This window comes from Bacteroides cellulosilyticus (assembly GCF_020091405.1).
In the GTDB taxonomy this organism is placed as follows: domain Bacteria; phylum Bacteroidota; class Bacteroidia; order Bacteroidales; family Bacteroidaceae; genus Bacteroides.
In genome coordinates, this window is the sequence record NZ_CP081903.1 from 5538437 (window position 1) to 5653779 (window position 115343).

The 115343-nt window shown below is 43.2% G+C and carries 106 protein-coding genes and 1 pseudogene (1 of these 107 cut by a window edge); 39 read left to right on the forward strand and 68 right to left on the reverse strand.

All coding sequences use genetic code 11. The annotated features are described in order from the left end of the window. Positions 1-23: 23 nt before the first annotated feature. The 28 genes from K6V21_RS21165 to K6V21_RS21300 all read right to left on the reverse strand — a co-directional run bounded on the left by K6V21_RS21165 (position 24) and on the right by K6V21_RS21300 (position 27081). Positions 24-842 carry a glycosyltransferase family 2 protein gene (locus K6V21_RS21165; RefSeq protein WP_224319784.1) on the reverse strand — a complete coding sequence of 273 codons (819 nt, stop codon included), beginning with the start codon at positions 840-842 and terminating at the stop codon, positions 24-26. Then, positions 763-1383: an MBL fold metallo-hydrolase gene (locus K6V21_RS21170; protein ID WP_224319785.1), complete on the reverse strand. Its 621-nt coding sequence runs from the start codon at positions 1381-1383 to the stop codon at positions 763-765. The genes K6V21_RS21165 and K6V21_RS21170 overlap by 80 nt, the downstream gene beginning before the upstream one ends. Then, a complete protein-coding gene (locus K6V21_RS21175) occupies positions 1384-1992 on the reverse strand; it encodes a sugar transferase (RefSeq protein ID WP_224319786.1) in 609 nt (202 codons plus the stop codon). A gap of 3 nt (positions 1993-1995) precedes the next feature. Further along, entirely contained in the window at positions 1996-2874 is an 879-nt protein-coding gene (locus K6V21_RS21180; RefSeq protein WP_224319787.1) for a polysaccharide deacetylase family protein, read from the reverse strand. Between the two features lie 13 nt (positions 2875-2887). Further along, on the reverse strand, positions 2888-3862 hold the full coding sequence (locus tag K6V21_RS21185; protein WP_224319788.1) for a GNAT family N-acetyltransferase: 975 nt from the start codon (positions 3860-3862) through the stop codon (positions 2888-2890). Between the two features lie 8 nt (positions 3863-3870). Then, positions 3871-4635 (reverse strand): SDR family NAD(P)-dependent oxidoreductase, encoded by a 765-nt coding sequence (locus K6V21_RS21190; RefSeq protein ID WP_224319789.1) that lies wholly within the window; start codon positions 4633-4635, stop codon positions 3871-3873. Positions 4636-4641: 6 nt separating this feature from the next. After that, complete coding sequence (locus K6V21_RS21195; RefSeq protein ID WP_224319790.1) at positions 4642-5700, reverse strand: 3-oxoacyl-ACP synthase III family protein; 1059 nt, start codon at positions 5698-5700, stop codon at positions 4642-4644. A gap of 2 nt (positions 5701-5702) precedes the next feature. Then, positions 5703-5927, reverse strand: coding sequence for an acyl carrier protein (locus K6V21_RS21200; protein WP_029328360.1), 225 nt, complete (start codon positions 5925-5927; stop codon positions 5703-5705). A gap of 98 nt (positions 5928-6025) precedes the next feature. After that, entirely contained in the window at positions 6026-7105 is a 1080-nt protein-coding gene (locus tag K6V21_RS21205) for a 3-oxoacyl-ACP synthase III family protein (RefSeq protein WP_224319791.1), read from the reverse strand. A gap of 11 nt (positions 7106-7116) precedes the next feature. After that, positions 7117-7356 (reverse strand): acyl carrier protein, encoded by a 240-nt coding sequence (locus K6V21_RS21210; RefSeq protein ID WP_044267168.1) that lies wholly within the window; start codon positions 7354-7356, stop codon positions 7117-7119. A 14-nt stretch (positions 7357-7370) separates the two neighbouring features. After that, positions 7371-8768, reverse strand: coding sequence for an AMP-binding protein (locus K6V21_RS21215; protein ID WP_224319792.1), 1398 nt, complete (start codon positions 8766-8768; stop codon positions 7371-7373). Between the two features lie 15 nt (positions 8769-8783). Then, positions 8784-9542 (reverse strand): SDR family NAD(P)-dependent oxidoreductase, encoded by a 759-nt coding sequence (locus K6V21_RS21220; protein ID WP_224319793.1) that lies wholly within the window; start codon positions 9540-9542, stop codon positions 8784-8786. 5 nt (positions 9543-9547) lie between these two features. Then, on the reverse strand, positions 9548-10300 hold the full coding sequence (locus K6V21_RS21225) for an SDR family NAD(P)-dependent oxidoreductase (protein ID WP_035457922.1): 753 nt from the start codon (positions 10298-10300) through the stop codon (positions 9548-9550). Further along, entirely contained in the window at positions 10300-10530 is a 231-nt protein-coding gene (locus K6V21_RS21230) for an acyl carrier protein (RefSeq protein ID WP_224319794.1), read from the reverse strand. Before K6V21_RS21230 ends, K6V21_RS21225 begins: the two co-directional genes overlap by 1 nt. Before the next feature lie 12 nt (positions 10531-10542). Beyond that, positions 10543-11172 (reverse strand): acetyltransferase, encoded by a 630-nt coding sequence (locus K6V21_RS21235; protein ID WP_224319795.1) that lies wholly within the window; start codon positions 11170-11172, stop codon positions 10543-10545. A 7-nt stretch (positions 11173-11179) separates the two neighbouring features. Further along, on the reverse strand, positions 11180-12331 hold the full coding sequence (locus K6V21_RS21240; RefSeq protein ID WP_224319796.1) for a glycosyltransferase family 4 protein: 1152 nt from the start codon (positions 12329-12331) through the stop codon (positions 11180-11182). A gap of 5 nt (positions 12332-12336) precedes the next feature. Then, a complete protein-coding gene (locus K6V21_RS21245; protein ID WP_224319797.1) occupies positions 12337-13494 on the reverse strand; it encodes a glycoside hydrolase family 99-like domain-containing protein in 1158 nt (385 codons plus the stop codon). Positions 13495-13502: 8 nt separating this feature from the next. Next, on the reverse strand, positions 13503-14645 hold the full coding sequence (locus tag K6V21_RS21250) for a glycosyltransferase (RefSeq protein ID WP_224319798.1): 1143 nt from the start codon (positions 14643-14645) through the stop codon (positions 13503-13505). Next, positions 14646-15836: a hypothetical protein gene (locus K6V21_RS21255; protein WP_224319799.1), complete on the reverse strand. Its 1191-nt coding sequence runs from the start codon at positions 15834-15836 to the stop codon at positions 14646-14648. It abuts the gene before it with no gap. Beyond that, complete coding sequence (locus K6V21_RS21260) at positions 15823-16986, reverse strand: polysaccharide pyruvyl transferase family protein (protein ID WP_224319800.1); 1164 nt, start codon at positions 16984-16986, stop codon at positions 15823-15825. The genes K6V21_RS21255 and K6V21_RS21260 overlap by 14 nt, the downstream gene beginning before the upstream one ends. Then, positions 16976-18136 (reverse strand): Coenzyme F420 hydrogenase/dehydrogenase, beta subunit C-terminal domain, encoded by a 1161-nt coding sequence (locus K6V21_RS21265; RefSeq protein WP_224319801.1) that lies wholly within the window; start codon positions 18134-18136, stop codon positions 16976-16978. Before K6V21_RS21265 ends, K6V21_RS21260 begins: the two co-directional genes overlap by 11 nt. Continuing rightward, positions 18120-19682: a lipopolysaccharide biosynthesis protein gene (locus tag K6V21_RS21270; RefSeq protein ID WP_224319802.1), complete on the reverse strand. Its 1563-nt coding sequence runs from the start codon at positions 19680-19682 to the stop codon at positions 18120-18122. Before K6V21_RS21270 ends, K6V21_RS21265 begins: the two co-directional genes overlap by 17 nt. Before the next feature lie 7 nt (positions 19683-19689). Further along, complete coding sequence (locus K6V21_RS21275; RefSeq protein WP_224319803.1) at positions 19690-21285, reverse strand: hypothetical protein; 1596 nt, start codon at positions 21283-21285, stop codon at positions 19690-19692. Positions 21286-21589: 304 nt separating this feature from the next. Beyond that, a complete protein-coding gene (rfbC, locus tag K6V21_RS21280; RefSeq protein ID WP_224319804.1) occupies positions 21590-22168 on the reverse strand; it encodes a dTDP-4-dehydrorhamnose 3,5-epimerase in 579 nt (192 codons plus the stop codon). A 283-nt stretch (positions 22169-22451) separates the two neighbouring features. Then, entirely contained in the window at positions 22452-23555 is a 1104-nt protein-coding gene (locus tag K6V21_RS21285) for a Wzz/FepE/Etk N-terminal domain-containing protein (protein WP_224319805.1), read from the reverse strand. A gap of 10 nt (positions 23556-23565) precedes the next feature. Then, on the reverse strand, positions 23566-25989 hold the full coding sequence (locus K6V21_RS21290; RefSeq protein ID WP_224319806.1) for an SLBB domain-containing protein: 2424 nt from the start codon (positions 25987-25989) through the stop codon (positions 23566-23568). Positions 25990-26029: 40 nt separating this feature from the next. Then, entirely contained in the window at positions 26030-26518 is a 489-nt protein-coding gene (locus tag K6V21_RS21295; RefSeq protein ID WP_224319807.1) for a UpxZ family transcription anti-terminator antagonist, read from the reverse strand. A 23-nt stretch (positions 26519-26541) separates the two neighbouring features. Beyond that, positions 26542-27081 carry a UpxY family transcription antiterminator gene (locus K6V21_RS21300; protein WP_224319808.1) on the reverse strand — a complete coding sequence of 180 codons (540 nt, stop codon included), beginning with the start codon at positions 27079-27081 and terminating at the stop codon, positions 26542-26544. A 716-nt stretch (positions 27082-27797) separates the two neighbouring features. Between K6V21_RS21300 and K6V21_RS21305 the strand changes: the two genes are divergently transcribed. The 4 genes and pseudogenes from K6V21_RS21305 to ispE all read left to right on the forward strand — a co-directional run bounded on the left by K6V21_RS21305 (position 27798) and on the right by ispE (position 29885). Beyond that, positions 27798-28079: a hypothetical protein gene (locus K6V21_RS21305; protein WP_224319809.1), complete on the forward strand. Its 282-nt coding sequence runs from the start codon at positions 27798-27800 to the stop codon at positions 28077-28079. A gap of 180 nt (positions 28080-28259) precedes the next feature. Then, positions 28260-28622 (forward strand): SH3 beta-barrel fold-containing protein, encoded by a 363-nt coding sequence (locus tag K6V21_RS21310; RefSeq protein WP_217716776.1) that lies wholly within the window; start codon positions 28260-28262, stop codon positions 28620-28622. A 92-nt stretch (positions 28623-28714) separates the two neighbouring features. Further along, positions 28715-28891: pseudogene (locus K6V21_RS21315) on the forward strand (hypothetical protein); the annotation flags it as partial. Positions 28892-29054: 163 nt separating this feature from the next. After that, a complete protein-coding gene (ispE, locus tag K6V21_RS21320; RefSeq protein WP_195425378.1) occupies positions 29055-29885 on the forward strand; it encodes a 4-(cytidine 5'-diphospho)-2-C-methyl-D-erythritol kinase in 831 nt (276 codons plus the stop codon). A gap of 309 nt (positions 29886-30194) precedes the next feature. On the opposite strand, the gene galE is transcribed toward ispE, so the two are convergent. From galE to K6V21_RS21365, 9 genes are all read right to left on the reverse strand, one after another. Beyond that, positions 30195-31229, reverse strand: coding sequence for a UDP-glucose 4-epimerase GalE (gene galE, locus K6V21_RS21325; protein WP_007213703.1), 1035 nt, complete (start codon positions 31227-31229; stop codon positions 30195-30197). A gap of 150 nt (positions 31230-31379) precedes the next feature. After that, complete coding sequence (gene rsxA, locus K6V21_RS21330) at positions 31380-31958, reverse strand: electron transport complex subunit RsxA (RefSeq protein WP_007217954.1); 579 nt, start codon at positions 31956-31958, stop codon at positions 31380-31382. Positions 31959-31971: 13 nt separating this feature from the next. Beyond that, complete coding sequence (rsxE, locus tag K6V21_RS21335; protein ID WP_034753715.1) at positions 31972-32556, reverse strand: electron transport complex subunit RsxE; 585 nt, start codon at positions 32554-32556, stop codon at positions 31972-31974. Positions 32557-32573: 17 nt separating this feature from the next. Further along, positions 32574-33236, reverse strand: coding sequence for an RnfABCDGE type electron transport complex subunit G (locus tag K6V21_RS21340; protein ID WP_034753714.1), 663 nt, complete (start codon positions 33234-33236; stop codon positions 32574-32576). Continuing rightward, positions 33233-34225 (reverse strand): RnfABCDGE type electron transport complex subunit D, encoded by a 993-nt coding sequence (locus K6V21_RS21345; RefSeq protein ID WP_195425379.1) that lies wholly within the window; start codon positions 34223-34225, stop codon positions 33233-33235. Before K6V21_RS21345 ends, K6V21_RS21340 begins: the two co-directional genes overlap by 4 nt. A 9-nt stretch (positions 34226-34234) precedes the next feature. Further along, on the reverse strand, positions 34235-35569 hold the full coding sequence (gene rsxC / locus K6V21_RS21350) for an electron transport complex subunit RsxC (protein WP_007217950.1): 1335 nt from the start codon (positions 35567-35569) through the stop codon (positions 34235-34237). Between the two features lie 38 nt (positions 35570-35607). Beyond that, on the reverse strand, positions 35608-36585 hold the full coding sequence (locus K6V21_RS21355; protein WP_007217949.1) for a Fe-S cluster domain-containing protein: 978 nt from the start codon (positions 36583-36585) through the stop codon (positions 35608-35610). A 43-nt stretch (positions 36586-36628) separates the two neighbouring features. After that, complete coding sequence (locus tag K6V21_RS21360) at positions 36629-37048, reverse strand: SoxR reducing system RseC family protein (RefSeq protein WP_007217948.1); 420 nt, start codon at positions 37046-37048, stop codon at positions 36629-36631. Between the two features lie 374 nt (positions 37049-37422). Next, entirely contained in the window at positions 37423-38868 is a 1446-nt protein-coding gene (locus K6V21_RS21365) for a DUF3078 domain-containing protein (protein ID WP_007217947.1), read from the reverse strand. Between the two features lie 414 nt (positions 38869-39282). Here K6V21_RS21365 and K6V21_RS21370 point away from each other — a divergent pair, with 414 nt between their 5' ends. The 5 genes from K6V21_RS21370 to ltrA all read left to right on the forward strand — a co-directional run bounded on the left by K6V21_RS21370 (position 39283) and on the right by ltrA (position 48324). Beyond that, positions 39283-40914 (forward strand): CTP synthase, encoded by a 1632-nt coding sequence (locus tag K6V21_RS21370; RefSeq protein WP_217716676.1) that lies wholly within the window; start codon positions 39283-39285, stop codon positions 40912-40914. A 42-nt stretch (positions 40915-40956) separates the two neighbouring features. After that, positions 40957-42807, forward strand: coding sequence for a membrane protein insertase YidC (yidC, locus tag K6V21_RS21375; RefSeq protein WP_217716674.1), 1851 nt, complete (start codon positions 40957-40959; stop codon positions 42805-42807). Positions 42808-42900: 93 nt separating this feature from the next. Then, complete coding sequence (locus K6V21_RS21380; RefSeq protein ID WP_007217944.1) at positions 42901-44232, forward strand: MATE family efflux transporter; 1332 nt, start codon at positions 42901-42903, stop codon at positions 44230-44232. A 41-nt stretch (positions 44233-44273) separates the two neighbouring features. Next, positions 44274-46382, forward strand: coding sequence for an alpha/beta hydrolase family protein (locus tag K6V21_RS21385; protein ID WP_224319811.1), 2109 nt, complete (start codon positions 44274-44276; stop codon positions 46380-46382). A 535-nt stretch (positions 46383-46917) separates the two neighbouring features. Continuing rightward, on the forward strand, positions 46918-48324 hold the full coding sequence (gene ltrA / locus K6V21_RS21390) for a group II intron reverse transcriptase/maturase (protein WP_224322048.1): 1407 nt from the start codon (positions 46918-46920) through the stop codon (positions 48322-48324). A gap of 84 nt (positions 48325-48408) precedes the next feature. Here the strand turns inward: ltrA and lipB are convergent, their stop codons facing one another. Further along, positions 48409-49077, reverse strand: coding sequence for a lipoyl(octanoyl) transferase LipB (gene lipB / locus K6V21_RS21395; protein WP_224319812.1), 669 nt, complete (start codon positions 49075-49077; stop codon positions 48409-48411). 62 nt (positions 49078-49139) lie between these two features. Here lipB and K6V21_RS21400 point away from each other — a divergent pair, with 62 nt between their 5' ends. Further along, positions 49140-49979 carry a helix-turn-helix domain-containing protein gene (locus K6V21_RS21400; RefSeq protein ID WP_224319813.1) on the forward strand — a complete coding sequence of 280 codons (840 nt, stop codon included), beginning with the start codon at positions 49140-49142 and terminating at the stop codon, positions 49977-49979. Here the strand turns inward: K6V21_RS21400 and K6V21_RS21405 are convergent. The 4 genes from K6V21_RS21405 to K6V21_RS21420 all read right to left on the reverse strand — a co-directional run bounded on the left by K6V21_RS21405 (position 49976) and on the right by K6V21_RS21420 (position 55632). Then, positions 49976-52183: a heavy metal translocating P-type ATPase gene (locus K6V21_RS21405; protein ID WP_224319814.1), complete on the reverse strand. Its 2208-nt coding sequence runs from the start codon at positions 52181-52183 to the stop codon at positions 49976-49978. The genes K6V21_RS21400 and K6V21_RS21405 overlap by 4 nt on opposite strands. Positions 52184-52342: 159 nt before the next feature. Beyond that, the gene (locus K6V21_RS21410) at positions 52343-52654 is read right to left on the reverse strand and encodes a heavy-metal-associated domain-containing protein (RefSeq protein ID WP_007217939.1); all 312 of its coding nucleotides are present in this window, start codon (positions 52652-52654) and stop codon (positions 52343-52345) included. 46 nt (positions 52655-52700) lie between these two features. After that, a complete protein-coding gene (locus K6V21_RS21415; RefSeq protein ID WP_224319815.1) occupies positions 52701-54917 on the reverse strand; it encodes a TonB-dependent receptor in 2217 nt (738 codons plus the stop codon). A gap of 256 nt (positions 54918-55173) precedes the next feature. Further along, positions 55174-55632 (reverse strand): hypothetical protein, encoded by a 459-nt coding sequence (locus tag K6V21_RS21420; RefSeq protein ID WP_224319816.1) that lies wholly within the window; start codon positions 55630-55632, stop codon positions 55174-55176. 87 nt (positions 55633-55719) lie between these two features. On the opposite strand from K6V21_RS21420, the gene K6V21_RS21425 reads away from it, so the two are divergent. The 17 genes from K6V21_RS21425 to K6V21_RS21505 all read left to right on the forward strand — a co-directional run bounded on the left by K6V21_RS21425 (position 55720) and on the right by K6V21_RS21505 (position 79229). Next, positions 55720-56580 (forward strand): DUF3298 and DUF4163 domain-containing protein, encoded by an 861-nt coding sequence (locus K6V21_RS21425; protein ID WP_025833005.1) that lies wholly within the window; start codon positions 55720-55722, stop codon positions 56578-56580. A 19-nt stretch (positions 56581-56599) separates the two neighbouring features. After that, positions 56600-57220, forward strand: coding sequence for a 16S rRNA (guanine(527)-N(7))-methyltransferase RsmG (rsmG, locus tag K6V21_RS21430; protein WP_007213681.1), 621 nt, complete (start codon positions 56600-56602; stop codon positions 57218-57220). A 31-nt stretch (positions 57221-57251) separates the two neighbouring features. Then, positions 57252-57890, forward strand: a complete 639-nt coding sequence (locus K6V21_RS21435; RefSeq protein ID WP_025833002.1) for an MBL fold metallo-hydrolase — start codon at positions 57252-57254, stop codon at positions 57888-57890. A gap of 21 nt (positions 57891-57911) precedes the next feature. Next, positions 57912-60761, forward strand: a complete 2850-nt coding sequence (gcvP, locus tag K6V21_RS21440) for an aminomethyl-transferring glycine dehydrogenase (protein WP_224319817.1) — start codon at positions 57912-57914, stop codon at positions 60759-60761. A 161-nt stretch (positions 60762-60922) separates the two neighbouring features. Continuing rightward, entirely contained in the window at positions 60923-63106 is a 2184-nt protein-coding gene (locus tag K6V21_RS21445) for a tetratricopeptide repeat protein (RefSeq protein WP_025833000.1), read from the forward strand. 191 nt (positions 63107-63297) lie between these two features. After that, positions 63298-63873: a helix-turn-helix transcriptional regulator gene (locus K6V21_RS21450; RefSeq protein ID WP_025832999.1), complete on the forward strand. Its 576-nt coding sequence runs from the start codon at positions 63298-63300 to the stop codon at positions 63871-63873. Between the two features lie 52 nt (positions 63874-63925). Next, the gene (locus K6V21_RS21455) at positions 63926-64156 is read left to right on the forward strand and encodes a hypothetical protein (protein ID WP_025836161.1); all 231 of its coding nucleotides are present in this window, start codon (positions 63926-63928) and stop codon (positions 64154-64156) included. 16 nt (positions 64157-64172) lie between these two features. Beyond that, on the forward strand, positions 64173-67307 hold the full coding sequence (locus K6V21_RS21460) for a leucine-rich repeat protein (protein ID WP_224319818.1): 3135 nt from the start codon (positions 64173-64175) through the stop codon (positions 67305-67307). 97 nt (positions 67308-67404) lie between these two features. Continuing rightward, on the forward strand, positions 67405-67635 hold the full coding sequence (locus K6V21_RS21465) for a hypothetical protein (protein WP_025836161.1): 231 nt from the start codon (positions 67405-67407) through the stop codon (positions 67633-67635). A gap of 16 nt (positions 67636-67651) precedes the next feature. Next, complete coding sequence (locus K6V21_RS21470) at positions 67652-70945, forward strand: leucine-rich repeat protein (protein WP_224319819.1); 3294 nt, start codon at positions 67652-67654, stop codon at positions 70943-70945. Positions 70946-71049: 104 nt separating this feature from the next. After that, positions 71050-71850 carry a DUF4469 domain-containing protein gene (locus K6V21_RS21475; RefSeq protein ID WP_224319820.1) on the forward strand — a complete coding sequence of 267 codons (801 nt, stop codon included), beginning with the start codon at positions 71050-71052 and terminating at the stop codon, positions 71848-71850. A 342-nt stretch (positions 71851-72192) separates the two neighbouring features. Beyond that, complete coding sequence (locus K6V21_RS21480) at positions 72193-73914, forward strand: ATP-binding protein (protein WP_073314059.1); 1722 nt, start codon at positions 72193-72195, stop codon at positions 73912-73914. Positions 73915-73931: 17 nt separating this feature from the next. Then, positions 73932-74591 (forward strand): PAQR family membrane homeostasis protein TrhA, encoded by a 660-nt coding sequence (trhA, locus tag K6V21_RS21485; RefSeq protein ID WP_224319821.1) that lies wholly within the window; start codon positions 73932-73934, stop codon positions 74589-74591. Between the two features lie 108 nt (positions 74592-74699). Continuing rightward, entirely contained in the window at positions 74700-75524 is an 825-nt protein-coding gene (locus K6V21_RS21490; RefSeq protein ID WP_224319822.1) for an ATP-binding cassette domain-containing protein, read from the forward strand. Positions 75525-75533: 9 nt separating this feature from the next. Next, positions 75534-76295: a hypothetical protein gene (locus tag K6V21_RS21495; RefSeq protein ID WP_224319823.1), complete on the forward strand. Its 762-nt coding sequence runs from the start codon at positions 75534-75536 to the stop codon at positions 76293-76295. Positions 76296-76298: 3 nt separating this feature from the next. Further along, positions 76299-76667 carry a GntR family transcriptional regulator gene (locus K6V21_RS21500; protein WP_224319824.1) on the forward strand — a complete coding sequence of 123 codons (369 nt, stop codon included), beginning with the start codon at positions 76299-76301 and terminating at the stop codon, positions 76665-76667. Between the two features lie 231 nt (positions 76668-76898). After that, complete coding sequence (locus K6V21_RS21505) at positions 76899-79229, forward strand: TonB-dependent receptor (RefSeq protein ID WP_224319825.1); 2331 nt, start codon at positions 76899-76901, stop codon at positions 79227-79229. A 755-nt stretch (positions 79230-79984) separates the two neighbouring features. On the opposite strand, the gene K6V21_RS21510 is transcribed toward K6V21_RS21505, so the two are convergent. From K6V21_RS21510 to K6V21_RS21525, 4 genes are all read right to left on the reverse strand, one after another. Next, positions 79985-80869 carry an IS3 family transposase gene (locus K6V21_RS21510; protein ID WP_254888453.1) on the reverse strand — a complete coding sequence of 295 codons (885 nt, stop codon included), beginning with the start codon at positions 80867-80869 and terminating at the stop codon, positions 79985-79987. Positions 80870-80877: 8 nt separating this feature from the next. Then, positions 80878-81261, reverse strand: coding sequence for a transposase (locus K6V21_RS21515; protein WP_224319826.1), 384 nt, complete (start codon positions 81259-81261; stop codon positions 80878-80880). Between the two features lie 547 nt (positions 81262-81808). Further along, positions 81809-82375: a nitroreductase family protein gene (locus tag K6V21_RS21520; RefSeq protein WP_217713675.1), complete on the reverse strand. Its 567-nt coding sequence runs from the start codon at positions 82373-82375 to the stop codon at positions 81809-81811. After that, positions 82375-83502, reverse strand: a complete 1128-nt coding sequence (locus K6V21_RS21525) for an HpaII family restriction endonuclease (RefSeq protein WP_224319827.1) — start codon at positions 83500-83502, stop codon at positions 82375-82377. Before K6V21_RS21525 ends, K6V21_RS21520 begins: the two co-directional genes overlap by 1 nt. A gap of 126 nt (positions 83503-83628) precedes the next feature. Between K6V21_RS21525 and K6V21_RS21530 the strand changes: the two genes are divergently transcribed. Beyond that, positions 83629-83838: a CDGSH iron-sulfur domain-containing protein gene (locus K6V21_RS21530; RefSeq protein ID WP_217713673.1), complete on the forward strand. Its 210-nt coding sequence runs from the start codon at positions 83629-83631 to the stop codon at positions 83836-83838. Positions 83839-83874: 36 nt separating this feature from the next. Here the strand turns inward: K6V21_RS21530 and K6V21_RS21535 are convergent, their stop codons facing one another. Continuing rightward, positions 83875-84480, reverse strand: a complete 606-nt coding sequence (locus tag K6V21_RS21535; protein WP_217713672.1) for an IMPACT family protein — start codon at positions 84478-84480, stop codon at positions 83875-83877. A gap of 212 nt (positions 84481-84692) precedes the next feature. Here K6V21_RS21535 and K6V21_RS21540 point away from each other — a divergent pair, with 212 nt between their 5' ends. Further along, positions 84693-85310, forward strand: a complete 618-nt coding sequence (locus K6V21_RS21540) for a hypothetical protein (protein WP_224319828.1) — start codon at positions 84693-84695, stop codon at positions 85308-85310. A 4-nt stretch (positions 85311-85314) separates the two neighbouring features. Beyond that, complete coding sequence (locus K6V21_RS21545) at positions 85315-86442, forward strand: glycerate kinase (protein ID WP_224319829.1); 1128 nt, start codon at positions 85315-85317, stop codon at positions 86440-86442. A gap of 27 nt (positions 86443-86469) precedes the next feature. On the opposite strand, the gene K6V21_RS21550 is transcribed toward K6V21_RS21545, so the two are convergent. Beyond that, complete coding sequence (locus tag K6V21_RS21550) at positions 86470-87042, reverse strand: flavodoxin family protein (protein WP_044267021.1); 573 nt, start codon at positions 87040-87042, stop codon at positions 86470-86472. Positions 87043-87055: 13 nt separating this feature from the next. Beyond that, positions 87056-87457, reverse strand: coding sequence for an FKBP-type peptidyl-prolyl cis-trans isomerase (locus K6V21_RS21555; protein ID WP_118465699.1), 402 nt, complete (start codon positions 87455-87457; stop codon positions 87056-87058). 118 nt (positions 87458-87575) lie between these two features. Here K6V21_RS21555 and K6V21_RS21560 point away from each other — a divergent pair, with 118 nt between their 5' ends. Continuing rightward, entirely contained in the window at positions 87576-88367 is a 792-nt protein-coding gene (locus K6V21_RS21560; RefSeq protein WP_224319830.1) for an aspartate dehydrogenase domain-containing protein, read from the forward strand. 5 nt (positions 88368-88372) lie between these two features. Here the strand turns inward: K6V21_RS21560 and K6V21_RS21565 are convergent, their stop codons facing one another. From K6V21_RS21565 to K6V21_RS21580, 4 genes are all read right to left on the reverse strand, one after another. After that, a complete protein-coding gene (locus tag K6V21_RS21565) occupies positions 88373-89257 on the reverse strand; it encodes a D-isomer specific 2-hydroxyacid dehydrogenase family protein (protein WP_149925653.1) in 885 nt (294 codons plus the stop codon). A gap of 27 nt (positions 89258-89284) precedes the next feature. Then, complete coding sequence (locus K6V21_RS21570) at positions 89285-89488, reverse strand: hypothetical protein (protein WP_224319831.1); 204 nt, start codon at positions 89486-89488, stop codon at positions 89285-89287. 150 nt (positions 89489-89638) lie between these two features. Beyond that, positions 89639-89812, reverse strand: a complete 174-nt coding sequence (locus tag K6V21_RS21575; protein WP_167332539.1) for a hypothetical protein — start codon at positions 89810-89812, stop codon at positions 89639-89641. Positions 89813-89945: 133 nt separating this feature from the next. Next, the gene (locus K6V21_RS21580) at positions 89946-90344 is read right to left on the reverse strand and encodes a DUF6249 domain-containing protein (protein ID WP_224319832.1); all 399 of its coding nucleotides are present in this window, start codon (positions 90342-90344) and stop codon (positions 89946-89948) included. Between the two features lie 142 nt (positions 90345-90486). Here K6V21_RS21580 and K6V21_RS21585 point away from each other — a divergent pair, with 142 nt between their 5' ends. Next, the gene (locus K6V21_RS21585) at positions 90487-91035 is read left to right on the forward strand and encodes an RNA polymerase sigma factor (RefSeq protein ID WP_224319833.1); all 549 of its coding nucleotides are present in this window, start codon (positions 90487-90489) and stop codon (positions 91033-91035) included. Then, positions 91032-91406 (forward strand): hypothetical protein, encoded by a 375-nt coding sequence (locus tag K6V21_RS21590; protein ID WP_224319834.1) that lies wholly within the window; start codon positions 91032-91034, stop codon positions 91404-91406. Before K6V21_RS21585 ends, K6V21_RS21590 begins: the two co-directional genes overlap by 4 nt. Before the next feature lie 59 nt (positions 91407-91465). Here the strand turns inward: K6V21_RS21590 and K6V21_RS21595 are convergent, their stop codons facing one another. From K6V21_RS21595 to K6V21_RS21660, 14 genes are all read right to left on the reverse strand, one after another. After that, on the reverse strand, positions 91466-92713 hold the full coding sequence (locus tag K6V21_RS21595) for a DUF1015 domain-containing protein (protein WP_224319835.1): 1248 nt from the start codon (positions 92711-92713) through the stop codon (positions 91466-91468). A 24-nt stretch (positions 92714-92737) separates the two neighbouring features. Further along, positions 92738-92932 (reverse strand): hypothetical protein, encoded by a 195-nt coding sequence (locus K6V21_RS21600; RefSeq protein ID WP_224319836.1) that lies wholly within the window; start codon positions 92930-92932, stop codon positions 92738-92740. 2 nt (positions 92933-92934) lie between these two features. After that, complete coding sequence (locus tag K6V21_RS21605) at positions 92935-93858, reverse strand: NAD(P)-dependent oxidoreductase (protein WP_007213644.1); 924 nt, start codon at positions 93856-93858, stop codon at positions 92935-92937. A 109-nt stretch (positions 93859-93967) separates the two neighbouring features. Continuing rightward, the gene (gene serC, locus K6V21_RS21610; protein WP_224319837.1) at positions 93968-95035 is read right to left on the reverse strand and encodes a 3-phosphoserine/phosphohydroxythreonine transaminase; all 1068 of its coding nucleotides are present in this window, start codon (positions 95033-95035) and stop codon (positions 93968-93970) included. Between the two features lie 274 nt (positions 95036-95309). Further along, on the reverse strand, positions 95310-96653 hold the full coding sequence (locus tag K6V21_RS21615) for a DEAD/DEAH box helicase (RefSeq protein WP_224319838.1): 1344 nt from the start codon (positions 96651-96653) through the stop codon (positions 95310-95312). 155 nt (positions 96654-96808) lie between these two features. Continuing rightward, the gene (nqrF, locus tag K6V21_RS21620) at positions 96809-98083 is read right to left on the reverse strand and encodes an NADH:ubiquinone reductase (Na(+)-transporting) subunit F (protein ID WP_224319839.1); all 1275 of its coding nucleotides are present in this window, start codon (positions 98081-98083) and stop codon (positions 96809-96811) included. Positions 98084-98102: 19 nt separating this feature from the next. Beyond that, positions 98103-98729 (reverse strand): NADH:ubiquinone reductase (Na(+)-transporting) subunit E, encoded by a 627-nt coding sequence (gene nqrE, locus K6V21_RS21625; protein ID WP_007213640.1) that lies wholly within the window; start codon positions 98727-98729, stop codon positions 98103-98105. 101 nt (positions 98730-98830) lie between these two features. Further along, positions 98831-99466 (reverse strand): NADH:ubiquinone reductase (Na(+)-transporting) subunit D, encoded by a 636-nt coding sequence (locus K6V21_RS21630; RefSeq protein WP_195425395.1) that lies wholly within the window; start codon positions 99464-99466, stop codon positions 98831-98833. 5 nt (positions 99467-99471) lie between these two features. Then, entirely contained in the window at positions 99472-100158 is a 687-nt protein-coding gene (locus K6V21_RS21635) for a Na(+)-translocating NADH-quinone reductase subunit C (RefSeq protein WP_007217904.1), read from the reverse strand. Positions 100159-100171: 13 nt separating this feature from the next. Further along, the gene (locus tag K6V21_RS21640) at positions 100172-101341 is read right to left on the reverse strand and encodes an NADH:ubiquinone reductase (Na(+)-transporting) subunit B (RefSeq protein ID WP_007217903.1); all 1170 of its coding nucleotides are present in this window, start codon (positions 101339-101341) and stop codon (positions 100172-100174) included. Positions 101342-101372: 31 nt separating this feature from the next. Then, positions 101373-102728 carry a Na(+)-translocating NADH-quinone reductase subunit A gene (locus K6V21_RS21645; protein ID WP_007213636.1) on the reverse strand — a complete coding sequence of 452 codons (1356 nt, stop codon included), beginning with the start codon at positions 102726-102728 and terminating at the stop codon, positions 101373-101375. 149 nt (positions 102729-102877) lie between these two features. Continuing rightward, positions 102878-104278 carry a C1 family peptidase gene (locus K6V21_RS21650; RefSeq protein WP_224322078.1) on the reverse strand — a complete coding sequence of 467 codons (1401 nt, stop codon included), beginning with the start codon at positions 104276-104278 and terminating at the stop codon, positions 102878-102880. Positions 104279-104552: 274 nt separating this feature from the next. After that, the gene (locus tag K6V21_RS21655) at positions 104553-104648 is read right to left on the reverse strand and encodes a smalltalk protein (RefSeq protein ID WP_157445266.1); all 96 of its coding nucleotides are present in this window, start codon (positions 104646-104648) and stop codon (positions 104553-104555) included. Positions 104649-104714: 66 nt separating this feature from the next. Further along, positions 104715-105212, reverse strand: a complete 498-nt coding sequence (locus tag K6V21_RS21660) for an HU family DNA-binding protein (RefSeq protein WP_007217900.1) — start codon at positions 105210-105212, stop codon at positions 104715-104717. A gap of 281 nt (positions 105213-105493) precedes the next feature. Between K6V21_RS21660 and K6V21_RS21665 the strand changes: the two genes are divergently transcribed. The 6 genes from K6V21_RS21665 to K6V21_RS21690 all read left to right on the forward strand — a co-directional run bounded on the left by K6V21_RS21665 (position 105494) and on the right by K6V21_RS21690 (position 114428). Beyond that, positions 105494-105769, forward strand: coding sequence for a DUF4248 domain-containing protein (locus tag K6V21_RS21665; protein ID WP_224319840.1), 276 nt, complete (start codon positions 105494-105496; stop codon positions 105767-105769). A gap of 342 nt (positions 105770-106111) precedes the next feature. After that, positions 106112-106456 carry a hypothetical protein gene (locus K6V21_RS21670; protein WP_195425396.1) on the forward strand — a complete coding sequence of 115 codons (345 nt, stop codon included), beginning with the start codon at positions 106112-106114 and terminating at the stop codon, positions 106454-106456. Between the two features lie 166 nt (positions 106457-106622). Further along, a complete protein-coding gene (locus tag K6V21_RS21675; protein ID WP_224319841.1) occupies positions 106623-108827 on the forward strand; it encodes a VapE domain-containing protein in 2205 nt (734 codons plus the stop codon). 236 nt (positions 108828-109063) lie between these two features. Further along, positions 109064-110269 carry a BamA/TamA family outer membrane protein gene (locus tag K6V21_RS21680; RefSeq protein ID WP_029428900.1) on the forward strand — a complete coding sequence of 402 codons (1206 nt, stop codon included), beginning with the start codon at positions 109064-109066 and terminating at the stop codon, positions 110267-110269. Between the two features lie 255 nt (positions 110270-110524). Continuing rightward, positions 110525-111718 (forward strand): glycosyltransferase family 2 protein, encoded by a 1194-nt coding sequence (locus K6V21_RS21685; protein ID WP_224319842.1) that lies wholly within the window; start codon positions 110525-110527, stop codon positions 111716-111718. 43 nt (positions 111719-111761) lie between these two features. Next, complete coding sequence (locus K6V21_RS21690; protein ID WP_224319843.1) at positions 111762-114428, forward strand: ATP-binding protein; 2667 nt, start codon at positions 111762-111764, stop codon at positions 114426-114428. A gap of 19 nt (positions 114429-114447) precedes the next feature. On the opposite strand, the gene K6V21_RS21695 is transcribed toward K6V21_RS21690, so the two are convergent. After that, positions 114448-115343, reverse strand: partial view of a biotin/lipoyl-binding protein gene (locus tag K6V21_RS21695; protein ID WP_007213628.1) — the 3' portion only. It continues 880 nt past the right edge of the window; 896 of the gene's 1776 nt are visible here — the last part of the coding sequence; its start codon lies beyond the right edge, outside the window; it ends in the stop codon at positions 114448-114450.

Below are 115343 nucleotides of genomic sequence, written 5' to 3' on the forward strand. Positions count from 1 at the left end.
CTATAAATCGAAAAGAGGGATGGCTATTTCCGCCAAATATAATGAGGCACTATCAACCATCGGATAACTCCTCCCACTTTCATAAAAAAGCGGAAAAAAAGCATAAGCCAATTCGTATATATACCGTTAATTCTGCATGCCTTCATAAGTTCAATGCTATTCCAATATAATACACTATAGAAACTCCTATTGCTAACTCCACCAAAACGCATCACCACTACGTCAAGATCAAGATACCGGTAGCAAATCTTTTCCTTCAGGAAAAAACGCAAAAACAATTCATAGTCACCGGCAATCCGGAAATTCGAATTAAATCCTCCGGACTTTATATAACACGATTTTCTTGCATAAAAAGAAGGATGGGGAGGCATTATGCCATAGGGCAACATCCCGGGATTAAAATAATTACCCGAATATCTACGAAGCAATCGTTCGCCATTCCTTTTTCTATACAACACATTCCCAAATACAGCATCAATCTCCGGCTTTTCAAAAGTTTGGGCTATTGTTTCTATTACATACCGATCTTTAAAAACATCGTCAGAATTCAGATAACCGACAACATCTCCCGCAGCCATCCGCAACCCTTTGTTCATGGCTTCATAAACACCGGAATCTGCTTCACTGATATATTTCAGTCGTCCTTCAAACAAAGGAACATACTTTTCTATTATAGAAACGGTATTATCTACGGAACCTCCGTCAACAACAATACATTCTATGTGAGGATAAGTTTGAGTCAGAACAGACCGAAGCGTATCTTCAACCGTTGCCTCCCTGTTCAATACAACCGTTATAATGGATATAAGCATCTCCATGTCCGGGGTACAAGTTACGTCCATCCGCCAAGCGGACAATACGCTCTTTTGATTTTACGGCATCCGTTTTATGGCTGTTCGGAAATGAAGCTATTACTTTCACACCGGGAATATATGAATCGCCTGAAAAAACATCATTACCCAATTTATAAGTTAAGCAACTTTTATCATGTCCCGGCGTCTCCAGTACTTCCAAAACATTACCGACAGTAATTTCTATTTTATCCCCCTCTCCCAGTATGCTGATATTATTTTCAGTCCATACAATGGGATCATTATGATAACGTGAGAAATTTAACTTGTCGGAGCCTAGAGCTTCCTTTCCAAAAGAGGAAGTATAAATGATGCAATCCGGATATGCTTTTATCAGTTCCCTGATCCCATAAATATGATCATAGTGAGTATGGGTCAGGAATACTGCTTTCACAACTTTCCCATCGTTATCCAGCAACTCCTTTACAGGCTGAACATCACCGATGTCTATTAAAAAAGCCGACGGCTCCTCACTGGTAAGAATATACGTATTTGAAGTAAACACACTGTTTATGATCCGATGGATATACATTTAATTATGTCCATTAAATGGTTCTGTAGTTGCACTTCCTTCCATATTTATTCCTTCACGAATAAATACTTTTTTGATTGTAAGGAAGATTATTTTTATATCCAGCCAGAAAGAGATATGATCCACATACCAAACATCCAGTTCAAATTTCTTAGTCCAGGATATGCTATTCCGACCATTCACTTGTGCCCAACCCGTAATTCCCGGACGAACTTCATGACGGCGGTATTGCTCTTCCGAATATAAAGGAAGATACTTGATTAACAAAGGGCGAGGTCCTACTAATGCCATATCTCCCTTTAGAACGTTGATTAACTGCGGCAGTTCATCTATGGAAAGAGAACGAACTATTTTTCCGACTTTTGTCAGACGAACGTCATCCGGCAACAGATTGCCTTCTGCGTCCCGTTCATCCGTCATAGTCTTAAATTTAATAGCCTTAAATATCTGGGCATTTTTCCCGGGACGAGCCTGGGTAAAGAATACACCGGCACCTTTATTAGCAAAATAAAGGAAAATGATAATAATGAGTAAGATTGGCCAAATGATAAGTAAGGCACACAATACAATAAGAAAATCTATCGCACGTTTTAATCCGTTCTTATACATAATCTACAGTTCAATTAACGGTTGTTTATTCCAATCTATCGACTCAGCAGCTTGCTGTACATTACAGAACGAATAATTCCCTAGTAAAGTATCCAATTTATTCAACGCCCCTCCTTTACCTATGTTTGTCTTTACATAACGGGTTATACGGTTCTTTAATGTACCAGACTCTTTATAGTATTCTTCAAATTCCTGTTTAGTCATGAACTTTGAATTCTGTTCGATTAAATCATTAATATGAAAATAGAACATCACATAATCCATACGACTAACAAGTTGCTTATGCAACCACAATGGCACTAATCTGAAATAGCCGCCACCCGAAAATGGCACCATTTTTCCCATTAAATTAGCAGGGCAGATAGGCAGCTCCTTAATCGTATAATCCCTCTTTTTAATCAACGAAGGTATGGTCGAAGTAAACTGGGGAAATCCTCCCAAATCCCGGCTGGCTGGAAAAACAGAACAATCATATTCAATCCCATTTTCTGCCAACACTTCAAATGCCCAGTCATTATCTTTCCCTATTGAGAAAGCCGGTGCACGAAAACTTCTCACTTTTTTGCCTATCAAATTTTCTATTTCCTGCACAGCAATGCGTGTATCTTCTGCAAATTCCTGTCTGGTCATCTTGTTTATCCACAGATGCCGATTTGAATGACTACCCACTTCGTGCCCATTATCAGAAATTTTTTTCAACACCTCCGGAAACTCTACAGCCAATTGACCCACACAGAAAAACGTTGCCTTGAAATTATTCTTGTCAAGCGTGTTCAGAATCCAATCAAACAGTTCATCATACTGACAATATTTCTCTTTTCGCCCTCCCTTAAAGTGCCTTTCGATATACCATTCCTCAGTATCAAAAGATAATATATTCATTTTAACATCTTAATTATACTAAATCATAATCAGCAAGGCTTACTTCCCAATTCTTTATATCAAATATCCTCTCATCTATCAAATCATGATCAAATATAGTACCTACAAAATGGAACTTTTTAGGTTCTAATTTCTCTGGCACTTTTATCAAAGTCATTGGGGTAAAAGGAAGATGCCCGACATACATTACCGCGTCAATGTGTAAATCCTTAGACTGTTTGCACATAGTCCTCACCACATAATCAAAGTTCTTCTTTGATAATGGATATACATCTAATAAAAATGCCGTCTTAACTTTTTCATAATCCATTATACGATAAACACCATATATATCACCTTTCTCTACAAACCGATATTCTTTTTTATTCGAGTCACTTTCTATATATCTGTATTTTCTAAATGAAGTATATTCTTTATGTACCAATGATTGGAAGACCTTAGTTGACGCAGAAAAAACAGATAACGCCAACCATATATTTGCAGCAAATACAGAAAGAAAATTTAAACAGCTCAATCCCTTCTTTATATTCCCAACCCTAATAGGTAACATATATGTAGACAAATTCCCTATATCTCTTCGTTTCAATCCTTTTTTTTGAATAGGATATGAATTTTCATTAGGGAATCCCATCAAAAATGAACATCCTTCATTAACAGCAAATGATTGGCTTTGCCTTACTAAACGCTCATAGGTAAAAAAATTGCGATATTCCTTTTTTATCATAGTACCACCACCATAAGCAAACATCAATTGTTTCTCGTTAAAGACATAATAGTATGGTACCAAATTATGATTACCTATTATATTATCATTTTCGTCTTTTAATAAAGCATGAATGGAATATCCAAAAGGAGTTCGTACATAACGGTGCAAAAATGACTCTACAGTCATTACATGTTTTGGAAATACTTCATGAAATAATATACAAATTTGTCTGACTTCATCTTTAGTCAACTCATTCGTTTTCTTTAAGAAAATCTGATTCATTGCTTATCTTATTGTATGGTATATCCTCCGTCAACTATAATATTCTGCCCTGTAATCCAACACGATGCATCAGATAATAGAAATACACATGTATTAGCGACATATTCGGTCTTACCAAGTCCTAGTAAATGTTTCTTTTCAAGAGCCGCTCGTTTATCCACATTAGCAATATGTGGCAAATTCTCATTTATAGGTGTCACTACTACACCTGGAGATATACAGTTAACACGAATCTTCTTTACAGCCAATTCACATGCTAACGATTTCACCATTGATATAACCGCACCTTTTGTCAATCCATATAAAGATTTACCAACTTCTCCAACAATTCCCATGATCGATGACATAAAAATAAAACTCGCTCCATGATTAAACATTCCCATTCTAGAAAACTCTTTTACTAAAAAATAACCGGACATTACATTTATCCTTAAAAATTCATCGACTTTTTCCAATTCCACAAAACGGAGAGGAAGAGTTGCTGATACTCCTGCACAATTCACTAAGCCATCTATCGGACCAACATTGGCATTGATATCTTTAGCCAATTGAGATAATGAGGCTATTTCTGCTAAATCAACACTCCAATATACATGCTTATCCTCATTGCACATCATCTTACGAGTCTCCTCCAAACGCTCCCTATTCCGCCCTAGCAAAATGACAGTTCCTCCCATTTGTGCAAGAGTTATACAACATTGCCTACCTATACCAGATGAAGCACCTGTGACAAGAACAACTTTTCCTTCTAAAGAAAATGGACTATGTTCCATAACAAATCAAATTTCCACAATATCACTTACATAACAATCACTCATAGATACAATACCAGTAGCCCAAGTCATTCCAACTCCAAAAGCACTCAGTAGTATTGTATGATTTCCTATAAGTTTATCTTTTAATTCAGAAACAATAGTCAGCGGCACAGATACAGATGAAACATTTCCAAACTTACTAATAGTTGAAGGAACCTTATCAACATCAATTTTCAACTTGCTTACAAGGTAAGAATTCATAAAATTATTTGCCTGATGAAATATATAATAATCCATAGTTTGAATATTCATCCCAGCAAATTCTAATGTTGCCTTAATATCATTAGGTATTTCACGAATAACAAAATTAAATACATCACCTCCCTTCATGTATCCTTGTTCATCTGTTCTGATATTGCCATATTCATCCACAACTTTCTCTTTAACAGTTTCCGAAGAACTGGGAATTCGATAACCACCCGCATTTATCTTTATTAAAGATTCACGAGAACCATCAGAATTTAAAGAAAAAAATGATTTACTATATTTTTCACCTTTTTCTATTATTGCTGCAACTCCACCATCACCAAATAAGAACGCTGTTTTCCGGTCTTTAGGAGAGTAAACTTTCGACCTGGTCTCACCATCTAACAATAGCACTTTACGTATATTAGGTTGCTGTGCATATGAATAAGCCACCGTCAAACCATATATAAATGCAGAGCAACCTAAACTTATATCAAATGCAATTGTCTTATGCGACAATCCCAAACGTTCCTGCAATATTACTGAAGTGGCTGGCATACGATAATCCGGAGTCTGAGAAATAAATATCAACATATCAATCTCTGATTTATCAATATTCATGTCGCTTATTAAACGTTCTGCCGCAGCAAAGCATAAATCTGAGCTACAAGTCTTGTCATCAACAAAGCGACGTTCCACAATACCAATCTTATCAACAACCTCTTTTACTTCTGCCTGTGAGAAAAACTCAGTATATTCATAGTTGTGAATAATACGTCGAGGGACGCAAGCAGACATACCGGAAACACCGACTCCCTCAAATTGCAAAAAGCCCATAATTACTTATTTATATAATTAAATATATCTTCTACAGTTTCCAACTTATTGAAATCATCTTCATCAATAGCAGCATCATACTCTCTATCCAACATCATGATTATTGACAAATGGACTAAAGAACTCCATTCTTCAATATCTCTAAAACGAGTCTCATAAGTTATTTTTCCAGGTTCTGTTTCTTCAAACTGTTCCGCAAACTTTACTATAAAATCATTCCTATCCATAACATGTTTATAAAATAATTAATATATACTTTTATATTTTCAATACAATTCTACATTTATAACAATGTGCACCATCATATTACCAAGTCTACATTGACTTAAAAATCAGTATTTTTACCATTCATTATCACAACATTAGGTACACACATTGGCTTTGTCTTCATCCACATGGTTCCCCATGTTAATCCTAAACCAAACGAAGACATTAGTAAGGTGGTCTCCTTCGACAATAATTGTCCTCGAAGTCGTGTCACCATTAATGAAGGAATCGAAGCGCCTCCCAAATTTCCAAATTCTTCCAAATTATAAGGAACCTTTTCCTGAGAAAGTTTCAACTTCTTAACGATACGGTCAACAATCATCTTGTTAGCTTGATGTATTAGAAAATAATCAATATCTACATTACGATCAAGATTATAATCAGCAAGAAAGGATTCAATCGATTTAGGAGGACGGGATATGGCAAAAGAGAAGACATTCATTCCATTTATCAGAGTATGAATAGGGGCACGGACAATACCATTCCCGAAATCTTCATATTCAAAAGATTCCGGTGTAGCCGGATGACGAAAACCACCGTGAGGAGTCATCAATGCTTCATATCCCTTACCATAAGTATGAAAATCAACAACAATATCATTAGCCGCCTCGTCATATTCTAAAGCTATTGCCGTACCACAGTCACCAAACAATGGTACGCGACTCTTATCCTTCATCGACCCCATACGTAATGCCGTATCACCAATAAGTAACAAAGCACGCTTTACATTACCAGTCGTCAACAAATTGCCCGCAACCGTTATTGCATACATGCATCCACAGCATCCCATAGGGATATCCATACAGAAACAGCTCTCCGACAACGCTAATCTGTCTTGCAATATACAAGAAGTAGGCGGAGTACGATAATCACCTGTTACGGATTCAAACAGCAGAACATCAATACTATCCCTCTCCCATCCCAGTTCTTCAAGTAACTTCTCAGCGGCAGCTTGGCACATGTCCGAAGCACACATATTATCCGGCGCAATATGACGACTTTTTATGCCGACTGTCTTATCAAATACTTCCGCCTCTTCCTGAGAGAAAAAATCAAAATCAGATGTCTTCACCACATTCTCAGGAACAGCCATAGCTACTCCCTTCATGCCGACATTCTTAATTTTCCATCTTGCCATAGTGTAACCCGTTAGAGTTCAACATCATACTTTTTCAAGATTTCACGCCCCCTACCATAGGAAGTGAACTCCATAATATCTTCTGGATCGAACATCACATCAAAAGACTCTTCCAACAAAGCAATGATATTCAACTGGTGAACAGAGTCCCACGATTCTACATTCTCTTTCGAAAAATCATCATTCAGTACAGAACTATCCACACCAAACACTTCAACAAAAGCATCATTGTATTTTTCAATATTCGTCATTACATTCTCTAGTTTTATAAATTCAACTTACTATATAATATCTTTCCGGCTTCATTTTTAGGAATAGCATCTATTATTCTCACCTCAAAAGCCGACGCTACAAGTCTGGTCTTTTCTACCAATATTTCCTTTACCGCAGTCACATATTTATCATCGATCAGATAAACAATCATTTTTTCATCCGTACCCACACAGGCACATTCTATCGGGCATTTACCTTTAATAATCTGTTCACACTCATCCAATCCGATACGCATTCCATACAGTTTTAAGAAGCGTCCCATACGTCCTACAATGTAATAGCACCCATCCTCATCCCGATAAGCAAGGTCACCTGTACGCATAAAACCGTTACGCTCATCACCCAACAGTAAATCCTCACGTTTACGGGCATACCCCATCGTTACATTTTTACCACGATAACACATCTCACCCTCTGTATTCGGCAATTCTATTACAGAACCATCACTGTCTATTAATGACAATTCCGCATTCGGAACCGCACGTCCTATACTGCCACACTTTGAAATCGCATACTCCGGTGGAAGATAAGCCATACGGGCAGTACCTTCTGACTGTCCGTAAGTAGCAATCCAGCGTTTTCCGTTATCACGGCAGTATTCTGCAAATTTCAAATTCAACTGACGCGGCATTTTTCCGCCTCCTTGAGTAAGCAGTGTCAAATCAGGTAAGTCCATACGGAAAAAGCGCATCAGATTTAATATCTCAAAACTATAAGGAACACCTGTAAAACTGGTGGCATGCTGTTCTTTCATAAAAATCCAGAAAGCTTTGTCGGTCATACTTTGATTGGTTATCAACACAGTAGCTCCAACATAAAGATGACTGAATACCACTGACAGCCCCATAGTATAATATAATGGAAGAACAAGCAAAGGGCGATCATTGGAAGTCAGGCCAAAGAAAGTAGAGATATTTAAAGCCGCCGCTTCTATATTGCTATATTTATGCCGTACTAACTTGGGACTGCCCGTTGAGCCAGAAGTAGGTAGAAGATGAGATAGATCCGGATGCATTGCACAATCTTCCATTCCTGTACGCAAGAGAATATAGCCATAGTATTCACACACCACTTCATAATGCAGGTCAACTGCCATCAACGAGGGCACACAAACATGAGAAGGGCGGTAAATATCAAGTAGATTATGAAGAAGTTCCTTTTCAATATGTGCATTCAATATTAAAGGGACATTGCCGGAATTGATACAACCTATACTCCAAGCTATACCTCCGACATTATTTTCTGTCAATAAGAATAATAAGGAACGACTAGGAAGAATGGTAGATATGCTCTCGGAAAAATCCAACAACTCACCATACTTCAAGGTATTTCCCAAAGCATCAACTGCAGCAAACGCATCCTGCGGTTGCTTATTTAAACTTAACATCATTTGGTTTATTTTATTCTAAATAGAAGCACAGCCATCAACTCCCAATATCTGGCCTGAAATATAAGAAGAACGGTCTGAAACAAGGAAAGCACAAGCATTAGCAACATCTTCAGGAGTTCCCAAGCGTCCTAAAGCAATCTTTTGAATACGAGTATCAATTTTTTCACCACTTTCCTCATAAAGTTCTGAAAAGCGTTCCGTTTTGACAATACCCGGTGCAACAGCATTCACACGAATCCCCAGAGGAGCCAATTCTTTAGCTGCAGATTTAGTAAAAGCCATGATTGCTCCTTTGGTTGCAGAGTAAGCAGATTGCCCCGGTGATCCTAGTACTGCCGTTACCGATGCTATATTTACAATAGAGCCGCTGTGATTGCGAGCCATCAAACGAGAAACCAGCTGAATCATTTCGATTACAGCTATTACATTTACACGGAACATCAGTTCTGTTTCCGGACGCAATATCATACCGATTTTCTTATTAAATACCACACCCGCATTGTTAACCAGTGCATCAATACGACCTTCTTGTTTGAAAACGGACATAAAAGCTGATTTTACAGCAGTAGCATCCGTCACATCAAAATACAAAGGAAGTACACGGGTATTATTATCTTCTGAACAAGCTTTTGCCCATTCATCCATAACTCCTTCAGCACGGTCGCAAGCATAAACTATTGCACCATCCGAAGCAAAACGTTCAGCTATAGATTTACCAATACCTTGTGCGGCACCGGTAACAATACATATCTTATTATATAAAAGCCTTTCCATACAAATTATTTCAGACTACGACCACCATCAATTACCAAGTTAGTACCTGTAACCCATGCAGAAGCATCGGAAAGTAAATAAATTATAGCATGAGCCACTTCTTCCGGCTTGCCATAGCGCTTCATCGGATATTGTTCTATGTCTTTAGTCACATCTTCCTCTGATAGCAAACGATTAGAAATCAAAGGAGTATTGATTCTTCCCGGCTGTACAGCATTACATCGAATCCCTTTCCCTGCCAATTCCAAGGCAGCATATTTCATATAAGTGCTCAAGGCACTCTTTGAAGTTCCATAAATACCATTTGCAGGCGCCACATTATTATAACCAGAAATTGATGCAGTAAAGACTACTGAAGATGAATTTCTCAGTTTCTTTTTCTTCACCAACAATTTCAGTAGCAGCATAGGAACAAAACAATTCATCTGAAACACTTCGTTTAGTACATCCAAAGAGTAGAATTGCAATGGTAACATTTTCCCTATTCCCGCATTGCAAACAAAACCATCCAATACAGGTAATTGAGCCACCAATTTCTCACAGGATTCTTCTATTCTTAAATCAGCAACCAGCATTAAATGTTCTTTATTTGAATCAGATAGCAACTCTTTAGTTTCTTGCAAAGCACTCTCATTCCTACCTGTCAGAACTAAAGTTGCTCCTAGCTTCGAACATTCAATGGCAGTAGCTCGTCCGATACCGGATGAAGCTCCTGTAACTAGTACAGTCTTCCCTTCTAAAGAAAAAGGATTATACATTACAAACGGGAAGATACCAAATTATACAAATCACCAATAGTTGCCTGCTGTTTCATATCATCACCAGTAACAGTGACATCATATTCCTCATCAATCATTGTAATAATCAATAGAGCAACCAGCGATGTGTAACCATCTAACTCGCGAAATTTAGTTGTAGAATTTAGTTGTTCTACATCTACATCATCAAATTGCTCAGCAAATTTTTCAATAAAGTCTACTAATTCCATCTTATTTATTATTTATATTAATCTTTTAGCGGGATTTCCCATAACAGTAGTACCAGCTTTAACTCGGCGTATAACAAAACTACAAGCGCCAACATGAGCATTATCTTCTACAACAACTCCATGATTTAACACGGAAGAAGTATAAATATCAACCTCATTTCCAACAACCGTACCACCTACACAAGTGACATGTGTATCAATACGATTCCAATCACCCAAACGAACATCATGTCCCACTACTGTATAAGATTGTATCATATTATAATCACCTATCACAGCATCAGCACCAATGCTTGTATAAGCACCGATAATATTTCCTTCACCCAATTTTACGTTAGAACCAATTCTAGCTGTATGATGGATTAAAGAAATAAAACGCCCCCCTCTATTAATAATTTCACTCATACATTTTTTACGGGCATTTCCACCTATAGAACAGACAAAAACATCATCGTTCTGTGGTATATAAGTGCTAATCTTGTCTATTACCGGAGGATAATTCGGAAAGTCATTTAATGCAGACAAATTATCATCAATAAAACCTTTAATGACAAATTCTGTTGCAAAACCTAAACTTTCACGCGCCATGTCATATAAAGTACGTCCCATACCACCGGCAGCAATGATAATTAAATTTTTCATTTATTTACTAACATTCATTTACTACATCCCTAAAAACATCTGTTATTTCCTTAGTTATAACAGAAGGAGAAAAAAACTTTTTACACTCATCTGCTATAGATTGCTTATCATATAATTCTATATTCTTTGATATATCCGATATAGATTTAGCAAGCTCGGAAATATCTTCTACAGGAACTAAAATGCCATTTCTCTCATGAATACACTCCCTTATTCCACCACAAGTTGTAGCTACTACCGGCAATCCAGCTGACAAAGCCTCCAAAACTGCTACTGAAAAATTTTCAGCACGGGAAGAGAATATAAAAACATCACTATCATATAGCAAAGATTTTATTTCCTGTTTATTTTTCTGTCCTATCATTTTTATATTACTTTCCAATCCCAATTGTTTGATAAGATTTTGCAGATTCTTTTCTTCAGGACCTCCACCTACAATTCTTAGCTCCCAATCTAATGAATATCGGGCAACCTCTGACAAAGCCTTTATTAAAATGTCATACCCTTTTCGATGAATCAAACTTCCGATGGAAATATATTTTAATTTTCCCCTATGGGTATATTTTCTTATTGATGATTGAAAGAATTCTTCATTAATCATATTATGAATTACGATAGAATCTTTTTTAAAGTGTCTACAAATCTGTTCTTTTAAAGAATTTGAAACTGCAATAATTTTATTAGCACCTTGATAAGCTATTTGTCCCCGATAAATAATATCCGATGAAAGTTCAGACTGATTTAAAATGCTCCAATGTTCCATGCCGACAAGTGGAATGTTATATTTCTCTTTCAGATAAACCGCATATGAAATATTATACAGAAAATGCGCATATATAATATCCGGCTTCTCTTGTTTTTTCAGCATATAGCTGAATACAGAATCTAACATACGTGTTCTCAGCCAATAATGTAGTTTACAACTCATTTTTAATGAAAAAACCGTAGGGAATAAATACAATCCATAGATATCTATATTATTCTCTTGTAAATGAGTTATACCTATTCGCCTATAGTACTTGCGGAATCTTCCATCAACATACAAAATACTTACTTTATGTCCTTCTTTCTGTAGAGCTATGGCCTGATCTTTCTCAAAACAACCATATTGAGGCTCCCTATATGTAGGGTAACCGTTTGCTATAATTACAATATTCATAACTATCAAAAAGCAATCATTTCTTTCAATACATTCAAATATCCATGACCATATCTTAAATCCGGCTCCACATAATTTCCTTCCGCCCATTCGTTCCAGGACATTAAAAAAGAAATTTTATGTTCATCTGTCTTCTCTGATAATAAATCCAACACATGTTTCAGCTGTTCACGAAATACTTCAGGCGTACTATTAGTATAAATTCTCGCTTTTACTCCACTTCGTGGAGTTCTATCCCAATTAGGCATCAAGGTAGGAAATACATTCTCCCATTTATCCTCTTTGACATACAGATACTCGTTTATTTTTTTTTGTTCACATTTTGAAACTGGAGTATGTTTAAACAAACGCATATTAATGCCGCGCCACAAAACATCCTTCAATGACCTACAATAGTAATCAGCTCGATGATAACCTCTTGAATTAACAGCATCATACCCAGCATTAAGTACAGACTTATAATACAAGGCGGATTTATCTGGAGCATTTTTCAAAAGAATATTTTTCAATGTTTGATCTTCTGGTAACATATTATAAGAAATACCTACAAAATAAATTCCCTTAAGACCATTCTCTTTGGCTAGTTTTTGCCATAAATCAATAAACTCATTAGGCTTAGGAATTTCTAAAGGTCTAAAAACTAAAAATAAAGGTTTACCATCTACTTGAATATATCGTTTGTCTTTAAAAGCTGGCAACACTTCATTAAAATGCTTTATATATTCTTCCCTATTATAAACCATTTCCATCAAAATAGATTCCTTAACACGTTTTGTACCAACCTCCCAAGTTTTATTAGTCCAAGTATGATTTGCCCAACCTAAACAAAAAGGAAAATCAGGTCTACCACTAGACAATACTTCCGTAAAAGGTCTTTCTAACATTTTTTTTCCATTACCAAACCAATAATGCCAATAACAAAAACCTTCTATACCTGCCTCACGAGCCATATCTGCTTGTAGCTCCCTAACTTCAGGCATACGTAAATCGTAGTATCCCAAATCAGCAGGAACACGAGGTTGATAATGTCCTTTAAACAAAGGTTGAGCTTTTCCCACATTTGTCCATTCTGTAAATCCCTTTCCCCACCACCTATCATTTTCTGGAACTGGATGAAATTGAGGAAGATAAAAGGCAATAACACGAGCTTTCTTTTTTGACATATCTAACACTATTTTAGTATCGTCTTATAAAAAGACATTATTTGTTTTACGTTCTGATCGATAGAATAATTTAGTATTACATTCTGAGCAGCTTTTATCATGGGAAGAAAATCTTCAAATGGAGTATTACATACGTATTTTATTTGGCTTACCAATTCTTGTTGACATTCAAAACGCAATCCTATTTCCTGTCCCGTCTTCTGAAATCCATTATCGAACTGTTCTTTTATACCAGCTTCATTACGTCCTATCACAATACATCCATTAAGCATTGCCTCTACAACAATAAACCCAAAACCTTCAAAAAAACTAGGAACAAGTAAAGCTTTGGCATTACTCATCAGTTCATAAATATCTGTACGAAAACCTAACAATTTAATTCTAGATTTGAAAGGTGACTTCTCAACTGCATTTATAAATGCTTTTTTTCCCTCACCTGCAAACCATAACTCTATATTTAAATCCCGCTTTGCTATCTCCTCAAAAGCGGATAAAGCACAGAACACACCTTTTCCTTTTATTAATGCCCCAACAAACAACAAATAGTTACATTTATTCATACGGATTTTTATTTCATTTGTATCCATAAATACTCCATCATATATAACTATATCTTTACTTTTCTTTAATTTAAAATAATCAAATACCCCCTTTGTTATGGCTATCACATGATTGTTAGAATTAGACAAACGCTTTTTCATACCATCAAATCCGCCAAAAGCTCTATAACCAAAATCCAACTTCTGATATTCACGAATATGCCAAACATGAGGAATAGATAGTTGTGCGGCTACTTTAGCACCGAAATGAATTACTCCAGTATTTGAATGAACAATATTCATCTGATTGTTCTTTAAAAACATATACAATTTTCTTTCTGCTAACTTATTATATATTAAAATACGGAACAAGCGCGGAATAAAAAGTACTATATCCCGTAATGTAGCATTTAAGCGAGGATATATTGCATTATAAAAGGGAATAACCAAAAACGGAATTCCCATCTTTTTTAAAGTTATGGTAAGTGTACCTTCTGACGGAACAAGTACATATGGTATCACTTTATATCTTAAAACTCCTTGTAATATATTAAGAAGCGCAAAACCAGCACCTTGCATTTCTGCACTATGAGCTATATATAGAACCTTCATTTATTTACGAACATAAAATTGCTTTAAACTCGAAAAACTAAACAAATAAGGAATTATTAGATTATACCACAAAGGGGTACCACCTTTCCAAAATATTAATATATTAAGTAATAATAAAAATAAAGTTAGAAAGATAGGGGTTCCTGCTGGTATCAATGAAATATAAAATATAATTATCAACAATAATCCTACGAACCCATTTTGATATATATAAACTCTATAGCCTGCATTTCCTCCTTCATAACGACTTGGGTCATATTCGGTCCCAAACCAAATCTTATTTGAATCCATGAACCTTTCAAAGTCCTGCTTAAATCCATGACTAACTCTATTATTGCCAACCATTTCTCCATCTTCAAACGATAACCTTTCAAATATATACTTATTAAAAAAATTATCACCTTGCTCATAGTTAAGGGCTATCAAAACCACAATCATAGAAATAAAGAGTAAGATAAAGGTATATAAAACAATATGTTTACTTGTTAACAAAAACTTAACATATAAGCCAAAAACCAATAATACATATGCCGCTAACGAAAAAGATATTATTACTGTCAATAATAAAATTAGATTATACCATTTCTTAAAATTATAATTTTGAGAAATCAATAACACAGTACTCGCTACACCAATATGAGCTGGTTCCAAAAAATACCCAGAAAATCTCCACTTATCAGCAACTATAGTTTTCAAGTCTACTAAAAAAAAATAATAGTTATAGTATTCATATTGCCCATCGTTATAGTCAACAACACTTGGAGAAAAATTAAAACCTAAGAAGAAAAGGATAAGTCCCAAAATTGAAACAAGAGATATACATGCCAATAATTTAGCCATAAATTGCAAAGAAACAATTCGACAAACATCTCTAGAAAATATTATAAAGCCAAAAACACATATATTCAAAATAGAAAATATGATTGTCAATATCGTCACATCGCTTTTAATCAAAAGAAGATAAATATGCAATATAACAAGAATAAAGAATGAAAGCAAACGCTTTTCATTTATCAAATATAATTCCTTTCCATAAAATAAAGTAAAAAGGAATAAAACGACTGATAGAATAACAGAATAATTACCTAAAGACCATAAAAACCAAGGGTTCATTGAATATATAAAGCTAGTGAACAATGCCACTTTAAATATTCCAACCCCCTTATTTGAGTTTGCACTAAATATTCTCATCAACAATACTTCTCAAATAATTACCAGACTGTATTCTGCGTTCATATAGCAATTTATTAGCTTCACCAAAACCCTCAAAACCATCGTCAAAACATGTATCAGAGTCTATTCTAAATCTACTTTCCAAACCAAACTCCTTTAAAACTAATAATATTCTATCATTATCATTCTTAGAATCTTTTGAATCTCTTTTGGTAAAGCTATAAAATGGAATATTCAGATTAATACAAAAAATAGACCCATGAAAAGAATCTGTACAAACAAATGAAGCATTCATAATTAGAGAAATAAATTCCCCAGGACCTACTCCAGACAAATAGTTTTCTTTATCAAGATAGCATGGACGTGTCAATATATAATAAACTGGAAGTTCCTCTACTTTACCCAATCTTTCAGCAAATAATGATATGGAATTTTTCTCACCTAAAATGTAACATAAGATATATTTTGAAGGCATACCTACCATAGGTTTGGAAACTTCTTCCCACTCCGTACGATCTAATAATAAAGTGGGGTCAACAACCGGTGTAACTTTTTTCTGTATCAAATTAGAAATCTTCACTGCCATTCCCCTTTCACGACAAGATATCTTACCAAACTGTTTTAATGGTATCTGAATATTTTTTAAATAATCAAAATCCAACTCTGTAGTACCAAAACTTGGAGCATACGAGTATTTCTTTTTTGACTCTGAAACAAAATTCAGAAAAAAATAATCAAAAATATCCTTCCTTTGATTTCTATAAGGACTCCAGGTTTGGTCGCTACCAACAATAAATTTAGAATAACGATCAGATATAGTATGAATACTTTTTTCTGTAAAAACACATTTTGTGTGAGGAATATATTCTTCATACCATTTATTAAAGGCATCAACAGTAGTTCTAAATTCATTTGTTTTAAAAAACGAGAAATCATCCTGACTTCCTTTTCTTTTCACCACCCTATCATATAATTTCTTTGGATGAAATAGATATCTATTCAAGCATTGCAACCAATGTCTTTTTAAAGAAGGAGCAGAAGCTTGATAAGTTATATACTCAGAATCTATTCCCTGCATTCTTAGTACATGATACAATGCATAGGCTTGAAGCATTGTACCATAATTTAACTCATTATGATAAGATATTAATGCTACTTTATTCACCATTATTAAAATATTTATAACATTTATCCATAACAGTTTTCATTTTTCTCTTTAATTCCAACACTATAATACATCTAAATATCAAAAAACGAATAGACTTTGCTACTTCTATATTCTTATAAAAAAATTCTCTATTATAATGAGGTTTGGAAGAACTTGTCAATGGTTTGTGTAGACCGTATGGCTCAACTTGTTCATAAGGTATTTGAACAGAGTAAAATTTTTCTTTCATATTAATAAATAAATTTTTCCCATTGACTGTATTTATCAACACAATTGAACACCCCTTTTTAAACTGAGCTATCGAATAGTATTTTTCACACCCCCAGAAGTCGCCTATGGTAAAATCACTTCCACTCGTGTAATTTCTTGCCGGACAGTCCGAACACGAAGGACGAGTGTACAAATCTTCTAGAAAGCCCCGCATATATAAATTTTTATTCTTTCCTTCATGCAATAGGACTTTACTATCACTATTAACTTTGATACTATAATTCTTCCATCCATTTGTTTTATCCCTAAACTGCACATTAGTAACAGAATTATAACGACTAATTTCAGCCAAATAATATCTCCATACTTTAGGGCTTGGAACACTATGACATATAATATCTATAGTAATCAAGTTTTCATATTTTTGTAACAAGAAGTGATTCAAGCCAGATACTTGACATGGTGTCCCTATAAACAGTACATATTTGCCTTCCTTCAAATAATCCTTCACATGGCTATATACATCTCCTATTTTACTTTGTACATATTTAGAGCCACGAAATTTAACAGAATCCTCAACATTATCAACACAACTATGAAAAACTTCCCAATTTTCATCAAAACAAGCCCCACATACAATTCCTTTTTTTTCTAAAACATATTTAGATATCTCATATATAATACCACCTGAAGAACTTTTTTCTTGTATATATTCATTGTACGTATAACATGCATATGAGTCCAATACAGTTGAAGATGAAAAACGGTTTAGGACAGGGCATACCTTTTCGCATAGCCTACAATTAATACATTTTTGAAGTTCAATTTTAGGATACAAAAAGCCCTCATAATCTTCTTCCATAATTATACATTTCTGAGGACATATTTGTACACAAGCATTACACCCACAACAATTTATCTTATTACAGATATTTATCATAAAAAGATTTATTAATATGAAAGACCCTGGAACAACATTTCTTCATTTTCAACACAAATGCCATTCTTTCATTCACAGTCAAACCGATCCTATATATCACTAACAGTGAAATTATTCCACTTAAAATAAAAGTATTTATAAAATGTAATGTATCTTCAAATAATAATTGAAAACAAATTGGAATAGGAATAGCACATATTGTAACATATATAATTCGAAGTATAACTTCCTTAAAATACTTTCTTACAGGAAGTCCGACATGTCCCCCTAGGTATAAAACTCTAACCAATAAAGTTAATATATTAAGCCCAACTTTTGCAATAATTACATATACAGGAGAAAAATCAAAATACAATAGCGCAAATGAGACAGGTATATTCAATGAAATCAATATCGATATAAGGATCTGATAGTTACGAATTTTACCTGTAGCCTGAACAGAATTCCATAATGGTCCAGACACAGCATCAATCATACAAAATATTACTATCAACTGAGTAAATTCTACTGCATACTTAGGAATAACCGTTAACCAAAATTCAAGAATAGACCTACAACATAAAATCAAAGGAAAACCAATTAAAAAGATTAAGAAATAAGAAAATCGAGATGTACGAAAAATCAGTGATAAAAAATAGTTCCTATTTTCTTCAGCATACGATTTTATAATCTGTGGAACAAATGCTGTTTGAAAATTCGCAATAAATGTATTGACCGCAGCATGTACTTGATGAGCAATTCCCATAGCTGCATTTACTGCAACACCACAAAAGACATTAATTACAATATTTACCCCTTGATTAGAACCAACATTTGCAAGACTTCCTAGCATACTCCAGCCAGAAAAACAAACAAGTTCTTTATATAATTTTGCATCCCAAAAAAAGGAATAATGACTAACTGTAAATTTTTTATTGCAAAAATATTTATATGCGAGATTCATTATTAATACAACAACAAACATCAATATTGAGTATAATATAAGCTTATCATGTTGCACTATCAATAATAAATACACTAACAATAGTTTTAATACTGCCTCTACAATACTAATATAGGCATAAAATGACATCCTTTCGTAAGCAATAATAATAGCATTATATGGAATTCGTAAAATACTTACACAACAACTAAGAATTGAAAAATGATATACCCATAAAGCAGCAATAAACCTATCTTTTGGAATATTTAACTTAGTATACACAAAATACGCCCCTATAGTTTCTGCAAGTACAACAATCAACAATGCTATTGTAATATAAGCTGTTAGGCTCATACTGAATATTCTCTTAACTCCATTTATATTCTTACGTCCCAATTCATAATTCAAAAAACGTAAAGTAGCAGAAGACATTGCAGAATTCAAAAAAGAGAAAAGAACAACTACCGAACCCACTATATTATAAATTCCAAAATCCGTTTCCCCTAAGGTTTGTAACACAACACGACTGGTATACAGTGTTACAAACATAATAATAAAAGTTCTTATATATAAGAAAAGCGTATTCTTAGCTATACGCTTATTATTCTCTGTAACAGAAGACATAAATAATCTATTTCAAATATAGTGAAGGAAAATCCATAAAAGATTCCTCAAAACAATTTAACACACGATACATATTCCGATCTTCATGTACATCAAAATCTACAAGCCCATTCAGAATCACATTATTACTACCCAATATATTGGAATAATAAATTGTACTTTTCAGATTCTCATATTTTACCTGTCTATTAGCCTTAAATACATGGAGCAACTTTTTATTACTCCACTGCGTTGGAATTTTTATATTATATCCAAAAATTCTATTTTCTCTTATATCCCAAGAACAATACTTATCTCCTGAAAAATATTTAGGGCAATTAGTAAAACTACAACCATCAACGATATATGAATTATTCTCTGAAATGATGCAAGAATAATACTTATCGTTAGCAGGATATATTATTTTTCCCATTCTAATTTCATCATTTTCATCAAATCTATCACCAATTCTATATGGTACTATATCTTCGAAATAACACCCTCTTATTATTACATGACTCGACTGACTTCGATTGTACCCACAATTAAATCGAATTCCAAAACAACCAAATTTATCATATATCGTTTTATCATATTTCCCCCAACCTATTTTATAAAAATTGCATCTATTAAATTCAACCATTGCAAAATTCGAATTACTAATAAAATAAGCGCCAAAATGACAATACTCAAAAGTACAATTATCGAAATAATTCGCTGTACAATAATACATTTCATTACCACCTACTGTTTCCTGATTCATAAAGACACCACCAATACAGCTACTAAACTTAACATTCTCAAACGTGCATCGATTTAAACCCGTTCTTGACATCCCGTCCCACTCCTTATATATGCAATATCTCCAAAGATATAACATAGAATTTTTAATTGTCAAAGTTCTTGCTTCATCGGAAAAATGGAAACAGTCAGTAGCATCTTTTGATGAACCATGATAAAAATTAAAACCATCAAAAGAAACCTGATTATCGGCAATAATAAACATTGGTTTACCAATACCAGTGAAGACTAAACGAGATCCGATATTTTCCTCTGAGTAATTATTATAATCATTTTTATTACTTAAACCTGCAAATTTATAACCACGAGATATAGTTACAGTGTTATCAATACGATAATATCCACCTGAAAAAAAAACTTCTTTATGCCTATAATTTGATCGTAAAACTCTATTTATAGCTTCTGAAGAGTCTTTCCCTTTTTTACATTCCGCCAAAGTCTTATATGCTTTCCCCCCATACCATTCAATAGGAATTGAACGATTTACCAACTCTCTGCATATTAAATCATCAAATATTTGTACAGCATCAGCTTCAACAATAAACTGTCCAATAACTTCACCATTTCTTAAAGAACCACCTCTAAAGATTAGAACGCAATTATCTGGAACTCTTATTGTTTTTTTATCTAAATTTAACGTTGATTCTATTATGTATCTTGCATTTGGCACATCTAACATTTCTTGTTTAAGGATTGTCCCCCTCAATACCAATTCAATATTTTTGCATTTATTTATACTTCTATTTTCACCTTCAACATTGTGAAGAAATAAAAAAGTTAGAATACAATACAGCAAAATATTTTTTAGAGATACATTTTCCATCTTAAGTAATTTACAATAATCAGTCTATTATACACCCTTTTTTGATTAAAGCATTAGCTCAACACCTTGAAAACTAAACAATAATAAAAACAGCTAATTACTACCGACAAAATCTGTCCAGCTCTACTTGGCAATCTGTAAATATAGTTATACTTTATATGCTTCCAGCTGTCACTTATATCTTCAATATTACTCTCTCCTATAACAATTATAAGTAACAAATTTTTCATATATAAATAATAGTATTCTTGTACTATAAAAAGATAAAACACTTTATTTCTCACACAAAATGTTTAAATAGATTCTACTGTACAGAATACAAATCCATTTGATAATCAAAATCTAGCATAATATCCTTCAAACACTCTCTCTGCATATCCTTTGCTGAAAGAACTACTTTCTCCATTGAAATTTTCCAATCAATCTCCAAATCTGGATCAAAAAGTTGAATGCCTTCTTCGCTTTGTGGAGCATAAAACTCATCACATTTGTATTGAAAAACAGCTTCATCACTTAACACTGCAAAACCATGAGCAAAACCTTTAGGAATAAAAAGTTGTCGATGATTATCCTCACTCAGTTCTATTGCTACATGCTTACCTAAAGTAGGAGATCCCTTTCGAATATCAACAGCAACATCTAATACACAACCTTTAACACAACGTACTAATTTACTCTGAGCATAAGGAACCTTTTGATAGTGAAGACCTCTTATCACACCATAAGAAGATTTACTCTCATTATCTTGCACAAAACGTATAGGGCGTACTTTCTCATCAAACTCTTTCTGCGAAAAAGATTCCAAGAAATAACCACGATTATCTAAAAATATGCAAGGTTCGATAATAATTACACCCTCTAATAAAGTAGGAATTATATTCATTTTTATTTAAAATTTCATAATAGCCTTAACATTAAAACACTTATATTTATTCGTAAAGCTCAGTAAGCTTTGTTTTACATATAAATCTTTTTATGTTCAAGCCACAAACCATCAAAATACAATTAAGATACTTATCTAATTAAAACTAGAGGGGAAGAAACACTAAGTTGATTTATATTAATTATAGGAATCTTCGCGCAGATTTATATTAAAAAATAGCATAACCTCCCACTCTAGTTATATAATAGTAATTTACTTATTTCATTTTTTCAATCTCACTATATTATCTCTTTTTTTTACTCCTCAAATTTATAAAGATCCCCCTTCCAAACAATATCCAGCCAATACAACTTGTTCCTGTCAGAAATATAATTCCAAGAAGCATAAGAGTTTTGCGAGGTTTTGAAGCTTTTATTGGAATAGTTGCTGGCTCAATTATAGTATATACAGGTGTAATCTCCTGCACCTTCGCTTCCGCCATCTGTAATTGTTGTGCTACAGATGTATAAACCTGATATGCCAAACGCATTTCATTCTCCAACCGTTCTTGTTCAGCACGATAACTCAATAGAATAATATTCTTGTTAGCATCAGCAAACTTCGCATAATTCTCTTGAGCTTTCTCATACTCTTTCTTTTTTCTTTCAAAAAGCTTCTCTTGAAACTGAAAATCCTGACGCGCTTTAGTCGTCCGATATTCCGTAATATAATCTTGCAATCGACGCACCACTGTATCAGTAAGACAAGCTGAAATACGAGCATCCTGCATCGTTACTGATAAAGTAGTAACTCCTGTCTTTTTATCAACGGAAACACTAATACGCTCACTCAACTCTTTTGCAGTATCAGCTTCCTCTTTTGTTAAATGAAAAGGGTCAAGAATCCCATCATTATCTGCTTCATCATCTGCAAAGAGCGAAATAGCCCAACCAAGTGCTTTAAAAGGTGCAGATGTTACCAACGACCACCATGGCATACGTTGATGCTCATTTAAATAACAATAAAGCGTAGTATCAATATCTTCCTCCAAGTCTTTGACTCGAACCTTAAATAGTTCTGTTATAAAAGGAGTAGAACTAACAATATCAGGATACAAATCAGGATATATTGCATCCGCAGTAGATGTAGCATTAAGGTTAAGCCCTGCCATTGCGGCTAATGATGAAAGCCCACCTGTACCTTTATTGTCTGACAATTCGGGTGCAATCATAGTGGTCGCTGTATACTCTTTGGGAATACTAAATGCGATTACTAACCCAATCAGCACAGAATATCCACATGCTTTCAACACAAACTTACGCTCTGCCCAAACCTTTAGTACAAGCTCCAACAAATCTATTTCTTTTTCATCTTGTGAAGAAGTTTTTTTTTGAAGTTCCTCATTCATAGTTCATTTCTTATTTAAAAGCATTTACCAAGGTCGCTACCATAGCCGCCATCGTAGCAGTAGTAGAACTGATACCCAATATTTCTGCAAATTTCATGTGCTGTTTCTCCGCCTTACTAGGTATTACAATTTCACAACCCGGCTGTATCAGTTGACTATCACCGCGTTTCGCACGTGCCACAGTACCATTCAAATAAATAACATAAGCCTTTTTCTTCTTTGCCATATTACCATAGCCGCCCGCCATATTGATATAATACTTCAATTTCGCACCTTTCTCCCAAGCCACAGTATTTGGATACATCACCGAACCGCTGATCTTCACTGTATTGACAAACTCAGGAATATAGATCACATCACCCTCACGCAAAACAACATCATAGCTGCTACCCGGATTGGCCAGAGCTTTCTCCATATCTATACCAACCGTATAAGTTTCCGTTATCGCCAACTTAGCAACAGATATACTATCTTGCCCCTCACCATTACGTGCCATACGTAAAGCATCCCTTTCACGACGCCGCTCTTCATCATTCATTCTGCGAATAAGACGACCGCCTTTTATGTAAGCATCCGGAGTTATACCACCTGCACGTTTTATCAAATCACTCAAACGCTCGTTCTTTTTCAAAAGCGCATAACTTCCACTAAACAACACTTCTCCCGATACTGAAACTGTACGCTGCACCTTATAGGCTGGACTCCTGCGGATCTGAACCATATCAAACGGCTGCAAATAGAAATCCGCATCCCCTATCACCAAACCGTCTTTTATATCAAAAGCAAACGTTTCCGCCAATTTACTACTGTAAGTAGTACTCTTAGGGTCTTTGATACGGCGTGTCACACTCACTCGCGTAGTAGCCGCCGCCTCACGCAAACCGCCAGCCTGAACAACCAAATCCTCTATAGTCATCTTGTCCGAATACAGGAAAGTTCCCGGATTTAGAACTTCACCATATATTGATACGGTTTCCTCCTCCTTCAGATCATTCACACTGGGGATATAAAGATGGTCATCTTTTTGCAGGGGAATATCTGCAACGGTACCATTGAGTAAACCGTTCAAATCAATAGCTATAATTTCATGAGAAAGATCCTCATGTTCACGATCCAATAATACACGATTCAAAAAGGCATCGCCACGAAGCCCTTCAGCTTTCTTTATCAACTGTTTTACCGTGTTTACCTCTCCATCCAACTGATATAGTCCCGAACGGTAAACAGCACCGCTAATCTCAACTTTGTTTTCAAAACGGTCGAGTACGGCATCAACAGTTACAAGATCACCGTCATCCAGACGGAATACGGAATAATCCATTTCATCTACATTGAAAACCTGATGCTCACGTCCGCTCTTACGAATAAGGCGAATGGCTTTCTTGTAGGAATCTCCAGTAAAACCGCCGGCATACTCCAGCAAATTAGCGACAGTCTCCGTAGGCTTCATTTCGTAGTACATGGGACGCTTAACCTTTCCAACAATCTCCACCAGAGATTCATAAGGATTCACAATGATAACGTCGCCTTCTTGCAAGCGTATATCGTCATTCATCTTACCCTTCATGATAAACTCATAGACATCAAGATTTTCTATAGTCTTTCCATTACGCACCAACTTTATGCCACGCAGACTACCAATTTTATTAACACCACCCGCACGGTACAATGCATGAAAAACAGTAGAAAAAGCTGAAAGAGAATAAGTACCCGGAACGGAAACCTCACCCATGATGTTTACCTGGATAGTACGTGTGTCTCCAAGCGTTAACCGAATCTGAGAGTTAGGCTCATTGCCACCGATACCCGAATAAATCTTAGAAAATTCACGTTGCAGATATTGATTGGCTTCCTTCACCGTCATTCCATTCAAGTGAACCGGTCCCAAATCCTTAACCTGAATGTCACCTTCAGGACTAATCGTCTGGCGGATTGTATTTTCCGAAGCACCCCAAATATCTATAATCACTTCATCGCCGGGGCCCAAACGATAACTTATCGGAGTGGCAAGATTAGCGCTGGGTTCAAAGCTTAAATTGGTATTTCTGAATAAATTGTGACCGAAAATCTGCCTGACAGACATTTCCAAATGAGCTTTGCTATCCTGCTTTTCATCAATGACAGCCTTCTGATCCTCCAACTCGGCAGCTTCATAAGATGAATCTAAAGCCACGGCACGTTTGCGCATCTGGTTGGGCTTATTGCCTGTACCTTCAGCAGTACTGTTGGTAGCCTCATACCTGGACTTAATCCGCAACACCTGCTCCTGAGTCACACCACGACGAAGCAGTTCGGTAGTCATTTGTTTCTGGGATTTTCCTGCTGCCTGTGCATTCTTTACATACTCAACAACCTGTTCATCAGACATGCGTTGGGCATGAACAAAACCGGATAAAGTAAAAACAAAAATGATAAATAATAATAATCGACGCATAGTTTATATATAAAGATAATTATTCTTCATGATGATTTTCTCATTCATCAATGTATTCCCAGGGATAAGGATTATCCACCACATTATGGAACTCGGCGATAGCTTCCTGTTGATCGGGAGTTAGTGATGTGGAATCCCAGGAAGCAATGATGGCACGAGCTTCATCAGCCAAAGGATCGTCAAAGACCTCACCATAGCAGGCTGTGAGTAAACGGAGCTTCAACAAGGAAGCGGGAAGCAAACCGAGGATATCCCAGCAACGATTTAAAACTTCCTGAACATGTATTTGTTTTTCACCATGATCGACAAATGAGGCGTTGTAGCCCATCAGAAGAGCCAGACAAACATTAGCTTGTTCTTCCACAGTGGAACCTTTGACACCGGAATTATACAAAGCCGTGGTCAGGCGGTAAACTTCACCGTTACGGCGGGACAAGTCATCGCTATAGACCGGACTACCGTCCATGCCCAAATACATCAGGTCGTGCGCTGCACGCTGAAGAGAAACTATTTCTTCGGAAAGAGTCATAAAGAATTAGGATTTTGGAATTATCAACTGTCAATTACCTCTATAAGGTCAGGATGGATAGTAGCCATGGCAACAGCTATGACACCTTGTATCGCAACAACTACACGACGGTCACGTGCACCTTTCACTTTCAGGAAAATACCTTCCTGTCCTTCGAAGTCACCGCCCGTAACACGAACTCTGGTGCCTTTAGACAGATTTAGTTCATCGGGCTGGAAATATAGGAGATGATCATTATAGCTACCGGCTACAGCGATAAAACGCTGCATCTCGCTATCGGAGATAATGATCTTCTGACCGCTACGAGTATCGGTTATGTACTGTAAATAGGTTACTTGTGATTTGATACGCTTCACCTCGGAAGGACAAGCATGAACAAAAAGTAAATTATGAATGACAGGAACCAGAACACGCACTTTCTTACCTTTCTTTATACAGAGCTTGTATTGCATGGGAACGAAACAACCCATTTTCTCCTTTTCAAGCAGACGCATCGCATCAGGCTCTCTACGGTAAGTGGCACGCATGGCATACCATATTGGGCTTTCTTTCTCTACTTCCATTCTATGATTATTTCAGAAAAGTGCGTTCCTCTGGGGCTTTGAACTTCTTGCATACACTTGAAATTCAATCACTTGCGAACACTTTATGTAAAATACGACAAGCTTTGTGCTCCTCTTGTCAACGAGTTTTTTACAGCAGTTCAATGCCTTATAGGTAAAAAGCTATAAACGAGCAGATTACAGTCAAAAAGTATTTTTTAATCGTTCGTTTAATGGACGTCAAGATTTTAAAAAAGACAAAGAAAGAAAAAGAATAAAATGGGTAAATATTAACAGATATTTTTAGTCTCCATTTATCGTTTATAATCAAATAGTTAGCTTCATTTTTACCCTATTTAAAGAAGTTTTTTTATCAAACATTTTGTCATTCGAAAAAACACCTTTATCTTTGCGCCCATTAAACGAACGTTTTTTGAACACCTCTCATTGAAAAGCATATATATTTAATCTACAATTATTTATGTCCAACGAAATATTATATTAACTACTTTTCCCCTACCCCTATTAGTATCTCTAAATTTTATATTCTACTTTTACAACATTTTCATCTGTGAATATCAGTTAAAATCATAATTAAAATTTATACACTATGGGAGATTTAAAAAAAAGAGAAGCTAAGCAAGTCTGGCTCAAGCCAAAAGTCTTATAATACTGAAAACAAGGTTATAAGCAATAACAGAACGGTTTGTACAAAAAGTATAGTCGATGAAAAATTATTGGCTGAACGATATTATGCAGGCGAAAAAACTCATTTGTATGTAGGTATGCTCCGATACTTCAAATTAGATGGTTTCAGAGGCACAAATATTAAAACGATCAGCGATTTAGCTATGTTCTTATACAAGTCTGATAAAATTGTAAAACACGAAAAAGGAGAAGATAATCCATTGGAAATAAGTAGTATTATAACAGAACTAAGAAAAGTGTGGGCAGTGATAAAGATGGAAGAAACCGAACACATAGACCCATACGGATATGATGTAAAAATAAATCAGTGATAGTTTACTCCAAAGAAAGGGCATAACTTTGCCCCCGTCAATCTGAATGTGGTAAGGCTACACCCTTTCACCCGGATGGTGTAGCCCTAACTACAAAAGGGTGTAGCCATCCGGAACAAAGGGTGTAGCCATCGCAGAAGATTGATTATTAATCATTTATAAACTACTAAATTCATTAAAATGAAGAAACAAACGTTGGGGCACCAATCGAATCATGTAACGAAAAGCGAAAGAGTTGAAAATCTATGGAAGAAACTTATCAGACAGGAAACTGATTTATCAGATGAAACCATCGCATGGATGACAAGACGAATTAGACTACTGACAGAGTATATGGCATACGGATGTGCACTAATAGCCTATCGCAAGCAGAATGGAGAATTTTACATGGCAAGAGCAACACTCGTATATTATGAAACCTGTTTCCATCGAAAATACGACATTGAACGTATCCAGCGACATGTGGTATACTGGGATATAGAACAGCAGGGATGGAGAACATTCCAGATAGAGAATTTTCTGGAGTGGAAACCGATGATTTAAATGAAGAATGAAAAATTAAGAATGAAGAATTATGGATTCATATCTATTGCATGACGCCAATGCAAGCAGTAATTTTAAAATAATGATGATAGTTGCAACGCCAAAAAGTAACGGTCATCAAGGAAATCAATGCCATCCTTAGACTCACGGATTTCGGAAAGCTGAAAGGAAAGATATGGAAAATACTCTATGACATCAACAACTCGCCGCAGATGAAAGCAAGGATTGTGATGCCGGGAAAATATATTCTGAAGCTACTCCAAAACTAAAAACGATCGGACGAATAAGTCAAAGAGGTATTTCTCCCTCCAAAGTAAGCCTCTTTGACTTAATTCCACTATTTGCTTTCCGTTCTAAACAAATACTCTCTCTATTTGCTTTTCACTCTAAACAAATTCGTATATTTGCTACACATAAATCGCTTTAAAAATCATGATAACATTTCCAAATGCCAAAATAAACCTGGGACTGAACATTGTAGAAAAACGTCCCGACGGGTACCATAATCTGGAAACAGTATTCTATCCTGTTCCCCTGGAAGACGCGCTGGAGGTCAACGTGCTAAACGAAGGTAGCAAGAAGTTTCGTCTGCATCAGGCAGGATTAGAAATCGAAGGAGAAGTTGAAAATAACTTAGTGGTGAAAGCTTATAAGCTTCTGGATGAGAAGTTCAATCTGCCGCCCGTGGATATTCACCTGTTCAAGCATATTCCTTCCGGTGCCGGTTTAGGCGGTGGATCATCCGATGCAGCTTACATGCTGAAATTATTGAATGAGAAATTCAGTCTGGAACTAACGGATGAAACCTTAGAAGAATATGCCGCAAAACTGGGGGCAGACTGTGCCTTTTTCATCCGGAATACCCCAACATACGCCGAAGGAATAGGGAACGTCTTCTCCCCTATCTCTTTATCCCTAAAAGAGTATCAGATTGTTTTAGTCAAACCGGATATATTTGTTTCCACCCGGGAAGCATTTGCAAAGATAAAACCGCATCGGCAAGATATCCCATTGAAAGAAGTGTTGAAACATCCCATAGAAGAATGGAAGGAACTTATGGTAAATGACTTCGAAGAAAGCGTATTTCCTCAATTTCCAGCCATCAAGGCGATTAAGGAAAAGCTGTATAAGCAAGGGGCCGTATACGCTGCCATGACAGGCTCCGGTTCATCCGTATTCGGGTTGTTCAAACCGGAAGATAATAAACCTGCAAAAGAGGGTTTTGGAGAAAACGCATTTGTTTATCGAGGAACATTAAAATAGCAGGCGAATATTTTTTTTTATGTATATAATATGAAAGAGGCTAAATCCAAGCCTCTTTTTTTGTTCACCAGTGAACAAAAAAATAAGCCCTGTCTCCCGACAAGGCTTATTCACAACACAAACACAAAATAAAACACGACAAAACTACTATGCAATCTTACCTGTCTATGCCGGGGAGGCATAAGTACTAGTTACGGATATTCACATATACATAAACAGCGTCAGGCTGATTTGCAACATATAAACAAATGCGGGGAAGCATTTGTTCATTCCCTATTTGTTAATAAAAACAAAAATCTCTTTTAATGCTTATTGAATACCTCTTTCACGGAGCTTCAATTGCCAGTTCCAGGCAGAGAGCAACGTATCTTCGATAGTTTCAACAGCTGTCCAACCCAACTCTTCATTTGCGAATTTAGGATCGGCCCATACCTTTTCAATATCTCCCGCACGACGACCAACAATCTGATAATTCAGTTTCACGCCGGTTGCCTTTTCGAAAGCATTGATTAATTCCAATACTGAAAGACCGCGTCCCGTTCCAATGTTGAACACTTCCACTTTCTCTTTTTGTTTATTTTCCAAGATGCGGCGGATAGCAATCACATGTGCTTTTGCTAAATCGACTACATTAATGAAGTCGCGTATGCAAGAGCCGTCGGGCGTATCATAATCATCACCGAACACACTCAGTTTCTCACGGATACCGATAGCGGTCTGGGTCAGATAAGGTATCAAGTTTTGAGGCACACCATTAGGCAATTCACCAAGCAATGCTGTAGGATGCGCACCAATCGGATTGAAATAGCGCAGCAATATTGCATTGATAGGAGCACCTGAAGCCACAGTATCACGAACAATCTCTTCATTGATCTGCTTTGTATTGCCATAAGGAGATTCAGCTTTCTTAATCGGCGCTTTCTCCGTCACCGGCAATTCATCCGGTTGGCCATATACAGTACAAGAAGACGAGAATACAATACCTTCCACTCCATGCTTCGGCATCAATTCAAGCAGGTTTATCAATGAAACCAGATTGTTGCGGTAATAAAGCAACGGCTTCTGAACCGATTCGCCTACAGCCTTACTGGCTGCAAAGTGGATGATGGCTTTAATGCCTTTATATTTAGTAAACACAGCGTCAAGACCGGCGAAATCCAAGCAATCCAACTTTTCGAATGCGGGACGAATACCCGATACTTTTTCGATGTTATCAACTACATCGGCGCTAGAGTTTGACAAATTATCGATTATCACGACTTCGAAACCTGCGTTCTGAAGTTCTACTACAGTATGTGAACCAATGTATCCTGTTCCACCTGTAACCAAAATTCTTTCTTTCATCAGTGATTTATTCTATTAGGTTATCATCGTTGTGGCGGCAAATTTACGGAAATTAATTTAGATAAAATAAAAAAAGAGTGTTTTTTTTAGTCTAAAAAAGAAAGGGGTAGAATTTCCTCTACCCCTAACCTATAGTTAATGTTCTATTTTTCAGATTTTCACAACACCTGAGAAGCCCATAAAGGCCATAGCCAAAAGACCGGCAGTAATCAGAGCGATCGGAGTTCCCTTCATTCCTTTCGGGATATTTACCAAACTCATCTGTTCGCGCAAACCTGCGAAAAGAGTCAGTGCCAGACCAAAACCGATAGCAGTGGAAAATGCATAAACCACACCGGTCAACAGATCATAATCCTTCTGAATAACGAGGATCGTTACACCAAGAATACAACAGTTAGTCGTAATCAAAGGTAAGAATACGCCCAGCGCCTGATACAAGGAAGGTGATACTTTTTTCAGAATGATTTCCACCATCTGAACCAATGCGGCAATCACCAAGATGAAAGTAATAGTCTGCAAATAGCCCAGATCGAAAGCATCAAGCACAAATTTCTGGATAAGGAACGTTACAATAGTGGCTATAGTAAGCACAAATGCCACAGCAGCCGACATACCCAACGCTGTTTCCACTTTCTTGGATACACCGAGGAACGGACAGATTCCCAGGAACTGCGACAATACGATGTTATTGACAAAGATTGCCGAAATAAATATCAATATATATTCCATACTAATTTCTTAATTATGCTTTCTTAAAGCTGTTAATCAATGCAATCAGATAGCCCAAAGCAATGAAGGCACCCGGAGCAAGTACAAACACCAACATACCATATTCTTCGGGAAGAATAGTCAGGTTGAAAATCTTACCTGTACCCAGAAACTCACGCACAGCCCCCAGCAGAGTCAGAGCAATAGTAAAGCCAAGTCCCATACCCAGACCGTCGAACAAAGAGGCCACCGGACCATTCTTGGCAGCAAAAGCCTCAGCACGTCCCAGCACGATACAGTTTACTACGATCAAAGGAATAAACAGACCCAACGTTGCATACAATGCCGGAACAAACGCCTGCATAACCATCTGCAACAATGTTACGAAAGATGCAATCACCACAATAAAAGCCGGAATACGTACCATATCAGGGATAAGGTTCTTGATCAGAGAGATTACCACATTGGAACAAATAAGTACGAACATCGTAGCCAAGCCCATCCCCATACCATTAATGGCAGAGGAAGTAGTACCCAACGTAGGACACATACCAAGCAGGAGCACAAATATAGGATTCTCTTTGATAATCCCGTTCATCATAACTTTAAAATTATTCATATCTTCTACTCCTTTCTTTATTTAGCGCTGATAGAGTCCGCAGCTTCAGTAGCGGCTTTTTCAGCAGGTTCAACAACTTTTTGCGTAGCACCTGTAGCGGCATCCGATTCATTCTGGCCGGCATAAGCTGCATAAGCAGCATTCACAGCATTCAGGAAAGCTCGTGAAGTAATAGTAGAAGCCGTGATGGCATCTACCTGGCCTCCATCTTTGCTCACAGACAACGGAGTCTTACCCGGATTCATACCTTTGATACTTCCTTTATTTCCTTCTTTAAACCAATCGGCAGCTTTGGAGCCCAATCCCGGAGTTTCCACATGCGACAACAGGGAATAATCTATGATGTTTCCTTCCGCATCAAAGCCTACCAGTACTTTCAGTTCACCACCGAATGCCATTGAGCTTGCTTCTACAGCAGCACCAATAAATTCTCCACCTTTCGTAGCAGGATACACAGCATAATCTACACCGTTCACAGCCTGCATCTTCTTTTCTGCAATCGGATCATTATCGAAACCGGGAACCACTGCACTGACTGCGTCGCTCAATGTCTTTGCATTGGCTTGTGCTATAGGTTCTTTCGTCAATTCATTCACATATGCCAGCAAAGCCACAGAGATAGCAGTAACGCCCGTGAGTACCAGCAACATATTCTTCAAGGATGATTCTAACTTTTTCATTTCTTCTTCGCTACCTCCCCAAAGCGTTTAGGTTTACAATATGTATTAATCAGCGGAGTAAAGGCGTTCATAATCAAAATAGCGAATGACATACCTTCGGGATAAGCACCGAACAGACGGATAATCACTGTCAGTAACCCGATACATACACCATAAATCAGCATCCCCTTCTTGCTCATCGGAGAAGTAACGTAGTCAGTAGCCATAAAAATAGCACCCAGCATCAAACCACCTGTAAGCAGCTGAAGCACGGGAGATACATACAGTTCAGGATCTACCAGATGCATAATACCCGAGAACACAAATACTGTAGCCAATATAGAAATAGGAATATGCCAGGTAATAATTTTCTTCCAAAGCATATAAGCTAATCCCAGCAGTAACGCCAACGCACTGACTTCACCCAGACAACCGCCATTGTTACCAATCAGCAAATCGAAAGAGGAAGGCAAATCTTTCAGAGCCTCTATATTTCCACCGGCAATCTGCTTCATCAGATTAAGCGGGGTAGCAGCCGTCGTAGCATCGGTGTAAGAAGTCAACTGCCCCACTACCGGCCAACTCGTCATTTGCACAGGGAAAGAAAGCAACAGAAACACACGGCCTGCCAATGCAGGGTTGAACGGATTATTACCCAATCCTCCAAAAGACATCTTACCTACGCCTATGGCGAACAATGCACCCAGAATAATAATCCAGATAGGCAGATTGGAAGGTAAATTGAATGCCAGCAACACACCTGTGATTACAGCAGAACCGTCACAGATTGTTGTGGTTTCTTTCTTCATCAGGAATTTACCAATAGCCCATTCGAAGAACAAACAGGCAGCTACCGATGTAGCCGTGACAATCAGTGCACCCAGTCCGAAGAAATAAAGCGATACAAGAAATGCAGGAATCAATGCAATAAGCACACCATACATGTTCTTTTTCACGCTGTCACCACCATGGACGTGGGGTGAAAGTGATATTATTAATTTATTTTCCATACTTCGTTATTATTTAGCTTGACGTGCACGGATGATCGCTCCTACCTTGCCTTTACCCAAGCGGCAGTAGTCCAGCAACGGACGGTTGGCAGGACAGGTAAACTGGCAAGAACCGCACTCGATACAATCCATAATTCTTTCTTTTTCCATTCTCTCGAATTCTGCATGTTCGGCAAGTGCCGACAGCAAATAAGGTTCCAATCCCATCGGACAGGCACCCACACACTTTGCACAACGGATGCAAGGCTGAATCTCCCCACGTTTGGCTTCCTTTTGGTTCATTATCAGAATGCCGGAACTGCCTTTAGCGGTAGGAACCTCCGTGTTGATCAATGCCTTACCCATCATTGGGCCACCACCGATAATCTTACCTGTATCTTCGGGCAGACCACCGCAAGCATCAATCAATTGCTTCATCGGCGTGCCAATACGTGCCAGAAAGTTAGACGGTTTTGCTACTGACTTACCAGTAACGGTAATCACGCGCTCAAACAACGGCTTATTTTTCTGTACGGCCTGATACACTGCAAATGCAGTACCTACATTCTGTACCACGGCTCCTGTAGAAATTGGCAAAGCACCACTCGCTACCTGACGACTGGTAATAGCATCTATCAACTGCTTTTCACCTCCTTGCGGATATTGCACCTTCAAGGCTACTACCTCGATACCTGCATAGCTGGATGCCACCTTCGCCATCAACTGAATAGCATCGGGCTTATTGTTCTCAATACCGATAAATGCCTTGTTCACCTTCACTGCTTTCATCAGAATAGATACACCTACCATAATTTCCTCGGCATGTTCCAGCATCAACTGGTGGTCAGCTGTCAGGTAGGGTTCACACTCCACAGCGTTGATAATCACACACTCTGCTTTGAATGCAGGCGGCGGACAGAGTTTCACCTGAGTAGGGAAACATGCACCACCCAAACCTACAATACCGGCATTGGCTATCTTTTTTACTATTTCCTCGGATGTAAGGTTACATTCCCTCACCAACGTTTCGGTGCGGTCAATACTTTCTTCCCATTCATCACCGTCCACATCAATAAAGATGGCAGGTTTCGGATAACCACTGGCATCGATAACCGTATCGATTTTAGCAACCTTGCCGCTGACAGACGAGTGGATGGCCGCGGATACAAAACCACCGGGTTCGGCAATCTTTGTGCCGACTTTCACCACATCCCCCTTAGCTACAATCGGCTTTGCAGGCGCACCAATGTGCTGGCCAAGCAAAATCACAGCTTTGGCAGGAACTTCCGCCTTTATAATGGGCTGATGTGCTGAAAGTTTATTTTCGTGTGGATGAACACCACCGATTGAAAATGTCTTCAACATACAATTCTGTATTTTAGTCGTTTATTACTTCTTTATTATTAAGCCTCTGCCTTTGGAGTTTCAACCTGAGGAGTCTCAACAGCTTTAGGGGTCTCTACAGTTTTAGGAGCCTCTGCAACCTTAGGCGTTTCTGTAGCTTTCGGTGCAACGGCTACCTTAGGAGCAGCAACCGAAGCAGCACCTTCCGCCTTCGGTTTACGCGGCGGGAAATTGAGTGCGATAATCGTGTTCTGCGGACAAGCCTCTTCGCACTTACGACATGATTTACATTTGTTCGGGTCGATGTAGGCCAGATTATTTTCAAGTGTAATCGCTTCGAACGGACAAACCTTCACACACTTGCCACAACCAATACAAGCAACTGTACAAGCTTTACGCGCTATGCCGCCTTTGTCTTTGTTCACACACTGCACATAGATACGGCGTGATTTCTTGCCTTGCGGACGAATCTCGATAATGTTCTTCGGACAAGCCTTGACACAAGCTCCACAAGCCGTACATTTCGCTTCATCCACTTCCGGAAGTCCCGTTTCAGGGTTCATGTGGATAGCATCAAACTGACAAGCTTCCACACAGTCACCACACCCCAGACATCCGAAACTACAACCGGTTTCGCCACCATAAAGAGAGGCTGCAATAACACAACTCTTCGCACCGTCGTACATATTCGTACGGGGACGGTTGGCACAGGTTCCATTACATCTCACAACTGCCACCATCGGTTCGGCAGCAACGGCATCCAAACCTAGGATTTCCGCAATTTGCGTCATAACAGGTTGTCCGCCTACCGGACAAAACTTGCCCTCCAGCGAACCTGCCTTTACACAGGCATCGGCAAAACCGCTACAACCCGGATAACCACATCCACCGCAATTTGCTTGAGGCAACACCTCTCCTACCTGTGCAATTCGCGGATCTTCATACACGGCGAATTTCTTGGAAGCTATGTATAATATAGCGGCCGAAACCAGCGCTATGGCTCCCAATGAAATCACTGCAATCAGAATTACATTCATAAATTAGTTATTTATTTAATTATTTGTTTTAATGTTCCAAGAGTTAGTCAATTGGCCTTATTGAAAAAGAAAATTTCTTTCCCATACGTGTTTTATTTAGCCACAATATATAATAATAAGGAATAAGAAGAGCTAACGAACAAAGTGCAGAGAGAAGTTCGTCACTCCAGATAGCCATAAATACAAAGAGAGAAATCACCAGAATACAGAAAGGTACTATAAAGGCCCACAATACTGCCATCATTCCCATAGAGAGTTCGCCAAAAACGATTACCCGGTCACCCACCTGATAGGAAGACGCATCGCTGGTAGTTACATCGATTATTTTTTCTTTGGTATCAGCCGAGGCACAATGTCCCTTTGCACTACATGCCGCACAAGCTGACGTTTGGACAATTCTCACCTTTATATGAGAACTGTTTATGTTTTCCACAATACCTTGATGTTTTATAATATCTGCCATTTTGCAAACTGTGCATTACAAATTGCGGCAAATTTACGCATTATTTGTGAACTGCAAGGCTTTCACCCGCTTTTTTTTATGTGTACGCCAATGTACTTTTCCCCGTTTTAACTATTTTTCTTCACTTTTTCCACAGAACATGCAAGAAAACCTGTTTTATAACACAGACTAAGGTATCACTTTGCACCATTGATAAGTATAAGATAACAAAATGATACTATGAATAATTCCACTTCACGCTTTCCTGTATCTTTTCATTTTTATGTGAATCCGATATTATAGCATAGCCAAAAGATCCTTTCCTCCTAAAAACAAGTAAGGCTGCTTTTCTCCTAAAAGCAGCCTTACTTGTATTACATATCAGCTTTATGTGATTACCATTTATAATTAATACCGAAGCTCAATAATTCTTTTACCTGAAAATAGCTATCACCTGAAGTAGGCTTGCTACTATCGTCAAAACGGGCATGTATATAAAGTTTGGTCGACAAATAACGGTTCAACACAAAGTTGAATGTATTTTCCCATTCAATACGCACCCATTCATAACTTGTCAGATAATCCAAACGAGAATCTAACGTAATGGATGGAATGATTTGCCAGAACAAAGTGGGTTGTACCTGCGAACCAAAATTATGACGCACCGTCTTACCCTTCTCCAAACCAAAATCCACTTCATTCACTTCCTTATTACCCACATAACGCATAGTCCACGTCAACGGAGCTATAAAAACAGACAAATTAAACTTTTTCTTCTTCAACTTATAGTCCATACCGACACTGGCAGACCAATCTGCCGGAGCCAGAAATGCCGATACCAAAGGCTCTTTATTGGCTTTATATCCATGACAGAACTGTGTCTTGAATTCCGTCGAAATCGTATAGTACCAATTAGACGCTGCCTGAACACCTAACTTACTGTATATACGGAGTTGGTCCGTGTTGACCAAATAATCATGAAATTCATCAGAGGGCGCTGAAGAGAATCCTAATTTGGCATCCAACAAACTTTCCCATTGAATCTTTTCACGGTCATTGTAATTAGCAAACAGTTGTAAGTTGGCCAGTACAGAATTCGTACTCTCACCCCCTTTATACCAGTTATCCGAAATATAATTCTGAGTAATCTGCAAAGAACCATTTCCGCCTGTTACCCACCAGTTAGGTTTACGGATAACCACTTCCGCATCTTCTTTCACTTCCGCCATGCTTTCCTGAGTGAATAATTTCATCACAGAAGGTTTAGAAGATGCTTCTTTTTCAATATTATCCTTGAATACCCTCACCTGCATAATATCATCTTCCCATGCCACGATCTTATGCAGATCATCATTAGCATAAAGATAGAGCAAAGCACGATCCACTGTTTCATTCGCACGCTCCTTCGAGGTGAAGCGGGCTTCATCAAATGGCAAAAGTTCTTTCACTGGCAATTCAACCGTGTCAAAAGGTTCAAATTTCCAATCCAATGTAGAAACACGCTTTATAGGAGAATTATAATATGTAAATGGCTTAAGAAACAGACGGTAGTAATCGGGATTATCAGGAATGTAACGTTCAGGAGTAGACGGATCATTCAGATAGTTTAATACTCCAAAATACTTCTCATGCAGTATGGATACTGTGTCCAACTTGAGAGTATCATTCGCCGGTTTCAACTTTAAGACAAAATATTGCTTCATCACATCCGACAAGGTATCCACTTGTGCGGCAGCCGGTTCCTCTCCGGCCTTTAAGACAGGCTTTACTGAATTCTGCGCCACTATCGACGAAGAAAAAAGCGCAGCAACTGCCCATAAAGATAAGTATCTATTCTTCATAACGCCCTAAAATCTATGTTTTGACTGCAAAAGTAATTTAAAATGTTTAGAAAACATAGAAAAGAGTAAAGAAAAGATTAGCAATAGCCGGTACTTAGGATGACAAGTTCATATCAGCTCCGTACCAGCTCCGTACTATCTCCGTGTTATCTCCGTATCAAGTCCGTATCAAGTCCAAACATATATATACGGAGATGACACGGAGATGATACGGAGATAGTACGGAGCTGGTACGGAGATGATACGGACTTAATAACATTGCAGCATCACTTTTTTTAGAATTGTTTCGCCGAAACTTTATGTACTTCCTCTTTTTTTTGTAATTTTGCGCTTTTTAAGTCTCATCTGTAGACAGGTAGGTACACAAATGTGTACATCGACCAAACAAAACAATAATATTAAAACAGTATAGCTGTGGGAGAAACAAAGTATATTTTCGTCACCGGTGGCGTTGCCTCATCATTAGGTAAAGGCATCATCGCCTCATCCATTGGTAAATTGCTACAAGCAAGAGGTTACAAAGTAACCATTCAGAAGTTTGACCCGTATATCAATATTGACCCGGGCACTTTAAACCCCTACGAACACGGAGAATGTTATGTGACTGTAGACGGACATGAAGCCGACCTCGACTTAGGTCATTACGAACGTTTTCTTGGGATCCAGACTACTAAAGCCAATAACATCACAACCGGACGTATTTATAAAAGCGTTATCGACAAAGAGCGCCGTGGTGATTATTTAGGTAAGACCATCCAGGTTATCCCTCACATCACGGACGAAATTAAACGAAACGTGAAGTTGCTGGGTAACAAATATAAATTCGATTTTGTAATTACAGAAATCGGCGGTACGGTGGGTGATATCGAATCATTGCCGTATCTGGAAAGTATCCGTCAGTTGAAGTGGGAATTGGGACGTGACGCTTTGTGCGTGCACCTTACTTATGTACCTTACCTCACGGCAGCCGGTGAATTGAAAACCAAGCCGACACAACACTCCGTAAAAGAATTGCAGAGTGCAGGTATACAGCCGGATATATTGGTATTGCGTACAGAACACGAATTGGGCACCAACCTGCGTAAAAAAGTAGCATTATTCTGTAATGTGGATGAAAACGCAGTAGTACAGAGCATCGATGCTCCTACCATCTACGAAGTACCTATTCTGATGCAGGCTCAGAAACTGGATGAAACAATATTGAAGAAAATGGGACTGCCCGTAGGAGACACACCGGGACTAGGTCCGTGGCGTGCTTTCCTCGAACGTCGCCATAAAGCGGAGAATACAGAACCGCTGCACATTGCATTAGTCGGCAAATATGACTTGCAGGATGCTTACAAATCCATTCGCGAAGCCTTGTCACAAGCTGGTACATACAATGACCGTAAGGTATCCGTAGACTTTGTGAACAGTGAAAAGCTGACAGAAGAAAATGTAGCGGAAGCACTGAAAGGCATGGCAGGTGTATTGATAGGTCCGGGATTCGGTGAACGTGGTATTTCCGGTAAGTTCGTGGCTATCAAATACGCACGCACACATGATATTCCGACTTTCGGTATTTGTCTGGGAATGCAGTGTATTGCCATTGAATTCGCACGCAACGTGCTGGGATATACCGATGCAGATTCACGCGAAATGAACGAAAAGACTCCGCATAATGTCATCGACATTATGGAAGAGCAGAAATCCATCACGAACATGGGTGGAACAATGCGTCTGGGAGCTTACGAGTGTATCTTGCAGAAAGGCAGCAAGGCATATGAAGCTTATGGAACAGAGCACATCCAGGAGCGCCATCGCCATCGCTATGAATTCAACAACCAGTATAAAGCAGAGTACGAAGCTGCCGGCATGAAATGTGTAGGTGTCAATCCGGAATCTGATTTGGTGGAAATCGTAGAAATACCGAAGTTGAAGTGGTTTGTCGGAACTCAGTTCCATCCGGAATACAGCAGTACGGTACTGAATCCCCATCCGTTGTTCGTGGCTTTCATCAAAGCATCTGTCGAAAGTTTCGAGGAGAAGGAGAAAGCAAAGAAATAAGATTATTTCAATAATTATAAAATTGTAAATTAGAAATTATTCATGGATAAAAACACCATTACAGGTCTTGTTTTAATAGCAATTTTGTTAGTCGGCTTCAGTTTTCTGAGTCGCCCCAGCAAAGAGCAATTGGAAGCACAGCAGCGTTATTATGATTCCATTGCGCTGGTACAGCAACGTGAAGAAGCACTGAAAGCCAAAGCGGATGCAGCATTGGCCAATGAAAAAGATGTGGAAACAGTGGATTCCACTTCACTCTTCTTCAATGCCCGCCAAGGAACAGACTCGCTGATTACCATTCAGAACGACGTGGCTGAGCTGACCCTCAGCACCAAAGGCGGTTCCATATTCTCCGCTGTATTGAAAGAGTATATGGAACAGGACAAGAAAACTCCTGTAACCCTATTCACCGGAAACGATGTTTCCATGAATTTCCTTTTCTATAATAAAAAGGAAACAATACAGACTAAAGACTATTACTTCACCACTGTGAACCGTACGGACAGCACCGTAACGATGCGTTTATCAGCTGACAGTGCAAGCTATATAGACTTCAAGTATGCATTGCATCCCAATACCTACCTGGTAGATTTCAGCATCGATGCTAAAGGTATGGCAGATAAATTGGCAGCAAGCAATAACTATGTAGACATCGAATGGGCACAACGCGCCCGCCAGATCGAAAAAGGTTATGTATATGAGAACCGTTTGTCTGAATTGACTTATAAAATGCTGGGAAATGGCACAGACTACTTGTCAGCTAATAAGGATGATGAAAAAGAAGTGCCCGAACGTCTGGACTGGATTGCTTTCAAAAATCAATTCTTCTCCTCGGTATTCATTGCAGACGCTGACTTTGAGAAAACGAAGTTAGTCTCCAAAATGGAAAGGGAAGGCAGCGGATACATCAAGGACTACTCGGCTGAAATGAGCACAACTTTCGACCCGACCGGTCAGAAAGCAACACAAATGTTCTTCTATTTCGGTCCGAACCATTACAAGACGCTGACCGCGCTGGATAAGGGACGCGAAGAAAAATGGGAACTGAACCGCTTGGTTTATCTGGGTTGGCCGTTGATTCGCTGGGTCAACAAATGGTTTACCATCAACATCTTCGACTGGTTGTCCGGTTGGGGTTTGAGCATGGGTATCGTATTGTTACTGATGACGTTGATTGTAAAAGCAGTTGTATTCCCCGCTACCTGGAAAACGTATATTTCCTCCGCCAAGATGCGTGTGTTGAAACCGAAAATAGACGAAATCAACAAAAAGTATCCTAAGCAGGAAGATGCGATGAAAAAACAGCAGGAGGTCATGGGAATGTACAGCCAATACGGTGTGAGTCCGATGGGTGGCTGTTTGCCGATGCTGGTACAGTTCCCGGTTCTGATTGCATTGTTCATGTTCGTGCCAAGTGCTATCGAATTGCGTCAGCAGAGCTTCTTGTGGGCTGATGACCTTTCAACGTACGATGCTTTCATCAACTTCCCGTTCAACATCCCGTTCCTGGGTAGCCACCTCAGTTTATTCTGTTTGCTGATGACGGTTGTGAATATATTGAACTCCAAGTTCATGATGCAGCAACAAGATACCGGAGCCAACCCGCAGATGGCGGCGATGAAGTGGATGACGTATCTCATGCCGATTATGATGTTGTTCATCTTAAATAGTTATCCTTCAGGTCTGAACTATTACTACTTCATATCGACATTGATTAGTGTGGTGACTACTCTCATTCTGCGTAAGACTACGAATGAAGAGAAACTTCTTGCCCAATTGGAAGCCCGAAAGAAAGATCCGAAGAAAGCTAAGAAAACCGGCTTTGCCGCCCGCCTGGAGGCAATGCAGAAACAACAGGAACAGCTGTTGAAAGAGAGACAGAATAAAAAGTAAGTCTCCGCTTTTCATCACTTGATAATAAAAGCCGGGCAATTGATGTAATTGTCCGGCTTTCTTTCTCTTATAACGACTATAACTATAACTCAAATGAAAACTAAATATACCAACAAACAGATTTGGATGATAGCCTATCCGATCCTCATCAGTCTGCTGATGGAGCAAATGATAGGTATGACAGACACAGCCTTCCTGGGACGGGTAGGCGAAGTAGAACTGGGAGCATCGGCCATTGCAGGTGTCTTCTATATGGTAATATTCATGGCAGCTTTCGGTTTCAGTATCGGAGCGCAGATACTCATTGCCCGGCGCAACGGTGAAAAGCAATACCGGGAAATAGGCGACCTTTTCTATCAAGGAATTTACTTTCAGATAGGACTGGCGGCAGTAATGTTCCTGCTCTCCTACTTCCTTTCACCAATGATACTGAAGCGAATCGTTTCTTCCGAACACATCTATGAGGCTGCCATCAGTTATCTGAACTGGCGGGTTTTCGGAGCCTTCTTCTCATTCAGTGCAGTCATTTTCCGTGCTTTCTTCCTGGGAACTACGCAAACCAAGACACTGACACTCAATTCCATAGTCATGGTATTGAGTAACGTAGTTTTCAACTATATACTGATTTTCGGTAAATTCGGCTTTCCCGCGCTCGGCATTGCAGGCGCCGCCATCGGTTCATCACTTGCAGAGCTGGTTTCACTGATATTCTTTATCCTCTACACCCGTTACCGCATTGACTGCCGTAAGTTTGGACTGGACCGTATTCCGAAGTTCCGCCCGGAGATACTGAAACGAATGCTGAACATTTCCTTCTGGACCATGATACAGAATGTCTTCTCCTTGTCCACCTGGTTCTTGTTCTTCCTCTATGTGGAGCATCTGGGAGAACGGTCGCTCGCCATCACGAACATTGTCCGGAGCATATCCGGCATTCTGTTCATGGTAATGATGGCATTTGCCTCAACCTGTGGTTCATTGGTCAGCAATCTCATCGGTGCAGGAGACAAAGACTGCGTGGCAGGCACTATCCGGCAGCATATACGCATTGCATACCTGTTCACATTGCCGCTAGCACTGTTTTTTGCACTGTTCCCAAAACTTATACTGGGAATCTATACGGATATACCCGATTTACAGGATGCAGCCGTACATTCACTTTGGGTAATGTGCTCGGCATATCTGCTTCTCGTACCTGCCAATGTATATTTCCAGGCCGTATCAGGAACGGGAAACACGCGCACGGCTCTGGTCATGGAACTGATAACGCTCGTCTTCTATGTTGCCTACATCACATACATCATTCTTTACTTGAAACTTGATGTAGCTCTGTGTTGGACATCGGAAATGGTATACTCCATTTTTATACTATTACTTTGCTGGTGGTATATTAAAGGAGGACGATGGCAAGAAAAACGCATATAATTTGTATATTTGTCGCAAAATAACCGTAACGAACAACATACATGAAACAAGTAAACTTATTGCTTATGTCAGCAGCTATGACATTGGCTGCCTGCGGCGGGACAAAGGACGCAGGGCAAGCCGGAGTACCGCTTATCGAGCGGTCGGACATCCAGATTGAAGGCAAACGCATGACTCCCGAAGCTCTCTGGGCCATGGGGCGTATCGGTGGTGTAGCCGTATCCCCCGATGAAAAGCAGATTGCTTACACAGTAGCTTACTACAGTGTACCGGAGAACAAGAGTAACCGTGAAGTCTTTGTGATGAACACAGATGGAACAGGCAACAAACAAATCACCCACACTCCCTGGCAGGAAAACGAAGTGAACTGGATAAAGGGTGGTACTAAACTGGCGTTCCTTTCCAATGAAGGTGGCAGCAGCCAGTTGTGGGAAATGAATCCGGACGGCAGCGGGCGTAAGCAGCTAACTCAATATGATGGTGACATCGAAGGTTATTCTTTCTCTCCCGACGGCAAGAAGTTGCTTTTCATTGCACAGGTGAAAACTAAACAAAGTACTGCGGATAAATATCCCGATCTCCCTAAAGCGACGGGTATCATCGTTACCGACCTGATGTACAAACACTGGGATGAATGGGTAACCGGTGCTCCGCATCCTTTTGTAGCCGATTTTGATGGAAACGGTATCAGCAATATAAAGGATATACTGGAAGGAGAACCTTACGAAAGCCCGATGAGACCTTGGGGTGGCATCGAGCAACTGGCATGGAGTCCTGCAGGAGACAAGGTGGCATATACTTGCCGTAAGAAGACCGGTCTGGCTTATGCCATCTCCACCAACTCGGATATTTATATCTACGATCTTGCAACCAAGAAGACAGACAATATCACCGAAGAAAACAAAGGTTATGATACAAATCCTCAGTACTCTCCCGATGGTAAATACATTGCCTGGCAGAGCATGGAACGTGACGGTTATGAAGCTGACCTAAACCGCCTCTTCATCATGAATCTGGAAACAGGTGAGAAACGTTTCATCAGCAAGGAATTCGAATCGAACGTAGATGGTTTCTTGTGGAATAGAGACTCTAAGAGTATTTATTTCATCGGTGTCTGGCATGGTGAAACACAGATTTACAATGTCGATCTTGCTGCCAACGATAAAGTTACGCAGTTGACAGACGGTATGTATGATTATGCTTCCCTCGCCCTTGCAGGAGATAAAGTAATCGCTTTACGCCACTCAATGAGTATGGGTGATGAAATCTATGCCGTATCTGCCACTCGCAACGGGGATGCTTTTGACGAAGCAAAACAACTGACCTTCGAAAACAAGCAGATTTACGACCAATTGGAAATGGGTAAAGTTGAAGCTCGCTGGATGAAGACTACAGACGGCAAACAGATGCTGACATGGGTTATCTACCCGCCACAGTTTGACCCGAATAAGAAATACCCTACCCTCCTGTTCTGTGAAGGTGGTCCGCAAAGCCCCGTAAGCCAGTTCTGGAGCTATCGCTGGAATTTCCAGATTATGGCTGCCAACGACTATATCATCGTAGCTCCCAACCGCCGCGGACTTCCGGGCTTTGGAGTGGAATGGAATGAAGCCATCAGTGGTGATTACGGTGGTCAGTGCATGAAGGATTATTTCACAGCTATCGACGAGATGGCTAAAGAATCGTTTGTAGACAAGGATCGTCTGGGTTGTGTAGGCGCAAGCTTCGGTGGCTTCTCCGTTTACTGGCTCGCCGGACATCATGACAAGCGCTTCAAAGCATTCATTGCACATGATGGTATCTTCAACATGGAAATGCAGTATCTGGAAACAGAAGAGAAATGGTTTGCCAACTGGGATATGGGTGGTGCATACTGGGAAAAACAAAATCCGGTAGCCCAACGCACATTCGCCAACTCTCCGCACCAGTTTGTAGACAAATGGGATACACCTATCCTTTGTATTCATGGCGAAAAAGACTACCGTATTCTAGCCAACCAGGCAATGGCTGCTTTTGATGCCGCCGTAATGCGTGGTGTTCCTGCCGAGCTACTGATATATCCGGATGAAAATCACTGGGTATTGAAACCTCAGAATGGTATCCTCTGGCAACGCACATTCTTTGAATGGCTGGACAAATGGTTGAAATAAAAAAACAGACGATTGAAGGCTCCTGAAACAGACCATCTGTTAGGGATAAACAGACCGTCTATTTGATACGAACAGACCATCTATTCGCAGTGAATAGATGGTCTGTTTTTTAGTTCGCCCAGCATGGGTATATTCTAATGGGTGCAAGTCCCTAACACGCCCTGATAGTGGGAAGTGTTTAGCCAACGCCAAGGGTGTCCATCGTGAGTTGGAATCTGAAGGAAGGTAGCGGCAAACATCTGGCCTGACGTACAGAAACCGGATATAAGGCTAAAGGATGTGGGTTAGTCTGCTAAACAAGACAAAGCCTTATAACTATCCGGAAACATCCAAAGTAAATCCGGCAGGTATAAGATGGAAAGAATGTATTCTTAACTGGGGAGGTCTCACAGACGTGCAGATGTTTTTTTTTTCAGAAGCACGGAGTAAAGCTTGCTGTGAGAAGTCAGCAGACGACATAGTACCCGAAAAAAAAAATCGGCATTCGGGGAAGGTCTGAACTTTATTTAAGCGAGTAGTCAATGAATGTTACCAAATAAAGGAACGAATGCAGAAAATATCAACCTTGAGTGATAACTGCCGGCAAAAGGATAGGACGGAATCCGAAAGCTATGCCGGAGTGCAGACCTTTATTGGGATAACTGAAAACCACCTCGTGGAAGCGCAATTTACCAAAGATGCTTTATTGGAACGTATTGTGTCGCCCGCAAACATGAACCGCGCCTACAAGCAGGTCGTGGCCAACGGTGGCTGTGGAGGTGTCGATAAGATGGAAACGGAAGATTTACTTCCTTACCTGAAACTCCATAAAGACGAACTGATAAACTCTTTGTTGGACGGTAGCTATCGTCCCAATCCCGTCCGGCGGGTTGAAATTCCCAAGGATGGAGGTAAGAAACGTCAATTAGGTATTCCTACCGTTATTGACCGTCTTATTCAACAATCCATCAGCCAGGTGCTTAGTCCGCTTTACGAACGCCAGTTCAGTGACAACAGCTTTGGCTTCCGCCCTAAACGCAGTGCTCACCAAGCCTTGCGACGCGCCCAATCTCATATCAATAGTGGTCATAAATACTGTGTTGACTTGGACTTAGAAAAGTTCTTCGACACAGTTAATCATAGCAAGTTGATAGAGATTTTGTCACGCACCGTGAAGGATGGTCGTGTTATCTCCCTCGTCCATAAATACCTCCTCTCGGGGGCAATGGTAGCTGGTCACTACGAGAGCCGTGTTCAGGGAACTGTCCAAGGAGGACCTTTGAGCCCCTTGCTGAGCAATGTTATGCTCCATGAATTGGATACAGAGTTGGAATCCCGTGGGCACAAGTTTGTGCGTTATGCGGACGACTGTATGATTTTCTGTAAGAGTAAACGTTCTGCCCTGCGTGTAAAGAAGAGCATAAGCGCTTTTATTGAGAAAGATCTTTTCCTAAAGGTAAATCAAGATAAAACCAGCGTTGGTTATGTTCGTGGCATGAAGTTTCTGGGTTATTCTTTTTATGTAAAGAATGGCGAATGTCGCTTATCTGTCCATCCCAAAAGTTACCTTAAACTGAAAGTTCGCTTGAAAGAACTGACCGGAAGAAGTAATGGTATGGGGTATGAGCAGCGCAAATCAAAGCTTCATCTGTTTATACGTAGCTGGATTGAATACTTTCAGTTGGCAGATATGCAGAGTTATCTGAAACGTATAGATGAATGGCTTCGTCGTAGGATACGCATGTGTATATGGAAATACTGGAAGAAGGTCAAAACTCGGTTTGCCAATTTGCAGAAGTGTGGCATCAGTAAGTTCTATGCCTGGCAACATGCCAATACTCGCTTAGGGTATTGGTGTATAGCTGGGAGCAGAATCCTAACTTCTGCCATGGATAATGACAAATTGAAACTAGTGGGGTACCCTACCTTGATGGAGTATTACAGTAAATTGCATCGTAAGTAAAGAACCGCCACGTGCCGAACGGCATGCGTGGTGGTGTGAGAGGTCGGAAAGCGAAAGTAGGAAGAAAACTACTTCGTTTTCCTCCTACTCGATTCTCTGCATCAAGCCCTGCAATTCACTGCATAAGCGTTGTTTTACTTCTTCCATCGGCACCTCCCGTTTCAGCTCCTGTTGCAGCGAAGTTACTCCTTTATCTATGAATCCGCAGGGGTTGATATAACTGAAATATCGTAAATCAGTATTCACATTCAGCGCCAATCCATGCATGGTAACGAAATGACTGCTACGCACGCCAATAGCGCATATTTTACGCGCACGCGGCGTATCTCCCTCCAGCCAGACACCTGTTGCTTTCTCTAACCTCCCGGCAGTAATGCCATAAGAGGCACATACACGGATGACCGCTTCTTCCAACAAATATACATACTCTTTCAGCCCCAACGAGAATTCTTCGAGATTCAGGATAGGATAACATACCAGTTGTCCCGGACCATGATATGTGATATCACCTCCACGATCGATATGATAGAGCGTAGCTCCTATCTTCTGAAGTTGTTCCTCACTCAACAGCATATTTCCTTCTTTACCGCTACGACCTAAAGTATAGACATGCGGATGTTCACACAAAATGATGTGATTTTCATACTCTTCCCCTGCCTGCTTGGCATGAATAAGAGCATCAAACCACTCCGTTTGCCGAGTCCATGCATCGGCATACGGAATAATATTCCAGTCTGTTACATTCAGTTTCATGCCGACAAAGTTAAGACTTTAGGGATAAAATCGTATATTTGCCGACAGCAAAATGAAAAAAGATGAAACATAACTTCCCACAAGTAGATTTGCCGGTCGAAATGCTGGCATGGAGAGATGTTACAGAAGATATTCTGAATCTCTATCGCCAGTCATGCCGTCTGAAGGCATGTATTTTTGCATTATGCACTGAAGGGACCATTACAGCATCCATCAATCTGATGGAACATAAAATAAAAAAGAATGATCTGATCATTCTGATGCCGGGAACTATCTTACAGCTCAATGAGCAAGTAGAAAAAGTACGGCTTTGCTTCGTAGGTTTCTCCAGTCACTGCGTCAACGGTATTAATCTGTTGCAGGCTACGATGGGATCTTTCTCCAAAATATGGGATAATCCGATTGTAGGTGTCAGCGATTTAATAGCATCCTATTTCGTGGATTATTTTGCACTACTGACGCGTATATCAATCTCCCATCCTACCGCTACCAGTACCGCAATGGCACAAAGCGTACTCCACAGCATTTTGCTTGGAATTAATGCCCTTTATGCCAATCGCCCGCAAAGCATTCTTGCCAAAAGCCGCAAAGAGGAAATCTGCCAGAAATTCGTACAACTGGTTATTGAAAATTATATGACTGAGAGACGCGCTCAATTCTATGCCGACAAGTTGGGAATTTCATTGCAGCATCTCAGCACTACCGTAAAGCAAGTAACAGGAAGGAATGTACTCGAAATTATTTCGCATGTGGTGATTACGGACGTCAAAGCACGGTTGAAGTCCACTGATATGACTATTCAGGAAATAGCCTATTCACTGAACTTCCCCAGTGCCTCTTTCTTCGGAAAGTACTTTAAGAGGCACATGGGGATGAGTCCGTTGGAATATAGAAATAGTTAGTATCTTAAACGAAGGCTGTTCAAGACTACCGATACACTGGAAAATGCCATAGCGGCACTTGCCAACATGGGATTCAGCAATAATCCATTGATTGGATAAAGTAATCCGGCAGCAATAGGAATACCTATCAGGTTGTAAATGAATGCCCAGAACAGATTCTGATGAATCAAGCGCACCGTCTGTCGGGAGAGATTGAATGCTTTCGGCAACAGCAACAGATCCGAAGTCATAAGAGTGACCATTGCCACATCCATGGCAATGTCCGTTCCTTTACCCATGGCAATGCTGACATCGGCACAAGCCAAAGCCTGTGAATCATTGATACCATCACCCACCATAGCTACCGTCTTTCTCTGAAGTTGAAGCTGGCGTACAAACTCTTCCTTATCATCCGGCAAAGCATCGGCAATATACTGGATATTGCCTAATCGTCCGGCAACAGCAGAAGCAGTACGTTCACCGTCTCCCGTCAGCATATAAACTTCAATACCCTGGGTACGGAGTTCGCGAACAGCCTCAGCGGAAGTCGCCTTTATCTGATCTTTGATAGCAACAATCGCAAGCAATTCATCCTTACGGCCAAAGTAAACGATGCTACAACCGTCCGACTCGTATTGAGCCAGCATTTCTCCCAAAACATCAGTCAGGGTGGCATGGTAATCTTTCAACAACTTGTGGCTGCCTGCCCAATACTCAGCACCCTGATAAGTCACTTTAATACCCTTACCGGTAATACTTTCAAAACCATCCAGAGTGGCAGGAACAATGTTCTCTTGTTCTTGCAAGGCAGTGACAATAGCACCAGCCAGCGGATGCTCCGATTTAAGCTCGGCAGCCAGAAGAATGTCTTTATAATGTTCTTCCTGCGGCTGCGCCCATAACCAACCGGTAACAGTAGGATGTCCTTCAGTCAATGTACCGGTCTTATCCAGTACCACTACATTTACCTTTCGCATCTGTTCCAGTGCCACAGCATCTTTTATCAGAATGTGATGATCGGCAGCCTTACCGATGCCTACCATCAAAGCCGTAGGAGTAGCCAGTCCCAATGCACAAGGGCAAGCAATCACCAATACGGAAACCGCCGACAGCATGGCATGTGAAAGCATATCCACACCACCAAAGAACATCCAGATAAAGAATGTCAGGACAGACAAACCCAGTACGACAGGAACAAAGATACCTGTCACTTTATCTACAATACGCTGAACAGGGGCCTTACTGCCTTGCGCTTCCTGCACCATACGGATGATACGCGCCAGCACTGTTTCTCCACCTACTTTCTCGGCACGGATAATGAACGATCCTTTCTGATTGATGGTTCCGGCCAACACATGCGAGCCAATCTTCTTTTCTACCGGAATAGGCTCACCGCTTATCATGCTTTCATCTACATAAGAGTCACCTTCAGTCAGAAAACCATCCACGGGGATTTGCTCGCCGGGGCGGACGCTCACCAGATCATCGATGTTCAATTGGTCCAAAGGTACATCCAGTTCTTTACCGTCGCGTACTACACGGGCTTTCTTAGGTTGCAAACCCATCAGTTTGCGGATAGCAGTGGAAGTATTTCCCTTCGCACGTTCCTCCATGAGTTTACCTGTCAAAACGAAGGCGATGATAACCACAGCAGCTTCGTAATAGACATGAGGCTCCAATCCACGGTTATACCAGAAACCGGGGAAGAAAGTATTAAAGACGCTGAACAGGAAAGCGATGGATGTACTTAGTGCCACCAGTGTATCCATATTGCTGCGTCCCAGACGTGCTTGTTTCCAGGCACCGGTATAGAACGGTGTACCGAACAATACCAGTACAGGAATAGCAAGTACCATCTGTATCTCGTTAGAATAAGGTACATGCATGAAGACCATGGAAAGCAACAACAGGGGAACAGCAAAAATCCACGCTCCTATCACCCGCGTCTTCAGACGGCGATAACGTTTCTGTTGTTCTTCCTCCTGACGTTCTTCAACATGCTCTTCCTCAATGATGAGGTCGTAGCCCGCAGCCAGTACGGCAGCACGAATTTCTCCGGATGTCAGCTTGTCCGTCTCATAAGAGACAGACAGTGTATTGGAAGCAAAGTTGACCGAAGCATCTGCAACGCCCACCAACTTGCGAACTGTCTTTTCTACGTTATTGGCGCATCCCGCACAATGCATGTTCAGCACGGGAAACGTCTGTTTCTTTAAATTACCCATATATATATTGTTTTTTAGAAGTTCTGAAAACAACAGAACACAAATTACACGAATCACACAAATGCAGGTTTCGCTACAAGCGCGAAGGAGATTCGTATAATTCGCGAAATTTGTGTTCTACCCAGTGTTATAAACAATCTCTACAGGCCGTTTGTTCGACTACTTCTTATCCTCTTGCTTCGTCTCCTTCACGAATTCGGCTTCATAGTTGAACTTCTTGAAACCGGCTTTCAGTTTGTCCACATTTGTCTTTTCAGCATCGTATGTGATAGAAACTGTTTTGGTTTTCAAGTCTGTAGAGAATTCTTTTACTCCTTTCTCAAATTTAATGTTGCTCTTCACTTTCTTTTCGCAATTCTCGCAATGCATCTGTGAAACTTTAAAGACAGCAGTACGGATGTCTTTCGCCATTACCGCCGTTACACTCAATAAAGCTACTACAAGGGCAGCCATCATTCTCTTTGTTTTCATAAATACCTCCTTATTTATTGGTTAATAATATTTAAGTTACGAGCTACTAGTTTCTTGCCAGATTAAATCTCAGCCCGATATACGCTTTCGCCCCATGCATCGGCCCCCACACCATAGTGGCATCAAAGTTTTCTCCCCACGGATTAGACGCATCGATTATCGGATTCTTCTGCTTAAAGTTCGTCAGGTTCTCACCACCGATATAAACAGACCAGCGACGGAAATAGCGCGTCACCTGTGCACTGAGTTGCTGGAAACTACCGTAGCGACGTTCCCACGAAAGACTTCCGTCGGATAGTTCGTAAGGATCGGGCATTCTTCCACCACCATTCAACTGTAAGGTAGCATCAAATTGCCACAAGCCCAGAGGAGTCTGATAAGAAGCGGTCAACAAGCCTTTATACTTACCAGTAAGCGGCTTCTCCATCAATTTACCATTATAGGTAGTTTTCGCATCCGTCAGACGGTAAGCTGCCGTCAGAGTGAAGCCTTTAAACAACGGATAATTGGCTTCTACCTGGAATACGTGCGAATAAGAACGCCCATCCAGATTGTAAAAAGCCACTTCATGCGGATTGCTGTCCATATCCACTACTACCTGTTTCAGAAAATCCGTATAGTAATATTCTGCATTCACATTCAGCGTCTTACCGAAAAGGGGAATATAAGTCGAAACACTCGCACCGTAATTCCACGCTTCCTCCTGATCCAAATGAGAAGCAATCTTCATCTTGCGGCTACTTGCCAGAAGATAGTTATTCTCCGCCAATACATGATTCGTACGATATCCCTTGCCGGCAGACACGCGGAAGTGCAGATATTCATTCGGATTATACTTGACGTGGGCACGCGGTGTCACAAAAAAGCCGTATTCACTACTGTAATCTCCCCGAATACCCCCCATCAGCATCAACTGATCGTTCAGATTGAATGTATATTGGACATAAGCTCCCGGAACAGACTCCTTCACAAATTTCTTCGTCAGCCCTTCTTCTGCCTGATTCGTCAGCCGATAGTTCTGATCGTAGCCGTCATAGTTGAAACTTAATCCGGCAGACAGGCTATGCTGTTTGCTGAGCTCCGTTTCAAACAGCAGCGAAGCATAAAAATTACTCTGATCCACATCATACAGTTTACGCCCGTAATTGGCATCCTGATTATGCAACGTTCCCTGTAAAATCAAAGCAAGATTCGTATTCTTCTCTTTGTCGAAGATATAAGCATTCTTCATGAACGCTTCGTAACGATTTGTTTTGATACCTATTTCATACAGGTCATGCGAAGGAGTATTTCCATGTGCAATCTGACCGCTGTTTCGAGTTTCATGCAACGCCTTTATACCTGCCTGGAATACATAGTGGTCACCCATATATGCCCATCGGTTCCAGACATTATATTGCTCCACACGAGGTATATCCACAAAACCATCATCATTAGAGTCATGAGATTTCGTCTCATTCTCATAATGTGCCAACAAAGAAGTGCTCCATCGCTTCGACAATTTTACCGTAGCATCCGCATTGGCTTCATAGCGGTTTGTGCTGCTGGCAAAGAGATTTGCCGACACCCAATCCGCTTCCGGCAATTGAGGCTTCTTGAATTCTACATTGATCTGTCCGGTTATGGACTCATATCCATTTTTCACGGACGAACTTCCTTTGCTGACCTGTATACTCTGCATCCACGGCCCGGGTACGTATCCTAAGCCATAAGGAGCTGCCGCTCCCCGGAAATTGGGGATATTCTCAGTCATCATCTGCACATACGTACCGGAAAGTCCTAACAGCTTAATTTGTTTGGCTCCCGTAGCTGCATCCGAGTAGCTGACATCCACGGAAGGATTCGTCACAAAGCTCTCTCCCAGATTACAGCAAGCCGCACGTGTCAGTTCGGCACTACTGATCATATCTTCATTCATCACACTGGTACGCAGTTTCATAGTTCCCAGTTTGCGGGTCACTACATTTACTTCACTCAGTTCCACTCCTTCACGGAGAACAATATCAAGTTGTTGGTTTCCTTTGTCTACATGTATCGTGTCATTCTCAAAACCAATAAAACTAACCACAAGCATGTGGCTACGAGCAGGCTTATGAATGGAAAAGTTACCGTCTTCATTGGTAGTTACTCCATTGGTTGTATTCATCCAAAACACATTCGCTCCCGGAATAGGTTCTCCGGCAGCATCTTTTACGACACCTGTTACTTGCGCCTGCAAAAAATTAAAAGTAAAAAGTGAAATTAATAAGAATATATATTTCATATATCTGAATTCATTTATTAAGGGTACAAAAATAGGATATATGTCGTGCAACAAGGTTGCAAGACTATCCAACTATCAATTTTTTAAAAGAGAACGTGCAAAGAATCTTCCATTTCGTCCGTACTATCTCCCTATTGCCTCCATATCATCTCCGTACTCTTAGATACGGACAAACTACGGACCAGACACAGTTCAGATATAGCTTTGGATAGAACCGGGCAGGAAGAAAAACACTTCTCCTGCACACCAATTGATTTTAAATAATGAGAACAGAATATAAGGCCAGATACTGCCTCGAACTATCAGGATGCGGAGGTACGGCATACGACACCTCTTTCAATTCCCTCGTAGGCAAGGAGTATTGAAAATCCGGCAATACTTCGCAGAAAAGTTGAATGACAGGTACGGTTATAACAGGACTTTCACATGAATATTTCACCAAATCCACTTTATAAAAAGTAGCCGTACAGCCTTCGTCTTTGCAAGATTTTTCCGGTTTATGAGAAGTTTTATGAGATTTATGGCATTTGGCACAGCCATTGGTGCAACATGCTTGCGCTGTCTCGCAGCGGGCACAGCAATAATGGACAATAGAAACTCCTGCCCCTGCATAAACAACCGTCAGGGATAATAAAACTGCCAATATGTAACGAAGTCTCTTCATATCCGGTGCAAAGATAGCCAGATAAAAGCATTCATACCTATCTTTTTTCATTTTTTATATGTTCTATTCGTTAATATGTTCTATATTTGTCGATAACGAATTGATATCGAAATGTTGAATTTAACGAAGAAAGTCCAAATGAAAAAGCAATATGTCAGCCTACTTGTCATTCTACTTGCGGCAAGTGGCTTTTTATTTTCTTGCGGTAACACCGTGAACAAAAGCGCGGGTGCGCTGGAGTTCGACAGTATACAGGTAAATGAGGTAGCCCACCTCTTCGGAGACACTGCGAAGCCCGGCTGCAACATCATCATCAACTTTGCATACGCTAATAAGTCGTCCGACGAAAAGCTGAAAGACAGTCTGAACACCTATTTCCTTTCAGCCTGTTTCGGAGATAAATACATGACTCTGAAACCTGAAGAGGCGGTAAAGCTTTACAAGGAAACCTATATCAAGGATTACCTGAAAGATTTGGAACCGATGTATGCCAAAGATGAAGCTGAAAAGGAAGACTCTGCTTCAATATTAGCTTGGTATTCTTATTATAAAGGTATTGAAAGCCACGTGCAGTATTATAAAAAACATCTGCTGGTTTACCGCATCGACTACAATGAATATACCGGAGGCGCACATGGTATTTATATGTCTACTTTCCTGAATATGGACCTGCGCACCTTGAGCCCGATACGTCTGGATGATATTTTTGTAGGAGAGTATCAGGAAGCTCTCACCGATTTATTATGGAACCAACTCATGGCAGACAATAAAGTTACTACACGCCAGGAAGTGGAGGATATGGGCTATACAAGTACAGGAGACCTGGAACCGACTGAGAACTTCTACCTAAGCCCCAAAGGTATCACCTTCTATTATAACATTTATGAAATTGCTCCTTATGTGATGGGCCCGGTAGAAATTACCTTGCCTTATGAGATCATGTCACATCTGCTGAGTGATGATACTATGGCATTGAACGAAATAAGAAACGAGAACTAATAAATCATAAATTATTCACATGGAAATCATTCTAAAGTACTTCCCAGACCTCACAGAGGCGCAGAAGCAGCAATTTGCGTCCCTCTATGATCTCTATACGGACTGGAATGCAAAAATAAACGTCATATCACGTAAAGACATTGAAAACCTGTACGAACACCACGTACTCCATTCATTGGGTATAGCTAAAGTGATTCGCTTTACTCCCGGCACCCGCATCATGGATCTTGGAACGGGCGGTGGTTTTCCGGGTATTCCCCTTGCCATCTTATTCCCCGAGGTGAAGTTCCATCTTGTTGACAGCATCGGGAAGAAAGTACGTGTAGCAACGGAAGTAGCCAACAGCATCGGACTGAAAAACGTGACTTTCCGCCATGCACGTGCTGAGGAGGAAAAGCAACTCTTCGATTTCGTTGTAAGCCGTGCCGTGATGCCGTTGGCCGACTTGCTGAAAATCATCCGCAAAAACATCGCTTCCGAGCAACACAATGCTATGCCCAACGGACTGATCTGCCTGAAAGGTGGTGAGCTGGCAAATGAAGCCATGCCTTTCAAGAATAAGACCATGATGTATGATCTGAAAGACTATTTCGAAGAAGAATTCTTTGAAACGAAGAAAGTGGTTTACGTGACGCCTTAATCACAGAAATAATGACTAACATATACCTATCATGAAAATAAAAAGGTTTGAGTTTAATATGTTCCCTGTAAACTGTTATGTTTTGTGGGACGACACTCTTGAAGCTGCCGTGATAGATCCCGGTTGCTACTATGAGGAGGAAAAACAAGCGTTGAAGAACTTCATTCACAAAAATGGCCTGAACGTAAAGCACCTCCTTAATACGCACCTGCATCTGGACCATATCTTTGGAAATGCTTTCATGGTCAAAGAATTCGGTCTGCCGGTGGAAGCCAACAAAGCCGATGAATTCTGGATTGACGAAGCTCCGAAACAAAGCCGCATGTTCGGTTTTCATTGGAACGAACTGCCCGCACCGATAGGACACTATCTTCATGACGGAGATATCATCAACTTCGGTAACACTACGTTGGAAGCTATCCACGTACCGGGACATTCACCGGGTAGCCTTGTTTACTACTGTGCCGCAGATCATTGCATGTTCTCCGGTGACGTACTTTTCCAGGGCAGCATCGGACGTGCCGACCTTACCGGTGGTAATTTCGACGAACTGAAAGAGCACATTTGTAGCCGCCTGTTCATACTGCCCAATGAAACGATTGTCTATCCCGGACATGGCGCCCCGACCACTATCGGTATTGAAAAGGCGGAAAATCCATTCTTCAGATAAACTTTAAAAACAGATACTATCATGAAAAGCGACCTATTAGCTTGCCGCCACATCGGCATCAGCGAAAAAGACGAAGAGAAAATGCTCCGGAAAATAGGAGTCGGCAGTCTGGATGAGTTAATAGACAAAACCATCCCTGCAAACATTCGTCTGAAAGAACCGTTGGCATTGCCCGCGCCTATGACTGAATATGAGTTCGGACAACACATCACCCGGTTGGCGTGCAAAAACAAACTTTACACAACGTATATCGGCCTCGGCTGGTATAACACCATTACCCCCGCCGTTATTCAACGGAATGTATTCGAGAATCCGGTATGGTACACTTCTTATACCCCCTACCAGACAGAAGTTTCGCAAGGGCGCCTCGAAGCGTTGATGAACTTCCAGACCGCAGTATGCGACCTGACGGGTATGCCCCTTGCCAACTGCTCTCTGCTGGATGAAGCGACGGCTGCAGCCGAAGCCGTCAGTATGATGTATGCCCTGCGTCCGCGTGATATGCAGAAGTCCGGTGCAAACGTAGTGTTTGTGGACGAGAGCATTTTCCCACAGACACTGGCCGTAATGACTACGCGTGCTATCCCGCAAGGTATTCAGATACGCACAGGTAAATATTCCGAACTGGAACTGACACCGGATATTTTTGCCTGTATACTGCAATATCCGAATGCGAGCGGAAACGCAGAAGATTACCGTGCCTTTGTAGAAAAAGCCCATGCTGCCAACTGCAAAGTAGCCGTTGCCGCCGATATCCTGAGCCTTGCCCTGCTCACCCCTCCCGGAGAATGGGGAGCTGATATTGTATTCGGTACCACCCAACGCCTCGGTACACCGATGTTCTATGGCGGACCGTCAGCCGGGTACTTCGCTACGCGCGACGAATACAAACGTAATATTCCGGGACGTATCATCGGTTGGTCAAAAGATAAATACGGAAAACTCTGTTACCGTATGGCACTGCAAACCCGCGAGCAACATATCAAACGGGAAAAGGCTACTTCAAATATCTGTACCGCACAGGCTTTGCTGGCAACCATGGCGGGCTTTTATGCTGTGTACCACGGTCCGGAAGGTATTCACGCCATTGCAGAACGTATCCACAGCATCGCCGCATATCTGGAAAAGTGTATCAAGAAACTGGGATACAAACAAGTGAATGACCAATACTTCGACACCCTGCGCTTTGTGTTGCCCGACAGTGTATCTGCCCAACAGGTACGTACCATCGCATTGAGCAAGGAAGTCAATCTGCGCTACTTTGATAATGGAGACGTAGGTATGAGTATTGACGAAACAACTGACGTATCCGCTGCCAATGTATTGCTTTCCATCTTTGCCATTGCCGCAGGAAAAGACTACACCAAAGTGGATGATATTCCCGTAAGCAATACTATTAATAAGACTCTGAAACGCCAGAGTGCTTATCTGACACATGAAGTGTTCAATAAATATCATACGGAAACGGAGATGATGCGTTATATCAAGCGCCTTGACCGTAAGGATATCTCCCTCGCCCATTCCATGATTTCCCTCGGTTCCTGCACCATGAAGCTGAACGCTGCAGCGGAAATGCTGCCTCTCAGCCGTCCGGAATTTATGTGCATGCATCCGCTTGTTCCCGAGGACCAGGCAGAGGGTTATCGTGAATTGATAAACAATCTCAGCGAAGAACTGAAAGTCATCACAGGCTTTGCAGGAGTCAGTCTGCAACCGAACTCCGGTGCGGCAGGTGAATATACAGGACTACGTGTTATCCGCGCTTATCTGGAAAACATCGGTCAGGGACACCGCAACAAAGTGTTGATTCCTGCTTCCGCCCACGGCACAAATCCGGCATCTGCCATCCAAGCAGGTTTCACTACTGTGACTTGCGCTTGCGACGCACAGGGCAATGTGGATATGAACGACCTTCGTGCCAAGGCGGAAGAGAACAAAGACGACCTTGCCGCACTGATGATTACCTATCCTTCTACACACGGTATTTTTGAGACGGAAATCGTAGAAATCTGCCGCATCATCCATAATTGCGGTGCACAGGTATATATGGACGGTGCCAATATGAATGCTCAGGTTGGCCTGACGAACCCCGGCTTTATCGGTGCGGACGTTTGCCACCTGAACCTGCATAAGACGTTCGCTTCGCCTCATGGCGGTGGTGGTCCGGGTGTAGGTCCTATCTGCGTTGCGGACCATCTGGTTCCGTTCCTGCCGGGACATCCGCTTTTCGGCAATCCTGCCAATACGGTATCTGCCGCTCCGTTCGGAAGTGCAGGTATTCTACCTATCACTTACGGATATATCCGCATGATGGGTACGGAAGGATTAACACGTGCTACCAAAATCGCTATTCTCAGCGCTAATTACCTGGCAGTCTGTCTGAAAGATACGTATGGTATTGTATATCGTGGTGCCACTGGCTTTGTTGGTCATGAAATGATATTGGAATGCCGCAAGGTACACGAAGAGACGGGTATCAGCGAAAATGATATCGCCAAACGACTGATGGACTATGGTTATCATGCTCCTACCCTCTCCTTCCCTGTTCACGGTACGCTTATGATAGAGCCTACAGAAAGCGAAAGCCTTGCCGAACTGGATAACTTCGTGAACGTGATGTTGACCATCTGGGAGGAAATCCAGGAAGTGAAAGAAGGAAAAGCGGATAAGGAAGATAATGTTCTGATAAATGCCCCGCATCCCGAATATGAGGTAGTTGCCAATAATTGGGAACACAGCTATACAAGGGAAAAGGCAGCTTATCCGATAGAAAGTGTACGCGAAAACAAGTTCTGGATAAACGTGGCGCGCGTGGATAACACGTTGGGCGACCGTAAGTTGTTGCCGACGTGCTACGGATGTTTTGAATAAAAGACAAAAAAATAATACCAATTCCTGCAAACGCCCGTTTCCGGATTTCGAAAACGGGCGTTTGATTCTTAATAAAGAATATATTTCCTCATGTTTACCTAATTCTAATATATTCTTTATATTCGCACAACAGTCAATACAGACCAACAAATATCTCGCTCATGAAATTAATCTTCTTCCTATTGCTATATGCCAGTTGCTTCAGCAGTTGTACTTCTCGCCTTTCTCCAAAGGACACCGAAATAAAAGCCCTCAGCGATTCGCTGAAAGTACGCTGTAACGATCGGATCATGCAAACCGACTCACTGCGCATCGAAGCTGAAAATTTCATGGCTCACACCCAACCGGGAACTCCTGAATATTTCCTTGCCCGCCAGTACTACATCAACTCTTATTTCAACGAGAAAAACTTCCCGCGTGTGCTGGAGATGCTAGACGAAACAGAGCGGATGCCCGGCTACAAAGACTTGCCCGCCACCCAAGCCAATTATCTCTATACACGCTCCCGCTGCTACCAATTCATGCAGCAATATGATAAAGCGATTGCCATTTCACGGCAAATAATGGATTTGGTGCCCACGCCCGGTGATACCCTTGCGCATGAAGGCATCCGTACCCGTGCCGTAGGTGCCATGAACAACGTGAACAACATCTTCTACTTCACGAACCGTACCGACCAAGGCGCCGAATGGTTCCACCGACTCCGCACCAACCCGCCTGCATTACTCGACGAATGCTGTCGCCGCGACATGATGATATTCGAGGGCTATCTGCGAGGACTTGCCGGACAAAAAGAGCGGGCAGAAGCTGTAATGGACAGTGCCCACGCTTTACCCGTCTATCGGAAGACAGCAGAAAACACCTTCCGCGATTGCTCCTTTGCCGCCAGCGTATATTATGCGCTTCCCCACCGCAAAGATGATATGGAACGCCTGTTGAAACATGCCATCTCTGAAGGACGCAAAGACCGCTACATACCGGGTATCAATTGGGCCATGAGTCTGCTCGGAAATATATACTCCCGGCAAAACCGGTTTCAAGAAGCCGTGCAATTACAATATCAGGGACTGGAAATCGGTCTGAGGTTGCAGGACAATGTATTTTGCGCACGTTGCTATCATGAACTGAGCAATCTATATTACAAATGGGGGATGTATCCACAGGCTCAATATTACATTGACAAAGTTTTCGCCTGGCAGGAAAACACCAATACCAACCTGAAAGACAAAGGAGCATATCATCTGACCAAATGGAGCATTGTACAAAAACTTCCGGGCTACCGGCGGGAAGAGCGATTGAAACTGCTGGCGACGGCGGATTCTTGTTTTCTTCTTTCCGAAATCAAGCAAACGGCCCAGACGCATTTTTACAAAGCAATCGACCGGATAATGATCTTGCCATACGAATCGGCAAAAGGATTGGAAGATATAGAAAGGTATTACGGATCCAACACCTCCACCGCATCCGATTACAATGTTGAAGCACTGCGTGCCATCGCTTTATTCCGCTTGGGACGCGATGCCGAAGCCCGAAAAACAATACTTGCCATCAAAAAGTATAACTCTACGGACAGCTACCACTTCCTTGACACACTGATGAGCCATTACATACATCGGGAAGACAATGCCGTCATCGCCCACCTCACCCGCTTGCGCGAACCGCTTTTACAAGTCTACCTGGAACAGAAGACCCGCGAAGCGGTAGTAGAAGCCGATATCCGTTATCAGACAGAACAGAAAGAGAAAGAGAACCGTTTGCTCTCCGCCGAAGTAGAGCTGAAGAGCAGTCGCTTGCAAACATTTATCTTCACCGGACTCTTCCTGCTCGCTATAGGAGTCGGCATAGGCGGCTGGTTATGGATGCGTCTTCGCCTGAAAGAACGGGAGAAACTTTTCTCACAGCAGCAATTGCACGAACAGAGCCAACGCCTGCAACAACTCATAGCTTCCAGGCAAGAGCTGAACAACCGCAACGAAGAACTCCTCCGTCAATTGGTCGACATACAAGCCACACACGACAAAACCTGCGACTTAGAGCACGTAATGGAGAGCCTGCAACCTTGCCTGCTCACCAACAGAGAAGAAGAACAGTTCCGCACCGCCTTCGCTTCGCTCTATCCCACCGTACTGCATAGCTTGCGTTCCATCTGTCCGCGCATCACCCGTACCGAAGAATTGTTCTGTATGCTTATCGTATTGAAGCAAAACAACGAAGAAATATCCCGCACATTGGGCATCACCCGTAGCAGTGTATTGAAAAACCGATACCGCCTGCGCACCAAGTTAGGCCTGCCCGAAGGGTGTGATCTTGACTCTGAAGTACGTGCCTTACTGCTGCCGGAATAAAGCTTTTTCCTCCCCTTTCCTTTTTTATGCGAAAACGCATCCCCTTGTATACCTCTCATATACAAGGGTTTTTATATTTGTCCTTAGTTTTGTCCATACCGTTTTTTAGGTTTATTCGACTCTGATTTCTTACATTTGAGTGGCTTTAACGAAATACATCGTTTACGCCGGACTATAGACAAAACAAACCAATGAATCTAACAAACGAAATTATCGGAGGACTCCTCCTCATTTTATTATTCGGTGTAACATTCCTCATTCGTTACGCTTTCATTGAACGTAACGTCATACGACATACCCAAATGCGGCTTTCCAAAATAGAAGAGGAAGTCCAAAAACATCCGTTGACCTGTCCGCTGAAACAGCAGATAGAACAGCAAGCTGAACAGCAGTCACTCTCCGATCCGGAAAGTCCACATTCTTCACAGACAGCCTGCTTTCAGTCGCGACTCACCACTGCTGAAGTGGAAGTCAATTTCCGCAACCACTTTACATCACTGTATCCCAATGCTATACACCGCCTTCGCACCATATCCCCGCGGATTACCCGCGTCGATGAGTTGCTCTGTATGCTCATCCTCTTGAAGCAGAATAACGAAGAGATAGCCCATCTGCTGGGAGTCAGCCGCTCCACCGTATTGAAAAACCGGTACCGGCTGCGGTGTAAACTGCAATTGCCGGTAGGCGTAGACCTGGATACCGAAGTACGCAACCTGCTCGCCCCGGATGAGGAACAAACACCGTCGGATATGAATGTGAAGCAATAGTAACCGCTGATATAGTAGAGAATATATTATCAACTTAAAAAAAAGTATAAGTATGAAAAACCAAGTAAAGGAAAAGTATCTGGCTCCCCAAATAGAGGTGATACAGATGGAGACAGAAGGAACATCATGTGTAATTGCAGGAAGCGGCAACTTAGGAGGATTCGGCAACGGAGGCTCTATAGGCACGTCTTCCCGCAGCTACGGACGTTCGCGCGGCAGCCGCAACGCATCTTCAAGCGAGCTGGAAGACCTGATTAATGATATCCTCACCATCGAAAAATAACTAAAAAACGAGCAGCATGAAAACAAGAGGATTTCATCAAAGCATCGTTCTGATGGCCGCGGCACTGGCAACAGTAGCCTGCCAAAATGAACTGAAGGAAGAGTACAACGAACCCAAACCGGGTGAGAAGATAACCATGACCATCCGGGCTACACAAGGCGCGGCCTCACAGACGCGCACCGACTATGAAGACAAGCTGGGAATAGCCGGTATAGCTGTGAAGTGGGAAGGCGGAAGTACAGACGGTGCACCGGTGGAGAGGATTAAAGTATTCGGCGTCAATGCAAATGAGCTGGGTTACTCGGTAGATTTCAATAGCCTGCCAAGCAGTCTCAGCCAGGACGGAACGAGTATCAGCTTCGAAGGAACCATTGATGCAAGGAGCCTCTACTTTGCCATGTATCCCGCTGACAATTGCATCTACAATACTGAAGGTCAAGCCATCTACACCTCCTTCTCAGGCCAGACACAAGACTGCGCCAAGCCCATGGCGCACCTCAAAGGCTTCGACCTTATGGTGGGACGAGCAGCGACACCGGGCTCGTATGATAAACTCACATTCAGCCACGAGGCCGCGATGATACGCTTCAGCCTCAAAAACGTGCCTTCTACAGAGAAAATCACCCGTGTGAGCCTCGCTGCCGCCAATAACAAACTGAGCTCCCGGATGTACGCATTGCTCGCCGGCTCGTCAATAGACGGGTTAACCGTCGAAGCGGATACGGATTACGCCCCGGTGTCAAGCCTCAGCCTCGACATCACTAACCATACCCCCTCCACGGAGCCGCTGAAAGCCTACATGATGATACCTCCATGCGATCTGAGCAACGACCTGCTCACCGTCACCGTAAACACGGAAAGCGGCAATACCTACACCGGCGATTTGACAACCGCAGCCGGCACCTTGCTGGAAGCCGGTCTGTGCTATACCTTAGAACCCACGTTAGCACTCGGCAAAACCATCAGCCTGCCACCCGCTACGGAGGGGAGTTTGGAAAGTACCTTGAACAATATAACCCCGACCCCGGAACAAACCGAACTGGCCGTGACGGGCGCGGTAAACACCGACGACATCACCGCCCTGGCCACTTTCTTGAAAGAAAACAAGGCTGAGAAAATCACCGCCATCGACCTGTCCGGCATCAGCGGCATAGCCGAGGTGACAGGCTTTGCAGACTGCGCAAAGCTAGAAAAAGTCATACTGCCCGACCCCGCGGACGCCATTGGCGACAATGCCTTTGAAGGCTGCACGGCACTGACCACAGTCATCCAGAACGAACCGATGCCCGCCGATGCCGCACCCGCCACCCGCGCCAGTATCTCCAAAAGAATAAAAAAGATAGGAAACAGCGCCTTTAAAAATTGCACCTCGATGACCGAAATGTTCCTGCACGCTGATATACAAAGCGTAGGAAACAACGCCTTTGAAGGGTGCACGACAATGACAGCCCTCATATTCGAAGGCACAAAAGCGGCCAACGGAAACGGCGGTATAAGCTTAGGGACCGGCATCATAACCGGAACGCACCCGGACATCAAAATATTCCTGCCTGCCATCACCGAGCTCGCAATGGCCACCGCGTATAAGACAATCCTGGGAGAAAATCCCACCTACTACAACTTCGCGGGCTACGGCAGCGCCACTACCACTGAAGAGAAAACGAACCCCGCATCGTACACACTCATCCCCACGGTTCCAGTTGATACAATGCAGTTCACCGTGGAGGTGGAAAGTGGCGATCTGGGATTCAGCATTCCCTTCCCCGAATCCGGCAATACTCCCGCGAATATCACGGTAGATTGGGGTGACGGTACAGCCGCTGTCGCAGTACCCAAAGGCACGACGCTTGCAGCGGGTGACGCATTCCAGCACACCTACGCCGCAGCGGGCACATACACCATCACCATCACCTCGGATGCGACGGCGGACAAACAGCAAATACCGGTGCTGAATTTTGGGCAAAGAACCGGCTCTTACAACACAAATAAACTGGTGAGCCTTGAAACGGCATTGCTCAATATGGATTATTCCAATTTAAATAACACATTCAAGTCTTGCAAAAAATTAACCACAATCCCGGGAAATCTTTTCGAAAAGAACACAAAGGCTACATACTTCAGCAATTGTTTCGAAAACTGTATCGCATTACAGACAATTCCGGAAAATCTTTTCGGAAAGAACACGGTGGCTAAAGACTTCGGCTATTGCTTCGCTACCTGTAGCGCATTAAAGACAATCCCGGAAAAACTTTTCGAGAATAACACAGCGGCTACATACTTCGGCTATTGTTTCTATAATTGTAGCGCATTAGAGACAATCCCGGGAATGCTTTTCGCGAAGAACGCAGAGGTTGTATACTTCAACTCTTGCTTCTCTCACTGTAGCGCATTAAAGACAATCCCGGGAAATCTTTTCGAAAAGAACGCAAAGGCTACAAACTTCAGCTTTTGCTTCTCCAACTGTAGTAGTACCCAATTAACCACAATCCCGGAAGAGCTTTTCGCGAAGAACACAGCGGCTGAGAACTTCAGCCGTTGCTTCCAAGGCTGTGAAGCATTAAAGACAATCAAGGGAGGGCTTTTCGCAAATAACAAAAAAGCTACTGACTTCAGCTATTGCTTCGACGAGTGTAGCGAATTGCAGGCAATTCCGGAAAAGCTTTTCGCGAACAACACAGAGGCTACAGATTTCGGCAATTGCTTCTCTAGCTGTTACGCATTACAGACAATTCCGAAAGGGCTTTTCGCAAATAACAAAAAAGCTACCAGCTTCAGCGAGTGCTTCTCTAACTGTCACGCATTAGCCACAATCCCGGAAGGGCTTTTCGCGAAAAACACAATGGCTACAAAGTTCAGCTTTTGCTTCTCTGGATGTACCAAGATGGAGTTAAACGCAAATATATTCGTCGATCCCACCGCGACCGAAGAGGAGAAATTAAAACGTTTCATGGATAAGTCCATGAACTTTAAGTATTGCTTCCAAAACTACGCTGAAAATAACACTACGTCAGGTATCGCCCCCGCCTTGTGGAACTATGCGAAAGGTTCGGGCCAATGGCAGACGGAAAATTGCTTCACCAACTGCAAGGTGTCAAATCACGCCGACGTTCCGAGTGATGGTAGTTGGGGCACTCCCAAGGCTCCTAACTAAGCATACCCCCAAAAACCTCTGCGAAACAGTCCTTAACCGCTGGGTCGCAGAGGTTTTCACGAAATAATAATTCATCAACTTAAAAAAAAGTATAAGTATGAAAAACCAAGTAAAAGAAAAGTATCTGGCTCCCCAAATAGAGGTGATACAGATGGAGACAGAAGGAACATCGTGTGTAATTGCAGGAAGCGGCAACTTAGGAGGATTCGGCAACGGAGGCTCTATAGGCACGTCTTCCCGCAGCTACGGACGTTCGCGCGGCAGCCGCAACGCATCTTCAAGCGAGCTGGAAGACCTGATTAATGATATCCTCACCATCGAAAAATAACTAAAAAACGAACAGCATGAAAACAAGAAGATTTCATCAAAGCATCGTTCTGATGGCCGTGGCACTGGCAACAGTAGCCTGCCAAAATGAACTGAAGGAAGAGTACAACGAACCCAAACCGGGTGAGAAGATAACCATGACCATCCGGGCTACACAAGGCACGGCCTCACAGACGCGCACCGACTATGAAGACAAGCTGGGAATAGCCGATATAGACAACATAGCTGTGAAGTGGGAAGGCGGAAGTACAGACGGTGCACCGGTGGAGAGGATTAAAGTATTCGGCGTCAATGCAAATGAGCTGGGTTACTCGGTAGATTTCAATAGCCTGCCAAGCAGTCTCAGCCAGGACGGAACGAGTATCAGCTTCGAAGGAACCATTGATGCAAAGAGCCTCTACTTTGCCATGTATCCCGCTGATAACTGCAACTACAACAACGACGCTTCGGATCCAATCGTCTACACCTCCTTCTCAGGCCAGACACAAGACTGCGCCAAGCCCATGGCGCACCTCAAAGGCTTCGACCTTATGGTGGGACGAGCAGCGACACCGGGCTCGTATGATAAACTCACATTCAGCCACGAGGCCGCGATGATACGCTTCAGCCTCAAAAACGTGCCTTCTACAGAGAAAATCACCCGTGTGAGCCTCGCTGCCGCCAATAACAAACTGAGCTCCCGGATGTACGCATTGCTCGCCGGCTCGTCAATAGACGGGTTAACCGTCGAAGCGGATACGGATTACGCCCCGGTGTCAAGCCTCAGCCTCGACATCACTAACCATACCCCCTCCACGGAGCCGCTGAAAGCCTACATGATGATACCTCCATGCGATCTGAGCAACGACCTGCTCACCGTCACCGTAAACACGGAAAGCGGCAATACCTACACCGGCGATTTGACAACCGCAGCCGGCACCTTGCTGGAAGCCGGTCTGTGCTATACCTTAGAACCCACGCTAGCACTCGGCAAAACCATCAGCCTGCCACCCGCTACGGAGGGGAGTTTGGAAAGTACCTTGAACAATATAACCCCGACCCCGGAACAAACCGAACTGGCCGTGACGGGTGCGGTAAACACCGACGACATCACCGCCCTGGCCACTTTCTTGAAAGAAAACAAGGCTGAGAAAATCACCGCCATCGACCTGTCCGGCATCAGCGGCATAGCCGACGTGACAGGCTTTGCAGGCTGCGCAAAGCTAGAAAAAGTCATACTGCCCGACGCTGCGGAAGCCATTGGCGACAATGCCTTTGAAGGCTGCACGGCACTGACCACAGTCATCCAGAACGAACCGATGCCCGCCGATGCCGCACCCGCCACCCGCGCCAGTATCTCCAAAAGCATAAAAAGAATAGGAAACAGCTCCTTTAAAAATTGCACCTCGATGACCGAAATGTTCCTGCACGCCGATATACAAAGCGTAGGAAACAGCGCCTTTGAAGGGTGCACGGCAATGACAGCCCTCATATTCGAAGGCACAAAAGCGGCCAACGGAAACGGCGGTATAAGCTTAGGGACCGGCATCATAACCGGAACGCACCCGGACATCAAAATATTCCTGCCTGCCATCACCGAGCTCGCAATGGCCACCGCGTATAAGAAAATCCTGGAAGAAAAGCCCACCTACTACAACTTCGCGGGCTACGGCAGCGTCACTACCACTGAAGAGAAAACGAACCCCGCATCGTACACACTCATCCCCACGGTTCCAGTTGATACAATGCAGTTCACCGTGAAGGTGGAAAGTGGCGATTTGGGATTCAGCATTCCCTTCCCCGACTCCGGCGTTACTCCCGCGGCTATCATAGTAAGTTGGGGTGACGATACACCCGCTGTCGTAGTGCCCAAAGGCACGACGCTTGCAGCGGGTGACAAATTCGAGTACACGTACGCCGCAGCGGGCACATACACCATCACCATCGGCTCGGATGCGACGGCGGACAAACAGCAAATACCGGTGCTGAATTTTTACCAAAGAGCCGGCTCTTACAACCAGAATAAACTGGTGAGCCTTAAAACGCCATTGCTCAATATGAATTGCTCATCTTTGAGCAAAGCGTTTTACAGTTGCGAAAAATTAACCACAATTCCGGAAAATCTTTTCGAAAAGAACAAAGCGGCTACAGACTTCAGCGGTTGCTTCTATTATTGTAGCGCATTACAGACAATTCCAGGAGGGCTTTTCGCAAACAACACAGCGGCTACAGACTTCAACAGTTGCTTCTTTAATTGCAATCTATTAAAAGAGATTCCTAGCGAGCTTTTCGCGAAAAACACAGAGGCTAGAGGCTTCAACTATTGCTTCGCTAATTGTAAAGGATTAAACGCAATCCCGGAAAATCTTTTCGAAAAGAACACAGCGGCTACAAACTTCAGCTATTGCTTCTATAATTGCATTCTATTAGGAAGCATTCCTAAAGAGCTTTTCGCAAGCAACACAGCAGCCACAAACTTTAGCTATTGCTTCAGTAGCTGTAAGGCATTAACCACAATACCGGAATCACTTTTCGCGAACAACACAGAGGCTACAAATTTTGATCAATGCTTCGCCGATTGTATCGCTTTAACCACAATCGAGGCAAGACTTTTCGCGAACAACGCAAATATAAACATTATTCGATGCTTTTATGGCTGTATCGCATTAACCACAATTTCGACAGATCTTTTTGCGAACAACACAGCTATTAAAAGCTTCAACTATTGCTTCTATGACTGTACCGCATTACAGACAATCCCGGAAGGGCTTTTCGCGAACAACGCAGAGGCTACAAGCTTCAACTATTGCTTCGCTAATTGTAATGGATTAACCGCAATCCCGGGAAATCTTTTCGAAAAGAACAAAGCGGCCACAGACTTCAGAAATTGCTTCCAGTCGTGTCGCGCATTAAAGGAAATTCCGGGAGGGCTTTTCACGAATAACACAGCGGCTACAAACTTCAGCTATTGCTTCTATGGGTGTACCGGATTACAGACAATTCCGGAAGGGCTTTTCGCGAAGAACGCAGAAGCTATAAACTTCAACAGTTGCTTCTATGGGTGTACCTATATGATGTTCAATCCAAATATATTCGTCAATCCCGCCGCGGCCGAACAGGATAAATTAAACCGCTTCATAGATAAAGACATGGACTTTAGGAATTGCTTCTACCAAGTCAATCTGCATAACAATTCAGGTACCGCCCCCGCACTGTGGAGCTATGCGAAAGGTTCGGGCAATTGGACTACGGCAAATTGCTTCAAAGGCTGCATAATGTCAAATTCCGAAGATATCAAGGATTATTCAACTTGGGGCACTCCCAAATTCTAACTAAGCATAACCCCCGAAAACCTCCGCAAGACAGTCCTTAACCGCTGGATCGCGGAGGTTTTCACTAAATAATTATTCATCAACTTAAAAAAAACATTTAAATTATGGCAACAAACGACATCAAGTATACCTTGAATGCCCAGCTGGCAGACAACTCCGTCACCGTTGACGACAAGAACGACCGCATCCTAGCCCTCGTTTCCGCCGGCACCGCTGACAAACAGCGCGTCATCTCCGAAATCATGGCAATAAACCCGGGTCTGGAACGAGAGGTTGTGGAAGCAGTCATCAATCTGGAGCAACGGGTGGTAAAGAAAATGGCCCTCAGCGGCTACAACGTCAATATGGGTCTGTATCACGCCGTAGCCCAATTCACCGGCGTGGTGCTGAACAAGGCGTGGAACCCGGAACGCAACTCGGTCTACGTCGCCTTCACCCAAGGCGCTGACATGCGTGAAGCCATCCGAGCCACCGGTGTCAACATCATCGGCGAAAAGGGAAGCACCATGTTCGTGGCAGGCACGCAGGACACCGCCACCCGCGCCACCAACGCCACCGCCACCGCGGGACGCAACTTCACCCTGACCGGCTCGAAACTGAAAATAGCGGGCACCGACCCAGCCGTGGGCATCACGCTGACATCCGCCTCGGGCGTAGTCACCAAAGTCACCGAAGACCTCTGGGCGGTGAACGATCCCTCAAAGCTCGTCTTCATCATCCCCGCCGAACTGGAGAACGGAGAGTACACGCTCACCGTCACCACTCAATACAGCACCAACGGCAAGACCTTGCTCAAGACGCCACGAAGCGTTTCGCAAAACATCTACCTGGGCGAAGCTCCCTCAGGAGGAGGCGACAGCGGAAACACCGGAGGAGGAGGACTGGACGAAAATCCACTGGGATGACCGGAAATTTGTATAGGCAATCGATACAGAGCTGTATAAACAATCGATACAGAGCTGTATAAACAATCGATACAGGACTGTATAAACAATCGATACAGAGCTGTATAAACAATCGATACAGGGCTGTATGGTTAGGGCATACAGCCTTTTTATAGCGGAGACACCTCCGCTATATTTTTTTTCATTTTACAGGCCATGGCAAGTTATAGGGCAACAACTTTCCGCCCGCTTCCTTTGTTCTTTCGGGAAGAATAAAGTACTTTTGCGATGTTGCGCGGCACAGGCAGTGTCGAGTGATAAAAATAACGCCTCATATTGAAACGATAACACACAGAGAATGATATGGAAGAGATAAAGAGAATACCCTACGGTGTATCCAGCTTCGTGGAAGTGGTGGAACAAAACCAATATTATGTGGACAAAACCATGTACCTGCCCCTGCTGGAGCGGCAGCCCAATTATCTGTTCCTCATCCGCCCCCGCCGCTTCGGCAAAAGCATCTTTCTGGGCATGTTGCGGGCTTACTACGACCTTGCCCAAAAGGAAAAGTTCGCCGCCCGCTTCGGAAACCTGTGGATAGGCAGCCGACCTACGCCGCTGCAAGGAGCCTTTCAGGTGCTGTACATGGATTTCTCGCGCATAGGCGGACAAGGAGAAGGACTGGCGCAGAACTTCAACGATTATTGCAGCATGTGTGTGGATAACTTCGCTTCCATTTATGAATCATACTACTATCCCGGGTTTGTCCGGGAAATGAAGGAACAATCCGGCTTCAGGAATAAACTGAACTATCTGGACATGAAAGCCAAAGAGACGGGTGCCCGCCTCTACCTCATCATCGACGAATACGACAATTTCACCAACGTAGTGCTCAACGAAGAAGGCGAAGGCGTTTATCATGCCATCACCCACGCCAGCGGGTTCTATCGCGAAGTCTTCAAGAAGTTCAAAGGTATGTTCGAGCGCATCTTCATGATAGGTGTCAGCCCCGTTACGCTGGATGACTTGAGCAGTGGATTCAACATCGGATGGAACATCAGTACCGAACCCATATTCAACATGATGCTGGGATTCAGCGAAACAGATGTACGTGCGATTCTGCAATATTATAAAGATGCCGGAGAGCACAACGGTGACGTGGATACCATGATTACGGAAATGAAGCCCTGGTACGACAACTACTGCTTCGCCAAAGCGAGTCTGGAACGCGACCCGAAGATGTTCAATTGCGACATGGTGTTCTATTACCTCCGCAACTACATGAATTATGGCACTTCACCCGAACAGATGATTGACCCCAACACCCGCACCGACTACAACAAGATGAAGAAACTCATTCAACTGGACAAGTTGGACGGTGACCGCAAGGGGGTGCTGCGCCGTATCACCGAGGAAGGGCAGATTATCACCAACCTCGCCACCTCCTTTCCCGCCGAGCAAATTGCCAAGGCGGAGATATTCCCCAGCCTGCTCTTCTACTACGGCATGCTCACCATCACCGGAACAGACGGAGACCAGCTGGTGCTGAGCATCCCCAACAATAATGTGCGCAAGCAATATTACGAATACCTGCTCGAAGGTTATCAAAGCGAAAAGTACATCGACCTGAGCAACCTGCGTACCATCTATAAAGATATGGCATACCATGGTAACTGGCGGCAGTCACTCGAATTTATTGCCTGCGCCTACAAGAATCACTCCTCCGTGCGCAGTCTCATCGAAGGTGAACGAAACATCCAAGGTTTCTTCACCGCCTACCTCAGTATCAGCGCTTACTACCTCACTGCCCCTGAAGTGGAACTGAACCACGGCTTCTGCGACATGTTCCTCATGCCCGACCTGCAACGTTACCCCGAAGTGGCTCACAGCTATATCCTGGAACTGAAGTATCTGCCGGCAAAAGACTATGAAAGTAAAGGTGGACAACAGTGGCTGGATGCCGTAGATCAGATACACGGTTATGCCCAAGGGCCAAGGGTACAACAACTGGCACAGGGCACGCAGTTGCACTGTATCGTGATGCAATTCAGCGGATGGGAAATGGTAAAAGCAGAGGAGGTATAAACATCGCACTTTTATAAATGAGCATCACCCGGAAAAAGAAACAAAACGGACTTTTCTATACGAAAGCCGAAGAGAGAATAAATACCCTCTCGCACGCCGCAGGCATCCTGATGGGGATTATTGTCGGTACAATATTTCTCGTAAAAAGTTATCAGAGTGGAAACTTCTGGGCTGTATTCGGCATCTGGCTCTATCTTTTCGGCATGCTCGGCTCTTACGTTGCCTCTACCCTCTACCATGCGCTGAAATACCATAATCCCTGGAAAAAGCGATTGCGGAATTGGGACCATGCGGCCATTTACTGGCATATTGCGGGCAGTTATTCACCCGTCACGCTCATTGCACTACGCGAGAATGGTGCCTGGGGATGGGGATTATTCGGTTTTGTCTGGTTATGTGCCATCATCGGCACCATCGTGAGTTTCCGCAAAATGGAGGAACATAGCAATGTAGAGACAATCTGCTTCATCGTTATGGGGCTGTCCGTACTGGTTGCCTTCAAACCTCTATATGCCGTTGCCGCAGGAACGTGCTACTGGATGATTGGTGAAGGCATCTGTTACATCACCGGAGCAGTGTTTTACTCTTTCCGGCAGCGCTATATGCATTCTGTATTTCATTTCTTCGTATTGGGAGGTTCGGTGTGCCACATGATGGCGGTGTGGCTGATTTTATAGTCACTACCCACTGCTAAAATATATTAATAATCCTCCCTCTTCCTTGTTTTTCTCCTCAGCTTCCCTTACGTTTGCAGTGTTGTACATCAGTGCAACACTTAAGAAACTATGATAAAGATAGAAAACATCAGCTACGGCTACAAGTCTAACCGTCCTATTTTCAATGACATATCTTTGGAGATAGGCAACGGAATATACGGACTTCTGGGAGAGAACGGTGTAGGTAAAACCACACTGATACATCTCCTTTGCGGACTACTTTTTCCTTGGAAAGGAGAATGCAGCATTGATGGGATGAATCCGGCAAAAAGAGAACCCGCCTTATTGAGCCGTTACTTCTTTCTGCCCGAAGAAATGCAGATGCCTTCCGAAAGCATTTCCGCTTTTGCCACACGGCATTCCGCTTTCTATCCTCACTTCAACTACAAAGAGTTTGAACAGAATCTTGAAGAACTGAAGATTGACAGGAAGCAGAAACTATCCGCAGTCTCCTACGGTCAGCAAAAAAAGGCGATGCTGGCATATGCCTTTGCACTACATACCCCGCTCCTGATACTCGACGAGCCTACAAACGGACTGGACATCACATCCCGACAAGCTCTGAAACGTATCATCAGCCGCAGCATAGATGATGACAGTACGCTCCTCATCTCCACCCATCAGGCACACGACTTCGAGAACCTGCTGGATCACCTCATCATCCTCGGCGAAAGCGAAGTCTTACTGAACCGTTCATTGGACGAAATCAGCCAGCGCCTCCTCTTTGCCCGGACAGACAGTCTGCCCGAAGACAGCATTTACAGCGAACAGGAATTACCCGGATATTTCTCCGTGTTGCCTAATGAAGAGGAAGAAGAAAATACACCGGATATAGAACTGCTGTACAAAGCAGTGCTGCAAGTGCCGGAAAAGATAAAATCAATGTTCAAATAAACAAAGAATATGAATGCAACCTTCAACCTGAAACGTTTCTTCCTGCTGGAACAGTACAAGAAACAGGAAACCGGCCGACACTTGCTTTGGAGTGCCGGCATTGTGCTGGGCATTTGTCTTCTCTGCATGATGTATGATATCAACAAAGGCTCAAGCTATTACATCGAACATACACAGGCTTTCTCCCTCAGCCGCTACGTGCTGTGGTTTCTCTGCATCGCCCCCTGCCTGTTGGAGATAAATATCACCAAACAGACCTCCACTCTATACCTGTTGATGCCCGCTTCCGTTTTTGAGAAGTTCCTGCACTTGTGGATGAAGTATCTACTCGTACTCCCGCTGTTCTGTTTCTTGCTGATAACAAGCATAAAAGGGTTACTAATACTCTCAGGCACTGACTACCTACAACACTTCGGCAGCCACATTGAATTTCACCTGATAGAAAAAGACCAGATACTGTCATGCAGCTTGATGCAAGGAACTTTTTTCCTCGGATGCATAGCCTTCAAACGCCAGAAGCTGATAAATTCTTTCATCGTTTTGTGTTCCTGCTTCATTCTCATTTTCGGGATTATACTCTCAATGACATTGTGGGAACCTGCCGACAGCCATGGATATTGGATAGCAAACATAGCCTATCCCATCTATAATTTCCCGATAAGCAGCACGTCAGAAGCCATTATTGCTTTCTGCAACTACGGCACCCCTGTCCTGTTCAGCATCGGAATATGGATATCGAGTTACTTCCTGCTCAAAGAAAAACAACTGTAAGCTATGGACTTCAAGACCAATAAACCGATATACCAACAGATTGTAGACTTCTGTTTCAGCAAGATACTCACCCGTGAGTGGACGGCGGGCGAACGAATAGTCTCGGTCAGGGAGCTTTCCACGCAGCTTGCCGTGAACTCGCGCACCGTGCTGAAAGCCTACGAATACCTGCAAGCGGAGGACATTATCTATCCCGAACGGGGCATGGGCTTCTTTCTTTCAAAGGATGCCATGAAGAAAGTGATGAAGATACAGAAGAAAGAATTCTTTGAAAACCAGCTTGCCGACCTGTTCAACATTATGGACCTGCTTGGCATCAGCATAGATGAAATAACAGAACGATATAATAAACTTAAAAACAGCAGTTCATGAAGAGATACGCAAAGACAGCATTATTGATTACCTTCGGACTCATCTTCGTACTCATCATAGTCAAAGTTTTTACTCTGATGTACGAACTGAATTCCGCTGTACAGTCTTAACTTTTACAGCCTCGACGCCGAAAGTATAAACATCTGAAATACAAGCTATAGAATCTTCCCTAACAGGGAGGAGTGCCTTTTACATCTCTAATCAAACAGTAATCTACTAACAGGAACGAATATGAAAACAAAACTATTTTTACTACTGGCTGTCCTCTCCGTACTCAGTACGCAGGCACAGACCCTCACAATCAAAGGACGTGTTACGGATACTTCGCAAGAAGCCATCATAGCCGCCAATGTATCGCTATGGACCACGGACTCCACTCTGGTGACCGGAGTGACTTCGGACACACAGGGTAAGTTTGCCCTCAATAAAATCAAGGCGGGCAACTACCGCCTCGCCATTACTTTTATCGGCTATCAAAGTGAAGTCATCCTGCTGAAACTGAACAACAACCTCGACTTGGGCGACGTGCAGTTGCAGGAAGACGCTGTCAGTCTGGGTGAAGTGACCGTATCCGCCAGCAATGTGCTTCAACGCGTGGACCGTCAGATTATCCTGCCCACCGAGAGCCAGCTGAAACGCTCGTTCGGCGCCTACGACCTACTGAACAATCTCGGCATCGCCCGCCTGCAAGTGGACAACTTGAGCAACAGCATGAGCGTCAGCGGCGGCGGAGCCGTGCAAACCCGCATCAACGGCATTAAGGTGACGGACAAGGAAATAGCCGCCGTCAGAGCCAAAGACGTGCTGCGCGTGGAGTTCATTGAAGACCCCGGCAAACAATACGGTGACGACGAACTGGGTGCCGTAGTCAATATTATCCTGCGTCGCCGCGAAACGGGTGGTGTGGTAAACTTCCAGCTTTCCGACTCACCCCATACCCTGTGGGGAGAGAATTTCCTGAGTGCGAAGTTCAACTACAAGAACTCCGAATGGGGCATCGACTACTTCAACAAGAATGGCAAATACCACAGCCGCCTCGAATCTCACGAAACTTTCTATTTGGGCGACCGTACCATCGACCGCATCAAGGAAGGTATCGAAGACGAATCTCCCGCACTCAGTTTCATCAACAACCTGAATCTGACTTACAATCTGACAAAAGCGGACAAGTATGTATTCAACGCCATCTTTCGCAATAACCTCAACAACACTCCCTATCAAAATGAACTGAACCGGATGTGGGCAGTGGGCAGCACAGAGTCCATCTATTCGTACGTCAACAACCATACGTCCAGTTATTCTCCGGCACTCGACCTTTACTTCCAGCACACCCTACCCCATCAGCAAAGCATACAGATGAATGTGACGGGAACGCTTATCCACACCAAGAACAACCGTAAATATAAGGAGTACAAGAACGAGAATACACCGTTGGCGGATATTCAGACACTGGTGGATGGCGACAAACGCTCCATCATCGGTGAGGCCATTTATGAAAAGAGTTTCAAGGATGTAAAACTAAGCGGCGGTGCCCGCCACTATCAGATGAGGACGGAAAATGAGTACAAAGGTTCCAACCCCACTACTTCGAAAATGGACCAGTCGCAGACTTCCGCTTTCTTTGAGGTGCAGGGCAAGGTGAAGGATTTCAGTTATGCGGGTAGTGTGGGCATGACGCGCGCCTGGTTCAAGGAAAGCGACGAAGACCATGCTTACTATACCTTCACGCCTACCGTGCGATTGAGTTACAATTTGAAGAAAGCGGGCTTCCTGCGCTACCGGTTCAATATCAGTCCCGCCATACCGTCGCTTGGTTCGTTGACGGATGTGGAGCAGGCTATAGATACGATACAGATAGTTCGTGGTAATCCGTTGCTGAAAACATATCAGCAGTTCACGAACTCTTTGTCTTACAGCTATTCGAAGAAGCAGTTCAATGCCAATCTGAGCGTGCGCCACCAGTATTACGACAGTCCCATCATGGAAAGTATCTTCGTTGAGGACGGGAAACTGATATTGAAAGATGAAAACCAACGGTCGTTCCAAAGCCTGAATGCGGAACTGATGATTGGTACCAATGGCGCAACGCTGTTCGGGCTGAAAGATTTCCTGACGCTTTATGCTTCGGGAGGATATACCCGCAGTTGGTCGGAGGGGCTGGAATACAGTCACACGTACGATGAATTCTATTACAGTGTGATGGCGCAACTGCAATACAAAGGGTTCTCCTTGCTCGGGCAGTTCCGGAAGGTGCAGAATAACTTCTTTGGTGAAACCATTAAGAAGAATGAGAATCAGACCGCATTTATGGCAATGTATGCCAAGCAGAACTTTCAGGCAGGGATCGGTGTTCTGTTTCCTTTCACCAATAATTATAAGGTGGGAAAAGAACGCATCAGTGAGGTGGCTCCCTTCCGTTCGGAAACTTTTGTGAAGGAGACGGGGCAGATGTTCATACTCCGTGTAGGCTATACGTTTGAGTTCGGCCGCAAACACAAAGCCGGAAACAAGGGATTGAACAATAGCGATACGGACAGCGGTATCATTGATATGCAGAGATAAATGAAGTAAATTCTTATCGAAATATGGCTTTATTTCAACCCGCTTTGTGAAAAGAGGGAGCCCACAGGGCGAGGCGACGGAATTATACGAAATTGCTTCATGTATAATTCATTAATTACCTGACTGCCGCCTCCCCTGCGGGCATTTTTATGAACACCTTCTTGTGCTGTATAGTGGGGAAAGAAAACGGCAAGAGTGATTCGCTACGTCAACGATGGGTAAACATACGAAGAAAAGTCCTTTCGTTATTGTTATGACTTTTCCTCATATTGTCTTTTATCCAGTACTTATTCGTCCATCGGCTCCCGATTTACCCCGCAGCTTCGCATGGCTTTTCAGCACCTTACAGATACTTTCATAATCAATTAGAAAACAGGCAATTGTAGTTTTCTACACATAGGAAACGAGCGTTCCCATAAGGAGAAACTGCCGTTTCCATTAAGAGAAACGTCCGTCCCCATTAGAGGAAACTGGAATTCCCACGAGCAGATGATGTGTACTGGTTTTAGTTGACAACTTCGTTTGTTATAACTGGATTAGTTTACTCAATATACTTTAATATCTAAACAGGTTTACTTTTGTTTTTCTTATTCCTATTTTAGTTGTCTTTTGTTGGTGCTTGCAAATTTATGCATCTTCCTTTATTTACGCAAGCCTTTTTCAGGAAAATGTAATGTTGCCAACAAACAAAAACTCTTCGGTCGGGGATCGCCCTAGCGGCAAGGGGCGGGACCACCCGTCCCGACGAGCGGGTATTATGCTGTAAATTCTACCGTTTCTCTGAGCACTTCCATAGGTGTCCTCATGTTTATCCCTTGATGAGGCCGCACATGATTATATACATATACAGCATCTTCAATGCGCTTGCTTACTTGCTCGAAGCTCTCATCATCACAGTCGAATAGCCAACCGTTTTTAATGGTGTTGTTCATTCTTTCAGCCAATGCATTATGCAAAGGATCACCACACTGCGTCATACTGATGTTGATTTGATGCTCTTTAAGCCTCTCTACATATTTATTTGAGCAATACTGGACACCCCGGTCGGAATGATGAATAAGAGTGCTCATGTCTATGTGATACTTCTCATAGAATGATATTGCCATCTCCAAAGCTTTCAAGGGTCCCTCCGTCTCAAGAGTTTTGTAAAGCGCATATCCCACGATGGCACGACTTGCCGCATCGGTAAGCAACGAGAGGTAAGCCCAGCCCTGACCGGTGTTTACGTAGGTTATATCCGCCACTACCATAGCGCCCAATCGCGTAGCGACAAATTTGGGTGTAACATTCAACAGATCGGGGTAGATATAGTAATTATGGTTCGAATTCGTTGTTTTAGGACGCTTGCGACTTGTACGTTGACACAAACCATTGGAGCGAAAAATGTCATAACAACGATCACGACCGATAACCATCTTTGGTCCAAACTTACTCACGCAGCAGGCGTATAACTCGCGCATACCAGCTTTGGGCATGAGTTCCAACAGTTCCTTGCAGTACAACACGATGCTTGTGGTAAGGATATCAACCTCCAAATGCCGGTTCACATGCTTGTAATAACCTTGTCGGGTTATGCCGAAGTAATCACAGAGGAACTTTATACAACCATGTTTGCGTCGGGTTGAGTGCCTCTGTGACAAGGTGTCGATTACTTGGCATCGGAGTTTTTTCGTACCTTGATATGATACGTGGATTCAGCAAGATTGATGAGTTCTTCGCACGCCTCATGACGTAAACTCTCATCAGCAAGAGCCCGATGAAGTTTACGGTTCTCAGCACGCAATAGCGATAGTTCTTTCTGGAGCTCAGAAATACTAGAATCAATAGCATCGCTATTTACCGGTTTAGGTGATATACCCATAACTTTGTCTTCCATTTGATACTTGTTAAGCCAATAAGTAAGAAGCTTGGCACAAAAGCCGTTACGCTTACAAAACTGAGATTTGCTCTCGGGACTTGATAAATATTCACGAATATAAGACATTCGTTCATCATCACTGTAATAGTTGTACTTCTTTTTCGAATATTTCATCTTTATTTTCGATTTTTGAAGTGTCAACTTATTCAGTACACTACAAGAAACGGTCGTTCCCATCGGTGGAAACGGACATTGACAGGGGAGATACGGGATTGAAAAGGGCTACACCATTCAGCAAAAAGGGTGTAACCATATGCCCAAAAGGGTGTAGTCATGTGCTTAAAAGGGTGTAGCCCCATCGGATATAAGGCAATTCTTACCCAAAACATGGGGAAATCTTCCTCTGAAAGAGGTTTTATCCGCTACATTTCGAAGCATCCCAATCATCCTCTTAAAGCCCATTTGATTGGAATTTCACCATATACAGACATAGGGAAGCATTTACAGGAATATCACCATACAATATTCCTTTCATTCTCCCCATATGCTTTCTTTTTGCATTTTCATAATACGGATTCCCTGCATTCTTTTCCATCAAGCTCCGCAAGATGGCAAAACATTCAATCCGGCCATCTTTATCCCATACCTCTATGCAGAACAACAGATGACAAATATATTCAGCAAACGAGAGTAAATATAGAGAACAAGGGAACGTTCAGTATCACTTAATAACCGTCACAGTACCTTCCGCCAACTTCTTTTCCTTCATCGGGGCGGCAGCGGCATAGCCTAAAGCGGCACAACCATATACGCGGTGATTTTCGGGGATGCCCAGCTTCGTAAGGAAAGCACGCACATCAGGATCATCACAAGTTTGTCCTAACTGGTTTATCCAGCAGGAACCGATGCCGAGGGACTTGGCTGCAAGGAAGATATTCTGCATGGCACAGGCACAATCCATGCTTGCCCACCACTGTGTCGGTTCGTTGGAAACAATGACGAGTGTAGGAGCATGATAATAACAACAATACGTCCGGCTATGTCCGCGTTCCTGCAAACGGGGTTCGTCGCTCTTGGCAAAAGCGCCTTTAATCTTTTCGTTCAGTTCTTCCAGCACAGCGCCATTCTGAATAGCGGTGAAATGCCACGTCTGGAGTCCCATACCACTGGGGGCATAGGTTGCCGCTTCCAGAATGGTGCTTAAATCTTCCTGCGAAATCTGTTGTTCCGTATAAGCGCGCACACTGCGACGCGACTTGATGGTCTTTAAAATCTCATTCATACTCATTATTTTTTTGTCAACCCAATCTTTACATTCAGTCTGAAATAATACACACCATTCTCTTTTTCAAGGAAACCGTACTTATCCTTATCTACCGAGCCTTTCTCGAAACGAGTGTTCAGGTAAAGAAAATCGGCAAACGTGCGGCGCTCCGACTGATGATAGCAAAGCACCTCCCCTTCCGCATTTACCAGCAGAATGCCTTCTACGGCTGAGTCCGTACCGTTATAAATCTTTGCCGGACGCATGCCCAAAGCAAGTGCCAACAAGAACTGTTTCATCTTAAACTCATAGAAACCATGTTTGTTTATCAGTTCATCTTTTATCTTCAGGGGATTTATCTCTTTAATGCGCTCCGTCAGTTCGCTAACACGGGAAATTCCGTCGAGGTGCATCATGCGCACCATCTCCGCCAACATACGGGGGAAGTGCAAATCAATCATCAGCAGGTTGCAACGGAACACACGGTCCGCCACATCCGAATATTTCAGTACTCCGCCCAGACGCTCAATCATCAGCATACGCTCAGTCACTTCCGTCGGAGACTCCGGCAAGGCATTTATCTTATTCACCGTAGGCGTAGCAAACTTAATGCCCGACTGTTCCAGTTTCAGGTTTGCCGTGCGTCCGCCATCCAGCAACGGGTTCATCGAACTGAGGCGGCAACGGACATTAAATCCCGTCAACGGTGCTTCAACGTGCCAGAAGGCAACAGAGAAATCCGTCCGGTCTTCCGTCTTCGCCTCCAAATCGTAGATATTGATGGCATCCAGAAAACCTTCCAGACCTTCGGGAACTTCAATCATATCAGAACCGACAGTCGTTTTCAGCAATTCAAGTATCAGCTCTGCCGCCTCGCCAAAGTCTTCGCGGGGAATGTTCTGTTCTTCTTTATCAGCCACAGAAAAAGTACTATCATTCTCCACCGTACCACTGACAATGCGAACATTTTCCTGTTCTATATAGTAACGACGCGTACCGTCATGTTCTTCTCTTTGTATCAGTGCCACGGGCCAACTCTCCGTTTCAACCTTCCGGGCTTGCGGTGTACCCAATGAAACTTTTCCATCTGCCAACAGGCGAAAAAATGTGTAGAGTTCGCCCAACTCACGCTTTGTTGCTTCGAATGCCATATATCTATATATTATTTATAAGTGCGCACAAAGATAAGGAAATCCATACAAAAAAAGTGAATGGATAAACTATTTCCATATGCAAACGTTTTATTTGAAACGTATAACATTAAAAAAAACGATGATATGGAAAAAGAAGAAAATACAGTAGCCATCACGGCTACACCCAACGGACCATTTATTGTAGAAGGCAATTTCAAATTGATAGACCGGGAGGGAAAAGCAGAGGTACGAAAAGGAAGAATCGCCTTGTGTCGCTGCGGACGCTCTTATAAACAACCCTTCTGCGATGGTACACACCGGAAAATCCACTATAATGATTTATCTCTGAAATAGACGTACCGGAGGAATTTTCTCCGGGGAGCTGAGACATTACGCATCCTCTTCAAAGCGCAATGTCTCAACTTTTTCCAGACGCGCCCTCAACTTCGGCATCATCGACTTACGGATGCGAAGCGCCATGCGGCAATCCATATCGTACGACTGTTCCAGTATTTCCGGCTCCTCCTCCTTGACAATGCGCATCACGTCATTCATAAAAGGGTATTCAAACAGGAAGGCCACCGTTTCATCCACTGTTTTTTCTATAATCTCGGCAGCAGCTATCGCTTCGGCAGCAGCAGCTTTATAAGCGACAATCAGTCCGCTCGTCCCCAACTTGATGCCACCGAAGTAGCGGACAACGATTATCAGTATATCGGTCAGTTCATTGGAGTTAATCTGTCCCAGGATAGGTTTTCCTGCCGTACCGGAAGGTTCTCCGTTATCATTGGCGCGGAAATCTTTACGTTCGGGCCCCAGCATATAGGCGTAGCAGACGTGGCGGGCATCATAATATTTCTTCTGATAAACTTCCAGATGCGATTTTACCTCATCGACAGTACGCACGGGCAAAGCGATAGCAATGAACTTGCTGCGCTTCTCAGTGTAAATCCCTTCGGAAGGGGCGCTTATGGTTTTGTAGGTATCTTCACTCATGCTGCAAAGATAAGTATTCTTCTTGTTATGAGAAAATAGTTTCTAATCCTCTCTCTTTTTCAGACGAAACAGGCAGACTTTAGAAGTTTTTTCGTAAGTTTGTCAAAAGTACGACGCATTCCATTGAAAAAAGTCTGATTATGAGTATGTATCAGGGCCTCATACTGATAATCTTAGCATGCAAGGCCCTCCCATAAGTAACATTTATCACTATGAACAACAAGCTGTTTACCTTTCTCGACCCTCTGCTGGGTTACATCGACAATGGTCGTTTCTTCCGCGAACCCTTCCGCTGGCTCTATGTCATCTTTGCCGTATTGAACTTGCTGTTTCCTATTTTTATACTGGCAAAGGTCATCGAGATGGACTTCTTTAAATATGCCGAAGGGAAATTAATCCTTGCTTTCATTCTGCTGTTCATTATCCTTTGCGCAGGAGCATGGGGAAGCTATCTGCTCTGGATGAACCGGAAAAACAAACTGAAAGAAGCTATCCAGGAAGAAAATGAATTCATTGCCATTCCCGTTGTATCGCACCTGACACAGACGATGGGTGAATGGCTGGGACTTTATATCGGTGTCATCGGTACACTGTGTTCGATGGTTATTGCAATCTTTGCTGCCAATGAAATCAAATACATACTGCCGATACCTTCCGGTATGTTCTTCCTGATGCCTATATACGGCTTCCTGATTGTGGTGTTCGCACGTCTGCTTGCCGAGTTGTATCGCGCATTGGCCGTCATTGCCAACAACACCAAGAAACTGACAAAGATAGAAGCAAAAACCGAAGCCAAACTGGAAGATATAGAAGATATAGAGGAAATCTAAATATATGAAGAAAGTAGTCATAGCTATTGACTCCTTTAAAGGATGTTTGCCCTCGGCAGAAGCTGGAAAAGCAGCTGCCGAGGGTATTCGTTCCGTATACCCGGAATGTGAAGTTATCTGCCTGCCCATAGCCGATGGGGGCGAAGGAATGCTGGATGTGCTGATTACGGCAACCAACGGTCAGGAAGTTCCGATCTCCGCCCACGATCCATTGATGAGATGGCGCAATACTTATTACGGCATTTCCGAAAATGGGGAAACAGCTTTCATAGAAATGGCAAGCATCAGCGGATTGCCTTTAGTTCCGCCGGAAAAAAGAAACCCGATGCTGACTACCACTTACGGCACGGGAGAAATCATTAGTGATGCTCTGGAACGTGGTTGCCGCAACTTTATCATTGGCATTGGTGGCAGTGCAACCAATGATGCAGGGTTAGGAATGCTTCAGGCATTAGGCTTTCATTTTTCAGACAAGGAGGGTAAAGAAGTAGGGACAGGCCGTGGAGAAATATTAATAAAAGTAGCGCATATAGACAGCACTTTTGTCCATCCGGCTTTAAACAGTTGCCGATTTACTGTTGCCTGCGATGTACAAAATCCATTCTATGGTCCCGAAGGAGCGGCTTATGTCTTTGCACCTCAGAAAGGAGCAGGCCGGGAAATGGTGGAGGCATTGGATGCAGGACTGCAAAACCTTGCAGAAGTCATCCGTCATACGACGGGAAAAGATATTTCCCATCATCCCGGAGCCGGTGCCGCCGGAGGTATGGGCGGTAGTCTGCTGGCTTTCCTGAATGCGGAACTGAAACCCGGCATACAACTGATGCTGGAAGCTCTTGACTTCAGTAATAAAATAAAAAACGCTGACTTGATCATTACCGGAGAAGGAAAAGCAGACCGGCAAACATTGATGGGAAAAGTTCCTTCCGGCATACTTGCTGAAGCCCGGAAACAAGATATTCCGGTAATCCTGTTAGCCGGCAATATAGAAGATTCGGATGAATTACAACAGGCCGGGTTTGAAGGGGTCTTCTCTGTTAACCCTCCATTCATATCGTTAGAAGAAGCCATGAAACCGGAAGTTGCACGCAAAAACATACAGCAAACAGTCGAGTGTATTTGCAAGAAGTAAATGATTAGAAGAAAGTGTGTCTCCGTATCAGAGTTTATGTATCACTCCGCGACAACGTTTCATTTCTCTTTCCGTCAGTCCGGGATGTTGTTTCGTTCCGCCTTTCTCGATGGCTGAAACAACTTTAAAGCCGCTCCATTTCAGGATTTCTTTCAGCGCTTTTACTACTCCCCTTGTCTGATTAAAGAATATATTGAAAGGATATGGAGTAGTGCAAGTGCTTACGATAACTGCCTTTTTACCTTTATGCAGGCCGATAGGAATACCTCGTGAGGTCTCTCCCATCATTCCGTAAACGATGCGGTCGAACATCACTTTCAGTTGTCCCGGCAGGTTTCCCCAATAGCAGGGAGCGCCGATTATCAGTGCTTGTGCTTCTTCTATCTGCTTCAGCACACGTTGTGCATCATCCTCAGGCAAACAACATTTCAGTTTCTCACGGCAACTCATGCAGCCGATGCAGGAACGGATTTGCAGGTCAGCCACTCTAATCACAGTAACTTCGTCACCATTCGCCCGGGCTTCCGTTTCCATCAATTGCAGCATTTTCGAGATATGTCCTTGCTTGCGGGGACTTCCGTTGATAATCAGTATTTTCATAACTAGTCCGTATTTACGCAATTCCCAATAGCTGGACATCAAACACCAAAGTAGAGAAAGCAGGAATAGGGCCACTGCTACGTGTACCATACCCCATTGCATAAGGAATATAAACAATCCAATGATCTCCTACATGCATTCGTTGCAGGGCTATCTGCCAGCCTTCAATGACTTCATTCAGACGAAAAGCCTCAGGGTAATTCCGTTTCCAGGAGTTATCGAACTCGCGGCCATTTATCAAAGTGCCTTTATAATGCACAGTTACGATGCTATTCAAACGGGGAGTATTGCCGCCATTCCCTTCTTCCAATACCCGATATAGAATTCCGCAAGGCAGTTCCCGGATATCATTCTCTGCACGCAAAGCCTCCAGGTACTGCTCATTCTGCAATTTATATTCTTCTTTTCGTCCCATAAGTTATAAATGATTCTTCTTTCCCACAAAAGTACAACATTTATGCTATCCACCCAAATACGGAATAAGCTCATCGTGTGTTTTTGGAGATTATATGAATAAGCGGTATCTTTGCTCCATGAAAAAATTAGTTATTGTCGGATGTGGACGACTGGCCGGAATAGTTTCGGATGCAGTTGTTAATGGCTTGTTGCCGGAATATGATTTAGTTGGAGTTTACTCACGTACAGCAGAAAAAGCTGAACGTATAGTTAGTAAAATGCAGCAACACGGGAAATCCTGCGTAGCATGTACAACCCCGGAAGATTTACTGGCACTGAAACCGGATTATCTGGTAGAAGCAGCCTCTCCTGCTGCCATGAAAGAGTTTGCATTACCCGCCCTAAAGAACGGTACTTCCATCGTCACCTTGTCTATCGGTGCTCTGGCAGACACTGCTTTCTATCAGGAAGTGATGGAGACTGCCAAAGCGAACGGTACGCGTGTATACATCGTTTCCGGTGCTACGGGCGGTTTCGATGTTCTGCGGACAGCTTCTTTAATGGGAAATGCAAAAGCTAAATTCTTTAATGAAAAAGGTCCTGATGCCTTGAAGGGAACAGCTGTATATGATGAGGCATTGCAAACGGAGCAACGTGTTGTCTTCTCAGGAAATGCTACTGAAGCCATAGCCATGTTCCCAACAAAAGTCAATGTAGCCGTTGCTGCTTCACTGGCCTCCGTCGGCCCGGAGAATATGGAAATGTCCATGCAATCCACTCCCGGATTCGTGGGAGACACTCAAAGAGTAGAAATAAAGAACGATCAGGTGCATGCCGTAATTGATGTGTACAGCGCCACTGCTGAAATTGCAGGGTGGTCTGTTGTGAACACCCTGCTTAACATAACATCACCGATTGTATTCTTCTGATTACATTATCGGTTATATGCTTCTATATTGGCCAGTACTTTCTCGCTCAGGCGGTCAAACGCCTGACGGGTACGGCCTGTAGATACCTGCATACAGCGGACATGTGGATGGCTTAAAAGATGTGCTCCACCCAAAGCTCCCAGTGTATCACAAAAACAAAGGTTATCACCTTTCAGCCACTTAACGAACGCGGGGTCGTCCCACGCCGGAGACAGCCCGGTATTGAACAATATCTTTTTATTTCCAAGTTGTTCGAACTCAGCCTCATGCAACAGGACTGTATTCTTATTGAGACAACAGAAAACGACTTCACTCTGAGAAAGAAGTTCTCCCAAGGGTAAGAAACGATATCCTTTGGCAGCCGCATCCTCTTTTTCGCTACGGGCAAAATAAGCGATATCCGCCCCAAAGAATTTCAATGCATCGGCAATCATGCCACCGGATTTACCCAATCCTATGACACCTACTTTCAGCCCTGTGATCTCCCGGGGCATTTCTTCCCAGGATTCCTGACCAAATCCATGCAGGCAACGCACCAGTTCGCTGACTACATATTCCACCACACCTTCATCCCCATAATCCCGGATACCGGTTACAGTAATCCCCCGCTCGTTCGCATAACGAATGTCTACATTGGCACTCTCCGGCGAATACAGCGAGCAGCACATACCGATATACCTTATATTCGGACACTTCTCAAGCACACTCCTGTTTATTTGTGAAGTATAGCTCAATAGCACAGCATCAGCATCTCCGATACGGGCTACTATTTCATCATCCCCTGCCGGAACATCAGGGAACATCACTACCTTTTCTGCATACGAATGCAGTGCTTTTTCTGCTGACGGAATCAGACTTACGGGTTCTATTGCTACAAGTTTACGAAACATAGTTTTTTTATTTTAGAGAGGACGAAGTTAGCAAAAAGAGTGATATAAAACAAAAGAGCTGCCATCGATCATACGTGGCAACTCTTTCTTACTATCTTTACGACAATACTTTTTCTTGTTCTTATGCGGACGATCTTTTGCAATCCAACGTCCACCATTGCGTTCCATCTCTATCAAGCGGTTCGCTTCCTTGAATGCCGATATGGCATCCCTGCGTTTTTTCGTCTTCATTGTTCTACAATTTTTATACATTACAATATAGCTGAAAGGCTAATGTTTTGCAAAGATAATGCAAATTGAGCGCAGAACTTTCATGCTTGCATGAAAAAGTTATGCCGAAATGCAGCTTATCTTATCCAAAGGTAGTTAATAAAGCCGAAACTATCCTCTGCTGCCCAAACTATTCTTATCCGGATTTATCTCCGAAACCATATTGCGCACTTCTTTCTTATCGACTTTGGAATATAAACCCAATTGTCGTCCAGGTAATGTTTCTTCAGCATCTTTTTGTATCTTGCTCTTCTCTTCAAGAGCCTTTTCATCTTTTTTATCCATATCGTTATCTGGTTTAGGTTATTACTAAAATAGTAACACACAGATAGTCCTTAAGGTTCTCCCTCAATACAAAAAAAGTTGCCAATGACTGACAACTCTTTTTTATCATAAGAAAATTCCTAAAATTCAGCGATTATTTTTTACTAAGCTTCAACTCTGCAATAAAGGCCGTGATAAGCCCGATACCTCCCAATGAAAGTACACAAGCTCCATAGACCAAGGATACTGTCTCACGATAAACACGCCAGTTGTCCACATCCTTATCCAAATATCCGGGAATTGCCGAAGTGCAAATTACAAATCCTATCAACAATCCTAAGCCCATGCCCACCAACAGACATCCTAATTTCAATGCTGAAAAAGAAAAGTTACCATATAGTTTCGGCATACAAGCCACATCCGGTTGATACTTATCTCCCATTTTTTCAATAAGCATCAACCGCTCTTTCTTACATACAAACAGTTCAAACAGTTTGTAAATCCCCAAAGTAATAATTGCCAAAATCGTAGGCACCATGATAAAATCCATCATATTCGTTTCGTTTTAAATTAGTATTTTTGTTCCTTTGTACACTTTAGACGCAGTGTATTGTGTAAGGTTACACATTTCATCGAAAAAAATATTTCTCAGAAATAATGTAACCTCCTACAAAGAGTTGCGTCTAAAAGGCAGAATGGAGTATAACGAAACACATATTATCCAACGCATACTGAGAGGGGAAACTGCTCTATACGAATACTTCCTGAATCAACACGGTCAACAGGTCTTTTCCCTGATTGCCCGCATCATCTGTAATCAGGAAGATGCCGAGGAGTTGACGCAAGACGTTTTTCTGAAAGCGTTCCAGCACCTCTCCTCTTTCAAAGCCGAAAGTTCGTTCTCAACATGGATTTATTCCATTGCTTATAATACGGCGATTTCGGCAACCCGTAAGAAGAAATTCGATACCTTTGCCATGGATGATACGTTGCTCGCCAACATTTCCGACCAACAAGTAGATGAAACGCTTAATGATGAAAGTGAGGAAATGATTATCAGATTAAACAGAGCCATAGAAAAACTTAACTCGGACGAACGTGCCTTGATTACCTTGTTCTACTACGAAGAAAAGTCATTGAATGAAACTGCCCTGATTCTGGGCCTGACGGAAAGCAATGCAAAAGTAAAATTGCATCGCGTACGCAAAAAGATATATGTACTCATAAAACAAGAGGAAGTATGAACGAAGAACAAAAAGACAAAGGGCTGAAAAAAGCCATAAAAGAGGAAAACGGATTTCGTCTACCTTCCAATTTCGCCTACCATACCATGAGGAAGGTGGAAGAAGCCATACGCTTACGCGAAAAGAAATCGGAACGAAGAACGCTGTTTGCTACGATAGCCGCTTCCATATTCTTAATAGGATGCTGCATTGCCGGATTAGTGATTTATTTCGGTAATACAATCAGAGAAGCCTTCATCCGCCCCGAAATACTGGAAACGGAAAAGATCCAAATTCCCTCATTCTATTTACTGATACTTATCGCAATGCCTCTGTTCCTTATCTTTGACCGCTGGATGAGGAAACGATATTTTAATAAGCATCACCCTTAAAGAAAAAGCGAGGATATCCTTTGCAGGAACATCCTCGCTTCACTTTTTTATTTCATATTTTAATCCAGCTTATGAATCACCAATCCCGAACGTAGTTTCGGTTCAAACCACGTTGTCTTAGGCGGCATGATATTGCCCGTATCTGCAATATCCATCAATTGCTTCATGCTGACAGGATAAAGTGCCAAAGCCACTTTCATTTCACCACTATCCACACGTTTCTTCAACTCACCCAGACCACGGATACCTCCAACAAAATCAATACGTTTATCCGAACGCAGATCTTTGATACCGAGAACTTCATCCAGAATAAGGTTGGAAGAAATAGTAACATCCAGTACACCAATCGGATCATTATCATTGTAAGTACCCGGTTTAGCGGTCAGACTGTACCACTTGCCATCCAGATAAAGAGAGAAATTATGCAAACCGGCAGGTTTATAGATTTCAGTGCCTTTTTCTTCTACCGTAAAATTCTTGCTGACAGCAGTCAGGAATTGTTCAGGTGTCAAGCCATTCAAGTCTTTTACAATGCGGTTATAATCAATAATTGTCAGTTGGTTGGCGGGGAAGCAAACTGCCATGAAGTAGTTGTATTCTTCGTCACCGGTATGATTCGGATTCTGCTTAGCTTTTTCGGCTCCTACCAAAGCGGCGGCGGCACTACGATGGTGTCCGTCGGCAATATAAAGAGCAGGCATCTTAGCAAATTCCTTCGTAATGGCATCAATGTCTTCCTGCTTATCAATAATCCAGAAAGTATGACCAAAGCCATCACCGGGAGCAATGAAATCATATACCGGCTTTTCGGCTGTATAATGAGCGATAATAGCATCCAGAGTAGCATTGTCAGGATATGCAAAGAATACCGGTTCGATATTGGCATTATTCACACGAACATGCTTCATACGGTCTTCTTCCTTATCGCGACGGGTCAGCTCATGTTTCTTGATGACGCCGTTCATATAATCAGGTACATAGGCACCTACTACTAAACCGTATTGCGTTTTCCCATTCATGGTCTGCGCATAGACGTAGTAGTTTTCTTTATCATCCTGTACCAGCCAGCCTTTGTCCTGAAACATCTGGAAGTTTTCGGCAGCTTTCTGATAAACACATTCATCGTGTTCGTCGGTACCTACGGGAAAGTCTATTTCGGGTTTTATGATATGATACAACGATTTTTCGTTTCCTTTTGCCTCTTCACGTGCTTCTGCTGAGTTCAGCACATCATACGGGCGGGAAGCTACCTGCTCCACCAGCTCCTGCGGTGGACGGATACCTTTAAACGGTTTAATTATTGCCATAAGTCAAGGTGTGTTTTTAATGGATTATTGAGATCTCTTTTTCATGAAATGCACTATCAAATAGATTGCGCTGCCTAATATCAACACAACAGATACGCCCTCGCAAAAGCCGAGGGCGAAATCTGAAAGTTCTTTTCTGAATATACTGCTTAGTGCAAAAACACCAGCACCTATCGTCAGATAGACAACTGCAAATTTATAGGCAGTTTTACTATTCATTCTTATTTCTTATTAACACGGAATTTCTCGCAACCGTCTTTCAGGAAACCAACAATCTGTTGTGCAGCAGCAATACCGGCATTGATGTTAGCTTCAGCAGTCTGTGCCCCCATCTTCTTCGGTGTAGAGAAATAACGGCCTACGAACTTGGCAGCAAATGTTTCGTGAGCTGCGGGCATGATATCAGTCATGTATTTCAGGTCACCGCGTTCTTCCATCAGCTGAATCAGTTCTGCTTCGTTGATAACTTCCTTACGTGCAGTATTTACCAATACACCACCCTTCGGCATTTTATTTACCAAAGCATAGTTGATAGAATTCTTCGTTTCAGCAGTAGCCGGAATGTGCAATGAAACTACGTCACAAGCAGAATAAAGCTCATCAGCAGAGTCAACAGCTTTCACGCCGTCCTTCTCAATCACTTCTTTCGGACAGAAAGCATCGAAAGCAAAGATTTCCATACCGAAACCCTTGGCTATGCGAGCCACGTTGCGACCTACATTACCATAAGCGTGAATACCCAGTTTCTTACCCTTCAATTCCGTACCGGAAGTACCGTTATACATATTGCGGACAGCCATCACCATCATACCGAAAGCTAGTTCGGCTACGGCATTAGAGTTCTGTCCCGGAGTGTTCATTACGCACACACCATGAGCAGTGGCAGCTTCCAGGTCTACATTATCGTAACCTGCACCTGCACGTACTACAATCTTCAGTTCTTTTGCAGCGTCCAATACTGCGGCATCTATAATGTCGCTACGGATAATGATGGCATTGGCATCCTTCACTGCGTCCAGCAACTGGGCTTTCTCTGTATATTTCTCCAACAAGGCAAGTTCATAACCTGCTGCTTCAATTTCTTTGCGAATACCGTCTACAGCTACTTTAGCGAACGGTTTGTCGGTTGCAATTAATACTTTCATGATTCTTATGATATTAAAAAAAGACTCACCACAGAGGACACAGAATACACAGAGTTTTTATTAATTATCCTCTGTGACCTCTGTGTACTCTGTGGTGAATAAAATATTATTAATGAAGTTTCTCAAATTCCTGCATGCAGTCAATCAAAGCCTGTACGCTTTCCTTCGGCATAGCATTGTAGCAAGATGCACGGAAACCACCCACTGAACGGTGTCCCTTGATACCTACCATACCTCTTTCTGTAGCAAACTTCATGAAGTTAGCTTCCAGTTCTTTGTATTCGGGAGCCATCACGAAGCAGATGTTCATGCGTGAACGGTCTTCTTGTGCGGCTGTACCTACGAACATCTTGTTGCGGTCGATTTCAGCATACAGCATATCTGCCTTTTCTATGGCACGGCGTTCCATTTCTTTCACACCACCCTGGGCCTTGATCCAACGCAAAGTCTGCAATGCAGCATAAATGGGAACAACCGGAGGAGTGTTGAACATAGAACCGCTGTCAATATGTGTCTGATAGTTCAGCATCGTAGGAATATAGCGGGATACCTTACCCAAAGCGTCATTCTTCACGATAACGAAGGTTACGCCTGAAGGAGCCAGATTCTTCTGTGCACCGCCATAGATACAGATATATTTAGACACGTCGATAGGACGGGAGAAAATATCGGAAGACATATCGGCAATCATCGGAACGTTTACATCCAGGTCTTCTTTAAGTTCAGTACCATAAATAGTGTTATTGGTCGTGATGTGGAAATAATCAGCATCAGCTGGCACTGTATAATCCTTAGGAATATAAGTATAAGTAGACTCTGCGGAAGAAGCGACTTCAACTACTTCACCGAAAGCTTTGGCTTCTTTCATGGCTTTCTTAGCCCATACACCTGTATTCAGGTAAGCAGCTTTCTTTTCGAGGAAGTTGAAGGGGACCATGCAGAATTCCAAACTGGCACCACCGCCCAAGAACAGTACCGAATACCCTTCGGGGATATTGAGTAATTCTTTGAATAGTGCTACGGCTTCGTCCACAACAGGTTGGAAGTCCTTAGCACGGTGGCTGATTTCCATCAGTGAGAGGCCTGAGCCGTTGAAATCAAGAATAGCTTTTGCCGTATCCTCAATCACCTCACGAGGAAGAATAGAAGGTCCTGCATTGAAATTATGCTTTTTCATTTGAAGTTTGTTTTGGTTATACAATTTCGTTCATTAATGTCTTTAGACCTTGCGAAATTACGGAAATATTTCTTTAAAACAAACCTTTCATAATGAAATTCTATTTTAACAGCGCATTTAGCTTACTTTTTTATGGTTTATACAGGATATATGCACCATTTTGTTATCCATACTTATCAAGAACGGACTTTTAGAAGAATCTAATAGTAATACGATTTTATTACTTTATATTCAGAAGTTTAAACGCAAGAAAAGTGAATATTTATAAGAAAACTTACTTAGCTTCCTCAATTATCGTCTTTATTCCTTTAATTTTCTCACCTTGTATCAACATGAGCAGCTGTTTCATCTTACTACGGCGCACAGCTACGAAAGCATAGTGTTCTTTCACATCCACTTGTCCCACATCTTCACGCGCCAATCCACCTTTCTTATATAAGAAGCCGACAATATCGATTTTGTTCAGCTTATCTTTCTTTCCTTTACCTATATATAAGGTAGCCCACCGGGACTTGGCCGGCTTCGGCAGTACTTCCGGAAACTCAAAAATCTCGATATCTTCGGGAATGTATTCAGGAATCCGTTCTTCATCGTGCAGGATGAGGTAGGAATTTCCGTCAGCTTCCCAACGAGCCGTACGTCCGTTGCGGTGCGTATAGGCTTCTTCATTGACAGGAAGATGATAGTGAACTACGTTTTCTATACCGGGGATATCCAGTCCGCGGGCAGCAAGATCAGTGGAGATCAATACGGCACAACTGCCGTTACGAAACTTATAGAGCGCCCGTTCACGGTCGGGTTGCTCCATACCGCCATGGAACATATCGCATGGGAATTTCTTTGCTTGCAGATATCCGGTAACTCGTTCCACACTTTCACGATAGTTGCAAAATACAAGGGTAGAATGATAACCAAGCACACAAAGCAGGTTATAAAGAGTTTCCAGCTTATCTTTTTCGGGAGAAACAACTTTATGAAGTTTCAGGCGCGGTGCAAGGGCATCAGGATCCAGGAAATTCAGTTTGATAAGTTGAGAACCGTCAGCAGAAAGTTGGTCCTTGCCTCCTACTCCGGCAAATTGGGGAATTTCTTCAGCATCCGTAGCCGAAAGCAGAATACGCTTCTTTAATGACGGTAACTGTCCGATCACTTCCGCCATTTCATCGTGAAAACCGAACTCAAGGCATTTATCGAACTCATCTATCACCAATGTAGTGACGGTAGCCGCATCGAAATTCTCTTTCCGCAGATGATCGTTCATTCGTCCCGGTGTACCGATAATGACGGAAGGATGAATCCCCTTCATCGTCCTGTGCTCTTCCATCGCAGGACGACCACCGTAACAACTCATAGCTTTAAACGGGGTCCCCATGGATTTGAATACCGTTTCAATCTGCAATGCCAGTTCTCGTGAGGGCACCAGAACAACGGCTTGTACGCCTTGCACATCCGTTTTCAAAGTCTGCACCAGCGGAAGCAGAAAAGCCAGCGTTTTACCCGATCCTGTGGGTGAAAGCAGCACCAAGTCTTTATTTTCACGGTAAGCTTCCCGGGTTGCCTCTTGCATCGGGGTAAGTTGCTCTATTTGCAGATTACGCAGTATATCTTGAATTTCCATAATAATCTTTTGTTATGACGAGCCAAAGATAATGCAAATTGGGCGTAGAACTTTCATGCATGTATGAAAAAGTTAATAAAAAAACTCCTGTTCAGCCGTAGCCTTGCAGGAGTTTTCAAAAATATCGAAGTCATTTACCAATTTTAGCGTATGCCTTATCCGCCGAAGTTGTCGAACATCAAGTTCTGAGCCGGAACGCCGAGATCGTCGAGCATCTTCTCGACAGCTTTCGACATCGGGCCAGGACCACACATGTAGTATTCGATATCTTCGGGAGCTTCGTGATCCTTCAGATAAGTTTCGTAAATCACCTGGTGAACGAAGCCCGGAGTATACTTCACGCCTGCTGCATCTGCTGCGGGATCCGGACGGTCCAGAGCCAGATGGAACGTAAAGTTCGGGAAATCCTTCTCGATTTGCAGGAAGTCTTCCAGATAGAACACTTCGTTCAGCGCGCGTGCACCGTAGAAGTAAGTCATCTTACGGTCTGTAGTATGCAATGTCTTCGTCAAGTGCATGATCTGGGCACGCAACGGAGCCATACCGGCACCACCGCCAATCCACATCATTTCCTTCTTAGAATCGAATATCGGGTGGAAGTCTCCGTAAGGACCACTCATTATCACCTTATCACCCGGTTTCAGTGTGAAGATATAAGAAGAAGCGATACCCGCAGGTACATCCATAAAGCCTTGTCCCTGATCTTTCGGCTTGAACGGAGGAGTTGCGATACGTACCGTCAACATGATACGGTCGCCTTCTGCCGGATAGTTAGCCATAGAATATGCACGGATGGTTTCTTCGTTGTTATCACACTTCAATGTAAACAAACCGAATTTCTCCCATGCCGGCAGATACTCGTCACCAATCAGGCTCTTGTCAATGTCCTTGTTATAGTCCATTGAGTATTTAGGTATCTTGATCTGTGCATAAGATCCCGGGATAAAGTCCATGTGTTCGCCCTTAGGCAACGCAACGATGAACTCTTTGATAAACGTAGCCACGTTCTTGTTGGAGATAACCTCGCACTCCCACTCTTTTACACCCAGTACAGACTCATCAATCTTGATGGCCATATCACTCTTCACTTTCACCTGGCAACCCAGACGCCAATGGTCTTGTACCTGTTTGCGGCTGAAATGAGGAACCTCGGACGGCAGGATTTCACCACCACCATCCAGCACCTGGCATTTACACTGTCCGCAAGAACCCTTGCCACCACAAGCGGAAGAAAGGAATATGCCGTTCACGGACAACGTATTCAGCAACGTGGAACCGGACTCTACGTCCAGCACATTGTCACCGTTGATAGTCAGTTTTACATTACCTGAAGGTACCAGGAAGTTCTTGGCAACCAGCAGGATAACGACAAGCAGCAGAATAACCACCAGGAATACTCCAATGCTCGCTAATATTAAATTCATATCCATTGTTCTATTCCTTTCTTTATTAGATGTTCAAACCAGAGAAACACATGAATGCCATTGCCATCAGACCTACTGTAATGAACGTGATACCCAAACCTTTCAGTGCGTCGGGCACGTCAGAGTAAGCCATTTTCTCACGAATAGCCGCCAGACCTACAATGGCCAGCAACCAGCCAATACCGGAACCGAGTGCATAAGAGATGGCATCCCATACGTCACCGATGTATTTCGGATCGCTCTCGCCCACATTGATACGTTGCTGCATGAACAGCGAAGCACCCATGATGGCACAGTTTACGGCAATCAGCGGCAAGAAGATACCCAGTGAAGCATAGAGAGAGGGACTGAAACGTTCCACAACCATCTCTACCAACTGCACGATACCGGCAATTACCGCGATGAAAAGAATAAAACTCAGGAAGCTGAGGTCAACGCCTTCAATGATAGCGTTGGCAGCCAGTACCTTGGTTTGCAACAAGTAGTTGACCGGAAGCGTAACCACCAATACGAAAGTTACGGCGATACCCAGTCCTACTGCAGTTTTCACGTTCTTAGATACAGCCAAGTAAGAGCACATACCCAGGAAGAACGCAAATATCATGTTGTCCACGAATATGGAGCGGACAAATAAACTTATTAAATGTTCCATAATTCTTTGAATTAAGAATTAAGAATTAAGAATTAAGAATTTCTATGCAGCGCCATAGTGCCGCCAATTCTTCATTCATCATTCTTCATTCTTCATTTATATTACTTTTCTTGCAATTCTTTGTGACGGGCACGTTGATACCAGATGATACAAGCACAGATGATCAAAGCCATCGGCGGCATCAGCATCAAGCCGTTGTTCACATAACCCAGGTTTGTCAGCCATTCATAGTTCAGAATATTGAAACCGAGCAATGTACCGGAACCTAACAGTTCGCGGAAGAAAGCTACGATAATCAAAATCTTGGCATATCCCAAACCGTTACCTATACCATCGAGGCAAGATTCCCACGGACCGTTCTGCATGGCAAACGCTTCCAGACGTCCCATCAGGATACAGTTTGTGATAATCAGACCTACATAAACAGAAAGCTGCACACTTACGTCATAAGCAAACGCTTTCAGAACTTCACTTACGATGGTTACCAAAGCGGCTACCACAACCAACTGAACGATGATGCGGATACGGTTGGGGATGGTTTTGCGCAACAACGAGATAACCACATTAGAGAAAGCCGTAATCACTGTTACCGAAAGCCCCATTACGATGGCAGGTTCCAGTTTGGCAGTTACAGCCAGTGCAGAACAGATACCCAGCACCTGTACGGTAACAGGGTTGTTCATGCCCAGCGGGGTTGAGAATACTTCTCTATTTTTCTTTGAAAATAACTGTCCCATATCCTTTATTCCTCATCATTATTGGTTAAAAAACTCTTGTAACTATTCAGACAAGCTTTCAGCATGGCATCTACACCTACAGAAGTAATCGTACCACCGGAGATACCGTCCACCTGGTAATCAGGTTTTTCCACCTTACCGTTCTTCACGACGCCCAGGGCAACTTCACCATTGTCCAGCGTCTTTTTGCCCAGGAATTCATCTTGAAAGTGTTGTCCGGCGATTTCGGCACCCAGACCCGGAGTTTCACTGGCATGAGAGAAGTAAACACCGTAAACGGTATCCTTGTCACTGTTCAGTGCAACATATCCCCAGATAGCACCCCAAAGACCGGCACCGTAAACAGGGAATACATATTTAGTTTCTCCATTTACTTCTGCAACGAATACGTGCAGGCGCTGGTGTTCTTTAGCTTCTTTTTCGTAGCCGGTAGCAAATGCTCCGGTGTTCTCGGTCAGAGTACCGTCTACGTTCATCAGCATATCTCCTTTTACATACTTATTATATTCAGCCTCGGCATCTTCCACATTCTTGATGTTCAATGCAGCGAGTATTTGCTTCTTCGTATCCAGTTCCACGTTTTTATCCTGAATGCTTCTCAGTGAGGAACTAACGAATGCCAGCAAGAATGCCACGATAACAACCATTACCGAAGCATAAATGATAGTATAACTATTACTATTGGTATTCATTTTCTTCGGTATTTTAATTGTTAGACTTAATTGCACGTTTCTCGCGACGACTGATATTGCCCTGTACTACACAGTAGTCAATCAGCGGAGCGAAGATGTTCATCAGCAGGATGGCAAGCATCATACCTTCGGGATAACCGGGGTTCAGCACACGGATCACGATTGCCATGACGCCAATCAGGAAACCGAAGATGTACTTACCCGTCTCGGTACGTGCCGAAGTTACAGGATCGGTAGCCATAAATACGGCACCGAAGCAGAAACCACCCAGCACGAGGTGTTCGTACCAAGGCATCTGAGCCATCGGAGTGTCAGGACCGATAGCATTGAATACCCAAGCCATGAACGCACCGCCCACGAATACGGAGAACATCGTCTTCCAGCTTGCGATACCCGTTGCCAGCAACAGGATAGCACCCAGAGCGATAGCAATTACACTGGTCTCACCGATAGAACCCGGTATCAAGCCCGTCACCATATCCCAGGAGAATGGTGGCACAGCCCCCGAAGTGGCAGCCGCACCCAACGGAGTAGCTACGGTCAGTCCGTCAACCGCTTGTCCCAGACCGAAGATTGTGTCGCCTGATACCCAAACGGCATCACCGGACATCTTCGTAGGATATGCAAAGAAAAGGAATGCACGAGTGATCAGGGCAACGTTGAACACGTTCATACCCGTACCACCGAATACTTCTTTAGCAAAAATTACAGAGAATGCAGTAGCCACCGCCAGAATCCACAGCGGACAGTCTACCGGAACAATCATAGGAATCAGGATACCGGAAACGAGGAAACCTTCCTGGATTTCTTCTTTCTTCCACTGAGCCACAACAAACTCAATGCCCAGACCTACTACATAAGAAACGATGATTTTAGGCAATACAGCCAGAAAACCGTAGGCAAACATTTCAATGAAGCTACCTGTAGCACCGGTATTCGTGAAATGCTGATAACCTACGTTATACATACCGAACAACAACGCCGGTACCAACGCAATGACCACCATCGACATAATGCGCTTGCTGTCGATAGCGTCGTGAATGTGCGTTCCCGATTTCGAAGTCGTGCTGGGGACGAACAGGAATGTTTCGAATCCGTCGAACACAGACTGGAATGCGTGGAATTTGCCGCCCTCTTCAAAGTTCGGCTTTATCTTGTCGAGATAATTTCTTAACGCTTTCATTTATAAGTATTAATTATATAAGTATTAATTATTAGGCCATTTCGGCGCGAAGCATGTCAAGCCCTGCACGAACGATACGTTGAACTTCTACCTTCGAAGAGCAAACGAATTCGCAGAGGGCAAAATCCTCGGGAGCTACTTCGTAGATTCCCAAAGCCTCCATACGGTCGATGTCACCTGCAATGATAGCTTTCACCAGATATTCGGGGAAGATATCCATCGGGAATACACGGTCGTACTCATTGGACATGATCATGTGGCGTTCACCACCCTTGATGCGGGCATCCAGCACATATTCCTTGTTGTTACCCAGCAACCAGCTGAAGTAAGAACGGTTCACGCTGAACTGATTGAAACGCGGCATAATCCAACCCAGCATTTCGTGGATGTCATCGCCTTCGGGGATCACCGTCAGCTGGCTGTCGAATGCGCCGAGGAAAGCGTTTGGAGAAACCTTCTTGCCTGTAAGCACATTACCGCTGATGTAGCGCAAGTCTCCCTTGCCCGAACTCACGTTTCCACTGAATACGTTTGTCAGCAAAGCACCTACTTTCAGTTTGCAGTATGCAGGTTTCAACACTTCGGAACCTGTAACGGCCACTTTGCGCGTCATGTCCACACGTCCTGTATTGAACAGGCGTCCGATGAATATAACGGCTTCCGGACTGATTGTCCACACAGTTTCGCCTTTCACGATAGGAGAAATGTGGTTGATCTGTACGCCTACATTGCCGGCCGGGTTCGGTCCGTCAAATGCGTTAATCGTTACATTCTTAGCTTGCGTCAACGCGGTTGCCTTTTGTTTTACACTAATACTCAGATACGTCTTTGCCATCTTGGAAAGAGCATCCAATCCTGTCTGGAAGTTTGCTTCCTCGCCTTTCAGAACGAATTCGAAATCGGGTGCCAGCGGGTTACTGTCGAAGGCCGAAACAAAGATAGCTTTCGGATACATCGTGGGATCAGCAATCACGTCATAGGGACGCTGACGGATGAACGCGAACATACCCGCTTCCAGCAATGCGGCTTTCACTGACTCGCCGTTCAGGGAACTCACGTTTTTCTTACCGAATTCTTCATAGTCTTGCTCAGCTGCAGCTTCAACGACAATGTTCAGCACTTTACGACGTGCGCCGCGCTCCACACTTGTCACTACGCCGCTAACGGGCGAAACAAATTTCAATTCAGGATGATTCTTGTCGATAAACAAGGGTCCTCCGGCCATCACATATTCCTGTTCTTTGACTACTACCTTCGGAGTAATACCCGTAAAATCTTCAGGAACCAATGCGTAGAATCCCGGTTCTTTCACAGACATAAACTCCTGAGAAGCCTTACCTTTCAGGTTGATGTCAAGGCCTTTACGTAACTTAATTACATTTGCCATGCGTTTATATAAAATAATGGTTTCATTAATTTGCCGCAAAAGTAGCAAAAAAGAACGTGAATAAAGAGCAAAAAAGAAAGGAATTACGGATAAATTTCCGTAATTCCTTTCGTTAACGAACACGATGATAACAAGATGAGTTATCGTGTTTAATATTCTTCCGCAAACATCGGATCCCAGGCGGGCAGACGGATGGGTTTCTGCTTGAATATATCCATTACTTTGGCAGGAACGTATTTAGTCTCCAGCACCAGACGGAACATATATTCGTCGAACCATTCATCGGTCATGATCAGATGTCCCTGATAACCGCTTGCAGGTCCCCAACTATTTTCAACCATCCATTTCACGGGTTTTCCGTCTTTATTCAGATCCACAGCCATAAGGGTCATGGCATGAGACGAGCCGCTGGAGAAGGTTTGGATGCGTTGTTTCTTATCCATATTGAAGGTGGTGCCCATGAGCGATTCATAATCATAGTTTTTCACATCGAGCAAGCCACGCTCGGAATTCAGGAACTTGCCTACGTCGCAAGAGAAATACATCATGGTGCTGTCCTTCAGGGAAGCGATAGCCATTTCCTTGATGTCCTCTACAGGCAGGTTGACGTACGTCCAGTTCTTCCCGTCGTAGCGGTGACGGTCGTAATCTATTTCATAACACTTGTAGTACTCGCGCGAAGGATCGTTCATAACCATCACATAATTGGTCAACAGATTCTCGTCGCCATACTTCTTGAGGAAGGACATCGGGGTGTGATGTTCCGTTTCGACAGGATTGCCCTGGGCATCTTTACGCACATAGTCAAACTCCGTAGGAGGAACGCCAAGATTCAGCACCAGCATGCGATAGATAGTGCCGAGCATCGCAGGCTTTTCCTTATCCAGCGCCGCAGGCTTTGCCCCTTTAGAAGCCAGATCACGCAGTTGCAGACCGTATTCCTTTAACTTCAAAGAAATCAGATTTGCCATACGCGACGTATTGTCGCTGCTGTTCGTTTCCGGCATGGCTTCTTTAGGTACCAGGCCATATTTGCTGACGATATCTGCAACGCCCGTAAAAGTTCCTCCATCGCTTAGCGGATGTTGGAAAAGCCATTCTACGGTTTTATCGTTCAAGGGTTTGTCACGGGTATCAATGACGCCTTGCAGGAAGAGGTTAGCCTTCTCCAGCTGGTCCCAGAAAAAAGGATAAATTTCCGAGAATTCAAAAGACTGGAAGCCGTATTTACCGATGGCTTTGGCACGCATCACGTTCAGCCCTGTGAAAAGCCAGCAACGACCGGATGATTTCTGGTCGGTGATGCCTTTCGAATTTACTTTTACGGAGAAATGAGTATCCATTCCGGCCAGATTCTCCTGGTTGAGTGCAAGTTTGCGGATGTCATTGTTGCCAATGGCGTTACGCAGAGCTTTGTCGGCACTGGTTCCCTCGTAACTCTGTTTGATCTGGTTCAGCATCGCATCGCTGATACCGCCTTTCCCGTCTTGCGCCTGTACGGAAAGTAATGCGGCGCTGAAAACAAAAACGGATAAAATTCGTCTATTCATCATATACTATAGTTTTATAATATGTTGTCCTGGCATTGCCATTAGTGTAAAATCAGGTTTCAGTAAAATGCAAAATTAATGGCTTTTTTGAAACTTTTAGTAAAATCTGCGGATTTTTGGTAAACTATTGTGCTGCCATCTTTAAACTATAACTTGGCAAAGTTAAACAATTATATCGAACCGTATCTATATAAATCAATACATAGCAGATAAAATTCCGCAAGCCAAAACAGCTTTGCCTGGCTTGCGGAAAAAAGTCATAATGCAGTTTCTCCTATAACGGCATCGCATTGGCACCTACTACACCCGCTATAGCGGATGCCACCGCGATAACCACTTTCAGAATCAGATCCCAAACCGTTTTTTTGATTGCCATAATTTTCCACACCTCCTTCCGTAAATTTAAAATTTGAGAAAATGATTGTTAACTTCCCGGCTATCCAAGCGGATTTTCATCCAGCCCGCCGTCGCCGCCCGAATCGCTACCGCCACTACCCGATCCGCTCTCCAGCTTTTCCAATTCGAACACCACATTATTCAAAGCCCCCTTGGTGGTGACGGTAGACTCATTCACCAGCTTCAGTGTATTGTCCGCCAGAAAGCGGATATTCACGCGGGTGATATTCTTCACGCTACACTTGGCTGCCGTCTCCACGCCCGGGCAACGGAAAGTGATGTAGAACGTGCCGAAATTATCCAGTTTCACACGGTTGCCGTCACGTAAAATCTGTTTCATACTGCGCACCAAAGATTTGATGACGTGTTCCACATCTTCCACCGAAAGCGCACCGATGCCCTCTATCTCACTGGCAATGCGGTTGATATTGTACAACTGCCCCGAATCGGGCTTCTGACGGAGGTAATAGTACAAGGGAGAACTGGAGTCTCCAATGTTTTTTCTACGCTGATAGCGCTTTAGTTTTACTGTTCCCATAAGTTTTTTCCTGTTTGTTTTTTTAGAATATGAATAATTTTAATTTCGCCCCCCGGAACCAAGTCCGGTACAGGCACTCGAAACGTTTCGTTGACACAAAGGTACGACAGGGAGACACCCCCTCCGGAGGATAGCGGAGGTTAGCGGAGAATATCGGAGGATAAGGGAGGATAAAAAAAGAAAATAGTTTATCGTAAGGTAGTAAACAGTATACCAAACGCTTGATTATCCCGCTGAAAATCATTAACTTTACAGAATATAACAGTAATAATCAATCAATTATGAACACTAAGAACAATTATCAGACAAAAGCCAAAAGCCAAGAAGAAACAGACGATGAAAACGACTTTCCGATACGGACATACGGAAAAGGAGAACTGGCCGCAAAATACATGCCCGATGTGCAACAACAAACAGCCGTCAACCGCTTTAATGAGTGGATACACCTCTGCCCCGGACTGGAAGAACGGCTCGCCGCAACAGGCTGGAGCCTCGAAAGGAGGAAATATACACCCGCGCAAGTGCGCATCATAGTCGAAGCATTGGGCACTCCTTAAGACAGATACATGACCCGCCCAGGCATTTCCGATTCCGCTTCAAGAGATTCACCGGCAACGCTCAAGCAATCTGCCAACAGCTTCAAGCCGTTTTCTTACAGCTTCAGCACATTCCCCCCCGTTCCTTATCCGCGTGTACGCAAGTACGCCCGCGAGAGATATTTTTATTTATATAGAGAAAAAAGTCACTAAGAGGAGGTCCCCCTCCTCCTCTAAATGACTTTTTTCCTGCTATTTTTGATATAGAATATTATAGACGTATGAATTATATGTAATATTGCACCGACAATTTTTATTTATTTACTTAAAACTTAAAATTATGTCCTCTAAAAAAAGGCTTATGTGCTGGATTGCAAAGAACCCGGAAAAGATGCCGGAAGCGGAAAAGAGATTATCACCTTGGTGTATAACAAACAAGCGAATGACTCCGACATCCTACAAGCGTTAGATTCATTCAAGTCATTAATCTGCAACCGTGTAGAGATTCTGCCTCTCAAGCGCTATCATTATCTCAAAGCATGGTATGAGATGCTGACGGGTCCCTACTCTCCACTGCCCAATCCCACTCCGGCCAGCGTTTCCGATTTCATTCTGTCAATATTCAGTATTCCATCCCAAAGGGGAACCGGAGAATACATCCAGCGTGACACACTGATTAAGAGGGTGGAAGAGTTATTCAACGACTGATAATCCGGGAACCTCTCGTATTATCATAAACATTTTTCATCAACAACACAATTCCCCGTTTTTGGCTCTAAAACGGGGGATTGCCGTTTCAGATAAAAGACGGATATTTGCCTCCGCTATGCCAAACAGGCAAGTATAATCAATTTTTAATATAGACTCTAAAAACATGAAAGAATTAAATGTAACCACCTACAGAGGGTATTCTCAGGTAAACGGCAGTATCACGCTATCGCAATTGCACGAACTTATTTGCGGCAACACTTATCAGACCCAGATTAACAACATACAGCAAGCCCTGGCAGCAGGAGACAATGACCGGGCCGACCGGATCAAGGCCCAGTTGCCCTATCTCACCGCCACAACCAATTACCACGAACGTAGGCTTCCCTACAGTCTGGAATATTACAATGACATCGCTACGCTGGATTTCGACAATATGCAGCTGGGGCAAATGGAAATCTTCCGCCGGCAAGCAGAAGCCGATGACGCCACCCTACTCGCATACCTCAGTCCGCGACGCCACGGACTGAAAATACTCGCTTATCTGACCACCCCCGAAGCACAGGCATTGCGCGACACCTTCAACAAACACACCCAGCCGCACACCTACACTGAGTTGGAATCTTACCACAAAGCGCAATATGAACTGGCACGCCTGCACTACGAAGAACTACTTCAGACGGAAGCCGACCCCAGCGGCAGCGACCTGGCACGGGGAATTTTCATTTCTCACGACCCGAAAGCCTTCTTCTCACCTCAACGGTCGGCAGCCGTACTTCCCTTGCAGGGCTCCTTTGCGCTACCCAGCAAAGAAGAATCGCTTCCCCGGAAAATAAAGAAGAGCACTTTGCCTGCGCCGGACGAAAGCGTAAATCTGAACCAAATGAGCCAACAGGCACGACTGGACTATGACCGCGCACTGGCCTACGCCCGCAAAAAGTATAAATTCGTGGAAAGCCAACGGGACAATTTCGTCTACACCCTGGCAAACCGCTGTTACTTCTACGGACTGCCCGTGCAGGATACTTTGTTGTTGGTTCGCCACAGTTTCGGCAACGTAGCCGGATTTGACGCTGAAACACCCGTGCAAAACGCCTACAGCTATACTTCGCACACCGACGAAGTAAAGAAGGAAAAAGAACGTCCGCTGGTGGAGAGACTATACGACTTCCTGGACCATAACTACATCTTCCGACGTAATGAAGTGCTGGACACGGTAGAGTTCCGTCGCCTCAACACCTCCGAATCTTCGGAAAACACTCCCCCGGCGGCTTTCAGTATTCTGCGCACCAAAGACATCAACAGCATCTACATGCACGCTCAGCGCAACTCCCTGCGCTGTCCGCAATCTATGATGAAAGCAGCCATAGACTCGGACTACGCCAAGGATTTCAATCCGTTTCTGGACTGCTTCGAGAAAATGAAAAAATGGGATGGAAAGACCGACCACATCGCCCGGTTGGCCTCACTGGTGAAGACCAGTGATCCGGACTTCTGGCTGGATGCCCTTCGCCACTGGCTGGTAGGCATGGTAGCGTGCGCCCTTGAAGATTCCGTGCAAAACCAACTTTTCCTGCTGCTCTACAGCAAGCAAGGCAAAGGCAAGAGTTTCTTTATCCGCAACCTGCTACCGCCCCCGTTGCGGAAATATGTCCGCAACGGCATGATTGACTTCCGCAACAAAGATCACGCTTTGGCACTCTCTTACAACATCCTCATCAATCTTGAAGAGTTCGACGGCGTCAGTCCCGAACAACTGAGCGAACTGAAACACATCATCGGACAAGACAATATGCAGGAGCGCAAAGCATTCGACGCACAAGCTTATAATTTCGTACGCCGCGCCTCATTCATTGGCAGCACCAACAACCCGCACTGTCTGCAAGATATTGGCGAGAACCGGCGTTTTCTCTTCATTTGCATAGATTCGGTAGATTTCAAGACTCCTATCGACCACGAAGGAATCTACTCACAGGCTCTTGCGCTCTACCGCAACGGCTACGAATACTGGTATGAAGGTGAAGAAATAGACTTCCTGAACCGGCGCAACGAAGAATTCCGCATGAAGGAACCGGTAGAGGAGAATCTTTTCTACTACTACCGGAAAGCACGTGAAGGAGAAGTGAGCCAGAAGTGGCTGCCTGCCTCACAGATGCTATCTACAATCTGTGTGTACGGACGCATACAAGCCACCCACCGGAATATGCAGACACTGGTGACCGTGTTGCAGCAACACCGATTCCTCAAACGGGTTACGCCGGAGGGAATAACGGAATATGCCATCGTGGAATATTCGTCCGACGAAAGAAGCGCCAACGCAGTGAAAGCGATCACTCATGAACAAAAACCGGACCCCAGGCTGACAATCTGATGAGAGTGCAGAAAACAAAAAAGTGATAAAATTCGTTTATACCTTAAAGTGACGAGCTACAAATGAAGAGTGGCAAACGTAACAATAACACCCTTTTACGCCGGAAAGCACTCGCAATTTGCAGCCCGTCATTCGTGTTTTTTTGAAACTTTTAGTGAAATCTTTAGATTTATTGTCTATCAATTTGAAAACCTATCCAAATAAATTAGTTTTCTTTGCACCCTCATTCGCACGATATGAAGAAATATATAATAGGTATTATGACGTTACTGCTTTCAGTAACAAGCCTTTCCGCTCAGGAAGCTACAAATTTAGTTAGCATCAGTGACACTACACCGGCATTGACTAAACGTGAATTACGAAAACAGAAGGTAGCACAACGAAATTTGCACTACAACATTCTGGGTGGTCCGAGTTACACCCCCGACTTTGGTGCCGTACTCGGTGGAAGCGCCCTGATGACCTTCCGCATGAACCCAAGTGACACCACACAACTGCGCTCCGTGGTTCCCGTAGCCATCGCTTTCCTCTTCAATGGCGGTATCAATCTTTTCTCCAAACCCCAACTCTTTTTTAAAGGTGACCGCTTCCGCATCTTCGGAAAGTTTGCCTACAAGAATACGGAAGATAACTTCTATGGTTTGGGCTACAGCACGAACAAGAATTATGTCCGGAGCGACACTACCAGTCAGTATCGCTACAGCGGCATCCAGTTCAACCCCTGGTTCCTGTTCCGCCTGGGCAACAGCAACATATTCGCCGGACCGCAGATAGATATAAATTACGACGACATCACGAAACCAGCCAAATATCTGGTGGACGAACCGTCGTACAAAGCAGCCGGAGGAACGGACAAAGGATACAAGAATTTCAATTCCGGTGTCGGCTTCCTGCTGACCTATGACAGCAGAGACATTCCCGCCAATGCCTATCGCGGCACGTACCTGGATTTCCGGGGAATGATGTATACTAAATTTCTTGGAAGTGATGACAATTTCTATCGCCTGGAAATAGACTATCGCCAATATAAGACTGTCGGTAAGCGCAAGGTCATTGCCTGGACTGCTCAAAGCAAAAACGTGTTCGGTGATGTACCCCTGACACAATATATCCTGACAGGAACTCCTTTTGACCTGCGGGGATATTACATGGGGCAGTATCGCGATAAATCGTCCCACGTAGTCATGGCCGAATACCGTCAGATGATAAATACCGATAAAAGCACCTGGCTGAAACGCATGCTCAATCACGTCGGCTTCGTGGCCTGGACAGGCTGCGGATTCATGGGACCCACCCCCGGCAAAATAGAAGGTGTGCTGCCCAACTATGGCGTAGGATTGCGTATCGAAGTGCAACCACGTATGAACGTACGCCTCGACCTGGGTAAAAATACGGTCAACAATCAGACGTTGTTCTATTTCAATATGACGGAGGCGTTCTGAAAACGAATTAGTTACGAGCTACCGGCTACAAGCTACAAGTGGCTGCGCTATATTCCGAAAGACACTTGTAGCTTGTAGCTCGTAGCCGGTAGCTAATTCATAACCCTACACAAACAAACAACTTCCGCCAGTATCTCCCCCCCTTATCCTTTCCGTTATTTATTTTTCCCTCTTTTCTTGCATCAGTAAAAGATTATCCATACTTTTGAGAAATATTTTGTTTACCTTAACAAACAACTCTGAGGACATTACATAATGAGAACTTTCGAGATATTATTCTGGATAAGCCTGTTTATCGTATTCTATACTTATATAGGATACGGAATTGTGCTATACATTCTGGTCAAAATTAAAGAAACTTTCCGTAAACCGGCACACTACCCCATGCCTCCCGATGCGGAACTACCCGAACTAACCCTTTTCATAGCCGCCTATAACGAAGAAGACGTTGTGGACGAGAAGATGCAGAACTGCCTGGAGCTGGATTACCCCGCAGAAAAGCTACGGATATTCTGGGTTACGGACGGCAGCAACGACCACACCAACGAACGCCTCGCACGCTGGCCGCAAGCCACCGTCCTCCACCAACCCGAACGACAAGGAAAAACCGCCGCCCTCAACCGCGGAATGAAATTCGTGAAAACACCACTCGTCGTATTCACCGATGCCAATACCCACCTGAACCGGGAAGCATTGCGCGAAATCGTTCATGCTTTTGTCAACCCCAAAGTGGGCTGCGTGGCAGGCGAAAAACGCATCGCCATGCAAACCAAGGATAATGCCGCATCGGGTGGAGAAGGTATCTACTGGAAATACGAGTCTACCCTGAAAGCACTCGACTCACGGCTCTACTCAGCCGTAGGCGCTGCCGGAGAGCTGTTTGCCGTGCGCAGCGAGCTGTTTGAAGATATGCGGACAGATACATTGCTCGATGATTTCATTCTCTCCCTGCGCATCGTCATGCGGGGATACACCATTGCCTATTGCGCTGCCGCATACGCCACCGAAAGTGGCTCGGCAGATATGCGGGAAGAGGAAAAGCGCAAGATACGCATTGCCGCCGGAGGTTTGCAATCCATCTGGCGGTTGCGCCCGTTGCTGAACCCTTTCCGATATGGCTTGCTCAATTTCCAATATGTGTCCCATCGTGTCCTGCGGTGGTCCATCACTCCTATCTTGTTATTCCTATTGCTACCCCTCAACGTAGTGTTGCTCTTCATAAGCGCCCAACCGATGTTTTACGCTGTCATTCTGGCACTGCAAATACTGTTCTACCTGATGGGCATCTGGGGATATATCCTCTCACGGAGACACATCAAGAACAAGTTACTCTTTATTCCTTATTACTTCCTCTTCATGAACGTCAACGTAATCAGAGGATTCCGCTACCTGAGCAAACGTAAAGGCAACAAAAGCGGAGCCTGGGAAAAAGCACGAAGGGCAGGCTGATAAAAAAGCCACCTACCAATAAATCTAAATACAAAGAAAGATAATGAAAAGCATTCTGAAAGACACGAACAATTCCGAAAAGCTCCTGAACATGACATCAGATACATTGATACTCATGGACAGAGATGGTGTGTGCGTAGACATAGCCATCCACAACGTAGAGCTATGGTTTCTGAAAGAAGAAAAGTTGCTCGGTAAAAACCTGTTGGCAATGCTGCCACCAAGAACATACGGCGAATTTTATCCCGAATTCAAGAAAGTCCTGTTACACAGAACAAAATCCGTCCGCAATTATGAACTCAACTTACGAAATGAAACCTATTTCTTCAAATGCATCATGCAGCCATACGGCGACCTGATATTATGCCAATATCGTGACATCACGGAACGCAGCCAGCAAAAGCTGGAACTGGAAAGAAACAATCGGGAACTCTACGAGATTCATAAAGCCGCCCTCATCGGCAGCTGGCAGTATGAGTCCGACACACGAACTTTCAGCTATGCCGGCCACACCGATATCATGTGTACCGAAGAGCCACAGGACATCAATATCGACATATACCTGCAACATGTACTTCCGGAAGACAGGGAAACCTTCAATAACTGGCTGGAACAGAATCTGCAAGGTGATATGGAGAACAGCGTGGATTATCGCATTCTGTATCAGAAACAAATCTTCTACATCCGCCTCAAGGCCTTTACACGTGAACGCCATAAGGACGGCACCACCACCATGGAAGGCTACATACAAAATATTACAGACATACAGCGCCGCCGCAATGACATCAACCTGCTTACCCATGCCATAAACAATTCAACAGAAGATATCTACTCAGCCCGGGAAGACGGTACACTCATATTCGCCAACCGCTGTTTTAAAGAGCGGCACAACATAAGCAATACGGATGACATTACTCAAATGAAGATATACGACCTCCAATCGTATGGCCGCGACCAGAAGGCATGGGCAGAATTTGCCGCCAGCGTCAAACGGGGAGAATTCAGTCAAGGTTACGTCGTCCATAACCCGTTACCACTTCGCCCCGAAGTGCTTGCCATTGAAGGCAATTCCTATTGGGTCACCAGCGACGAAGGAATAGGCACGGTCTGGACATTCGGCAGGGACGTAACACAACGCATCCGTCAAGAACAGGAAATCAAGCAATTAAATCAAGTTCTGGATAAAATTATTGAGAATCTGCCCGCCGGTGTTGTCGTGAAAGACGTTAAGAATGGCTTTAAATACCTCTACCGCAATCGTGAGTCATACAATCGGGACATTACCATGCAGGAAGCCCTGGGAAAAGACGACTATGATTTTTATGGTTCTGGAATAGCGGAAGAAAAAAGAAAACAGGATATTGAAATAGCCACCACCGGACAGGAAATGCATTGGGTGGCGGAAGAACGCGATGGTAACGGCAATCCCCTCTTCCTCGACAAGCGGAAAATGAAAATAGAAAGTAATGACTTCCCGCCCATTCTGTTAAGCATCGAATGGGACATCACCGACATGGAACTGATGAGACGGGAGCTGATGGTAGCCAAAGAGAAAGCCGAAACCTCCGACCAACTCAAATCAGCCTTCCTTGCCAACATGAGCCACGAGATACGTACACCACTCAATGCCATCGTAGGCTTTTCACGTATCATTGCCGAAAGCGAAAATACGGAAGAGCGCAAAGAGTATTACAACATTGTGGAAGCCAACAACGAACGTCTGTTGCAACTCATCAATGAAATTCTCGACCTCTCGAAGATAGAGGCCGGAATTGTGGAGTTCAGCATCGCCGCCGTCCGCCTGCACCCGCTGTGCAAGGAAATCCATGATGCGCATGTATTCCGCTGTCCGTCAGGTGTAGAGCTGATATTCGATCCATCCGATGAAGATATTCTGATAGACTCTGATAAGAACCGCATCTTCCAGGTGATATCGAACCTGATAGGAAATGCGTTCAAATTCACCACCAAAGGCAGCATCAGCTACGGATACCACCGGGAAGGGGAAACTATCGTATTCCATGTGACTGACACAGGTACAGGCATCGCCCCCGAAAAGATAGGAAAGGTATTCGAACGGTTTGTAAAAGCCAACAATTTTGCACAGGGCACCGGATTGGGTTTAGCCATTTGCAAAACAATCATCGAACGTCTGGGTGGAACAATCTCCGTGACCTCCGAACTTGAGAAAGGAACTACCTTCATCTTTACCCTGCCCGCCAAGACCACCAAAGACGAAGATAAGGAAAAAACTGAAAACAGCCCCGAAGAAGATAAACCGGCGGCCGGAAAACAAAGTGCAGGCAGCGAAAGCACAGAAAAAGTACAGGTGTCGTCGCAGGAAACCATCTCACTGAAAACTGTTCTGATAGCCGAAGACACGGACAGCAATTACATCCTGACCAAAGCTATTCTTAGTAAGGAATACCACCTGGAACGTGCCAAAGATGGCATGGAAGCCGTCAACATGTTTGTAGAAATAAATCCGGATATCATCCTGATGGATATGAAAATGCCCAATCTCGGTGGACTGGATGCAACGAGAATCATTCGTGAACTGTCACCGGACGTACCCATTGTCGCTCTGACGGCTTTTGCCTACGATCATGACCGCAAAGCAGCACTCGATGCGGGTTGCAACGATTTCCTGACCAAACCTTTCACGCAGGAGGTACTGAAGGAGACGATAAAGAAGTGGGTTAATAAGTGATTAACCCACTTATCACTTATCACGCAAAGATATCGCTTCTTTGAATATAGGCAATCACATCGCCCTTATTCACGGTATCGCCTTGTTTGGCGCATATCTCTACGACGCGTCCGGTGAATCCGGTCAATATCTTTTCGTATTCTCCCCACGGGGTGGAGAGGTAACAGAACACTTCATCATGCTGGTATTTACGCCCTATGAACGGAGCCACGGAAGGACCTTCCACAGATACTTCCCACAGCACCTGTCCTTTATCCGGTGCAATAATCGGATCGGCCTTGGCACGTTTCAGTTTCCGGATTTCTTCTTCCGAATATCCATTCTTCACCATAGACGCATCTTTGGCACGTTGCAATTCATCCTCGAAACGCTTCTTGGCTGTACCGGACTTGTAATCACGATACTGACGGTCGTGCATGGCAAGTTCAAAGAGTTCTTCTTCATCATCTCCATATTCCCAACCGTTCTCGTCCATTTCTTTCCGATATTCATCCAGAGCGTCCGGATAGTTCAATTGCGGATCGGTATCCACAAATTCATATCCTTTTGATTTCGCCAATTCCACAATTTCAGGAGCCAGCTCGCCCGGCAGACGTCCGCTCTTACCGAGAATCATATCCCACGTATGATTATCTATCATCGTCCAGCGCTCTTCACCTTTCACCAACTGCATAAGGTTCATCAATGCCACATTCTTCACATACTGGCTGAAAGGCGTTACCAACGGAGGATACCCCAGCTTAGGCCATACGTATTCCACCTCGTCGAAGAGCATCACCAACAGGTCGTCAATGCTGAGTTCCGGTTCATTCTTCCCTCTTAATATCATGTTTATACCCGAATGTACTCCCTTCAGATCGGCCATCATGGAACCCATCATACCACCCGGAAGGCCACACTTCAACAGCAAAGAGG

Bases quoted from the DNA above. Each gene is read 5' to 3' on its own strand.
- K6V21_RS21165 (WP_224319784.1), bottom strand. From the start codon at position 842: ATGGACGTAACTTGTACCCCGGACATGGAGATGCTTATATCCATTATA.
- K6V21_RS21170 (WP_224319785.1), bottom strand. From the start codon at position 1,383: ATGTATATCCATCGGATCATAAACAGTGTGTTTACTTCAAATACGTAT.
- K6V21_RS21175 (WP_224319786.1), bottom strand. From the start codon at position 1,992: ATGTATAAGAACGGATTAAAACGTGCGATAGATTTTCTTATTGTATTG.
- K6V21_RS21180 (WP_224319787.1), bottom strand. From the start codon at position 2,874: ATGAATATATTATCTTTTGATACTGAGGAATGGTATATCGAAAGGCAC.
- K6V21_RS21185 (WP_224319788.1), bottom strand. From the start codon at position 3,862: ATGAATCAGATTTTCTTAAAGAAAACGAATGAGTTGACTAAAGATGAA.
- K6V21_RS21190 (WP_224319789.1), bottom strand. From the start codon at position 4,635: ATGGAACATAGTCCATTTTCTTTAGAAGGAAAAGTTGTTCTTGTCACA.
- K6V21_RS21195 (WP_224319790.1), bottom strand. From the start codon at position 5,700: ATGGGCTTTTTGCAATTTGAGGGAGTCGGTGTTTCCGGTATGTCTGCT.
- K6V21_RS21200 (WP_029328360.1), bottom strand. From the start codon at position 5,927: ATGGATAGGAATGATTTTATAGTAAAGTTTGCGGAACAGTTTGAAGAA.
- K6V21_RS21205 (WP_224319791.1), bottom strand. From the start codon at position 7,105: ATGGCAAGATGGAAAATTAAGAATGTCGGCATGAAGGGAGTAGCTATG.
- K6V21_RS21210 (WP_044267168.1), bottom strand. From the start codon at position 7,356: ATGACGAATATTGAAAAATACAATGATGCTTTTGTTGAAGTGTTTGGT.
- K6V21_RS21215 (WP_224319792.1), bottom strand. From the start codon at position 8,768: ATGATGTTAAGTTTAAATAAGCAACCGCAGGATGCGTTTGCTGCAGTT.
- K6V21_RS21220 (WP_224319793.1), bottom strand. From the start codon at position 9,542: ATGGAAAGGCTTTTATATAATAAGATATGTATTGTTACCGGTGCCGCA.
- K6V21_RS21225 (WP_035457922.1), bottom strand. From the start codon at position 10,300: ATGTATAATCCTTTTTCTTTAGAAGGGAAGACTGTACTAGTTACAGGA.
- K6V21_RS21230 (WP_224319794.1), bottom strand. From the start codon at position 10,530: ATGGAATTAGTAGACTTTATTGAAAAATTTGCTGAGCAATTTGATGAT.
- K6V21_RS21235 (WP_224319795.1), bottom strand. From the start codon at position 11,172: ATGAAAAATTTAATTATCATTGCTGCCGGTGGTATGGGACGTACTTTA.
- K6V21_RS21240 (WP_224319796.1), bottom strand. From the start codon at position 12,331: ATGAATATTGTAATTATAGCAAACGGTTACCCTACATATAGGGAGCCT.
- K6V21_RS21245 (WP_224319797.1), bottom strand. From the start codon at position 13,494: ATGTCAAAAAAGAAAGCTCGTGTTATTGCCTTTTATCTTCCTCAATTT.
- K6V21_RS21250 (WP_224319798.1), bottom strand. From the start codon at position 14,645: ATGAAGGTTCTATATATAGCTCATAGTGCAGAAATGCAAGGTGCTGGT.
- K6V21_RS21255 (WP_224319799.1), bottom strand. From the start codon at position 15,836: ATGAGAATATTTAGTGCAAACTCAAATAAGGGGGTTGGAATATTTAAA.
- K6V21_RS21260 (WP_224319800.1), bottom strand. From the start codon at position 16,986: ATGGTGAATAAAGTAGCATTAATATCTTATCATAATGAGTTAAATTAT.
- K6V21_RS21265 (WP_224319801.1), bottom strand. From the start codon at position 18,136: ATGATAAATATCTGTAATAAGATAAATTGTTGTGGGTGTAATGCTTGT.
- K6V21_RS21270 (WP_224319802.1), bottom strand. From the start codon at position 19,682: ATGTCTTCTGTTACAGAGAATAATAAGCGTATAGCTAAGAATACGCTT.
- K6V21_RS21275 (WP_224319803.1), bottom strand. From the start codon at position 21,285: ATGGAAAATGTATCTCTAAAAAATATTTTGCTGTATTGTATTCTAACT.
- rfbC (WP_224319804.1), bottom strand. From the start codon at position 22,168: ATGAATATAATTCCTACTTTATTAGAGGGTGTAATTATTATCGAACCT.
- K6V21_RS21285 (WP_224319805.1), bottom strand. From the start codon at position 23,555: ATGAATGAGGAACTTCAAAAAAAAACTTCTTCACAAGATGAAAAAGAA.
- K6V21_RS21290 (WP_224319806.1), bottom strand. From the start codon at position 25,989: ATGCGTCGATTATTATTATTTATCATTTTTGTTTTTACTTTATCCGGT.
- K6V21_RS21295 (WP_224319807.1), bottom strand. From the start codon at position 26,518: ATGACTCTTTCCGAAGAAATAGTTTCTCTTCAGCGTGCAGCGCACGAC.
- K6V21_RS21300 (WP_224319808.1), bottom strand. From the start codon at position 27,081: ATGGAAGTAGAGAAAGAAAGCCCAATATGGTATGCCATGCGTGCCACT.
- K6V21_RS21310 (WP_217716776.1), top strand. From the start codon at position 28,260: ATGAAGAAACAAACGTTGGGGCACCAATCGAATCATGTAACGAAAAGC.
- ispE (WP_195425378.1), top strand. From the start codon at position 29,055: ATGATAACATTTCCAAATGCCAAAATAAACCTGGGACTGAACATTGTA.
- galE (WP_007213703.1), bottom strand. From the start codon at position 31,229: ATGAAAGAAAGAATTTTGGTTACAGGTGGAACAGGATACATTGGTTCA.
- rsxA (WP_007217954.1), bottom strand. From the start codon at position 31,958: ATGGAATATATATTGATATTTATTTCGGCAATCTTTGTCAATAACATC.
- rsxE (WP_034753715.1), bottom strand. From the start codon at position 32,556: ATGAATAATTTTAAAGTTATGATGAACGGGATTATCAAAGAGAATCCT.
- K6V21_RS21340 (WP_034753714.1), bottom strand. From the start codon at position 33,236: ATGAAAAAGTTAGAATCATCCTTGAAGAATATGTTGCTGGTACTCACG.
- K6V21_RS21345 (WP_195425379.1), bottom strand. From the start codon at position 34,225: ATGGAAAATAAATTAATAATATCACTTTCACCCCACGTCCATGGTGGT.
- rsxC (WP_007217950.1), bottom strand. From the start codon at position 35,569: ATGTTGAAGACATTTTCAATCGGTGGTGTTCATCCACACGAAAATAAA.
- K6V21_RS21355 (WP_007217949.1), bottom strand. From the start codon at position 36,585: ATGAATGTAATTCTGATTGCAGTGATTTCATTGGGAGCCATAGCGCTG.
- K6V21_RS21360 (WP_007217948.1), bottom strand. From the start codon at position 37,048: ATGGCAGATATTATAAAACATCAAGGTATTGTGGAAAACATAAACAGT.
- K6V21_RS21365 (WP_007217947.1), bottom strand. From the start codon at position 38,868: ATGAAGAATAGATACTTATCTTTATGGGCAGTTGCTGCGCTTTTTTCT.
- yidC (WP_217716674.1), top strand. From the start codon at position 40,957: ATGGATAAAAACACCATTACAGGTCTTGTTTTAATAGCAATTTTGTTA.
- K6V21_RS21380 (WP_007217944.1), top strand. From the start codon at position 42,901: ATGAAAACTAAATATACCAACAAACAGATTTGGATGATAGCCTATCCG.
- K6V21_RS21385 (WP_224319811.1), top strand. From the start codon at position 44,274: ATGAAACAAGTAAACTTATTGCTTATGTCAGCAGCTATGACATTGGCT.
- lipB (WP_224319812.1), bottom strand. From the start codon at position 49,077: ATGAAACTGAATGTAACAGACTGGAATATTATTCCGTATGCCGATGCA.
- K6V21_RS21400 (WP_224319813.1), top strand. From the start codon at position 49,140: ATGAAACATAACTTCCCACAAGTAGATTTGCCGGTCGAAATGCTGGCA.
- K6V21_RS21405 (WP_224319814.1), bottom strand. From the start codon at position 52,183: ATGGGTAATTTAAAGAAACAGACGTTTCCCGTGCTGAACATGCATTGT.
- K6V21_RS21410 (WP_007217939.1), bottom strand. From the start codon at position 52,654: ATGAAAACAAAGAGAATGATGGCTGCCCTTGTAGTAGCTTTATTGAGT.
- K6V21_RS21415 (WP_224319815.1), bottom strand. From the start codon at position 54,917: ATGAAATATATATTCTTATTAATTTCACTTTTTACTTTTAATTTTTTG.
- K6V21_RS21420 (WP_224319816.1), bottom strand. From the start codon at position 55,632: ATGAAAAAAGATAGGTATGAATGCTTTTATCTGGCTATCTTTGCACCG.
- K6V21_RS21425 (WP_025833005.1), top strand. From the start codon at position 55,720: ATGAAAAAGCAATATGTCAGCCTACTTGTCATTCTACTTGCGGCAAGT.
- rsmG (WP_007213681.1), top strand. From the start codon at position 56,600: ATGGAAATCATTCTAAAGTACTTCCCAGACCTCACAGAGGCGCAGAAG.
- K6V21_RS21435 (WP_025833002.1), top strand. From the start codon at position 57,252: ATGAAAATAAAAAGGTTTGAGTTTAATATGTTCCCTGTAAACTGTTAT.
- gcvP (WP_224319817.1), top strand. From the start codon at position 57,912: ATGAAAAGCGACCTATTAGCTTGCCGCCACATCGGCATCAGCGAAAAA.
- K6V21_RS21445 (WP_025833000.1), top strand. From the start codon at position 60,923: ATGAAATTAATCTTCTTCCTATTGCTATATGCCAGTTGCTTCAGCAGT.
- K6V21_RS21450 (WP_025832999.1), top strand. From the start codon at position 63,298: ATGAATCTAACAAACGAAATTATCGGAGGACTCCTCCTCATTTTATTA.
- K6V21_RS21455 (WP_025836161.1), top strand. From the start codon at position 63,926: ATGAAAAACCAAGTAAAGGAAAAGTATCTGGCTCCCCAAATAGAGGTG.
- K6V21_RS21460 (WP_224319818.1), top strand. From the start codon at position 64,173: ATGAAAACAAGAGGATTTCATCAAAGCATCGTTCTGATGGCCGCGGCA.
- K6V21_RS21465 (WP_025836161.1), top strand. From the start codon at position 67,405: ATGAAAAACCAAGTAAAAGAAAAGTATCTGGCTCCCCAAATAGAGGTG.
- K6V21_RS21470 (WP_224319819.1), top strand. From the start codon at position 67,652: ATGAAAACAAGAAGATTTCATCAAAGCATCGTTCTGATGGCCGTGGCA.
- K6V21_RS21475 (WP_224319820.1), top strand. From the start codon at position 71,050: ATGGCAACAAACGACATCAAGTATACCTTGAATGCCCAGCTGGCAGAC.
- K6V21_RS21480 (WP_073314059.1), top strand. From the start codon at position 72,193: ATGGAAGAGATAAAGAGAATACCCTACGGTGTATCCAGCTTCGTGGAA.
- trhA (WP_224319821.1), top strand. From the start codon at position 73,932: ATGAGCATCACCCGGAAAAAGAAACAAAACGGACTTTTCTATACGAAA.
- K6V21_RS21490 (WP_224319822.1), top strand. From the start codon at position 74,700: ATGATAAAGATAGAAAACATCAGCTACGGCTACAAGTCTAACCGTCCT.
- K6V21_RS21495 (WP_224319823.1), top strand. From the start codon at position 75,534: ATGAATGCAACCTTCAACCTGAAACGTTTCTTCCTGCTGGAACAGTAC.
- K6V21_RS21500 (WP_224319824.1), top strand. From the start codon at position 76,299: ATGGACTTCAAGACCAATAAACCGATATACCAACAGATTGTAGACTTC.
- K6V21_RS21505 (WP_224319825.1), top strand. From the start codon at position 76,899: ATGAAAACAAAACTATTTTTACTACTGGCTGTCCTCTCCGTACTCAGT.
- K6V21_RS21515 (WP_224319826.1), bottom strand. From the start codon at position 81,261: ATGAAATATTCGAAAAAGAAGTACAACTATTACAGTGATGATGAACGA.
- K6V21_RS21520 (WP_217713675.1), bottom strand. From the start codon at position 82,375: ATGAGTATGAATGAGATTTTAAAGACCATCAAGTCGCGTCGCAGTGTG.
- K6V21_RS21525 (WP_224319827.1), bottom strand. From the start codon at position 83,502: ATGGCATTCGAAGCAACAAAGCGTGAGTTGGGCGAACTCTACACATTT.
- K6V21_RS21530 (WP_217713673.1), top strand. From the start codon at position 83,629: ATGGAAAAAGAAGAAAATACAGTAGCCATCACGGCTACACCCAACGGA.
- K6V21_RS21535 (WP_217713672.1), bottom strand. From the start codon at position 84,480: ATGAGTGAAGATACCTACAAAACCATAAGCGCCCCTTCCGAAGGGATT.
- K6V21_RS21540 (WP_224319828.1), top strand. From the start codon at position 84,693: ATGAACAACAAGCTGTTTACCTTTCTCGACCCTCTGCTGGGTTACATC.
- K6V21_RS21545 (WP_224319829.1), top strand. From the start codon at position 85,315: ATGAAGAAAGTAGTCATAGCTATTGACTCCTTTAAAGGATGTTTGCCC.
- K6V21_RS21550 (WP_044267021.1), bottom strand. From the start codon at position 87,042: ATGAAAATACTGATTATCAACGGAAGTCCCCGCAAGCAAGGACATATC.
- K6V21_RS21555 (WP_118465699.1), bottom strand. From the start codon at position 87,457: ATGGGACGAAAAGAAGAATATAAATTGCAGAATGAGCAGTACCTGGAG.
- K6V21_RS21560 (WP_224319830.1), top strand. From the start codon at position 87,576: ATGAAAAAATTAGTTATTGTCGGATGTGGACGACTGGCCGGAATAGTT.
- K6V21_RS21565 (WP_149925653.1), bottom strand. From the start codon at position 89,257: ATGTTTCGTAAACTTGTAGCAATAGAACCCGTAAGTCTGATTCCGTCA.
- K6V21_RS21570 (WP_224319831.1), bottom strand. From the start codon at position 89,488: ATGAAGACGAAAAAACGCAGGGATGCCATATCGGCATTCAAGGAAGCG.
- K6V21_RS21575 (WP_167332539.1), bottom strand. From the start codon at position 89,812: ATGGATAAAAAAGATGAAAAGGCTCTTGAAGAGAAGAGCAAGATACAA.
- K6V21_RS21580 (WP_224319832.1), bottom strand. From the start codon at position 90,344: ATGATGGATTTTATCATGGTGCCTACGATTTTGGCAATTATTACTTTG.
- K6V21_RS21585 (WP_224319833.1), top strand. From the start codon at position 90,487: ATGGAGTATAACGAAACACATATTATCCAACGCATACTGAGAGGGGAA.
- K6V21_RS21590 (WP_224319834.1), top strand. From the start codon at position 91,032: ATGAACGAAGAACAAAAAGACAAAGGGCTGAAAAAAGCCATAAAAGAG.
- K6V21_RS21595 (WP_224319835.1), bottom strand. From the start codon at position 92,713: ATGGCAATAATTAAACCGTTTAAAGGTATCCGTCCACCGCAGGAGCTG.
- K6V21_RS21600 (WP_224319836.1), bottom strand. From the start codon at position 92,932: ATGAATAGTAAAACTGCCTATAAATTTGCAGTTGTCTATCTGACGATA.
- K6V21_RS21605 (WP_007213644.1), bottom strand. From the start codon at position 93,858: ATGAAAGTATTAATTGCAACCGACAAACCGTTCGCTAAAGTAGCTGTA.
- serC (WP_224319837.1), bottom strand. From the start codon at position 95,035: ATGAAAAAGCATAATTTCAATGCAGGACCTTCTATTCTTCCTCGTGAG.
- K6V21_RS21615 (WP_224319838.1), bottom strand. From the start codon at position 96,653: ATGGAAATTCAAGATATACTGCGTAATCTGCAAATAGAGCAACTTACC.
- nqrF (WP_224319839.1), bottom strand. From the start codon at position 98,083: ATGGATATGAATTTAATATTAGCGAGCATTGGAGTATTCCTGGTGGTT.
- nqrE (WP_007213640.1), bottom strand. From the start codon at position 98,729: ATGGAACATTTAATAAGTTTATTTGTCCGCTCCATATTCGTGGACAAC.
- K6V21_RS21630 (WP_195425395.1), bottom strand. From the start codon at position 99,466: ATGGGACAGTTATTTTCAAAGAAAAATAGAGAAGTATTCTCAACCCCG.
- K6V21_RS21635 (WP_007217904.1), bottom strand. From the start codon at position 100,158: ATGAATACCAATAGTAATAGTTATACTATCATTTATGCTTCGGTAATG.
- K6V21_RS21640 (WP_007217903.1), bottom strand. From the start codon at position 101,341: ATGAAAGCGTTAAGAAATTATCTCGACAAGATAAAGCCGAACTTTGAA.
- K6V21_RS21645 (WP_007213636.1), bottom strand. From the start codon at position 102,728: ATGGCAAATGTAATTAAGTTACGTAAAGGCCTTGACATCAACCTGAAA.
- K6V21_RS21650 (WP_224322078.1), bottom strand. From the start codon at position 104,278: ATGAATAGACGAATTTTATCCGTTTTTGTTTTCAGCGCCGCATTACTT.
- K6V21_RS21660 (WP_007217900.1), bottom strand. From the start codon at position 105,212: ATGGGAACAGTAAAACTAAAGCGCTATCAGCGTAGAAAAAACATTGGA.
- K6V21_RS21665 (WP_224319840.1), top strand. From the start codon at position 105,494: ATGAACACTAAGAACAATTATCAGACAAAAGCCAAAAGCCAAGAAGAA.
- K6V21_RS21675 (WP_224319841.1), top strand. From the start codon at position 106,623: ATGAAAGAATTAAATGTAACCACCTACAGAGGGTATTCTCAGGTAAAC.
- K6V21_RS21680 (WP_029428900.1), top strand. From the start codon at position 109,064: ATGAAGAAATATATAATAGGTATTATGACGTTACTGCTTTCAGTAACA.
- K6V21_RS21685 (WP_224319842.1), top strand. From the start codon at position 110,525: ATGAGAACTTTCGAGATATTATTCTGGATAAGCCTGTTTATCGTATTC.
- K6V21_RS21690 (WP_224319843.1), top strand. From the start codon at position 111,762: ATGAAAAGCATTCTGAAAGACACGAACAATTCCGAAAAGCTCCTGAAC.